General features: G+C 72.0%; 112 protein-coding genes, 2 tRNA genes and 2 pseudogenes (1 of these 116 cut by a window edge). 52 read left to right on the forward strand and 64 right to left on the reverse strand.

Features of this window, described 5'->3' with window-relative positions:
- Window positions 1-1,780, forward strand: the 3' end of a protein-coding gene (locus PH189_RS04095) for a Pls/PosA family non-ribosomal peptide synthetase (RefSeq protein ID WP_274187475.1). 2,546 nt of this gene lie to the left of the window's left edge; the window shows 1,780 of its 4,326 coding nt (coding positions 2,547-4,326); the start codon falls outside the window, past its left edge; its stop codon occupies window positions 1,778-1,780.
- 161 nt (window positions 1,781-1,941) lie between these two features.
- Window positions 1,942-3,597, forward strand: a complete 1,656-nt coding sequence (locus PH189_RS04100; RefSeq protein WP_274187476.1) for a DUF418 domain-containing protein — start codon at window positions 1,942-1,944, stop codon at window positions 3,595-3,597.
- Window positions 3,598-3,738: 141 nt separating this feature from the next.
- Here PH189_RS04100 and PH189_RS04105 read toward each other — a convergent pair whose 3' ends face one another.
- The 4 genes from PH189_RS04105 to PH189_RS04120 form a co-directional block, all read right to left on the reverse strand.
- Window positions 3,739-4,188: a hypothetical protein gene (locus tag PH189_RS04105; protein ID WP_274187477.1), complete on the reverse strand. Its 450-nt coding sequence runs from the start codon at window positions 4,186-4,188 to the stop codon at window positions 3,739-3,741.
- Window positions 4,185-5,300, reverse strand: coding sequence for an N-acetylmuramoyl-L-alanine amidase family protein (locus PH189_RS04110; protein ID WP_337994122.1), 1,116 nt, complete (start codon window positions 5,298-5,300; stop codon window positions 4,185-4,187). The genes PH189_RS04105 and PH189_RS04110 overlap by 4 nt, the downstream gene beginning before the upstream one ends.
- Window positions 5,281-6,435, reverse strand: coding sequence for an NAD-dependent epimerase/dehydratase family protein (locus tag PH189_RS04115; protein WP_274187478.1), 1,155 nt, complete (start codon window positions 6,433-6,435; stop codon window positions 5,281-5,283). Before PH189_RS04115 ends, PH189_RS04110 begins: the two co-directional genes overlap by 20 nt.
- 91 nt (window positions 6,436-6,526) lie before the next feature.
- Window positions 6,527-7,096 carry a hypothetical protein gene (locus PH189_RS04120; RefSeq protein ID WP_274187479.1) on the reverse strand — a complete coding sequence of 190 codons (570 nt, stop codon included), beginning with the start codon at window positions 7,094-7,096 and terminating at the stop codon, window positions 6,527-6,529.
- Between the two features lie 107 nt (window positions 7,097-7,203).
- On the opposite strand from PH189_RS04120, the gene PH189_RS30420 reads away from it, so the two are divergent.
- The 3 genes from PH189_RS30420 to PH189_RS04130 all read left to right on the forward strand — a co-directional run bounded on the left by PH189_RS30420 (window position 7,204) and on the right by PH189_RS04130 (window position 9,594).
- On the forward strand, window positions 7,204-7,791 hold the full coding sequence (locus tag PH189_RS30420; protein ID WP_420791485.1) for a DUF6153 family protein: 588 nt from the start codon (window positions 7,204-7,206) through the stop codon (window positions 7,789-7,791).
- A gap of 115 nt (window positions 7,792-7,906) precedes the next feature.
- A complete protein-coding gene (locus PH189_RS04125; protein ID WP_274187480.1) occupies window positions 7,907-8,554 on the forward strand; it encodes a DUF305 domain-containing protein in 648 nt (215 codons plus the stop codon).
- Window positions 8,555-8,688: 134 nt separating this feature from the next.
- Complete coding sequence (locus PH189_RS04130) at window positions 8,689-9,594, forward strand: F510_1955 family glycosylhydrolase (RefSeq protein ID WP_274187481.1); 906 nt, start codon at window positions 8,689-8,691, stop codon at window positions 9,592-9,594.
- Window positions 9,595-9,665: 71 nt separating this feature from the next.
- Here PH189_RS04130 and PH189_RS04135 read toward each other — a convergent pair whose 3' ends face one another.
- The 4 genes from PH189_RS04135 to PH189_RS04150 all read right to left on the reverse strand — a co-directional run bounded on the left by PH189_RS04135 (window position 9,666) and on the right by PH189_RS04150 (window position 13,734).
- Window positions 9,666-11,885, reverse strand: coding sequence for a heavy metal translocating P-type ATPase (locus tag PH189_RS04135; RefSeq protein WP_274187588.1), 2,220 nt, complete (start codon window positions 11,883-11,885; stop codon window positions 9,666-9,668).
- Window positions 11,886-12,053: 168 nt separating this feature from the next.
- Entirely contained in the window at window positions 12,054-12,965 is a 912-nt protein-coding gene (locus tag PH189_RS04140; protein ID WP_274187482.1) for a hypothetical protein, read from the reverse strand.
- A 137-nt stretch (window positions 12,966-13,102) separates the two neighbouring features.
- On the reverse strand, window positions 13,103-13,327 hold the full coding sequence (locus PH189_RS04145; protein WP_274187483.1) for a heavy-metal-associated domain-containing protein: 225 nt from the start codon (window positions 13,325-13,327) through the stop codon (window positions 13,103-13,105).
- A gap of 125 nt (window positions 13,328-13,452) precedes the next feature.
- Entirely contained in the window at window positions 13,453-13,734 is a 282-nt protein-coding gene (locus tag PH189_RS04150; RefSeq protein ID WP_274187484.1) for a metal-sensitive transcriptional regulator, read from the reverse strand.
- A 256-nt stretch (window positions 13,735-13,990) separates the two neighbouring features.
- On the opposite strand from PH189_RS04150, the gene PH189_RS04155 reads away from it, so the two are divergent.
- The 8 genes from PH189_RS04155 to PH189_RS04190 are packed head-to-tail and all read left to right on the forward strand — an operon-like array spanning window position 13,991 to window position 22,013.
- Window positions 13,991-14,341: an NADH-quinone oxidoreductase subunit A gene (locus PH189_RS04155; RefSeq protein WP_274187485.1), complete on the forward strand. Its 351-nt coding sequence runs from the start codon at window positions 13,991-13,993 to the stop codon at window positions 14,339-14,341.
- The gene (locus PH189_RS04160; protein WP_274187486.1) at window positions 14,332-15,438 is read left to right on the forward strand and encodes a hypothetical protein; all 1,107 of its coding nucleotides are present in this window, start codon (window positions 14,332-14,334) and stop codon (window positions 15,436-15,438) included. Before PH189_RS04155 ends, PH189_RS04160 begins: the two co-directional genes overlap by 10 nt.
- On the forward strand, window positions 15,435-16,379 hold the full coding sequence (locus tag PH189_RS04165) for an NADH-quinone oxidoreductase subunit H (protein WP_274187487.1): 945 nt from the start codon (window positions 15,435-15,437) through the stop codon (window positions 16,377-16,379). The genes PH189_RS04160 and PH189_RS04165 overlap by 4 nt, the downstream gene beginning before the upstream one ends.
- Entirely contained in the window at window positions 16,376-16,936 is a 561-nt protein-coding gene (locus PH189_RS04170; RefSeq protein WP_274187488.1) for an NADH-quinone oxidoreductase subunit J, read from the forward strand. The genes PH189_RS04165 and PH189_RS04170 overlap by 4 nt, the downstream gene beginning before the upstream one ends.
- Window positions 16,933-17,238 carry an NADH-quinone oxidoreductase subunit NuoK gene (locus PH189_RS04175; RefSeq protein WP_274187489.1) on the forward strand — a complete coding sequence of 102 codons (306 nt, stop codon included), beginning with the start codon at window positions 16,933-16,935 and terminating at the stop codon, window positions 17,236-17,238. The genes PH189_RS04170 and PH189_RS04175 overlap by 4 nt, the downstream gene beginning before the upstream one ends.
- 2 nt (window positions 17,239-17,240) lie before the next feature.
- Window positions 17,241-19,055: an NADH-quinone oxidoreductase subunit 5 family protein gene (locus tag PH189_RS04180; protein WP_274187490.1), complete on the forward strand. Its 1,815-nt coding sequence runs from the start codon at window positions 17,241-17,243 to the stop codon at window positions 19,053-19,055.
- A gap of 2 nt (window positions 19,056-19,057) precedes the next feature.
- The gene (locus tag PH189_RS04185; RefSeq protein WP_274187491.1) at window positions 19,058-20,563 is read left to right on the forward strand and encodes a complex I subunit 4 family protein; all 1,506 of its coding nucleotides are present in this window, start codon (window positions 19,058-19,060) and stop codon (window positions 20,561-20,563) included.
- 43 nt (window positions 20,564-20,606) lie between these two features.
- Window positions 20,607-22,013 carry an NADH-quinone oxidoreductase subunit N gene (locus tag PH189_RS04190; protein WP_274187492.1) on the forward strand — a complete coding sequence of 469 codons (1,407 nt, stop codon included), beginning with the start codon at window positions 20,607-20,609 and terminating at the stop codon, window positions 22,011-22,013.
- A gap of 7 nt (window positions 22,014-22,020) precedes the next feature.
- Here the strand turns inward: PH189_RS04190 and PH189_RS04195 are convergent, their stop codons facing one another.
- Complete coding sequence (locus PH189_RS04195) at window positions 22,021-22,431, reverse strand: DUF302 domain-containing protein (RefSeq protein WP_274187493.1); 411 nt, start codon at window positions 22,429-22,431, stop codon at window positions 22,021-22,023.
- Window positions 22,432-22,582: 151 nt separating this feature from the next.
- Here PH189_RS04195 and PH189_RS04200 point away from each other — a divergent pair, with 151 nt between their 5' ends.
- The 7 genes from PH189_RS04200 to PH189_RS04230 all read left to right on the forward strand — a co-directional run bounded on the left by PH189_RS04200 (window position 22,583) and on the right by PH189_RS04230 (window position 27,921).
- The gene (locus PH189_RS04200) at window positions 22,583-22,849 is read left to right on the forward strand and encodes a metal-sensitive transcriptional regulator (protein WP_274187494.1); all 267 of its coding nucleotides are present in this window, start codon (window positions 22,583-22,585) and stop codon (window positions 22,847-22,849) included.
- Window positions 22,850-22,959: 110 nt separating this feature from the next.
- Window positions 22,960-24,369, forward strand: coding sequence for an MBL fold metallo-hydrolase (locus PH189_RS04205; RefSeq protein WP_274187495.1), 1,410 nt, complete (start codon window positions 22,960-22,962; stop codon window positions 24,367-24,369).
- A gap of 34 nt (window positions 24,370-24,403) precedes the next feature.
- Window positions 24,404-25,039, forward strand: a complete 636-nt coding sequence (locus PH189_RS04210; RefSeq protein ID WP_274187496.1) for a rhodanese-like domain-containing protein — start codon at window positions 24,404-24,406, stop codon at window positions 25,037-25,039.
- Between the two features lie 3 nt (window positions 25,040-25,042).
- On the forward strand, window positions 25,043-25,828 hold the full coding sequence (locus tag PH189_RS04215) for a sulfite exporter TauE/SafE family protein (protein ID WP_274187497.1): 786 nt from the start codon (window positions 25,043-25,045) through the stop codon (window positions 25,826-25,828).
- Between the two features lie 22 nt (window positions 25,829-25,850).
- On the forward strand, window positions 25,851-26,216 hold the full coding sequence (locus PH189_RS04220; protein ID WP_274187498.1) for a rhodanese-like domain-containing protein: 366 nt from the start codon (window positions 25,851-25,853) through the stop codon (window positions 26,214-26,216).
- A complete protein-coding gene (locus PH189_RS04225; protein WP_274187499.1) occupies window positions 26,213-26,428 on the forward strand; it encodes an SHOCT domain-containing protein in 216 nt (71 codons plus the stop codon). Before PH189_RS04220 ends, PH189_RS04225 begins: the two co-directional genes overlap by 4 nt.
- A complete protein-coding gene (locus PH189_RS04230; RefSeq protein ID WP_274187500.1) occupies window positions 26,425-27,921 on the forward strand; it encodes a multicopper oxidase family protein in 1,497 nt (498 codons plus the stop codon). The genes PH189_RS04225 and PH189_RS04230 overlap by 4 nt, the downstream gene beginning before the upstream one ends.
- Window positions 27,922-27,931: 10 nt before the next feature.
- On the opposite strand, the gene PH189_RS30425 is transcribed toward PH189_RS04230, so the two are convergent.
- Window positions 27,932-28,189: a DUF302 domain-containing protein gene (locus PH189_RS30425; protein WP_420791488.1), complete on the reverse strand. Its 258-nt coding sequence runs from the start codon at window positions 28,187-28,189 to the stop codon at window positions 27,932-27,934.
- 226 nt (window positions 28,190-28,415) lie between these two features.
- Here PH189_RS30425 and PH189_RS04235 point away from each other — a divergent pair, with 226 nt between their 5' ends.
- Entirely contained in the window at window positions 28,416-28,679 is a 264-nt protein-coding gene (locus tag PH189_RS04235; protein ID WP_274187501.1) for an SHOCT domain-containing protein, read from the forward strand.
- Here PH189_RS04235 and PH189_RS04240 read toward each other — a convergent pair.
- From PH189_RS04240 to PH189_RS04255, 4 genes are all read right to left on the reverse strand, one after another.
- Window positions 28,676-29,047, reverse strand: a complete 372-nt coding sequence (locus PH189_RS04240; protein ID WP_274187502.1) for a phenylacetate--CoA ligase family protein — start codon at window positions 29,045-29,047, stop codon at window positions 28,676-28,678. The genes PH189_RS04235 and PH189_RS04240 overlap by 4 nt on opposite strands.
- An 8-nt stretch (window positions 29,048-29,055) precedes the next feature.
- Window positions 29,056-30,048, reverse strand: a complete 993-nt coding sequence (locus PH189_RS04245; RefSeq protein ID WP_274187503.1) for a phenylacetate--CoA ligase family protein — start codon at window positions 30,046-30,048, stop codon at window positions 29,056-29,058.
- A 344-nt stretch (window positions 30,049-30,392) separates the two neighbouring features.
- Window positions 30,393-30,713 (reverse strand): ferredoxin, encoded by a 321-nt coding sequence (gene fdxA, locus PH189_RS04250; RefSeq protein WP_274187504.1) that lies wholly within the window; start codon window positions 30,711-30,713, stop codon window positions 30,393-30,395.
- On the reverse strand, window positions 30,710-31,312 hold the full coding sequence (locus tag PH189_RS04255; RefSeq protein WP_274187505.1) for a TetR/AcrR family transcriptional regulator: 603 nt from the start codon (window positions 31,310-31,312) through the stop codon (window positions 30,710-30,712). Before PH189_RS04255 ends, fdxA begins: the two co-directional genes overlap by 4 nt.
- A 92-nt stretch (window positions 31,313-31,404) precedes the next feature.
- Here PH189_RS04255 and PH189_RS04260 point away from each other — a divergent pair, with 92 nt between their 5' ends.
- Together PH189_RS04260 and PH189_RS04265 are read left to right on the forward strand one after the other, a co-directional pair.
- Window positions 31,405-31,632 carry a hypothetical protein gene (locus PH189_RS04260; protein WP_274187506.1) on the forward strand — a complete coding sequence of 76 codons (228 nt, stop codon included), beginning with the start codon at window positions 31,405-31,407 and terminating at the stop codon, window positions 31,630-31,632.
- Complete coding sequence (locus tag PH189_RS04265; RefSeq protein WP_274187589.1) at window positions 31,632-32,132, forward strand: DUF2269 family protein; 501 nt, start codon at window positions 31,632-31,634, stop codon at window positions 32,130-32,132. Before PH189_RS04260 ends, PH189_RS04265 begins: the two co-directional genes overlap by 1 nt.
- A 24-nt stretch (window positions 32,133-32,156) precedes the next feature.
- On the opposite strand, the gene PH189_RS04270 is transcribed toward PH189_RS04265, so the two are convergent.
- The 4 genes from PH189_RS04270 to PH189_RS04285 all read right to left on the reverse strand — a co-directional run bounded on the left by PH189_RS04270 (window position 32,157) and on the right by PH189_RS04285 (window position 36,286).
- Entirely contained in the window at window positions 32,157-33,128 is a 972-nt protein-coding gene (locus PH189_RS04270; RefSeq protein WP_337994124.1) for a cation diffusion facilitator family transporter, read from the reverse strand.
- A 38-nt stretch (window positions 33,129-33,166) separates the two neighbouring features.
- Window positions 33,167-34,741 carry a vitamin K epoxide reductase family protein gene (locus PH189_RS04275; protein ID WP_274187508.1) on the reverse strand — a complete coding sequence of 525 codons (1,575 nt, stop codon included), beginning with the start codon at window positions 34,739-34,741 and terminating at the stop codon, window positions 33,167-33,169.
- Window positions 34,742-34,875: 134 nt separating this feature from the next.
- Window positions 34,876-35,301, reverse strand: coding sequence for a hypothetical protein (locus PH189_RS04280; protein WP_274187509.1), 426 nt, complete (start codon window positions 35,299-35,301; stop codon window positions 34,876-34,878).
- A 301-nt stretch (window positions 35,302-35,602) separates the two neighbouring features.
- Complete coding sequence (locus tag PH189_RS04285; RefSeq protein ID WP_274187510.1) at window positions 35,603-36,286, reverse strand: L,D-transpeptidase; 684 nt, start codon at window positions 36,284-36,286, stop codon at window positions 35,603-35,605.
- Window positions 36,287-36,472: 186 nt separating this feature from the next.
- On the opposite strand from PH189_RS04285, the gene PH189_RS04290 reads away from it, so the two are divergent.
- From PH189_RS04290 to PH189_RS04300, 3 genes are all read left to right on the forward strand, one after another.
- Window positions 36,473-37,105 carry a methyltransferase family protein gene (locus tag PH189_RS04290; protein ID WP_274187511.1) on the forward strand — a complete coding sequence of 211 codons (633 nt, stop codon included), beginning with the start codon at window positions 36,473-36,475 and terminating at the stop codon, window positions 37,103-37,105.
- Window positions 37,106-37,549: 444 nt separating this feature from the next.
- The gene (locus PH189_RS04295; RefSeq protein WP_274187512.1) at window positions 37,550-38,269 is read left to right on the forward strand and encodes a DsbA family protein; all 720 of its coding nucleotides are present in this window, start codon (window positions 37,550-37,552) and stop codon (window positions 38,267-38,269) included.
- 65 nt (window positions 38,270-38,334) lie between these two features.
- A complete protein-coding gene (locus PH189_RS04300; RefSeq protein WP_274187513.1) occupies window positions 38,335-38,889 on the forward strand; it encodes a vitamin K epoxide reductase family protein in 555 nt (184 codons plus the stop codon).
- Between the two features lie 4 nt (window positions 38,890-38,893).
- Here the strand turns inward: PH189_RS04300 and PH189_RS04305 are convergent, their stop codons facing one another.
- Window positions 38,894-39,286: an ArsR/SmtB family transcription factor gene (locus PH189_RS04305; protein WP_274187514.1), complete on the reverse strand. Its 393-nt coding sequence runs from the start codon at window positions 39,284-39,286 to the stop codon at window positions 38,894-38,896.
- 115 nt (window positions 39,287-39,401) lie between these two features.
- Here PH189_RS04305 and PH189_RS04310 point away from each other — a divergent pair, with 115 nt between their 5' ends.
- Entirely contained in the window at window positions 39,402-41,585 is a 2,184-nt protein-coding gene (locus tag PH189_RS04310) for a heavy metal translocating P-type ATPase (RefSeq protein ID WP_274187515.1), read from the forward strand.
- Window positions 41,586-41,619: 34 nt separating this feature from the next.
- Here the strand turns inward: PH189_RS04310 and PH189_RS04315 are convergent, their stop codons facing one another.
- Window positions 41,620-42,576 (reverse strand): N-acetylmuramoyl-L-alanine amidase, encoded by a 957-nt coding sequence (locus PH189_RS04315; RefSeq protein WP_274187516.1) that lies wholly within the window; start codon window positions 42,574-42,576, stop codon window positions 41,620-41,622.
- 343 nt (window positions 42,577-42,919) lie between these two features.
- Window positions 42,920-43,459 (reverse strand): hypothetical protein, encoded by a 540-nt coding sequence (locus tag PH189_RS04320; protein ID WP_274187517.1) that lies wholly within the window; start codon window positions 43,457-43,459, stop codon window positions 42,920-42,922.
- 424 nt (window positions 43,460-43,883) lie between these two features.
- Here PH189_RS04320 and PH189_RS04325 point away from each other — a divergent pair, with 424 nt between their 5' ends.
- A complete protein-coding gene (locus PH189_RS04325; RefSeq protein WP_274187518.1) occupies window positions 43,884-44,312 on the forward strand; it encodes a hypothetical protein in 429 nt (142 codons plus the stop codon).
- 9 nt (window positions 44,313-44,321) lie between these two features.
- Here PH189_RS04325 and mobF read toward each other — a convergent pair whose 3' ends face one another.
- From mobF to PH189_RS04385, 11 genes are all read right to left on the reverse strand, one after another.
- Window positions 44,322-48,752, reverse strand: coding sequence for a MobF family relaxase (mobF, locus tag PH189_RS04330; protein ID WP_274187519.1), 4,431 nt, complete (start codon window positions 48,750-48,752; stop codon window positions 44,322-44,324).
- 289 nt (window positions 48,753-49,041) lie between these two features.
- The gene (locus tag PH189_RS04335) at window positions 49,042-49,908 is read right to left on the reverse strand and encodes a hypothetical protein (RefSeq protein ID WP_274187520.1); all 867 of its coding nucleotides are present in this window, start codon (window positions 49,906-49,908) and stop codon (window positions 49,042-49,044) included.
- 5 nt (window positions 49,909-49,913) lie between these two features.
- Entirely contained in the window at window positions 49,914-50,270 is a 357-nt protein-coding gene (locus tag PH189_RS04340) for a hypothetical protein (protein ID WP_274187521.1), read from the reverse strand.
- Window positions 50,267-50,995: a hypothetical protein gene (locus PH189_RS04345; RefSeq protein ID WP_274187522.1), complete on the reverse strand. Its 729-nt coding sequence runs from the start codon at window positions 50,993-50,995 to the stop codon at window positions 50,267-50,269. The genes PH189_RS04340 and PH189_RS04345 overlap by 4 nt, the downstream gene beginning before the upstream one ends.
- Window positions 50,992-51,720 (reverse strand): hypothetical protein, encoded by a 729-nt coding sequence (locus PH189_RS04350; protein WP_274187523.1) that lies wholly within the window; start codon window positions 51,718-51,720, stop codon window positions 50,992-50,994. The genes PH189_RS04345 and PH189_RS04350 overlap by 4 nt, the downstream gene beginning before the upstream one ends.
- The gene (locus PH189_RS04355) at window positions 51,708-53,612 is read right to left on the reverse strand and encodes a type IV secretory system conjugative DNA transfer family protein (RefSeq protein WP_274187524.1); all 1,905 of its coding nucleotides are present in this window, start codon (window positions 53,610-53,612) and stop codon (window positions 51,708-51,710) included. The genes PH189_RS04350 and PH189_RS04355 overlap by 13 nt, the downstream gene beginning before the upstream one ends.
- Before the next feature lie 348 nt (window positions 53,613-53,960).
- On the reverse strand, window positions 53,961-54,497 hold the full coding sequence (locus tag PH189_RS04360; RefSeq protein WP_274187525.1) for a hypothetical protein: 537 nt from the start codon (window positions 54,495-54,497) through the stop codon (window positions 53,961-53,963).
- Window positions 54,494-54,895, reverse strand: coding sequence for a WhiB family transcriptional regulator (locus PH189_RS30285; protein WP_337994125.1), 402 nt, complete (start codon window positions 54,893-54,895; stop codon window positions 54,494-54,496). The genes PH189_RS04360 and PH189_RS30285 overlap by 4 nt, the downstream gene beginning before the upstream one ends.
- Window positions 54,888-55,322 (reverse strand): single-stranded DNA-binding protein, encoded by a 435-nt coding sequence (ssb, locus tag PH189_RS04375; protein WP_274187526.1) that lies wholly within the window; start codon window positions 55,320-55,322, stop codon window positions 54,888-54,890. The genes PH189_RS30285 and ssb overlap by 8 nt, the downstream gene beginning before the upstream one ends.
- Window positions 55,323-55,623: 301 nt before the next feature.
- On the reverse strand, window positions 55,624-55,851 hold the full coding sequence (locus PH189_RS04380) for a hypothetical protein (protein ID WP_274187527.1): 228 nt from the start codon (window positions 55,849-55,851) through the stop codon (window positions 55,624-55,626).
- The gene (locus PH189_RS04385; RefSeq protein WP_274187528.1) at window positions 55,848-56,051 is read right to left on the reverse strand and encodes a helix-turn-helix domain-containing protein; all 204 of its coding nucleotides are present in this window, start codon (window positions 56,049-56,051) and stop codon (window positions 55,848-55,850) included. The genes PH189_RS04380 and PH189_RS04385 overlap by 4 nt, the downstream gene beginning before the upstream one ends.
- A gap of 66 nt (window positions 56,052-56,117) precedes the next feature.
- Between PH189_RS04385 and PH189_RS04390 the strand changes: the two genes are divergently transcribed.
- Window positions 56,118-56,993: an XRE family transcriptional regulator gene (locus PH189_RS04390; RefSeq protein ID WP_337994126.1), complete on the forward strand. Its 876-nt coding sequence runs from the start codon at window positions 56,118-56,120 to the stop codon at window positions 56,991-56,993.
- 4 nt (window positions 56,994-56,997) lie between these two features.
- On the forward strand, window positions 56,998-57,468 hold the full coding sequence (locus PH189_RS04395; protein ID WP_274187529.1) for an NUDIX hydrolase: 471 nt from the start codon (window positions 56,998-57,000) through the stop codon (window positions 57,466-57,468).
- On the opposite strand, the gene PH189_RS04400 is transcribed toward PH189_RS04395, so the two are convergent.
- The 4 genes from PH189_RS04400 to PH189_RS04415 all read right to left on the reverse strand — a co-directional run bounded on the left by PH189_RS04400 (window position 57,459) and on the right by PH189_RS04415 (window position 60,456).
- The gene (locus tag PH189_RS04400; RefSeq protein WP_274187530.1) at window positions 57,459-58,022 is read right to left on the reverse strand and encodes an HD domain-containing protein; all 564 of its coding nucleotides are present in this window, start codon (window positions 58,020-58,022) and stop codon (window positions 57,459-57,461) included. The two genes, PH189_RS04395 and PH189_RS04400, sit on opposite strands and share 10 nt — an antisense overlap.
- Window positions 58,023-58,181: 159 nt before the next feature.
- Window positions 58,182-58,508 carry a YnfA family protein gene (locus tag PH189_RS04405; RefSeq protein WP_274187531.1) on the reverse strand — a complete coding sequence of 109 codons (327 nt, stop codon included), beginning with the start codon at window positions 58,506-58,508 and terminating at the stop codon, window positions 58,182-58,184.
- Window positions 58,505-59,236 (reverse strand): MerR family transcriptional regulator, encoded by a 732-nt coding sequence (locus PH189_RS04410; RefSeq protein ID WP_274187532.1) that lies wholly within the window; start codon window positions 59,234-59,236, stop codon window positions 58,505-58,507. The genes PH189_RS04405 and PH189_RS04410 overlap by 4 nt, the downstream gene beginning before the upstream one ends.
- Before the next feature lie 59 nt (window positions 59,237-59,295).
- Window positions 59,296-60,456 carry an MFS transporter gene (locus tag PH189_RS04415; protein WP_274187533.1) on the reverse strand — a complete coding sequence of 387 codons (1,161 nt, stop codon included), beginning with the start codon at window positions 60,454-60,456 and terminating at the stop codon, window positions 59,296-59,298.
- A 223-nt stretch (window positions 60,457-60,679) separates the two neighbouring features.
- On the opposite strand from PH189_RS04415, the gene PH189_RS04420 reads away from it, so the two are divergent.
- A complete protein-coding gene (locus tag PH189_RS04420; protein ID WP_274187534.1) occupies window positions 60,680-61,300 on the forward strand; it encodes a sigma-70 family RNA polymerase sigma factor in 621 nt (206 codons plus the stop codon).
- A gap of 48 nt (window positions 61,301-61,348) precedes the next feature.
- On the opposite strand, the gene PH189_RS04425 is transcribed toward PH189_RS04420, so the two are convergent.
- Window positions 61,349-61,813 carry an ArsI/CadI family heavy metal resistance metalloenzyme gene (locus tag PH189_RS04425; protein ID WP_274187535.1) on the reverse strand — a complete coding sequence of 155 codons (465 nt, stop codon included), beginning with the start codon at window positions 61,811-61,813 and terminating at the stop codon, window positions 61,349-61,351.
- Between the two features lie 167 nt (window positions 61,814-61,980).
- Between PH189_RS04425 and PH189_RS04430 the strand changes: the two genes are divergently transcribed.
- Window positions 61,981-62,724 carry a PIG-L deacetylase family protein gene (locus PH189_RS04430; protein WP_274187536.1) on the forward strand — a complete coding sequence of 248 codons (744 nt, stop codon included), beginning with the start codon at window positions 61,981-61,983 and terminating at the stop codon, window positions 62,722-62,724.
- A gap of 72 nt (window positions 62,725-62,796) precedes the next feature.
- Window positions 62,797-63,654, forward strand: coding sequence for a class I SAM-dependent methyltransferase (locus tag PH189_RS04435; protein ID WP_274187537.1), 858 nt, complete (start codon window positions 62,797-62,799; stop codon window positions 63,652-63,654).
- A gap of 77 nt (window positions 63,655-63,731) precedes the next feature.
- On the opposite strand, the gene PH189_RS04440 is transcribed toward PH189_RS04435, so the two are convergent.
- Window positions 63,732-64,349 carry a cation efflux transmembrane domain-containing protein gene (locus PH189_RS04440; RefSeq protein WP_274187538.1) on the reverse strand — a complete coding sequence of 206 codons (618 nt, stop codon included), beginning with the start codon at window positions 64,347-64,349 and terminating at the stop codon, window positions 63,732-63,734.
- A gap of 65 nt (window positions 64,350-64,414) precedes the next feature.
- Here PH189_RS04440 and PH189_RS04445 point away from each other — a divergent pair, with 65 nt between their 5' ends.
- The gene (locus PH189_RS04445; protein WP_274187539.1) at window positions 64,415-64,741 is read left to right on the forward strand and encodes an ArsR/SmtB family transcription factor; all 327 of its coding nucleotides are present in this window, start codon (window positions 64,415-64,417) and stop codon (window positions 64,739-64,741) included.
- Between the two features lie 34 nt (window positions 64,742-64,775).
- On the opposite strand, the gene PH189_RS30290 is transcribed toward PH189_RS04445, so the two are convergent.
- The 4 genes and pseudogenes from PH189_RS30290 to PH189_RS04460 form a co-directional block, all read right to left on the reverse strand.
- A complete protein-coding gene (locus PH189_RS30290) occupies window positions 64,776-65,186 on the reverse strand; it encodes an arsenate reductase ArsC (protein WP_337994129.1) in 411 nt (136 codons plus the stop codon).
- 30 nt (window positions 65,187-65,216) lie between these two features.
- Window positions 65,217-65,486 (reverse strand): annotated as a pseudogene (locus PH189_RS30295) (three-helix bundle dimerization domain-containing protein); the annotation flags it as partial.
- Window positions 65,483-66,604: an ACR3 family arsenite efflux transporter gene (arsB, locus tag PH189_RS04455; RefSeq protein ID WP_378015003.1), complete on the reverse strand. Its 1,122-nt coding sequence runs from the start codon at window positions 66,602-66,604 to the stop codon at window positions 65,483-65,485. The gene arsB and the pseudogene PH189_RS30295, both read right to left, overlap by 4 nt.
- Window positions 66,601-67,029 carry an ArsR/SmtB family transcription factor gene (locus tag PH189_RS04460; RefSeq protein WP_274187541.1) on the reverse strand — a complete coding sequence of 143 codons (429 nt, stop codon included), beginning with the start codon at window positions 67,027-67,029 and terminating at the stop codon, window positions 66,601-66,603. Before PH189_RS04460 ends, arsB begins: the two co-directional genes overlap by 4 nt.
- 88 nt (window positions 67,030-67,117) lie before the next feature.
- Here PH189_RS04460 and PH189_RS04465 point away from each other — a divergent pair, with 88 nt between their 5' ends.
- Genes PH189_RS04465 through PH189_RS04480 form a run of 4 tightly spaced genes read left to right on the forward strand, consistent with a single transcriptional unit; the run spans window position 67,118 to window position 69,363 of the window.
- Window positions 67,118-67,666, forward strand: coding sequence for an ArsI/CadI family heavy metal resistance metalloenzyme (locus tag PH189_RS04465; protein WP_274187542.1), 549 nt, complete (start codon window positions 67,118-67,120; stop codon window positions 67,664-67,666).
- Window positions 67,663-68,409, forward strand: coding sequence for a methyltransferase domain-containing protein (locus tag PH189_RS04470; protein WP_274187543.1), 747 nt, complete (start codon window positions 67,663-67,665; stop codon window positions 68,407-68,409). The genes PH189_RS04465 and PH189_RS04470 overlap by 4 nt, the downstream gene beginning before the upstream one ends.
- Before the next feature lie 24 nt (window positions 68,410-68,433).
- Window positions 68,434-68,961 carry a DinB family protein gene (locus tag PH189_RS04475; RefSeq protein ID WP_274187544.1) on the forward strand — a complete coding sequence of 176 codons (528 nt, stop codon included), beginning with the start codon at window positions 68,434-68,436 and terminating at the stop codon, window positions 68,959-68,961.
- Window positions 68,962-69,009: 48 nt separating this feature from the next.
- Window positions 69,010-69,363, forward strand: a complete 354-nt coding sequence (locus PH189_RS04480; RefSeq protein WP_274187545.1) for a bleomycin resistance protein — start codon at window positions 69,010-69,012, stop codon at window positions 69,361-69,363.
- Window positions 69,364-69,377: 14 nt separating this feature from the next.
- Here the strand turns inward: PH189_RS04480 and PH189_RS04485 are convergent, their stop codons facing one another.
- The 4 genes from PH189_RS04485 to PH189_RS04500 form a co-directional block, all read right to left on the reverse strand.
- Window positions 69,378-69,686, reverse strand: coding sequence for a DF family (seleno)protein (locus PH189_RS04485; protein ID WP_274187546.1), 309 nt, complete (start codon window positions 69,684-69,686; stop codon window positions 69,378-69,380).
- Window positions 69,687-69,952: 266 nt separating this feature from the next.
- Window positions 69,953-71,179, reverse strand: a complete 1,227-nt coding sequence (locus tag PH189_RS04490) for a tyrosine-type recombinase/integrase (RefSeq protein WP_274187547.1) — start codon at window positions 71,177-71,179, stop codon at window positions 69,953-69,955.
- Window positions 71,180-71,557: 378 nt separating this feature from the next.
- Window positions 71,558-71,630, reverse strand: a tRNA-Ala gene (locus tag PH189_RS04495).
- Window positions 71,631-71,639: 9 nt separating this feature from the next.
- Window positions 71,640-71,762 carry a DLW-39 family protein gene (locus tag PH189_RS04500; RefSeq protein ID WP_274187548.1) on the reverse strand — a complete coding sequence of 41 codons (123 nt, stop codon included), beginning with the start codon at window positions 71,760-71,762 and terminating at the stop codon, window positions 71,640-71,642.
- A 128-nt stretch (window positions 71,763-71,890) separates the two neighbouring features.
- Between PH189_RS04500 and PH189_RS04505 the strand changes: the two genes are divergently transcribed.
- The 4 genes from PH189_RS04505 (at window position 71,891) to PH189_RS04520 (ending at window position 74,901) form a co-directional block, all read left to right on the forward strand.
- Window positions 71,891-73,084 carry a Tm-1-like ATP-binding domain-containing protein gene (locus PH189_RS04505; RefSeq protein ID WP_274187549.1) on the forward strand — a complete coding sequence of 398 codons (1,194 nt, stop codon included), beginning with the start codon at window positions 71,891-71,893 and terminating at the stop codon, window positions 73,082-73,084.
- On the forward strand, window positions 73,081-73,929 hold the full coding sequence (locus PH189_RS04510) for a phosphoenolpyruvate hydrolase family protein (RefSeq protein WP_274187550.1): 849 nt from the start codon (window positions 73,081-73,083) through the stop codon (window positions 73,927-73,929). The genes PH189_RS04505 and PH189_RS04510 overlap by 4 nt, the downstream gene beginning before the upstream one ends.
- Window positions 73,929-74,372, forward strand: a complete 444-nt coding sequence (locus tag PH189_RS04515; protein WP_274187551.1) for an SRPBCC family protein — start codon at window positions 73,929-73,931, stop codon at window positions 74,370-74,372. Before PH189_RS04510 ends, PH189_RS04515 begins: the two co-directional genes overlap by 1 nt.
- Before the next feature lie 115 nt (window positions 74,373-74,487).
- Entirely contained in the window at window positions 74,488-74,901 is a 414-nt protein-coding gene (locus PH189_RS04520) for a histone-like nucleoid-structuring protein Lsr2 (protein WP_274187552.1), read from the forward strand.
- Between the two features lie 81 nt (window positions 74,902-74,982).
- On the opposite strand, the gene PH189_RS04525 is transcribed toward PH189_RS04520, so the two are convergent.
- Together PH189_RS04525 and PH189_RS04530 are read right to left on the reverse strand one after the other, a co-directional pair.
- Window positions 74,983-75,056, reverse strand: a tRNA-Ile gene (locus PH189_RS04525).
- A 75-nt stretch (window positions 75,057-75,131) separates the two neighbouring features.
- Complete coding sequence (locus PH189_RS04530) at window positions 75,132-75,734, reverse strand: DUF3566 domain-containing protein (protein WP_274187553.1); 603 nt, start codon at window positions 75,732-75,734, stop codon at window positions 75,132-75,134.
- 184 nt (window positions 75,735-75,918) lie between these two features.
- Here PH189_RS04530 and PH189_RS04535 point away from each other — a divergent pair, with 184 nt between their 5' ends.
- Window positions 75,919-76,275, forward strand: a complete 357-nt coding sequence (locus PH189_RS04535) for a hypothetical protein (protein ID WP_274187554.1) — start codon at window positions 75,919-75,921, stop codon at window positions 76,273-76,275.
- 12 nt (window positions 76,276-76,287) lie between these two features.
- On the opposite strand, the gene gyrA is transcribed toward PH189_RS04535, so the two are convergent.
- The 8 genes and pseudogenes from gyrA to dnaA all read right to left on the reverse strand — a co-directional run bounded on the left by gyrA (window position 76,288) and on the right by dnaA (window position 89,309).
- On the reverse strand, window positions 76,288-78,795 hold the full coding sequence (gene gyrA / locus PH189_RS04540) for a DNA gyrase subunit A (RefSeq protein ID WP_274187555.1): 2,508 nt from the start codon (window positions 78,793-78,795) through the stop codon (window positions 76,288-76,290).
- 179 nt (window positions 78,796-78,974) lie between these two features.
- Complete coding sequence (locus tag PH189_RS04545) at window positions 78,975-80,375, reverse strand: MFS transporter (RefSeq protein ID WP_274187556.1); 1,401 nt, start codon at window positions 80,373-80,375, stop codon at window positions 78,975-78,977.
- 176 nt (window positions 80,376-80,551) lie between these two features.
- Complete coding sequence (gyrB, locus tag PH189_RS04550; protein ID WP_274187557.1) at window positions 80,552-82,573, reverse strand: DNA topoisomerase (ATP-hydrolyzing) subunit B; 2,022 nt, start codon at window positions 82,571-82,573, stop codon at window positions 80,552-80,554.
- A 216-nt stretch (window positions 82,574-82,789) separates the two neighbouring features.
- Entirely contained in the window at window positions 82,790-83,458 is a 669-nt protein-coding gene (locus tag PH189_RS04555; RefSeq protein WP_378015008.1) for a DciA family protein, read from the reverse strand.
- Between the two features lie 49 nt (window positions 83,459-83,507).
- Window positions 83,508-84,683, reverse strand: coding sequence for a DNA replication/repair protein RecF (gene recF / locus PH189_RS04560; protein WP_274187558.1), 1,176 nt, complete (start codon window positions 84,681-84,683; stop codon window positions 83,508-83,510).
- A 10-nt stretch (window positions 84,684-84,693) separates the two neighbouring features.
- Window positions 84,694-85,626, reverse strand: a pseudogene (gene gnd / locus PH189_RS04565) (phosphogluconate dehydrogenase (NAD(+)-dependent, decarboxylating)); the annotation flags it as partial.
- 57 nt (window positions 85,627-85,683) lie between these two features.
- Complete coding sequence (dnaN, locus tag PH189_RS04570) at window positions 85,684-86,922, reverse strand: DNA polymerase III subunit beta (RefSeq protein ID WP_274187559.1); 1,239 nt, start codon at window positions 86,920-86,922, stop codon at window positions 85,684-85,686.
- 737 nt (window positions 86,923-87,659) lie between these two features.
- A complete protein-coding gene (gene dnaA / locus PH189_RS04575; protein ID WP_274187560.1) occupies window positions 87,660-89,309 on the reverse strand; it encodes a chromosomal replication initiator protein DnaA in 1,650 nt (549 codons plus the stop codon).
- Between the two features lie 396 nt (window positions 89,310-89,705).
- On the opposite strand from dnaA, the gene rpmH reads away from it, so the two are divergent.
- A complete protein-coding gene (rpmH, locus tag PH189_RS04580; RefSeq protein WP_274187561.1) occupies window positions 89,706-89,849 on the forward strand; it encodes a 50S ribosomal protein L34 in 144 nt (47 codons plus the stop codon).
- 140 nt (window positions 89,850-89,989) lie between these two features.
- Entirely contained in the window at window positions 89,990-90,367 is a 378-nt protein-coding gene (gene rnpA / locus PH189_RS04585) for a ribonuclease P protein component (protein WP_274187562.1), read from the forward strand.
- Here rnpA and PH189_RS04590 read toward each other — a convergent pair.
- Window positions 90,357-91,145: an FkbM family methyltransferase gene (locus PH189_RS04590; protein ID WP_274187563.1), complete on the reverse strand. Its 789-nt coding sequence runs from the start codon at window positions 91,143-91,145 to the stop codon at window positions 90,357-90,359. The genes rnpA and PH189_RS04590 overlap by 11 nt on opposite strands.
- 153 nt (window positions 91,146-91,298) lie before the next feature.
- On the opposite strand from PH189_RS04590, the gene yidD reads away from it, so the two are divergent.
- The 7 genes from yidD (at window position 91,299) to PH189_RS04625 (ending at window position 97,516) form a co-directional block, all read left to right on the forward strand.
- Window positions 91,299-91,676: a membrane protein insertion efficiency factor YidD gene (gene yidD / locus PH189_RS04595; RefSeq protein ID WP_337994127.1), complete on the forward strand. Its 378-nt coding sequence runs from the start codon at window positions 91,299-91,301 to the stop codon at window positions 91,674-91,676.
- The gene (gene yidC, locus PH189_RS04600) at window positions 91,670-92,899 is read left to right on the forward strand and encodes a membrane protein insertase YidC (RefSeq protein ID WP_274187564.1); all 1,230 of its coding nucleotides are present in this window, start codon (window positions 91,670-91,672) and stop codon (window positions 92,897-92,899) included. The genes yidD and yidC overlap by 7 nt, the downstream gene beginning before the upstream one ends.
- A gap of 150 nt (window positions 92,900-93,049) precedes the next feature.
- Window positions 93,050-93,628: a Jag family protein gene (locus PH189_RS04605; RefSeq protein WP_378015001.1), complete on the forward strand. Its 579-nt coding sequence runs from the start codon at window positions 93,050-93,052 to the stop codon at window positions 93,626-93,628.
- A 57-nt stretch (window positions 93,629-93,685) separates the two neighbouring features.
- Window positions 93,686-94,474 carry a 16S rRNA (guanine(527)-N(7))-methyltransferase RsmG gene (gene rsmG / locus PH189_RS04610; protein WP_274187565.1) on the forward strand — a complete coding sequence of 263 codons (789 nt, stop codon included), beginning with the start codon at window positions 93,686-93,688 and terminating at the stop codon, window positions 94,472-94,474.
- Between the two features lie 127 nt (window positions 94,475-94,601).
- Window positions 94,602-95,492 carry a ParA family protein gene (locus tag PH189_RS04615; protein ID WP_274187596.1) on the forward strand — a complete coding sequence of 297 codons (891 nt, stop codon included), beginning with the start codon at window positions 94,602-94,604 and terminating at the stop codon, window positions 95,490-95,492.
- Window positions 95,489-96,637 (forward strand): ParB/RepB/Spo0J family partition protein, encoded by a 1,149-nt coding sequence (locus PH189_RS04620; protein ID WP_274187566.1) that lies wholly within the window; start codon window positions 95,489-95,491, stop codon window positions 96,635-96,637. The genes PH189_RS04615 and PH189_RS04620 overlap by 4 nt, the downstream gene beginning before the upstream one ends.
- 198 nt (window positions 96,638-96,835) lie before the next feature.
- Complete coding sequence (locus PH189_RS04625; protein WP_274187567.1) at window positions 96,836-97,516, forward strand: GNAT family N-acetyltransferase; 681 nt, start codon at window positions 96,836-96,838, stop codon at window positions 97,514-97,516.
- Between the two features lie 27 nt (window positions 97,517-97,543).
- Here the strand turns inward: PH189_RS04625 and PH189_RS04630 are convergent, their stop codons facing one another.
- The 7 genes from PH189_RS04630 to murJ all read right to left on the reverse strand — a co-directional run bounded on the left by PH189_RS04630 (window position 97,544) and on the right by murJ (window position 105,728).
- On the reverse strand, window positions 97,544-98,701 hold the full coding sequence (locus PH189_RS04630; protein ID WP_274187568.1) for an N-acetylmuramoyl-L-alanine amidase: 1,158 nt from the start codon (window positions 98,699-98,701) through the stop codon (window positions 97,544-97,546).
- A gap of 230 nt (window positions 98,702-98,931) precedes the next feature.
- A complete protein-coding gene (gene trxA / locus PH189_RS04635; protein WP_274187569.1) occupies window positions 98,932-99,258 on the reverse strand; it encodes a thioredoxin in 327 nt (108 codons plus the stop codon).
- 37 nt (window positions 99,259-99,295) lie between these two features.
- Window positions 99,296-100,411: a thioredoxin-disulfide reductase gene (gene trxB, locus PH189_RS04640; protein WP_274187570.1), complete on the reverse strand. Its 1,116-nt coding sequence runs from the start codon at window positions 100,409-100,411 to the stop codon at window positions 99,296-99,298.
- Between the two features lie 49 nt (window positions 100,412-100,460).
- Window positions 100,461-101,126 (reverse strand): hypothetical protein, encoded by a 666-nt coding sequence (locus PH189_RS04645; protein WP_274187571.1) that lies wholly within the window; start codon window positions 101,124-101,126, stop codon window positions 100,461-100,463.
- The gene (gene sigM, locus PH189_RS04650; protein WP_274187572.1) at window positions 101,123-101,773 is read right to left on the reverse strand and encodes an RNA polymerase sigma factor SigM; all 651 of its coding nucleotides are present in this window, start codon (window positions 101,771-101,773) and stop codon (window positions 101,123-101,125) included. Before sigM ends, PH189_RS04645 begins: the two co-directional genes overlap by 4 nt.
- A gap of 60 nt (window positions 101,774-101,833) precedes the next feature.
- Window positions 101,834-103,795: a protein kinase family protein gene (locus tag PH189_RS04655; RefSeq protein ID WP_274187573.1), complete on the reverse strand. Its 1,962-nt coding sequence runs from the start codon at window positions 103,793-103,795 to the stop codon at window positions 101,834-101,836.
- 133 nt (window positions 103,796-103,928) lie between these two features.
- Complete coding sequence (gene murJ / locus PH189_RS04660; RefSeq protein WP_274187574.1) at window positions 103,929-105,728, reverse strand: murein biosynthesis integral membrane protein MurJ; 1,800 nt, start codon at window positions 105,726-105,728, stop codon at window positions 103,929-103,931.
- Window positions 105,729-106,053: the final 325 nt, after the last annotated feature.

The raw sequence follows: 106,053 nt of genomic DNA on the forward strand, positions 1-106,053 counted from the left end.
GATCGGTCCGGGGGTCGTCCTGCTGACCCGCCAGGTCCCCGTCGCCACCGACCTGTTCTCGGTAGGGGGCGGCACTCTCATCCGCAAGGACGCGTCGGTCTCCTGTTACCGCGCGCACGACGGCAACATCGAGATCGGTGGCGTGACCCTGGGGGCGAACGTCGTCATCGGCGAATCGACGGTGCTCGACGTCCAGACCTCGATGGCCGACGGCTCGGTGCTGAGCCACAGCTCCTCGCTGCACCCCGGGCAGTCCGTCCCCGCGGGTGAGACGTGGCACGGCTCGCCGGGGCGGCGCGCCGCGATCACCGTCCCGATCGTTCCGCCTGTCCCCTGTGGCCGCCTGCGCCGTCTCGCCTACCCCGTCGTGACCCTCGCCGTCGCGCTGTTCGTCGCACTTCCGGCCACGATCACCCTTGCCGCCCTCGTGCATGCGGCCGCCCCGCAGGTCGAGGCACTCTTCGAGCCCCCGGTCGGGGCCGTCGCCTCCGGCGGCTATTGGGTGCAGACCCTCGTCCTGAGCAGCGTCCTCTATCTCGGCGCCCTGGTGATCGGGTTGGTGATGGTGATGACACTGCCGCGCCTGCTCGCCCTCGGGCTGCGACCCGACCGCCTCTATCCGCTCTACGGACTGCGGTACTGGCAGCAGCGCACCGTCGCCGCCCTGACCAACGTCAAGGCGTTCGTCGAACTGTTCGGCGACAGCTCCGCGATCCCCTACTACCTCATGGCCATCGGCTACCGCTTGCGCCCGTGGACCCAGACCGGCTCCAACTTCGGGATGACGGTCAAGCACGAGAACCCGTTCCTGACCGTCGTCGGGCGCGACACCGTGGTCGCCGACGGACTGTCGGTGATGAACGCCGAGTACTCACCCACCTCGTTCCGGGTGTCCGCCACCACCATCGGAGCCCGCAACTTCCTGGGCAACAACATCGCCTATCCACCCCAGGGGCGCACCGGCGACGACTGCCTCCTGGCCACCAAGGTCGCCGTCCCGGTCGACGGTCCCGTCCGGACAGGCGTCGGACTGCTCGGATCACCCAGCTTCGAGATCCCCCGCACCGTGGCGCGCGACAGCGCGCTCGAGGCCGGCGACCCAGAGGTCCTCGCCCGGGCGATGGTCCACAAGAACCGCCACAACACCATGACAGTGGCCCTGCACCTGCTCGTGCGCTGGCTGTTCAGCTTCTTCGTACTCGTCGCCGTGGCCGCGGTCGCGTCCCTGCCCGTGCGCCTCGGCGCCTTCGAGGTGGTGATCGCCGAAGCGCTGATCATCGCGATCACCATCGTCTGGTTCGTCGCGGTCGAACGAGCCGCGGCGCGACTCAAGACCTTCGCTCCCGACGGCTGCTCGATCTACGACCGGGGATTCTGGCGCCACGAGCGCTACTGGAAGGTCCCGTCCCCGAGCTGGATGCGCCTCTTCAACGGCACGCCGTTCAAGTCCTGGATCTGGCGTCTCCTGGGCGTGCAGATCGGGAAGCGCGTATTCGACGACGGTGCCTCGATCATCGAGCGCGGCTTCACCACAATCGGCGACGAGTGCACCCTCGGCGAGAACTCGGTCATCCAGTGCCACTCGCAGGAGGACGGCGCCTTCAAGTCCGACGTCGTGGTGATCGGGGCCCGGGTCACCCTCGGCGTCAACTCCTTCGTGCACTACGGCACCACGGTCGGCGACGCCGCCGTCCTGGCTCCCGACACCTTCCTGATGAAGGGCGAGGACGTCGCCGCCGGCGAACGCTGGGGCGGCAACCCCGCGCGGTCCATGGCCTGACGTCGGTGAGGTGACCGCGCTTCGGGTCAGCCAGACGGTTGCCTCGAGGTGACAAGACCCTGACCTCGATGGTCGAGCTCTGTGCCGACGCGGTAATTCTGCGCCGACCTCGAACGGCGGACGCTTCTCTTGTCACCGCTTGAAGGCGCAAGGAGCCCGCAATGATCACGACGGTCCCGCCGCATCCGCGGACTCCGACCTCGGCCGGCGCGGTCACCAATCGCTTCCCGGCGATGCGGCCCGCCTCGTCGTCGATCGACCCACCGACGGTGAAGCTCGTCCTGACACGACCGCTCGCCGCGGCCGCCGCAGTCGTCACGTCCTCGGCCTCGCGGGTCCGCGGTGTCGACGCGGCTCGCGGCATCGCGCTGCTCGGGATGATCGCCGCACACACGCTTCCCCTCGCCGAGGGCGGCCTGCCCACGATGGTCGGGCGGCTGGTCAACGGTCCCGCCGCGGCGCTGTTCGGGGTCCTGGCCGGACTCTCGGTCGCGATGCTGACCGGACGGCGCCGCCTCGAGCTGGGCACCGAGCCCGCCCGCCGCTACGCCCTGCGCCTGGTGGTGCGGGGCCTCGCGATCGGGTCGCTCGGACTCGCCCTCGGCCAGGTTGCGCTCGGCAGCATCGACGTGATCCTGACCTACTACGGCGTGCTGTTCGTGCTCGCCGTTCCGCTGGTGTTCCTCTCGACCCGCGTCCTGGTCGTCCTCGGCGCGGTGCTCACGGTCCTCGCCCCCGTCACCGGGTTCCTGCTGCGGGCGCAGCTGCCGCCCACCGAGCTGCTCGACCCGTCCTTCACCATGCTGGTCACCGACCCCGCCGGGCTGCTGACCACCCTGATGTTCACCGGCGCCTACCCGGTCTGGCCCTGGCTCGCCTACCTCTGCATCGGCCTCGCCGTCGGCCGTCTCCGCCTCGACAGCACCCGCGTCGCCGCCACACTCGCCGGGGGCGGGGTCCTGCTCGCCCTGGTCGCGAGTGTCGCCTCCAGCCTGATCCTGCAGGCTGCAGGCGGGCTCGAGCAGCTCCTCGCCTCCTCCGGCCTCTCACCCGAGGAGCTCGCCGCCCTGTCGGCCGAGGGGCCCAACGGCGTCACGCCGACCACTAGCTGGTCGTGGCTCGCGGTCACCCTGCCGCACTCCTCCACCCCGTTCGACCTCGCCCGCACCATCGGGACCTCACTGGCGGTCCTGGGCTTCATGCTGCTGCTCGACCGCCTGATCGCGCGCTCCGCCTCCGGCACGCCCGCCCGGGTCCTGAGCGCTGCCCGGAGCCCCCTCGCGGCGGCCGGGTCGATGACCCTGACGTTCTATGTCCTCCACGTCGTGGTATCCGGGCTGGCCCCGGAGAGCGACCCGTGGGTCCTCTTCCTCGTCCAGGTCGTCGCAGCTCTGGCCGTCGGGGCGCTCTGGCAGCGGCGCGTGGGGCGTGGACCGCTGGAGACGGGCGTGGCGAAGCTCGTCGACGCCGTCGTCGCCGCCCCGTCCCGAACGACAGCGCCGACCACGGCCGTCCGTCCCCGCGTCGGATCCCGGCTCCAGTCCGCGCTCGCCGTCACGGTCCTCGTCGTCGTGGTGGCCACCGGCGCCGGCGTCGCCCTCGCGTTCCCGGCGTCGCAGGACACTGCCACCGTGACGAGCGCGGAATCCGACACGTCCGAGGAGACCCCGGCCGAGGAGCCCGGAGCCGTCGAAGGCGCTGACGGCGACACGGCAGGCAACCCCGCGGCCGGTGAACCCGCATTCCCCGAGTCCGGTGACGCCGCCAACGCGCCGGAGCCCGGAAACGACGGGGCCGAGTCCGGCGATGAAGGCTGAGGCCGCGGTCTGGCGCGGCACCATGTCGAGCTCGGCGGAGGTCTGCGGGGCGTCGCCCGAGGGGGCGCCGCCGGTGCCCGCCTCGCAGGTCGTGCCCTCCTCCGGCGCGAGCGGTGGGGCCACTGCGAGGTGGGACCGTCGCTAAGAAACGGTGACCTCGAGCAGCCTCACACCGCTGCGCTCGAGCTCCGCGGTGTAGACGCCTGACCGATCCGCCGTGAACTCGAGGACAGCTCGACCTCCCGGATCGGTCGGGGCAACACGTTCGTAGCCATGCAGGTGAATGTCGTCCGCGACATCGGTCGACACCGCGAGCAACACCGTGCTGCCCCTTCCGACTTCGACCTGATCCGACTTCCGAGCGAGTCGGCCCCGCTCGAAGAGGATCGAGACGACCGTGCCGTTCGGCGGTGTCGCGATTGGCGGAGCATCGTCGTCGCCCGCTCCAGAGGAAGGCGCGGTCGGCGTTGCGCTGGGGGGCACGGCAGCTGGGGCGACGGTGTCTCCGCATCCCGTCACGAGACCGACCACCACGGCTCCCATGAGCAGCACCGACGCTCTCCAGCTCCTTCGTGCCTCCTCGCGCGTCATCGGCGTTCCTCGTCGAGGTAGTCCTCGACGCCGGAGCTGATCGCACCCGCAAGGACGTCGACGCCGCGCGGGGTTGCCACCGCCGTCAGGTCGCCCGGGTTGGTCAGGAACAGGGGCTCGACGAGCACTCCCGGCATGGCGCTGGGTTCGTCCTTCGAGCCGGGGGCGCCCGGCCCGAGGAGGACGAGATCGCCGCCGCCGGTTTCGCCGCCCGAGGAGTCGTCGATGACCCCACGGTCGGGCGACGGCTCGCCGAGTGCGGCTAGGCCAGCGCGGATGTTGGTCTGCAGCGATTGGGCGAGCGCCCGGCTGCGGGGAGCGAGCGGCCGGTCAACGTCGTACAGGGTCTCCGAGCCCCTCCCCGAGGGATCGTCGAAGGAGTTGAAGTGGACAGACACGAGCGCGTCGGTGCGCGCGATGTTGGCACACCGCACGCGACCCACGAGGTCCTTCTGGCTCGCGGCAGTCGTCAATGAGCCGTTCTGCAGGTCGTCGGGCTCGGTCGTGCTGCCGAGCTCATCCGTCGAACGCGACAGCACCGCGGTGAAGCCGGCTGTTCGTAGGCGGGAGGCCACGGCGAGGGCGACCGGCAGGGTCAGTTCCTTCTCGGCCACGGTTCGACCGTCGAGCGTGGTACCGAGGGAACCGGGGTCCGGCCCCCCGTGCCCTGCGTCCACCAGGACCGTGCCGCGCGATGCAGGGCCGGACGGAAAGGCAATGCATCCGCCCGGAGCGAACGACCGAGCATCGAGGACGATCGACGACGGCGCCGCCGGCATCGCTGTCGGCCGTTCCGGCCGAGGAGTCTCGCTCACGAACTGCGCGCTCAGGACCGACCACGCAGCGAGGGTGGCCCCCACGAGCGCGGCAAGCAGTCCGCGCAGTGCACCGTGCTGCCGACGGGCCACTCGATGGCCAGACCGACCATGTGGCCGAGTCCGACTCTTCTCCTCACGGAGACCAGCCGTCCCGGCGGTAATCCGCGCCACACGCGTCGTACTCGGGCGGCGAATCGGCACCGTCGGTGTGCGGTCGTCACGACCAGACGTCACGTCAGCCTCACCAAGTCCGGTCTGTCTCGATCGGAGGCGGTCACGTGCGGCCCTGCACATGGAGTCGGAACTTGCTTCGGACCCCGTCCTGAGACCTTCCCGGCACACCGGCCCACCCGTGATCAGCCTCTTGGCGGGTGAGGTGCCAGTGCACTGTCTGGGTCAAGCCTTGCGGGAGAGACGTGGTGGAGCGCCAGCCCAGAGCGTCGAGAGCCGGTAGCGGGTCGGCGATGTGGGCGACGTCGTTCGCCCGGTCCGCGAGGTCGCCGAACCCGAAGGCACCCTCGTAGCCGGTGAGCGTGGCCACCATCCGCACCATGTCCGCGATGGTGGTCGAGGTGCCCGATCCGATGTCGGCCACGAGTCCCGGCGCCGAGGGGTGGACGGCGGCGAGCAGGAACGCGTCACAGACGTCGTCGATGTAGACCCAGTCGATGGGTCGCGTCCCGCTGCTCAAGCGCGGTGCACGACCCTCGAGCAGGCTTCCGACGACGTACGGAAGCAGCTTGGTCTCGTCGGGCTGGCTCGGCCCGTAGACCATGGCGGGGCGCAGGACGGTCACCGGAAGCCCCCACTGCTGGTGGAACAGCTGCGCACAGGCAGTCGCCGCGACCTTCGCCGCGGCGTAGGGCGAGCACGGCGCTTCGCCCGCGCGCGGTTCCTCCACCGAGCCGGCGAGGACGACCCTCCTGTTGCCCAGGCGGTGCGCCGCGGTCATCACGTTCACCGCGGCCCGCGTGTTGTTCTCGAGCATGGTGCCCAGGACGTCGGCACTGCGGTGGCCGGCGACGGTGCTGGCCAGGTGGAGAACGACCTCCGGGTTGCTCTCCCGAACGAGGCGGTCGGTGGCGTCGGCGTCGGCGAGGTCTGTCTCGTGCCACGTCGCGCGCCGACGCCCGGGAAGGCCGTATCGCGAGGTGCCGGACGGAGCGCGGCCCGGACGGGCGACAACGTGCACGTCTGCGTCGACGTCCAGGAGCCGCGCGAGGAGATGCCCGCCGATAAAGCCGCGGGCTCCGGTCACCAGGACTCGACGGGAAGCCAGGCTCGGGATGTCGGACAAGGTCGTGGCTGGCCGTGGACGGGGAAGGTTCGCAGCCAAAGTGCCAGGCATGAGTGAGGTCCTCACAGGGGTGGCGGGTGGTGTGTGCACCCGGCGCCGACGGTTTCCTGCGAAGCTCGCGTCGATGATCAATACGGAGTTGCGTGGCGCGCGGGACATCCCCGAGGCGCGTCCGCCCTCCTCGCGAGGCAGGAGCCTCGGAGGTAGTGGGGTCAGCCGTCGATCAGGAAGCGAGCACGGGAAGCATCGGAGGCCCGCGTCGGTGAACCTGTCGGGAGAAGAGCAGTTGATGCTCGCGTGGGGGTCCGGCGTCGCGTTCGGTCGTGATGACGCACGTCGAGATCGGCGCCGCAGGGAGGTGCAGGACCCGGGCGAGCACGAGCACAACGGTGGAGACGACGTAGCGACATGCGGGTTCGCTCGCGGCGACGGCAACGACGAGGAGCGCGACGACGACGTGGAGCGCGACGATCGAGACGCTCTGGGGCCATCCGTGCGAGTGCGACAGCCACTCGGTACCGGCCTGGGTCACCTTGCCCAGCGCATGCACTGCAGGTTGCCCGACGACGGCGAGGTTGGCAGCCGCGAAGGTCCCCTGGAACCGCCCCGGCAACCACAGGCGCCCGATGCCGACGACCAACGCGACCAGCCCCACTGCGAGGGCATGGGTCGGGGGTTCGTCGGCGAGCAGGTCGAAACCGACCGCGACGATGAGCACCAGCACGGACGACGCGACCAGTAGAGCTGAGCGCAGGCGTGAGCGGTCACGCTGAGTCGCCACCGAACCGGACACGGCGGGGACGCTAGCACTCGATGGTGGTGGCCAGCCGAGCTGCTCGCAGCCCAGGGTTACGGGTCTCGTCACCCGCGACGCCGACCAGGTGCAGGAGCGCCCTCGGCATGCGAGTCGCCTTCGGTATCGTCGGCGGCGTGATCCGCTGGCACGGCAGCTCGCGGCACCGCGCGAGCGCGGTGTCGAGGCAAGTGTTGACCAGCTGGTCCGGCCGCCTCGCTCTCGTGGTCGTAGCACTGGGGCTCGTCCTCATGCACCACGTCGTGGGGGCCCATCAGCATGCGAGCCCGGGCCCACCGCAGGCCGGGCCAGCCGCTCACTCGATGGCCAAGCCCGGCGGAGCGCCATCGATCGCACACCATGAGCACGACCTTGCCCCGGGCCCGGAGGCGGCGGTCGGCAGCGAGCAGGTAAGGCCCCCCGGCACCCAGGTCGGCGTGGTCGTGCAGAGCAGTGCCGCTGTCCTGCACCAGCACCCCGACGGGAGCGGTCACGACCACTCGGGATCGCTGCTCCACATGTGCCTCGTGGCGCTCCTCGGGGCTGTGGTTCTGCTCCTCGTGCTCGTCCTCCTCGCGTCGTGGTGGCGGCTACCGCGGCGCGTGACCGCCGAGCGTGGTCGCACGGTTCTCGATGAACCGCGCGCTCCACCGACCTCGTCGAGACTCGCGGAGCTCCAACTCCTTCGGCTGTAGGCCGGCCCACCGCCTGCACGCGCGTCTGCGAGACGCCACCGTGCAGCGGCGCCGAGCCCTGTCCTCAGCACCAGCCACTGCGCATCGGCCGGTGCTCAGCCGAAGGAGATTCCTCGTGCGTGCACGTTTCGTCGGCGGCGTCATCGCCGCCGCCACCGCCGCGGTCCTGACCGCGGGTTGTTCCGGGTCGTCGACCGCCCCGGCGGGCGGTCCCACCGCGTCGCCGCCGGTCTCGTCCCAGTCCGCCGTCGCGCCGATCTCGTCCGAGCACAACGAGGCGGACATGATGTTCGCCCAGGGCATGATCCCCCACCACACTCAGGCCATCGCCATGTCCTCGCAGGCTTCGGAGCGCGCAGCCTCGCAAGAGGTCAAGGATCTGGCCGCCCGCATCGAGCAGGCTCAGGGCCCCGAGATCGAGCAGATGAACCAGATGCTCGCCGCGTGGGGGGCACCGCAGTCGCAGCCCGGCAGCACGGCGATGCCTGGTATGCCGGGCATGCCCGGGATGCCGATGGGCGGCATGCCCATGCCGGGGATGATGGATGAGGCCCAGATGCAGCAGCTGGCCGCGCAGTCCGGTCCAGCGTTCGACCGGATGTTCCTGCAGATGATGGTCGAGCACCACAACGGTGCCATCCAGATGGCCCAGACCGAGCAGGCCCAGGGATTGAACCCGCAGGCCAAGCAGCTCGCCGGCGCCATCGTCGCCGATCAGCAGCAGGAGATCTCCGAGATGCAGGCCCTGCTCAGCAGGGTCTGACCGACCGGGGACGGGCGGCCGCGGCCGTCCGTCTCCCCCCACGGCTCGGCGCGTGGGCGCCCGTCCCCGGACCCGGCTCCATCGGCCGACCGCATGCTCGCGCGGCGGCGTCCCCTGCCTCGAGAGGAGGCGAATTGACCAGAACGTTTCGGCGCTACCGGCGCCGTCGAGCGATCGTGTCGACCCTCGTCGTCGCCCTGGCGACAGTCCTCGGCGCTGCGTGCACCCGCGACGACACCGCCATCGGACGTCATGAATCGTCGCCGTCCGTGCCCGGTCACGTCCATGGCCTCGGGATCGATCCCCTCGACGGCGGTCTCTACGTCGCGACGCACGGCGGACTGTTCCGTTCCGGCCCCACCGGCCTCGAGAAGGTCGGTACATCAGCGGCCGCGAACCGCGACCTGATGGGCTTCCTCGTCGCCGGAGCCGGCCAGTTCATCTCGAGCGGACACCCCTCGCCTCTCGAGGCGACCCCCGACCCCCTCGGGCTCGTCCGGAGCACCGACGGCGGCCTGTCCTGGCAGAACATCGCCCTCGGTGGCGAGGTCGACTTCCATGCTCTGGACCAGGGGCCGGGAGGCATCTACGGAGTCGATGCCGAGGGCAGTCTGCGGTTCAGTCGGGACGGTGGTGCGCGGTGGGAGGCCTGGCCGGCACCACCGGCACTTGATGTGGCTGCCGACCCGCGCCGGCCTGATCACCTGGTGCTGGCGGTCGTCGCCGGTGTCGTGGCCTTCGACGGCCCCGCCGCATCTGCCCCGGACGCGACTGCTCCGGCCGTGGATCCCACCCCCCAGATGGCGTTCCTGTCGTGGGCGCCGGACGGCGAGTTGTTCGGCCTGACGCCCGACGCCCGCCTGCTCACGAGCCCTGACGGAGGTGCCACCTGGCTCCCGCGCGCCACCGTTCCGGGAGGTCGGGCGCAGGCGCTGACCGCCGTCGGACAAGGGCGCGTTCTCGCCGCGACCGCAGGGGGCGTCCACGAGAGCCGTGACGGCGGCGGGACGTTCACCACCGTCGCCGTGATGGCCACGTGACCCGCCAGCGACGTGGGCGGACGTGCGAGGACGCCCGCCCGGGATCGTCTCCGAGCGGGCGTCCGGTCGGGTCACGCGGCGGCGCGAGCGCGGAATCGCCGCAGACGGAGGCTGTTGGCGACGACGAAGACCGAGGAGAAGGCCATCGCCGCACCGGCGAGCATCGGGTTGAGCAACCCCGCAGCAGCCAGGGGCAGCGCTGCAGTGTTGTAGGCGAACGCCCAGAACAGGTTGCCCTTGATGGTCGACAGTGTGCGGCGGGAGAGCCGGATGGCCTCGACTGCGGCCCGCAGGTCTCCGCGCACCAGGGTGAGATCACTGGCCTCGATGGCGACATCGGTGCCGGTGCCCATGGCCAACCCCAGGTCGGCGCGCGCGAGCGCGGCGGCGTCGTTGACACCGTCGCCGACCATGGCCACGACCCGGCCCTCCTTCTGGAGGCGTGCGACCACCTCGTCCTTGTCCGCAGGCATGACCTCGGCGATGACCCGCTCACGGTCGATGCCGACCTCGGACGCGACGGCACGAGCGGCCGGCTCCGCGTCGCCGGTGAGCAGGACCGGGGTCAGGCCGAGAGCACGCAGGCCGCGCACGGCCTCGACACTTCCCTCCTTGACGGTGTCGGCGACGGAGAGGAGACCGCGCGCCGCGCCGTCCCACGCCACCGCCACCACGGTGTGTCCGCGGGCCTCGGCGTCCGACTTCGCCCCGGCGAGGTCCGCCGGCATGGCCACCGACCAGTCCTCCAGCAGGCGCGGCCGCCCGACGAGGACGGCGTGGCCATCGACGGTGCCGTGGACCCCGAGTCCCTCGTCGTTGGCGAACTCCTCGATGGGCGGGAGTGGCCGGTCCGAGCGCCCGCGCGCCGCGGCTGCGATGGCCCGGGCGACGGGGTGCTCCGAGGCGTCCTCGAGGGCGCCGGCAAGGCGGAGCACCTGTGCGGGGTCCTCGCCGTCAGCGGGGTGCACGTCGACCAGCGACATGCGGCCTTCGGTGATCGTGCCGGTCTTGTCCAGGACGACGGTGTCGACACGACGGGTGGACTCGAGGACCTCCGGGCCTTTGATGAGGATGCCCATCGCTGCGCCCCGACCGGTGCCGACCATCAACGCCATCGGTGTGGCCAAGCCCAGCGCGCAGGGGCAGGCGATGATCAGGACCGCCACGGCTGCGGTGAACGCCGCCGCCGCCCCGACCCCAGCGACCAGCCAGAAACCGAGCGTGGCGGCCGCGAGCAGGATGACGATCGGGACGAAGACGCCCGAGACACGGTCGGCCAGACGCTGGACGGCGGCCTTGCCGGTCTGGGCGTCCTCCACCAGACGCGCCATCTGGGCCAGCTGGGTGTCCGCACCGACCCGCGTCGCACGGACGACGAGACGACCGCCCGCGTTCACGGTCGCACCGATGACCGCGTCACCGATCCCGACCTCGACGGGCACCGACTCACCGGTGACCATCGAGGCGTCGACCGCCGACGTGCCGTCCTCGACCTCGCCGTCGGTGGCGATCTTCTCGCCAGGTCGGACGACGAAGCGGTCGCCGACGGCCAGTCGCTCGACCGGAATCCGGCGTTCGACGCCGTCGCGGAGCACCGCGACGTCCTTGGCGCCGAGCTCGAGCAGCGCGCGCAGGGCGGCTCCGGCGCGGCGCTTGGCCCTGGCCTCGAACCAGCGGCCGGCGAGGATGAACGTCGTGACCCCGGCCGCGACCTCGAGGTAGATGTTGCCGGCACCGTCGGTCGGTGCGATGGACAGCTCGAACGGGTGGACCATTCCGGGCACGCCGGCGGTGCCGAGGAAGAGCGCGTAGAGCGACCAGCCGAAGGCGGCGAGGGTGCCGAGCGAGATCAGTGTGTCCATGGTCGCGGTGCCGTGGCGCAGGCTGGCCCACGCGGCGCGGTGGAAGGGCAGCGCGCCCCACACGATCACCGGGGCGGCGAGCGCGAGCGACGCCCACTGCCAGTACATGAACTGCACCGCTGACACCATGGCCAGCACGATCACGGGGATCGAGAGGACGACGGAGACGAGCAGCCGGGTCCGCAGGCTGTCCGCCTCGCTTCCGCGGTTCCCCTCGGCCTCGGTGCCGTTGGCTTCCGCCGCCGACGGCGGCGCCGGGACGGACGCCGTGTAGCCGGCCGCCTCCACCGCGCCGATCAGATCGCGGGCGCTCACGTCGGACGTGACGGCGACGCGTGCCTTCTCGGTGGCGAAGTTGACCGTCGCCCGGACTCCGTCGAGCTTGTTGAGCTTGCGCTCGATGCGGTTCGCGCACGAGGCGCAGGTCATGCCGCCGAGGACGAGCTCGACCTGTGGGGTCGGGGTGTCGTGCTGCTCGGGCGATGCGCCGACGGTGTCTGGGGCGGCCGCGCCGGTGTTCTCGGTGGCGGTGCTCATCCCGCGTGTCCTTCCTGGGAAGCCTCGGAGAGGCCGTGCTCGACAGTCGATGGTGGGTGATCAGTGGCCATGCGGTGTAGCCGACTCGTTGTGGCCGCTCGGGGCATCGACCGGCGTCCCGGGACTGGCCGCAGCAACGACCGTGAACTCCGCTGTCCGGACGACGCCTTGATGGGCGAAGTCGAGGTAGAGCCGGTAGGGACCGGCCGAGGGCACCTCGGCGAGGAACTCGATCGTCGGCCCCGCTGCGGTGCGGCCGTCGCCGGGGTTACCGGTGGGGTGCACGTGCAGGTACGCGAGGTCGCCGGTGCGGAGTGCGACGAGGTGGCCGTACGCGGCGAGGTAGGGCTGCAGGTCCGTCACGGGAGCTCCGTCCCGCGAGACCGACAAGGACAGGGGACTCTCGGTGCCGGGGACGAGGGCGCCCGTGAGCGTCACCGTGTAGCCGTCCGGGGTGGTGGCGGTCGTGGACGGGGGCGGCAGGGGCACGGGGCGGTAGGTACCGGCGACCGCGATGTCACGGCCGAGGGTCTGCGCCTCGCTGCGCCCGTCCGGCGCGAAGTCCGCGAACACCCGGTGATCGCCGGCGGCGAGGGACGTCGTGGTGCGCCAGGTGCCGTACGGGTCCATGACCGGGTGGAGGTGCTGGAAGCCGCTCTGGTCGCGTCGCACCAGGATCAGGTGCAGTGGCTTGTCGTGGGTCGGGGTGAAGGCGGTCACGGGTGCACCGGTCGGGCCCAGGATGCGGAACGCCAGCTCACCGGAGCTGTCTGCCTGCCCCGGGGTGGCGAGGATGTCGAGGGTGTAGCCGTCCTGCGAGACGGCGAGGCCGCTGACGTCGCTTCCTGCGGCAGGGGCGCCGGGCCCGATCGGCCCCTGCGTCGGTGCCGGGGCGGGTGGCAGCGCTGCCGCGGGAGCCGGGGTGGGTCCTGCGACCGCGGCGATGCCTCCGCCCACGGCGAGGGCGAGCACCAGCGCGAGGGCGAACCCGAGGAGACGGACAGCGGGGCGATCGAGCCGTGATCGCCATGAGGGACGTTCGGTCGCCCGACCCTCCGAGGAATCGCCGGACGCCGTCGAACGCTCCGTCCTCTCCGGGCTCGTGGTGCTCACGACGTCCTCCCCGAGCCTTCGAGCTGGTAGCCGGCCTCCTCCACCGCGGCCCGGACCGCGTCGTCGTCGACCGGGCTCGCCGCCGTCACGACCACACGACCGGTGGCGAGATCGACGTCGACGCCCGACACGCCAGGAACTTCTCCGACCTCTTCCCGCACCGAAGCGACGCAGTGGTCGCAAGTCATACCGGTCACGGTGTAGGTGCTGGTCTCGCTCATGGGTCGTCTCCGTTCTCGTCGACCGCCCGATGACGGTCAGGTGGATCGGTCCGCGCTTCTGCCCGAGGCGGGCGGGCGCAGAGCCGGCGGGAAAGGACGAACAGCGCCGTCCCTCTCGAGAGCGATCAGGACTTGACGAGTCGCGCGATCGCTGCGCTGGCCTCGGAGATTTTCTCGTTCGCCACGTCGCCGCCCTGCGCGGCTGCCTCGGCCACGCAGTGGCTGAGATGGTCGTCGAGCAGGCCGAGCGCGACGTTCTCGAGGGCGCTGGTCGCGGCAGAGACCTGGGTCAGGATGTCGATGCAGTACTTGTCGTCGTCGACCATCTTGGCGATGCCGCGCACCTGCCCCTCGATGCGGCGCAGCCGCTTCAGGTACGCGTCCTTCTCCGCGGTGTAACCGTTCATCACCGGGCTCCTCTCGTTGACCTCGAACATACCCCTGGGGGTTTTTTGTCAACCGGCGTCCTGCGGGCGATGCCTGGACGGCGCCACTACGGGACGAAGATGCAGCTAGAGGCTGTATCAATCAGTCAAGCGGAGAGGATTCAGGGCGAGGGCGACATTCACGGACACTTGCTTATGATACCCCTACCCCCTATCTTTCTCGTGGTACGGCTACCCCCTAGGGGTATTGTCAGAAGCGGTCCAGAGAGGAGCCGTCTTGGATGAGCTGACACCGGCCCTCGTGCTGCTTGCCATCGGCGTACTGCTGGTCGCCGGAGTGCGGGCACTGGCGCGGATTCTCAGCGTGGCACCGCCGCTGACGAACGTGATGCCGCACGCCGGCGGCTTGCCGCCGCTCGAGCACCCCGTCTCCCGGTTCCACGTCCGTTGGTACGTCGTGACCATGGTCTTCCTGGCCTTCGACATGGAAATGATCTTCATGTACCCCTGGACCCTGGTCGTCGCCCAGATGGGTCCGGCGGCGGTGGTCGAAATGTTCGGCTTCCTCGCGCTCCTCATGGCCGGCGTGCTCTACGCCTGGCGCGAGGGGGCCCTCCGATGGACCTGAGGAACGCGCTCCTCCGCGTCGCCGCCCGACGGCCCCACGTCCTGATCATCGGCGGCATCGGCACCGATCGACTCCGGGCGCGCGTCGAGCACGAGGTCGACCGCCGCCACTGGACCAATGCGATGGCACCGGCCGACACCGACGTCCTCGTCGTCATCGGCCATCCCGGGCCCGAGCTCAGGGCCGTCGTCGACGATGTGTGGGCAACGGTGCCCGCACCCCGCGCCCGGCTCGACGTCCGGAACGAACACGAGGTCACCACAGCGCTCGACGATGCTGTGACCGTCCTGCAGGATCTCCCGGCCCAAAGGGCTGGGGCGCCTCGCGACGGTCTCCGCTGGGACCGCCCCAGCGACCCGTCCGGCGCGCACGACCACCACGACGCGCACGACGACGACACCTCCCACGAGCAGGACACCGGGCACGAGGACCACGACGGCGGGCATCACCACGGCGGCGACATGGAGCTCCCCGGCGGGCTGGCGATGGCCGACCTGGGCGAGGACCGCGACGGGCTCGCCCTCGATCAGCTCCACGTCCCACTCGGTCCCGTGCTGCCGGAGTGGCCGAGCGGGCTGGTCGTCGATGTCGTCCTGCAGGGCGACGTCATCCACGAGGCACGCTCGCGCTTCGTCGACCTCGACGACCTCGATGCCACCGAGCGCCTGCCCGACGCGGCCCGAGCGCTCGACTCCGCGGCGCGCGTCCTTGCCCTCGCCTGCTGGGAAGGCCCCTCCGCGCGAGCTCGCGGACTGCGGGACGCCCTGCTCTTCGGCGGGAGCAGCACCGCGCGCGTTCTCGAGGAGCTCGACGACCTGCGCCGCCGGGTCCGGCGGTCGCGGCTCCTGCGGTGGATGCTCCGCTCCGGCGAGGCCGGACGCAGCGAGCTCCTCGAGGCCCTCGACGACAAGCTGCTCTCGGCCAGGGCCGCCGCCGCGGGGGGCGGCGGAGAGGCACCGGTCGCGATCGACCTCGCGGCGCTCGACGCCCGACTGGTCGGCGCCGAGTTCGCCGCGGCGAGGTTGATCGTCGCCGTCGCGGACCCGCTGCCACAGCCCGCTCGGACGCGGCCCACGGAACAGGAGGGTGCGTCGTGAGCGTCGCACTGCCACTCGGCGGGTCGGTCCTCCTGCCGGCCCTCCTGCTCGCCGTCACGTGGGCGGCCGTCACCGCCGACGCCGTCGCCGCCGGCCGGGCGGCGGGACGCCCCGTGCCCTGGACCGTCGCCGCCGCACTTCCCGGGCGCGAGGCCCTCCGACTGCTCGTCGGGCAACGCCGGCGCGGCGTGGCCTCCGACGAGCTGCTGCGCGGCGTCGGTGGCGCGGTCCTCCCGATCGCCGCGCTGTTGGCCGCTGTGGTTCTCCCGCTCGGGCTGCGCCCCGTGGCGGATCTCGGCGCGGGGATCGTGTGGTTCAACGCGATGGAGGTGTTCGCGTGGGCCGCGGTGTGGCTGGTCGGGTGGGGCGCCAACAGCACGCTGTCGCTGATCGGTGGTTACCGGTTCGTGGCACAGGGTCTGGCCTGGGAGCTCCCGCACATGTTCGCCCTCATCACGGCCGCGGTCGGAGCGCAGAGCCTGCGCGTCACCGACGTGGTCGCCGCCCAGCAGGGCCTGTGGTTCGTCGTGATCATGCCGGTGGCGTTCGTGGCCTTCCTGCTCAGCGTGGCGGCCATGGCGTTCTGGGGCCCGTTCGGCGCGCCCGTCGGCCGCGACATCGCCGGCGGGGCGGCGGCGGAGCTCGGGGGGGTCGACAGGCTCGTCTTCATGACCGGACGGTGGCTCCTGCTGGTCGCGGCGGCGGCCATGGCGGTGCCGCTGTTCCTCGGCGGGGGCCACGGCCCGTGGCTGCCGGCCTGGGCCTGGGTGCTGGTGAAGACCCTGGCCGTGCTCGCGGCGCTCGTTGCGCTGCGCCACCGGATTCCGACCATCCGCATGGAGCGCTGGACCGAGTTCTCCCTGGTGGTCCTCACGCCGGCCACCATCGCCCAGGCCCTCGTCGTGACCCTCGTCGCGCTCGGCGAAGGAGGCCTCCGATGACGACAGCCCTGTTCGTCGTCCTCGCCGTGATCTCCGTCGTGGCCGGCGCGCTGGTCTTCCGCGTCGACTCGATGGCGCGCGCGACGTTCCTGCTGCTGCTCTCGTTCCTCGCCGTCGCGGGCCTCGTCCTCATGACCGGACTGCAGTACCTCGGCGTGGTCATCGTGCTGATGATGGTCATCGAAATGGTCGTCATGGCCGTCTTCATGATCATGTACATGATGAACCCGGCCGGGCTCATGCCGATGTCGATGTTCCACAACACCCGCGGCTCCGCCGTCATCGCGGCGACCACCTTCGTCGCGCTCGCCGGGGGTGCGCTCCTCGTGGACTGGCCGGTCCGAGGCGGCGCGCCGGCACCAGACCTCACGATGGCCCTCGGCGAGAGCCTCATGAGCGGTCAGATGCTCACGATGATGACATTGGGGGTCACCCTGTTCGCCACGATCGTCGGCACGGTCGTGCTGGCCGCCGGCCGAGGTCGCTACGACCGGCTGGGCGACGAGCTCGACGCGCCGGAGTCCGACGACCGGGACCGGGGCGGGGTCGGGCGATGAACCTGCAGGCCTTCCTCGTCGTCGCCGCGGCGCTGGTCTCCGTCGGGCTGTTCGGGGCACTGACCCAGCAGTCGATCGTCATGCTCATGATGGGCCTCGAGCTCCTGCTCAACGGGGTCATCCTCGGGGCGGCGGCGTTCTGGTACTTCCTGGCGCCGGCCGGCACGGAGGGCCAGGTGCTGATCGTCATCGTGGTCACGGCGATGGCCATCGAGATGGCGGCCGGGTTCGCGGTCACGACCGCGATCTATCGCGCGAAGCGCATCGACATGACCGACGACGCCGCCGAGCTGCGGGGCTGACCATGAGCGTTCTCCTCGGCGCCCTGCTGCTCGTCCCCCTCGCGGCCGGGATCGCGCTGATCGTGGTGCGCCCTCTGCGCTTCGTCGTCCCCGTGGGACTCACGATCGCCGCGGCGACCGTGGGCCTGGCGGTGGCCGCCGCGCTCCGGCGGCCGCAGGCTCGTTTGCCGCTCTTCGACGGCGTGGCCGTCGGCTTCGCGGTCGACGACCTCTCGGCGGTCATGGTCGTGCTCGTCGCGCTCGCCCTGCTTGCGGTGCTGGCCTTCGCCGCGGGCGATCCGGCATTGGGGTCGGGACGCTTCGTCGGCCTGGTGCTCGTCTTCGCGGCCGCGATGCTGGCCACCGTCACCGCGACCACGCTCCCGCCGCTGCTCGCCGCGTGGGAGGTGATGGGCGCAGTCAGCTGGGCCCTCATCGCCCACCACACCGGCGACCCCGCGGCGGCCCGCGGCGCGAAAACCGCGTTCCTCACCACGCGCACCGCGGATCTCGGGCTCTACCTCGCCGCAGGTGCGGTGCTCGCGGGCGGCGTGTCGACGCTCGCGATCGACGCGCTGCCCGACGTGGCCGGTGGGTGGCGGGACCTCGCGGTCGCCGGCATCGTGGTCGCCGCGCTCGGTAAGTCCGCGCAGCTGCCGTTCAGTTTCTGGCTCTCCGGGGCGATGCACGGGCCGAGCCCGGTGTCGGCGCTGCTGCACTCCGCGACGATGGTCGCCGCCGGGGCCTACCTGCTCCTGCGGACGACTGCCGGCCTCGATGCGACCGGGTGGGCCGGGCCCCTGGTGGCGTGGGTCGGCGTGGGGACCGCGCTGTTGCTCGGCCTCGTCGCGCTCGCCCAGAGCGATCTCAAGCAACTGCTCGCCGCCTCGACGTCCGCGCAGATCGGGTTCATGGTGCTGGCCGCCGGGGTCGGCGCCGTGCCTGGCGGCGTCCTCCAGACCGTCGCGCACGCCGCGACCAAGAGCCTGCTCTTCCTGGTAGCCGGCGCGTGGCTCGTGCGGGTCGGCACCCGCCGACTCGACGGCCTCCAGGGGGCCGCGCGCCGATACCCCGTCCTCGGCGCAGCGTTCACTGTCGGCGCCGGGACCCTTGCCGGAGTGCCACCGACCGGTCTGTGGGTGAGCAAGGACGCCGTCCTCGCGGGCGCGGCGGCGAGCGGCCCTGCGCTCTACATCGTCGGTCTGGCCGCCGGGCTGGTCTCGGCTGGATACGCCGCCAAGGCCGTGTGGTTCGTGTGGCGGCCGTCGCCTCCCACCGTGCGGGACGGCACCGTCGGACGTGCCGGGGCGCGGGTCCAGGCCGTCGTCGCCGTGACCCTCGCGGTGGCCGCGGCAGGCGCGGGGCTGCTCGCTCTCGGCCCGGACATCCTCCGGCCGGCTCCCGAGCCGACCGTTCTCGAGCTGGTCGCCTCCGGAGCGATCGCCGTCATCGGTTTCGGGGTGACGTGGCGCGTGGTCGGCCGGCTCCCGGCCCCTGCGGCACTCCTCTCGTGGCTGCACCTCGAGCAGATCGCTCTCGTGGCTGCGGTCCGGCCGACGCTGCGGCTCGCCGCCCTGCTCGCCCGCCTCGACGACTCGCTCCACCACCGCGTCGTCCTCGGAGCCGGACGCGGCGTCACGCGTACCGCCGATGAGGTCGACCGCCACCTCGAGCGCGGCCTGGACCGGGGCGTAGACGGGGTGGCCGCCGGCGCCCGAGCCCTCGGCCGCACCGCCCGCCGGCCCCAGACGGGTCAGCTGCACCAGTACTACGCCCAGGCCGCCGTCGCCTTCGGCGTGCTGGCCGCCCTCGCCGTGCTCCTGATCGGGGTGAGCTGACCGTGCTCTCCGTCCTCGTGTTCCTTCCCGTCGTCGTCGCGCTCGCGCTCAGCGCGCTGCCGGCCACGAGCACAACGCGCCGCTACACCGTGCCGTGGGTTGTCACCGGACTCGTGCAGCTGGTGCTCGTCGCCGTCATGTGGCTGCAGCTGCCCACCAGCGGCTACGGATTCGTCGAACAGGTCGCGTGGATCCCGAGCGCCGGCATCTCGTACCACCTCGGGGTCGACGGGCTCTCGCTGCCGCTCGTGGCGATGACGGTCGTCGTGTTCATCGCGACAGCGATCTACTCGCTGCGCGAGGATCGGCGTCCGAAGTCCTACGTGCTGCTGTTCCTGGCCCTGCAGACCGTGAGCGTGGGGGTCTTCGTCGCCCTGGATCTGATCCTGTTCTTCCTGTTCTTCGACCTGTCGATCGTGTTCATGTACTTCGTCATCGCCGGCTGGGGTCACGGCTCGCGCGCCCGCTCGGCGGCTCTGACGTTCTTCCTCTACACCTTCCTGGGCTCGCTCGCGCTGCTGCTGGGCTTCATCCTCATCTACCTCGCGGCCACCCCGCACACCTTCGACATCCCGGCGCTCGCCGTCCTCAACCCGCTCGCGGCCGGCGGCCCACTGGCCGGAGCCGCGCTGCTCGCCATCGGTGTCGGGCTCGCGGTGAAGACCCCGCTCGTGCCTTTCCACACCTGGTTGCCGCCGGCACACACCGAGGCCCCGGCCGCGGGCTCGGCCGTGCTGGCGGGAGTACTGCTCAAGATGGGGACCTACGGCTTCGTCCGCATCGCGATGCCGCTGCTGCCGGCGTCGTGGCGGCAGTTCGCCGGTGTGGTCGTGGTGCTCGGCGTGGTCTCGGTCATCTATGGCGCGCTGGTCGCGCTCGCCCAGACCGACCTGAAGCGCATGATCGCCTACACCTCGGTGAACCACATGGGCTACGTGCTGCTCGGCGTCGGCGCCGCGGGCCTGGTCGCCGAAACCGATGCGCAGGCTCGGCAGCTCGCCACCACGGGCGCGGTGACCCAGATGGTGTCGCACGGGCTGATCACCGGGGCGCTGTTCCTGCTCGCCGGCGCGCTGCACGAACGTGGCCGCACCTACGACATGGGTGCCTACGGCGGCCTGGCGGCGCGCACGCCGCGGTTCGCCGGCCTGTTCGCGGTAGCGGCCTTCGCCTCACTCGGGCTCCCCGGCTTCTCCGGGTTCATCGCCGAGTTCCAGATCTTCACCGGCGCGCTGGGTGCGACGCCGGTGGCGACCGCCATCGCCGTCGTCGGCATCCTCCTCACCGCCGGGCTGTTCCTGGTGGCTCTCTCCCGGATGCTGCTCGGCGAGCTGCGCTACCCCGACGCACCCGGCACGCCGCGTCCCCTCCCCGACCTCCGGGCTCGCGAGCTCGCGGCCGTCGTCCCGCTGCTCGTGCTCGCCACCGTGATCGGGTTGGTACCGCGATTCCTTCTCGACCTGGTCGAGCCCGCGTCGCGGGCGGTCAACGAGCTGGTGGCCCGGTGAAGGCCGAGTCGGCGCCGTCAGCGCCCCGTCAGGGGGAGCAGCCATGGTGATGATGAACGAGGACCCCACGACAATGATCCCCGAGCTGGCGCTGCTCGCGGGGGCGGTGCTCGCCGTGCTCGTCGGGGCGTGGACACCGCGCCGCAGGCAGGGTCGCGTACGGGTCCTCGCGCTGGTCGCCGTGAGCGGCGGACTGGTCGCCACGGTCGTGGCCGCGACGAAGCCGTCGAGCACCACCTTCGATACCTACGTCCTCGACACGACGACCCACGCGGTGCGCGCGATCGTGCTCGTCGCCGTCGCCCTGATCCTGTGGTGGTCGCGCGACGCCGTCACGGCGCATCCGCGCGAGAGCGAGTTCACCGCGCTCGTCCTGCTCGGCGGTCTCGGAGCGGTGCTGATGGCCGGGACCGGCGATCTCATGCTGCTCTTCGCCGCGTTCCTGCTCGCCAGCGTGCCGCTCTACGCCCTGGCCGGCTGGGCCAAGACGGGCGCGACCACCGAGGCCGCGCTGAAGTACTACCTCTCCGGCGCCTTCGCCGGAGTCACAATGCTCGCCGGCACCACCCTGATGTACGGAGCTACCGGCTCGACGAGCTACAACGCCTTGCCCGAGGGGCTCGTGACGGGCGCGGCGGGGCCAGCAGCCGTCGGCCTCGTCGCCGTGCTGGCGGGCCTGGCGTTCAAGGCCGGAGCCGTCCCCGCCCACTTCTGGGTCCCTGACGTCACCGACGGCACGCCTCCGGCGGTCGCCGCCGTCCTCACGACCATCCCCAAGATCGGTGCGCTGGCCGCGACGTGGCGTCTCCTCCTGGCCGTGCCCGAGCAGATCGTGCCCTGGCCGTTGCTGGTCGCGGTGCTCGCCGCGATCAGCATGACCCTGGGCAACCTCGCCGCGTTCGCTCAGACGTCGGTCCTGCGGCTGCTCGCCTACTCGACCGTGTCCCAGGTGGGCTACGTGTTGATGATCATCGCCGTGGCGGCCCGGACGCCCGAGGCCCAGCCGGCCCTGCTCTTCTATCTCGCCGCCTACGCGCTCACGAACATCGGGGCCTTCGCCGTGGTCGCGGCACACCCTGCTCGCACCATCGACGAGTTCCGAGGGCTCGGCCGTCGTCGCCCCCTGCTCGCGGCCGCCCTTGTCGTCTGCCTGCTCGGGCTCGTGGGCACACCTCCCACGGCAGTGTTCGTCGGCAAGCTCACCGCGTTCGCTGCCGCCTTCGACGGCGGGATGGCCTGGCTCGTCGTGCTCGCCGCGGTCAACACCGTGGCCTCGCTCTTCTACTACCTGCGATGGGTCGCCCCGCTGTACCGGGACGAGCCGCCCGAGCTCGCCGACGTGAGCAGCGAATCCCGCACGGCGCGCCAGGGCGCGGTCACCGCCGCGACTCTCTCGCTGGTCCTCGGCGTCGCCGCCGGCCTGATCCTGCCCCTGTTCGCCGCCTCGTGACCGGCACCTACGCGGTCGTGGTGGTGAGGCTGTCGAGCGCGGCTCGCAGTCGGGAGCCGGCGTCGGACGCGGTCTCACCCAGGTCCGACCCTGCGTTGCCGGCGGCAACACCAAGCAGGGCTCCGGGATCGACGGCCTGCACGATGGTGCGACCCTCAGCGCGTCGCACGGTGACGTTGCAGGGCAACAGAAGCCCGACCTCCGGGTTGGCCGAGAGCGCCGCGTGGGCGAGCGCGGGGTTGCAGGCGCCGAGGATGGTGTAGGCGTCGATCTGCTCGCCGAGTTTGGCCTGCAGGGTGGCCTGGACGTCGATGGTGCTCAGCACCCCGAATCCCTGATCAGCGAGCGCTGCCGTGACGGCCTCGACCGCCGCCGGGTGGTCGAGGCCGACCTCGACGGTGTGGGCGATGTCGGACATGGCTTGGCGTTCCTCCTCCGCGTTGGGGTGATGATGCCGGCGTCGGAGGCCTTCCCGTCGCCGTGACTGCGGACACGTGGTTATCCGGCATACCCCCTGGGGTACCTTCAGTTGTACAGGGCGTCAGCCCACATGCCAGAGGGAGTCCACCATGCAGGTTCAGGCCGCCGAGCTCACCGATGTGGTCAGCCGGCTGCGTCGCGTGGAGGGCCAGATCGCCGGGATCGTGCGCATGATCGAGGACGGCCGCGAGTGCAAGGACGTCGTCACCCAGCTCGCGGCCGCGGCCCGCGCCCTCGACAAGGCCGGCTTCAAGATCATCGCAACCGGGTTGCGGCACTGCATGAGCGAGACCGACGACGGCGAGCGCGCCGTGGACGTCGCGGAGATGGAGAAGCTCTTCCTCTCCCTGGCCTGATCCGGACCTGACCCGCAGGACCACCGGCGGACCGCTCGACACTTCAGGCGCCACCGCCGACACCCGACCGACTCAGCAACGGTAGATACCCTACCGGGTAGGGAACCATCATGATCGATGTGCAGACCATCGCCACGACCAGCCTCGGTGACCGCAGCTACCTCGCCCACGACGGACGGGTCGCGCTGGTCGTCGACCCGCAGCGCGACATCGACCGCGTGCTCGCCCTGGCCGACGAGCTCGGCGTGCGGATCACCCACGTCGCCGAGACCCACATCCACAACGACTACGTCACCGGGGGGCTTGAGCTCGCCGGGCGCACCGGCGCGGCCTACCTCGTCGACGCCCGCGACGATGTCGGCTTCGACCGCACCCCGGTCCGCGAAGGCGACGACATCGTCGTCGGGGCGATGCGGCTGCGGCCGTTGGCGACGCCGGGCCACACCCACCACCACCTGTCCTACGCCCTGACCGAAACCCAGGCCAGCGGGTCGGGCGCGGTGACGGCGGTGTTCACCGGCGGCTCGATGCTCTACGGCACCACCGGGCGCACCGACCTGGTCTCCCCCGCCGACACTGTCGAGCTCACCCACGCCCAGTACCACTCCGTCCGCCGCCTGGTCGACGAGCTCCCCGGCGCCGCGGTGGTGTATCCGACCCACGGGTTCGGGAGCTTCTGCTCGGCGACCCCGCCCTCGGGTGAGGCGTCCACGGTCGGGGACCAGCGGACGGTCAACCCGGCGCTGATCCAGGGCGAGCAGGAGTTCGTCGACACCCTGATCGCCGGGCTCGGGGCCTACCCCGCCTACTACGCGCGGATGGCCCCCACCAACGCCGCAGGGCCCGCGCCGGTCGACCTGTCGGCGCCGGAGCCGGTCGGACCCGTCGAGCTGCGTGCCCGCCTCGAGGCCGGTATCGCCGCGGGGCAGTGGGTCGTCGACCTGCGCGAGCGCACCGCGTTCGCGGCCGGGCACCTGGTCGGCTCGCTGAGCTTCCAGCTCGCTCAGCCCTTCGTGACCTACCTCGGGTGGCTGCTGCCCGAGGACGCCGAGCTCACCCTCATCGGCGAGACCGGCGAGCAGGTCGCCGACGCCCGCCGCGAGCTCGTGCGCATCGGCATCGACCGACTCGTCGGCGCGGCCACCGGCCCCCTCGAGACCCTGTCCGACGACGCACCGCTGGCCTCCTATCAGGTCTCAGACTTCCCCGGCCTGCTCGCCCGTGATCCCGAGGCGGTCAACGTGGTGGACGCACGCACCGAGAACGAGCGCGCCGGCGGCGGTGTCGCCGGGTCGCTGCACATCCCGCTGCACGAGATGCTGACCCGCCGCCACGAGGTCCCCGACGGCGAGGTGTGGATCTACTGCGGGTCCGGCTACCGCGCCTCGGTCGCGGCCTCCCTGCTCGCCGCCGAGCCCGGCCGCGCCCGCGAACTGATCGTGATCAACGACGACTGGCCCCACGCCACCGAGGCCGGACTGACCATCGCCCACGACCAGGCCCCCGCCCTCGCGCGCTGAGCGCGCGGCAGATCACGCCGCACGAGAGGACCCCATGGCTTCCGCCACCCCAACGACCACAGCCCTGACGACCGAGGCCGAGAACGACACCATCACCGGCGCGGAACTCGCGACCTGGTCCTCCAGAGCCGGCGTCGCGCCCCTCGTCCTCGATGTGCGCAGCGCCGCCGAGTACGACGCGATCCACATCCGCGGCTCCTACCACGTGCCGCTGCCCACCCTGGCCGAGCACACCGACGAGCTGGCCGGCCACCTCGCCGACGGCGGCCCGGTCGTCCTTATCTGCCAGTCCGGTGTCCGCGCCGAGCAGGCCCGCCGCCACCTCGCCGCCGGCGGCCTCGCCCATGCCCGCGTGCTGGCCGGCGGCGTCGGCGCCTTCGACGCCGCCGGCGGTGAGGTCGTCCGCGGGCGACCCGCCTGGGCCCTGGAACGCCAGGTACGCCTCGCGGCGGGCGCGCTCGTCGTCACCGGCCTTGCCGCCGGGCGGCTCATCTCGCCGAAGGCACGGCTCCTCACCGCCGGGATCGGCACCGGGCTCACCGTCTCCGCACTCACCGACAACTGCGCCATGGGCGCCGCCCTCGCGCGGCTGCCCTGGAACCGGGACCGCAACGAGCCCACCCCCATCGAGGCTCTCGACCGCGTGGCGCGGCGGACCCCGGAGCGCTGACCGATGCTCGGGCTCGCCGCACTGTTCGGCGCCGTGGTCGGCGCGCTGCTGGGCCTCGTCGGCGGGGGCGGCGGCATCCTCGCCGTCCCCGCCCTGGTCTACGGCCTCGGGCTGCCGCTCTCCGCCGCCGTCCCGGCCTCACTCGTGGTCATCGGAACGGCGTCCGTGGTCGCGGTCGCACCTCGCGCCCGCCGGGGCGTCAACTGGCGTCTGGCCGGGGTCATCGGCGCCGCCGGTGTCCCGACCGCGGTGCTCGGCGGCGTGGTCAACCACCAGTTCGACCAGCGCGTCCTGCTGCTCGCGTTCGCTGCGATCATGGTCCTGGCCGCGGTCCGGATGCTGCGCGCCACCGACGAGACCGGCGGCGTCTGCGACCTCCCCGGCGGCGGGGTCGCGTGGCGACGCTGCCTGCCGCGCGCGCTCGCCACCGGGCTCGCCGTCGGATTCCTCACCGGGCTGCTCGGCGTCGGCGGCGGATTCCTGCTCGTACCCGCGATGATCATCGCCCTCGGCCTGCGCACGCCCGTCGCCGTGGCGACCTCGCTCGTCGTCATCGCCATCAACTCGGCGGCCGGGCTCATTCCCTACCTCCTCGCCGGAGACGCCGACGCCGCCATGAACTGGCCAGTCATCGCCGCGTTCGCCTTCGCCGCCATCGTCGCCTCGCTGCCCGCCGGCCGACTCGCCCGCCGCGTCCCCGCCGCCGTCCTGCGCCGCGGCTTCGCCGTGCTCGTCCTGCTCGTCGCCGCCGGCGTCACTACCCAAGCCCTCACCACCCTGATCGACTGACCCACCCACCGAAGGAGCACCGATGACCACCATCCGCGAGATCACCGTCGACGAGCTCGCCGCCGCCCGTGAGGACCCGAATCCCCCGATGCTGCTCGACGTGCGGGACCGCGCCGAGTACGCCGCTGGCCACGCCCCAGGAGCCGTCAACATCCCCCTCGACGAGCTCCCCGACCACCTCGGCGAGCTGCGAGGCGGCGCGCAGATCGCAGCGATCTGCCAGTCCGGACGACGCAGTGCCGTGGCGGCCGAACAGCTCGGAACCACCGGTATCGACGCGTTGTCCGTCGCGGGCGGGACCAGCGCCTGGGTCGAGTCGGGCCGTCCGACTCTCAGCGACCAGGGCCCGTCGGTTCAGCCTCACTCGAAGAAGGAGGAGTTGTCATGATGGGTTCCCTGCCGATGCTGGGTTGGCTGTGGCCGCTGCTGATCGTCATCGGGCTGGCCATGATCGCCGTGGGGACGATCGTCCTGGTGCGTCGCCGCCCCATACCGACCGCGAACCGCACGTCCATCGCACGCGAGCTGCTCGACGCGCGGTACGCCCGCGGCGAGATCGACGACGACGACTACCAGCACCGTCGCGACCAGCTCCGATGACCGGGCGCTCCGCCCCCCGGCACCCGATCAGCCGCCGACAAGCCCTCGGGCTGCTCGGGCTCGGCGCCGCCGCCGTCACCGCCGGTGCCACGGGATGGGCGACCCTCGGGGTTTCCGACACCACGCGGACGGCCTCCGTCCTGCCCAGCGGCGAGCCGCTGGGTCTCCCGCCTGAACTCGCCAGCCGCCAGGGCCAGCTCGCCGTCGACCTGACGGCCGCACCTGGCGCGTCCCTGGCCGGGCGCCCCGCCTCGGCCTGGGGCTACAACGGCTCCAGCCCGGGCCCCACCCTGCGGCTACGGCCCGGCGATGAACTGGCCGTGCGACTGCGCAACGGACTCGACCAACCCACCAACCTGCACACCCACGGCCTGCGGGTCTCGCCCGAGGGCAACTCCGACAACCCGTTCATCCACATCGCACCCGGCGAGACGTTCGACTATCGCATCGCCATCCCCGACGGCCACCCCCCGGGAACGTTCTGGTACCACCCACACGCCCACGGCTACGTCGCCGACCAGCTCCTGGCCGGCCTGGCCGGAGCCCTCATCGTCGACGACGCCCCCGAGCCCGCCGTCTCGGCCGACCGGGTACTGCTCATCACCGACACCACCCTCGGCGCCGGCGGGCCCGCTGCCACGGACCCCGCCACCCGCATGGTCGGTCGGCAGGGGGAGCTGTTGCTGCTAAACGGCCTGCATCGGCCCGTCATCCCGGCCGCCAGCGGCGAACTGCAGCGCTGGCGACTGATCAACGCCACCACCTCGCGCACCCTGAACCTGCACCTCGACGCCCACCCGCTGACCCGGATCGCCTTCGACGGGATCACCCTGCCGACCGCCACCGGCGTGGACACCGTCCGGCTCGCTCCCGGCAACCGCGCCGACGTGCTCGTCCGCCCCGACCGACCCGGCACGTTCCCGCTGACCGCCTCCACCGAGCCGCGTCGCGCGATGGGCATGATGGGCGGGCCGGCCGTCGGTGGGGAGACCGAGGTCCTGGCCACGCTGACCACCAGCGGCCCCGCCCGAGCTCCGAGCGCGCTGCCGACCTTCCCGCCCGGCCCCGCGCCGGACGCGGGCGCGACGACCGGAGCTCGCCGGCTCACGTTCACCATGGGCATGGGCGGCGGGATGGGCCCGGGTGGGACGGGCTCAGGTGGCCAGGGCATGAGCTTCGGCTTCGACGGTCGCGCCTACGATCCCGTCCGGACCGACCAGACCGTGGCCCTCGGCGCCGTCGAGGAATGGACCGTCTCGAATCCCACCCCAATGGCCCACCCTTTCCACCTGCACGTCTGGCCGTTCGAGGTCCTCGCCGACAGCGCGGGCACCCCGACCACCGGCGCACCGCAGGACGTCGTGCTCGTACCGGCAGGCGGGTGGGTCCGGCTCCGCATCCCGTTCACCGTGCTGCCGGGCCGCAGCGTCTACCACTGCCACATCCTCGATCACGAAGACGCCGGGATGATGGCCAGCATCGCCGTCAGGTGAGGTCGATGCTTCACGCGGTCGCCCGATCGGGCGGGGTGGGCGCCACCCATCGTCGTAGTGAGGCTGTCGAGCGCAGGCGGGTGTCGGCGTCAGACGCGGTCTGACGCAGCTCGACGCCGGTTACGGCGGCAACACCGAGCAGGGCTCCGGGGTCGACGGCTAGGTCGATGGAGCGGCCCACGGAGCGTCGCACGGCGATGTTGCAGGGCAGCAGGAGCCCGACCTCCGGGTTGGCCGAGAGCCGCCGAGTGACTTGGACGTCCAGGATCTGGGCTGTTGGCGATCCTCACCCAGAGTAGGAGTCGTCCGGACAGGGACCGTGGGCGGTGCGGAGGAGGGTCTTTCGACTCCCTCTGCCGCGGACCGCGGGCTCTGCCCGGCTCCCCCGGGCCAACCGAACCTGGCCTCGTCCACCCGAGGCGCGCGTCGTACAACAGCTCCGGCTCTCGGCGGTCGGCGGACCCGGAGTGGGCGCGAGAGGAAGGTCAAGGAACATGATGTGGTGGTACGGCCCCGGCATGAACGGCTGGGGGTATGGGCTCATGACCATCAGCATGGTGCTGTTCTGGGCGTTGATCATCTTCGGGATGGTCGCCCTGATCCGCTACCTCGGGCGAGCGGGCCAGGTCGCCGCCGCTCGACCGACGCCCCAGCAACTCCTCGACGAGCGCTTCGCGCGCGGAGAGATCGACGAAGACGAGTACCGGCGTCGTCTGGACCTGATGGCCGTCGTGACGGGCCCGCGCGCCAAGCCTTAGGGTCCTCGCACGATCAGGGGCGCTTTCCCCAGAGCGGTGTGCGGGATGGTTTCCACGGCTCGAATCGTCACGGAAGGTGCGACAACGCCCTGGGCCTCGAGAGCCGAGCTCAGCGATGCTGCCAGGACCGAGGTATCGACTTCGCCGGGTCGGGCGAGCAGGACGTCGAGGCCGGCTGGCCGCTGGACGATCTGCCACCCCGCGGCCGTCACGGTGTCCATCACCTGGTGGAACGTCACGGGCTGGACGTCACGGGTGCCGCCGTCGGGCCTCGCGAAGCGCAGCGTCTCCTGAACTCGGCCCTGGATGCCCTCGAGCAATGTGTAAGGCCGTCCGCACCCACAGTCGCCATCGACGGCCAGCTTCACGCTGTCGCTCATCTCGTACGGATTAAGGGCATCGTGCGCGAGAACAGGACGCTGACCAGCACTTTCGTCCCGTACTGGCCGGCGGGAACGGGCCGGTTCTCGTGGTCGACGACCTCGAGCACGACGAGATCATCGAACACGTGCATCCCCTGGTGCTCGCCGCACTCCGCGGCGAGGCCGGCGGTCTCGGTAGCTCCGTAGACATCGTGGGGCGCGTGACCCCAGGCGCGTTCGACCAGCGAGCGGGTCGACGCGGTGAGCACCTCGGACGCGGAGAACACGAACCTGGGGGCGAGGGAGAGACGACCAGCGAGCTGCTCCACGGCCAACGAGCGCAGCATCGAGGCGTAACCGATCAACAACTCCGGCTGCCAGCTGTTCAAACGCTCGACGAGGCTCGGCAGCGGGTCACCGGCGTCCAGGCGCAGGGTCGGCAACCAGGGGCTGTGCACCGAGGCGCCCACTCGCGCGGACTGGTGCGAGGGATTCGTCGAGCTCACCACCGCGGTCCTCAAGCGACGAGCCAGCCCGGCGGTGGAGCCGGCCCAGTCGAACGCCCGGTTGTAGGACGCGACGACGTCCACCCACTCCGCGGGGCTCCACACGAACACGCCCCGTCGACCGGTCGTACCGGCTGTGGCCGCGACGTAGTAACGGCCGCCCAGGAGCTCGTCGACCGATGCGGACCGGAGGTAGCGCTCCACGTCGGCGATGCGGACCTCCGGCCGCGTACACACCTCGTCGAAGTGCTCCATGACGAGTGCCTTGGTCAACACCGGCAGTTCACTCAGCGGCGCATCGCCCATGCCTCGGTGGAACCGCCGGTAGAACGATGACCGGTCATACGCGAAGGCTCGCAGCTCGGACAGTGCGCGAGCCTGATGGGCAAGCAACGCACCCCGGCTCCAGTGATCCCGACGCCGAAGCCGCTGCCGACGAGCCATGACCCGCAGCACCAGCGTGGAGTTGCGGACTCGGTGCAGTGTCGACTTGTCACCCATCGACATCTCCCCTCGGCTGAACGACGGGGCCGAGCTTGGCCGTTCACACGACACGAAACAGGGCCGTCCGACCGACGTTTGGCGCTCAGCGGCCTCCTTTGCCTTGGCGAGGCGTGAGCGCCGGGAGTCCGCAGAGCCCGCGGGCCCGGTCGGCGATGCGCAGCCATGCGTCCCTGGCCCGCCGCTCGTCGCCGCGGACTCAGTGACGCCGGCCGGGTGCTGCTGACCTCGCGAAGCTTAGGGTTCCTCCGCAACCGCCATGCCGGTTCCTGATGGCCAAGACGTCGTCGCCGGCCTGGCCCTCTCTCGACGCCGCCTCGTGCCGCCGCCGTCGGCGATGTGGATCATCCGAGGCGGTGGGGCATCGACGCGACCTCGGGATGGTCATGGCCGACGACTCCGACCCGTGCGGCACCGCCAGGGGCACCCAGCCCGCCAAAGAACTCGACGTTGATCCTGGCGAAATGGGCCCACGCGTCGGGCACATCGTCCTCGAAGAAGATGGCTTCGACCGGGCAGACCGGCTCGCAGGCGCCGCAGTCCACGCACTCGTCGGGCTGGATGTAGAGCATGCGGGAGCCCTCGTAGATGCAGTCGACGGGGCACTCCTCGACACAGGAGCGGTCAGTGATGTCGATACAGGGCTCGGCGATCACGTAGGTCATCGTGCCTCGCAGGGTTCCTGCCGGGAACTGTCTGGCCTCAACCCCGCCAGTGTGAGCTCAACGAGGCAATCAACGCCCTCCGTCGAGAGGAGCTCGACCGCTCCACCCAGCGCGTGCCGACAGTAGCTGACTAGGACGTTGACACCGACGTCCGCCCGGACCTGACCTGAATCGACGGCCGATGTGAGCACTCGGCGCAGGAGCTCGTCGACCAGCTCCTCGCTGTTCCTGTGCTCGCCCGCACGATGGAGCAACGCGCCGAGCTCGGGACCGTGCTGGCCCCGTTGGGCGAGGATCTCAGCATAGGCGCCGAGAACAGATCGGAGGACGCGTCCCGGTTCGTCGGCTACTTCGCTCAGGGCCGTCAGCTGCGCAACGTGCACGTCGACTTGCCGCTGATGCCAGGCCGCGAGGATCGACTCGACGTCGGCAAAGTACTTGTAGATCGTCGCCCGAGAGAGGCCTGCGGCTGCCGCGACCTTGGCCATGGTCACGGCCCTCAGTCCGTGCTCGGTGACGAGCGACCACGCGGCGTCCTCCACCGTCTCGCGGACCACGCGGCGATGGGACTCGACGGTCTCGTCCCAGAGCTTCGGCACGCCGCGAACCTACCGCGGCACCACGCATGAGCGTCGACAAAGCGTCACGGTGTAGACAAGATGTATCGCAAAACGCATCACAGGAGGTGGGCGTGCCCGACGAAGCTCAAGAGCCGGACACGACTCAGGACCAGGTCGATCGAGGCGGGGTGCTGGTGCCGCGCTGGGTCAAGGTGTTCGCGCTGGTCGTGCTCGCCGTGGCGCTCCTCCTGCTTGCCCACACGGTTGTCCGTACAGGCTCTCACGGACCCTCGCTGCACGGTGCGTCCCTGGACGACATCCAGACGGCGACCGTCGACGCGGGGAGCGCAGGCGCGTGATGCTCGATCGCAGAGTGCGACTGGGCTTGCTGACGGTGCATCTCGTGGCTTCGGTCGGGTGGGTGGGCGCTGCGGCCTCGTACCTTGCCGTCGGAATCGTCGCAGGTTCGAGTGGCGAACTCGCCACGATCCGCAGTGCGTGGTCGATGCTGAACATTCTGGGGTGGACCGTCGTGGTGCCTCTGGCTGTGGCCGCACTACTCACGGGACTGGCGATCTCAGTGAGCACCGCATGGGGGCTCTTCCAGCACTGGTGGGTGGTGATCAGTCTTGTCTTGACGGGCTTCGCCACATTGATCACGGTGCTGCACATGTGGGACGTCAGCGAAGCCGCGCGCAGTGCGTCCGTCGCGGCACCGGAAGAGCTGCTCCACCTGGGTGGCGACGTCTTCCACCCCGGCGCCGGCCTCGTCGTCCTCGTCGTTGTCGCGGTGCTCAACATCTACAAGCCACGCGGCCGGGTCGTTGCGACCGTTGCGTGCTCTTCCCGACGGAGTTGAGAAACGCACTCCGCGCGAGAACGCTCACGTCGTCGAGCGGGCTTCAGGTGATGCGCAGGTAGATTCGTGGGCCACGTGCTCGGCTGCTTCCACCTGGAGCGTGCTGTGGTGCAGCGCGAACCGCTCCTCCAGCATGGCCGTGGCCGCGTCGAGCACGCCGTGCTCCCCGCAGTCGGCGGTCGCGCAACCGTCCTGACCGATCACCAGGTGCGCCGAGACGGCCGGGTTGCGGTCGTTGATGGCCCAGACATGCAGGTCGTGCACCTCTTCGACGCCGGGGAGGGCGAGCAGCGTCGAGCGCACCTCCTCGACGTCGATCCCGGCCGGCGCGCCCTCGAGGAGCAAGTGCGACGCCTCGCGCAGCAGCGCCACCGTCCGCGGAACGAGGATCGCGACGATGACAAGCGACGCCACCGTGTCGGCGTAGACCCATCCGGTCGTCAACGTCACCGCGGCTGCGATCAGAACAGCGACCGAACCCAGCGCGTCGCCGAGGACGTGCAGCGCCGCGCCGCGAACGTTCATGTTCTCTGCGGCGCCGCGACTGAGCACCACCAGCGACACCAGGTTGCCGGCGAGCCCGATCGCACCGAAGACCAGCAGGCCCAGCCCCGGCACCGGGGTCGGGTCCCCGAGGCGCTCGAAGGCTTCGATCGCCACCCACACCGTGACCGCGAGAAGCGCAAGGGCGTTGAGCGCCGCGCCGAGCACCTCGGCCCGTCCGAGGCCGAACGTGCGCCGGGTGCTCGGCGGACGTTGAGCGAGCCGGGCGGCGACGACGGCCGCGACCAGGGCCGCGACGTCGGTCACCTGGTGCCCCAGGTCGGCGAGCAGGGCCAAGGACCCGGTGAGTACAGCACCGACAGCTCCGCTCACGAGCACCGCGGCGGTGATCGCGAGCGCGATCGTCAGCTTGCGGCTATCCGAGTCTCCGTGGCCGTGCCCATGACCGTGTCCGTGCCCCATGGCCAGGACGTTACATGCATATATGCGCATGTCTCAACGGGTGGGTCCGGCTCTGACGACCCCCCACATCAGTGGCCGACGATCGTGATCGCTCCGAGCGCGATAGCGGCGGCAACGGCGGCCCCGATGTGCCAGTTCCGGAGCTCGCCGGACCGGCGCTTGTCCCGCGCCATGCCGATGCCGACCATCGCGGTACGGAGCAGAACCCCCGCCACCAGCGCCAGCAGTATGGGCACGATCGTCTCCGGCAGCGGGCTCACCGACGCCATGATCACGCCGGCAACGGGCCCGAGGACGGCGATCACGAGCCACGGGACCATGCTCTGGCGTGCCTGCTTGAAAAGGGCAGCGAGGGCGAGACCTTCGCTGGCCGAGTGCACGAGCAGCGCGGCGATGACCGGCACCGAGGGGGTCAGCGCGAGCGTCGCTCCCTCGATCACGCGGTGGACGGTGAGCGCGGCTGCCGCCCCGACGCCACCGAGAGCGGCCGACGTGTCGGCACCGACGGGACGGTGGCGGCCGGTCGGCGGCCCGTGGTCCCCGTGCTCCTGGCTCGCCGGCTCGTCGTCATGTCCGTGGCCGCAGCCTCCGCGGGTGAACCAGGCCACGACGACGAAGCCCGCCACGAGCGCGAGGGCCGGCATCCAGAGCGGCGTGCCCGCCTCCTCGGAGTCGTGCCACACGTCCGGGACGATGTCGGTCAGCGCACTGACCAGCATCATCGCCGAAGCCAGCGAGAGCCACAGCCCCATGCGGCCCGAGTAGCGGTTGGCGAGCCAAGCCCCGAACACGGTCGCTGCGGAGATCAACGCGACGGCGCCGAAAGCGCCGCCTTCCACAGGGTCGCTCTCGTACCAGTCGCTGGTCAGGAAGACGATCGTCAGGACCGCGAGTGACCAACAGCCGACGACCCATCGGTGGTGCTCGACGAGGCCGCGGGCAGCGGCCGGCAGGGGGAGCCATGCCTCGGTGGAGGCGGTGACGAGCGTGGACCAGAACAAGGGGATCGCGACGAGGCAGGCGGCGACGCAGTAGGCACACAGGGCGTCGGCGAAGAACAGGCTCTGGACGAGCGACCAGTGGGCGATCACCGTGCCGGTCGAGACCGCCGCGAGCAGCCCGACCCCGACCTGGCGCGACAACGTGAGACCGGCGGCGGCGATGGCACCGATGGCCGTGACGGCAGCGAAGCCGGCGATCCCGATCAGTGCGACCAGATGGCCCCACGGACTCGCGGCGGCCGGTTCGCATACCGGCCCGGCTCCTACTCCGCACGGTGGCACGAGGTCGAACACCACAGCGTTCTCCGCGGCGCGCACCACCGACACCAGCAGCCCGATAGCGCCGCCGATCAGCAGCAGCCACGCGAACCCTCGGCGGTCCTGAGCGGGATCGGCGGGCGCCGGAGGAGGTTCGGGCGCGGTGAGACTGCAGAGGTGACCGCTGGGGAAGGGCGCGGTCGCGACACTCGCGACCGCGTCGAGGAAACCGTGACCACCGTTCCCCCGCTGCCGGGGCAGCGGAGAGGTGAGTGCCTCGTCGGGCCGGTGGTCGAGGGGCGTCGGGCGTCCGCGCGGCTGGAGTGTGACGACGCCCGCGGGATCGGGCGGCCGAGGGGGCCGTTGCTGTTCCTGCACGTTCATCGGGGCCTCTCAAGCAGAGGTTGGGGAGCGTCGGGGCGGGCAGGTCGTCGCCGACGGCTCGACCGCATCAACGGTCCGCACGAAGCAGTTCTCGAGACGAGAGGCGCTTCGGGGTTCCGCGGGAGCGAGGTCGACTAGCCAGCGACGGCGAGCCGCGGTGGGCCCCGCCGGACGGCGTAGGCGACCCAGATCCGGGAGAGCGTCGCTCGCGCCGGGCTCGTGACAGGCGGCACCTCGGCGGTCGGGTACTCAGGCGCCTCGGCGATCAGTGACCGCAAGCAGCATGCGAGCCGATGGACGGCCGCGGCGCACGCCAGAAGGACGACGTCCACGGCCGCCACGAGAAAAACCATCCCGACGGCGACCGAGATATAGGCGACGAGCAAGCCGAGGTGTGCCGCGCTATGCCCGGGCGTCAGGTTCGCCGTCGAGCGGTCCCACACCTCGCCAGCAGCGTGCAGAGTCGGCTGCGCCAGGACCGTGGCACTGGCCAGGAACGCGGCGACACGATGCTCCTGCCCGAAGCGGTGGAGTCGGAGAAGCCCGACCACGAGCGACACGCTTCCGAGAGCGACAACGTGCCCGAGGCTCGCACCCCCGAGGCGATCGAGGAGGACAGAGGCGACCAAGGTGGCGGCGGCTGCGGCGACCGCCGGCCAGCGCGGACTGGAACAGGTCGGTGGGCGAGTTGTCCGCATCGCTGCGTCCACTCTCGCCTCCTGGCTGCAGGTGCCGTAGCTCTTCCACGTGCGGGCAGACGCTCGATCCCTCGAGCACCTCGGCCCGCTGTCGCGGTCCTACTGACGGTCACCGTTCAGTGTCGGATAGTAACGATGCTGCCAGGTGGCTCATCGGTGGGCGCTATGCGCCCCGGGCTGCCGCTTCCTGCGACGCGTTCACGACCTGGACCTTGTCTCCGTTCTGGAGCTCGCCGAAGGTCGCCTGGGCGTCGGGGGTCTCCATGCGGATACACCCGGCCGAAGAGCGGGAGGGGTCCCCCGCGTGGAAGGCGATGCCGCCGTCGGCGAAGAACGTCGAGTACGGCATCGGCGCCGGCCGTCCGTCGCGGGTGGTCGACTCCCCGCTCACGTGGTGTTCCTCCTTGCGGTACACGCGGAACGAGTGACCGACCGGGGTCGCCCGTCCCTCACCGCCCGAGGAGATCGTCATCGGACCGCGGACCACCTGACCGTCGCGGATCAGCCAGGCACGTTGCGACTCGAGATCGACGCACGCCCGCGCGGACACCGAACACGGAGTTCCCGGCACCACGGCCTCGCCGTGCGCCGCTTGCGCCACCGGGCTCGACTCCGGGTTCGCAGGCGGGGCGCTGTCCGCCAGCGCCGGGACAGCCAGGCCGCCGACCGCTGACAAGACGCCGATCGAGACACCGGCTGCGGCCCACCACGGCCTTGGTCGTGCGCCGCGAGACCGAGGCGGTGTCGCCGCCCGGTGCTGGCCGGTCGTGAATGCCGTCTTCTCGCTGATGGGTTTGCTCCTCCTCGCGTGGAGGGCCAGGCCCTCCGCGTCCGTCGTCCCTCCCATCGGCGGGACTCAGTTCGTGATCGAGCCGCCGACCGGGCGACGGTAACTCCGACGAGGACATCGGACGGTCACCGGTCGCGTCCGCTCGTGCGCGATGGCCCCTGGGGCCCCGCTGAGGAGCGCGAAGTCCGAACCTCTTGACGGTCGTGCTCTCATGCACATATCTGCATATGTCAGGAGGAGGCCATGGCGCTCACGGCACTGCTTCTTTACGTGGTCGGACTCGCCGTGTGCTTCGGGGTCCAGAGCTGGCTGCACCGAGCCCGGGCCGGTGGGGACGCGGGCTTCCGCCGACCACCCCGCGAGCCCCGCTCCCCGGCGTGGTGGGGGGCGTTGTCGTTCGTGGCCGCGCTCGTCCTGGGACTCGCCGGCCTCCTGCTCGGCACCTTCGGAGTGGCGAAGCCCCTGCTGCCGCTCGACCGCGCGCCCGCTGTGCCCTGGCTCGGGCTCCTCCTGGCGCTCGTCGGCTTCGTCGGCACGGTCTGCTCACAGCAGGCCATGGGTCGCTCGTGGCGCATCGGGGTCGAGGAGTCCGAACGCACCGAGCTCGTCGAGTCTGGGGTGTTCGGCTGGTCCCGCAACCCCGTGTTCCTGGCGATGATCGTGACGCTCGCCGGACTGACCCTCGCGGTCCCGAACGTGGTGCAGCTCGCGGCGCTGGTCTGCCTCGTACTCGCGATCGAGGTGCAGGTCCGTGGGGTCGAGGAGCCCTACCTGCTCCGAGCGCACGGGGCCGACTACGCGGACTACGCGTCGCGGGTGGGCCGGTTCATCCCCGGTGTCGGACGGCTTCCACATCGAGGGGTCGCCGCTCCGTGAGCTCCTGAGTCGCGTACTCGATCAGGGCACGGCGCCGGGTCCAGGCGCAACGCCCCCCTCGACGACGCAGGACGACCAGGCACCACGCGGCGACCGTGGCGAGGGCGGCAAAGCCGGCGGCCAGGGCCAGGAACAGCCACGAGCCACTCAGTACGGCGACGAGGACCCAGACGGCAGCGAACGCCGCGCACGTCCACACCTGGAACACGTACCGGCGCCTCTCGCTCGCCCGTATCCGGTCGCCCGGCTCGTCGTGAGGCCGGGCCGCTGCAGCGGACTGCTGCAACGCCCGGCGGCGCGCGTCGGAGGAAGGGATCCGCTTGCCCCGGTCCGACCCGCTTCGGTCGTGCATCCCCGCTCCCCTGTTCGACGCCGCCTCCTGCCCCCGAGGGTAGTGAGGAGCCGACGGCGATCTCACAGCAACATGCTTTAGCGTGTCGCTCCGTGGCGAACAGGACTTCTCGGACACAAGCGGCCTCGACGCGCGCGATCGTCATCACCACGACGCTCGTCGTGCTGGTCGTCGCGGTCATCGTGTCCCTGGTCCACGCGAACCGCAGCGAGGAGCCCTCGCCGACGGCCGTCGCCGAGGACGGCGGCGCGACGCTCGGGGCTCCGGTGCCGGCTGCGCTACTGATCCGTCCTGACAGCCACCGTCTCGGGCAGCCCGCCGGCGACCGCGTCCGCTTCGTCGAGTTCCTCGACTTCGAGTGCGAGGCGTGTCGCGCGGCGTACCCGAGCGTGGAGCGTCTCCGGGCCGAATACGCCGGGCAGGTCGACTTCGTCGCCCGGTACTTCCCGCTTCCTGGGCATCGCAACGCTGAGCCCGCTGCCCTCGCGGTCGAGGCCGCGGCACGCCAGGGGCGGTATGAGCAGATGTATCAGACGATGTACGAGACGCAGTTGTCCTGGGGCGAGCAGCAGGTGTCGCAGGCGCCGACGTTCCGTGGTTTCGCCGAGCGTCTCGGGCTGGACATGGCGGCCTACGACCGTGACGTCGCCGACCCAGCGGTCCGCGACCGCGTGCTGGCCGACCGCGACGATGGCATCAGCGTCGGTGTGCAGGGCACTCCGACGATCTTCGTCAACGATCGGCCGGTAGAGGGCGATCGCTCGTACCCCGCCCTGAAGGCGGCGCTCGACCAGGCCCTCGCGGCGCCGTGATCGTCGCCGAGGACGCGGCGGTACCGGCGTCCGCTCCCGTCTCCTCGTCACGAGGCACTGGGCCGGTGCTGCTCGTCGCCGGTCTCGCCGGCGCCGCGGCCGCCCTGGTGCTGCTCGTCGAGAAGATCGCGTTGCTGGCCAAGCCGGACTACGTGCCGAGCTGCAGCTTCGACGCCGTCCTGTCGTGCGGATCGATCATGCGAACCGCGCAGTCAGAGGTCCTGAGCTTCCCCAACCCGATCATCGGGCTCGCCACCTTCCCGGTGGTAGCCGCGGTGGGAGCTCTGCTGCTGGGGCGGACACCGATGCCGGCCTGGTGCTGGCTGGCACTGCAGGGCGGCGCCACGGCCGCCGTCGCCTTCGTGGGCTGGCTGATCACGCAGAGCGTCGCGGTGATCGGCGCGCTCTGCCCGTACTGCATGGTCGTCTGGGCGGCGACGATCGCCGTGTTCTGGTTCGTCACCGCCGAGAACCTGGATCGCGGCCACCTCGTGGCAGGCCCGCCAGGACGGCTCATCGCCCGCCATCCAGGGGCGGCGACCGTGGCGTCCTCCGTCCTGGTGCTTGCCATCGTGGTCGCCTCGTTCCCCGCCTGGTTCGCGGGCGTGATCGGCCTCTGACCGGTCAGGAGTCGACCGCGGCCCGGTCCGACGCCGGCACCTCGCCGAGCACAGCGCCGACGAGCGCGCGACCGACCGGCGTGAGCCGGTACATGACGAGCTTGCCGTCGCGGCGCGACGTCACCAGCCCGGCGGCACGCAGCACGCGGAGATGGTGGGAGGCGAGGTTCTGCGCCTGCCCGACGACCCACGCCATGTCGCAGACGCACAGTTCGTCTCCGGTCAGCAGCGCCGCGCCGACCGCCAGCCGGGTGGGGTCGGCGAGCGCCTTCCCAAGCGTCGCCGCCGAGGTCAAGGCGTAGAGGTCCGGGAGGGACGTGCGGATGTCCTCGGCGTGCGGCAGGTCCAGGCACAGCAGGTCGCACTGATCGTCCGCCGGAAGCGCGCTCTCGCCCACGAGGTCACTCTAACGTTCGTTGGCGCGACCGGGCGAACCGTATCGACCTCACACATCAACGAACGTTAGGGTGACGCTCAGCGAGGTCCACATCGAGCGGACGGAAGGAGCAGCCGTGTCCGACGCCTGCTGCGGACCCGACGAGGCAGAGAGGGCCGGTGAGGACGAGGGTCCTGCGCGGCTGTGGCAGGTCCGCGAGCTGCAGCTCTCGCTCGCCGCCGCCGTGCTGCTCGGCGCCGCATGGCTCCTTCAGCGCAGTGGCGTCGCCGACCTCGTAGTGACCGGACTCGAGCTGGTCGCCGCCGTCGTCGCCGGCTCGACGTTCGTGCCCGGCGCGCTGCGGAGCCTGCAACACGGCCGGATCGGTGTCGGCACGTTGATGACGATCGCAGCGATCGGCGCGGTCGCCCTCGGCCAGGTCGCCGAGGCCGCCCTGCTGGGCATCCTGTTCTCGGTCGCCGAGGGGCTGGAGCACTACGCGGTCACCCGCACCCGCCGAAGTCTGCGGGCCCTCCTCGGGCTGGTCCCGCCGACCGCGTCGGTACTGCGCGAGGGGCGGGAGGTGACGATCGCGCCCGACGATCTGGTCGTCGGCGACCTGCTCGTACTGCGCCCCGGCGAACGAGCGGCCACTGACGGCCGCATCCGCGCCGGCCGCACCAGCCTCGACACCTCGGCGATCACCGGTGAGTCGGTGCCCGTCGAGGCCGCACCCGGAGACGACGTCTTCGCCGGCACCATCAACGGCGGCGGCGCGGTCGAGGTCGAGGTGACGGCTGCAGCGTCCGACAGCTCGCTGGCTCGGATCGTGCACATCGTTGAGGAGGCTCAGGACCGCAAGGGCGCGGGCCAACGCCTCGCGGACCGGGTCGCCCGCCCGCTGGTCCCCGCGATCGTGGTCCTGGCGGTGCTCGTCGGCGCCGTCGGCTCGATCCTCGGCGATCCGTTGCTCTGGCTCGAGCGAGCACTGGTCGTGCTGGTCGCGGCGTCGCCCTGCGCGCTCGCGATCTCCGTCCCGCTCACGGTCGTCGCCGCGATCGGTGCGTCGAGCCGCCACGGCGCCCTGGTGAAGGGCGGAGCCGCCCTCGAGGAGCTCGGGCGCATTCGGGCCGTGGCGCTGGACAAGACCGGCACCCTCACCCGCAACGAGCCCGAGGTCATCGACGTCATCGCCATCCCCGGCCACCGTCCGAGCGAGGTCCTCGCCGTCGCGGCCGCGCTCGAGGCGCGCAGTGAGCACCCCCTCGCACAGGCCGTCCTGAACGCTGCGGCGGACCCGCAGTGGGCGATCGAGAGCTCCCCTGCCGACGATGTCGCGGCGGTCGCGGGACACGGGCTGACCGGGAGCCGGGACGGTGTCGACCTCCGTCTCGGCAAGCCCGGGTGGGTTCCGGCCGGTGCGCTGGCACCCGACGTCGAGCGGCTGCAGGGCGAGGGCGCGACCGTCGTGCTCGTCGAGAGCGCCGGAACGTTGCTCGGCGCGGTCGCGGTTCGCGACGAGTTGCGCCCGGAGGCGCCCGAGGCGGTCCGCCGGCTCCACGACCTCGGTATCGAGGTCGCGATGCTCACCGGGGACAACGAGCGCACCGCGAACGCGCTGGCCGAGGAGGTCGGGATCACCGCGGTGCACGCCGAGCTGCGACCCAAGGACAAGGCGGAGCTGCTGCCGCGCATCGCTGCCGACCGCCGGATCGCCATGGTCGGTGACGGCGTCAACGACGCTCCGGCTCTGGCCACCGCGGACGTCGGCATCGCCATGGGCGCCATGGGCACCGACGTCGCCATCGAGACAGCGGACGTCGCCCTCATGGGCGAGGACCTGCGCCACCTCCCTCAGACGCTCGCCCACGCACGGCGCGCACGGTGGATCATGCTGCAGAACGTCGGGCTCTCGCTGCTGATCATCGGCGCGCTCATCCCGCTCGCGGCATTCGGCGTCCTCGGCCTGGCCACGGTGGTCGTGATCCACGAGGCCGCAGAGGTCCTGGTGATCCTCAACGCGGTCCGAGCCGCCCGGACCCGCCCCCTGCCGGGCCTCAGCGCCGCGCCGATCAGCGCCGAGCGCCACCACTTGACCGTGGCTCCTGCGCCAGAACCCGAGGACCCGTGCTGCGGGCCGTCGACGACCTCCTCGACCCGACCGATCGAGGGAAGCAGCGTCGCACTCCCGCTCCAGGACACGCCGTCAGTCAGCGGGACCGACGGCGGCTGCCGAGACGGCTGTTCTTGCTGCGCTCCGGCGTCGCCCGCCGCCCCGGCCCACGCCGAGGCCACCAAGGGCTCCGAACCGTCGGCGTAGGACCAGAGACTCGTCCTTCGGGCTGTCTCGCCGTTCAGCGCCTGCGGGCTCCGACGAGGTAGTCCGAGATGCCGGTGGAGATGGCATCGCCGAGCGCCGCCGTGCCCGTCGTCGAGGCGATCGCGTCCAAGTCACCGGGGTTCGTGAGGAAGAGCGGCTCGACCAGAGCCCCGGGCATGGCACTGGGCTCGTCGATGTAGCCGGGGACGCGGGGACCCAGCAGAACCAGGTGCCCTCCTCCGGACTCCCCTCCCGACGAGTCGTCGACGACGCCGCGATCAGCCTGCGGCCGACCCAGCTCCGACAGGCGCGCTCGCATCGACGTCTGCAGCGACTGGGCGAGCGCCCGACTGCGCGGCGCGAGCGGCCGGGTGGGTTCGTAGAGCGTCTCCGTGCCCCCGACGGTCGAGTCGTCGAAGGAGTTGAAGTGGACCGAGACGAGCGCGTCGGCCCGGGCGAGGTTGGCGCAGCGCACCCGCGCCTCGAGGTCCTCCTGGCTCGCGTCCGTCGTCAGCGCCCCGCGCTGCACGTCGCCGGCGCCCAACCCGGCCCCGAGAGCATCGGTGGACCGGGTGAGCACGACCGTCGTCCCGCGATCCCGGAGGTCGTCGGCCGCGGCCAGGGCGACCGCCAGCGTCAGGTCCTTCTCCAGCACGGTCGTTCCCGCCGGTGTGCTGCCGCCGCTTCCCGGGTCGGGGCCTCCGTGTCCGGCGTCGAGGACGACCGTGGGCGACGACCCGCCGGTACGCGCAGGCAGGACGACGCAGCCGCCGCCCGGAAATGCCTGCGGGTCCAGCCGGACCGGGGCCGGCTCGGCCGCGGCGGCTGTCCCGGTTCGGGGTCCTGCACCCGGTGGAGGCGCTTCCGCGGGCAGGAACACGCCGAGGAAGAGTGACGCCGCTCCGAGAGCTCCGACGACGGCCGCCTCGAGGCCCCGGCGGAGACCCGCATCGCGCCGTGGGCGGGCGCTCAGAAATCGATGTCTGGCCATGCCGAGCTCGTCAGCCGTCGACGACCGGAGAACTGTCCGCCGCCACGTCGGTCGGGGCGGCTGGGCCGGTGTCGGTGGTTCCCGTGGAGGGGGCGCTCGCGGTCGGTGGTCCTGCCGTCTGCCGGGTGGATCGGACGAACAAGGAGACGCCTCCGATGTCAGCGGTGGGACGCCACCGCAGGTGTCAGAGCCCGTCGTCGAGCGCAGAAGGAAAGAAAGCTGCTTCCGGCCACGGACGAGCGAGGCGTGTGGGAGCAACGCCCACACGAAGAACCGCGATGCGATGGCGCATCAGCGGCGCGGATCGGGCCCGAGCGGCCTCGGTCGAGGCACGGGCCCGACATCAGACCGAGCGGGGCGGACCTCGGACCGGGCTGACGTCGATGCGGCGCAGTGTGCGGAACGCCGTTGATCCTCCGGGCGCGCATGGGACGCGGGTCGGCGCGGCGGGCCCCGTCGGGCCCGCCCAACCGTGCAGCGGGAGCACGTCGAGTACGGCGGCCGTGTCGTCGACGATGCGGCGGCCACCAAGCATGAGGCCGCCGACCACCAGGCCCGCAGCGGCGTGCACGCCGGTCGCCGCGAGTGGTCGATCGAGCGGGCCGGCCTCACACACCAACAGTGTCTCGACGGCAAGCTGCCCGAGCCAGAGCACCGTCAGCGCTTCCCAGCACCACCGGCGGCGAGCTCCGCTCCACCGCGCAAGTCCTGCGGCGCCGGTCGCGATGGCGAGGACACCAAGGACGATCGGCGTCGCGGTGGGCAGCTCCCCCGCGCCAGCGACGTGGCCGGCGACGCCGAGGGTCGCGGCGAGCAGGGAGGCCGTCGGGAAGCGCCAGGACGACGCGCGGTTCGTCTCCGCCGTCATCGCTCCGACCGCCACGGGGCCGAGAGTAACGGTTAGGTCACGGCGGGACGGGCGGGGTTTAGGAAGGCGGTGCGGCCGAAGCCTTGGACTCGTATCGACGCATGGTGTGATGTGCATGAACAAGCCGCGAGTCATCCGGCGGAGAGTTGGTGTGACGTGCCCGAGCAGCCCGAGCAGCCCGAGAGGCCAGAGCCTCGGAAGTGGCCGGCACGGGTGACGGTGCTTGCGATCGTGGCCATCCCGGTGGCGACGTACGTGACCGTGCTCCTCGCCGCCGGAGGGGCGGATGACGCCTTGCCTGGTCCGACTGCGCCTCCGACTCAGGCGACACCGGCTTCCGTTACGCCGACTCCGTCACGGTGATCACGGCGGACCACTCGCGGGGTTCGCCCTGAACGACTAGTGCCAGCTGTCGGGCCCTGGTGTCACCGTGTCGGCCATGGAGGTGACCGACGCGGACGTGGCTGCCATTCCGGCGCGCAACGTCCGTGTACCTCGTTGCGATTTCGTGGCGGTCTGGAGAGCGGCATCCGACCGGGACCACCAGGACACGTCTCGCGGTGGTGAGGGCTGGTACGCAGCCGGCGTCGCGGCCACGTGTCGATGGCTCGCTACGGCACCGTCCCGGCTCGCGAACGGCCTTGCCGACGCGACGCCGGCGCCTGCCACGCGACGGACGGCGATGGCGTACGAGGAGTTGATCGAGGCGGAGTGGCTTGCGGCCGCGCGGCTCGAGGAGACGCGCCCGCACCTCGCGGAGTCTCGACCCGGCTGGTGTGAGGGGGTGCGGGCGACGCTTCGGTGGGCCTGGCGTCGTCAGGGTCCCCCACCGCTCGAGGTCGAGGTCGAGGTCGAGGTCGAGAAGTAGCGACGCGCTTCACGCTCCGACCTCGTCGAGGTCGTCGGCGCCCTCGGCGTCGGTGTCATCGACGGGCTCGTTCGAGTGGTCGGGCGTCTCGACCTCCTCGTCGCGGGCTCGCCAGTGCGTGAGCTGCTCCGCCCGGTGCTCGGCTTCCTCTCGTGCGTCGGCGTCCTCGCGAGCACGGATCTCGGCGAGAGCGCGGTTCGCCTTCTCGACGGCTGCTGATGTCTCGTCGGCGGTGGGAACGCGCACGTGGTCTTCGGCCACGGGGCTCGGCTCCGAGGCGACCACCTCACGGATGTCGGGCCCGCTCGACTCGACCTCGTGGCCCTCGTCGTCGTGGTTCTCAGTGGCGGGTTCCACTTCCACGTCTTCGTGCCGGTGAAGGTCGTTCGGGCGATCCGTGACGTCGTCCTCGGTGACCTCGCGGTGGGTCTCGTCGTCTGCGATCTCTGCTCGGTGCGCAGCGAGCCACTCGGTCGCGGTGGTGCGTTGCTCCGGTTCGGCGTCATCGACGTGGCGGGCGGCAAGCTCGGCCTTGGCACGTTCGGCGGCGGCTCGGGTGCCGGCTGTGTGGGCCAGCCACCGGGATCGGGCCTCGTCGAGCTCGCTGAGCTCGGCGGCACGCGCTTCGAGAGCACCGGCGAGGGTCGCGGTCTGTTGGGCCTCGCCGTGGAGCCGGCTCCGGTGGTCGGGGGCTGTAGAGGCGTCGGCCTCAGCCCGCCGGAGCTGCGCGTCCTGCTGGGCGCGAGTGGCGGCTTGATGGGTGCCGGCGAGCTCATTGGCGACATAGCGGGGTGCCCAGGCGGCCTCGCGCTCGTGGGCCCGTACGCGCATTCGGAGCTGTCCGTCCGAGAGCTCGAGCTCTTCGCGGTCGATCTCCGGTCGGCCGAGGGCGCGCCAGGCCGCACGGTAGGAGGCGTAGGCCTCGACCTTGCCGGGGCCCGGCGCGGGACCGAGCGCGTCCTCGTCGGCGTCGTGGCCGCTGAGCTCGCGCCAGGCGGCGACGGACCTCGCTCGGTCCTGCCACTGGTCGCGCTCGGCGAGCGAGTCGGGAACGGGACCGAGAGCATCGGTGAGCCACCGTGGCGGGGCCTCGGCGAGCTGTTCGCCCATCTCAGCGCTGCGTCGATCGGCAGCCTCGGCGAGCGAGGTGAGGTAGCGGTCCCAGTCGGCCCGGCCAGTGGCCGGGGTCCAGTCGGTCCAGGTGCGACCCTCGGGATCGAAGGTGTGGGCGTCGCGGATGCGGCCGTGAACGACGTTGGTGAGGTTGCGCGCGCCGGCGAGGGGTCGGTCGGCGACTGCTTCGCGCAGGATGCTCTCCGGGTCGTGGCCGGCGAGTTCGGCGCGACGCAGGATGCGTGTCAGTGAGGCGGCGCCGTCCTCGGCGGCGAGACGGGCGCGGTCGTGGCCGGTGATGGTGCCCTGGACGACCAGCTCGTCGAGCCAGCGCCCGGTGCGCTCGGTAGCGGCCAGGTGCGCGGCATCGCTGAAGAGCTCCCCAGCGGTGCGGGTGCTGCCGGAGTCCATGGCGGACTCGGTCGCCGTGGTGAGCGCAGACGCGGACTCCATGCCGTCGTCGCGGGTCACGATCCCGGCCATGACAGCGACCGGGTCGCGGTGCACGGAGTGGTCTGCGGGCGAGCCGTCGGCGGGATCGATGGGTCCGGAGATGGTGGCGACGTGGGCGGTGTTGGACTGTCGACCACGAGTGAGCCCGACGTAGCTCGCGGCACGACTGGTTCCGGGTGCGGCGACGAGGTGGCTCGTGTCGACGGTGAGGCCCTGGGTCGCGTGGACGGTGCCGGCGTAGGCCAGCGTCACGTCGGCGGCGACGTAGTCGCGGGGCAGAACCATTGGGTCGCCGAGGACCTCAGCGCCCTCGGAGCCGCGTCCGTGGACGGAGGCGACGGTCAGCGAGCCGTCCTCGCCGACGGCGGTGACGCGGTAGGTCTCCCGGTTGATCGGCCCACGTCGATTGCCCTCGTGCCCGGTGAGCTCCCAGCCGTTACGGCGAGTGGCGACGAGGTCGCCGACACCGGCGTGGTTGCCGTCCCGTCCGAGCGGGGTGCCGTGCTCCTCGACGTGTCCGAGGCGGACCAGTTCGGCGCGCAGCGCGCCGGCAAGCCGGTCGGCTTGCTCGTTGGTGTCGACCACGAGTACCGAGTGGCGCCCGGCCAGGGTGTCGGCGAGCCAGGCGCGGCTGGCGGAGGCCTCGGCGTCGTCGAGGGTGCCGGCGTCGACGAGTCGCCCATGGCGGTGATAGTCGCGCAGCACGGTGTCGTCGCCGTCGCGCAGGCGCAGAGACGCTGGCCCTTCCCAGTCCTCGCGGAAGCGGCGGGTCTCGGTGAGCTCATAGCGGGCCCCGGTGTGGGCGAGCAGGTCCATGGCGCCGCCGGCTCCGACGGCGGCGAGCTGGCGGTGGTCACCGACCAGGAGAAGCTTCGCGCCGGCGGCGTCCACGTGCCCGTAGATCGCGGCCAGGGCCGTGGTGTCGGTCATCGCGGACTCGTCGACCACGACGAGGTCGCCCGCCTGCAGACGCCATGTCGAGGTGTCGTCGACCTGCGCGCCTTGCGCGAGACGGTCTTGGGTGTCGAGCCAGCGTTTGACATTGCGGGCATCGAGGCCTTCGTCGGCGAGGACTCCGGTGGCGATCTGGCTGGTGGCGAGCCCGAACACGCGGCCCGCGGCGGCGCCGCGGAGTTCAGGATCGGACCAGGCTCTGGCGAGGGTGCCGACGACGAAGCTCTTGCCGGTCCCGGCGGGTCCGACGAGGGTCTCGATTCGCGCGCCTGAGGTGAGGACGCCACGGACAGCGGCGGCCTGATCCACGCCGAGCTCGCGACCGGACTCCCGGAGCCCACCGAGGAACCGGTCCGCGATCGCAGCCGGCGTCGCGGCGGCGTCCCCGCGGCGGGCGGCGGCGGTCATCGCGCGTTCGGTGTGGACGTGATCGGGGGTGGCATAGAGCTTCGCGCCGGGAGCGTCGTAGGCCGAGCGGCCGTTCGCCAGACGGAGCTCATCGGGCAGGGCATCGTCACCGGGGCGCGCGGCATCGAGCGGGGTCGAGAGCGCGAGCCCCTCGTCGGTGAGCCAGTCCAGCAGGCCGGCGACGTCGCCGCCGTCGGTCAGTCCGAGGGTGTCGGGCAGAGCGTCGTTGATCGCGCGGGTGAGGTCGGCGCGCGTCCAGGCGGCTTTGCGGGTCTGGACATCGGCCAGCGCGGTCTCGAGGACCTCCTTCGGTGACCACTCGCCTGCCGCAGGAGGGTCCTGGTCGCGGGCGTTCAGGGCGTCAGCGGCGACGGCGCCCAGCCCCCCGGCGACCTCGCCGCGCAGCTGGGCGTCGACACGGTCGAGGAACTGGCTGCGTGTCTCTCCGTCGTGGGACTTCGCCTGGCGGGTCGCCATGGTGGCCTGCCGCGAGAGTCGGTCGCGCTCGAGGCCGTTGGCTTCCCGATCATGGTGCGCTTCGAAGTCGCCGATCAGCTCCGCGGCCTTCTCGGTGACCGCGCGGCGCCGCGAGGAGAACAGGTCGGTGACCGTGTCGTCGATACCCACGACCTCGCGGGCCTTGCCGTCCGGGCGCATCGCCAGCCGCAGCCCGAGCGCTCGGGCGAGGTGCTCCTCGGTGGTGCGCTCGCCCACCGCGGCCGCGGCGGGCCGGAACTTGTGGATCGCCCGCGAGTCGAGGGTGCGCCACTCGTCGTCCTCGTCACCGGGGGCGCGGTTGAGGATCGGATTGTGGATGTGCAGCTGCGGGTCGTGGTCGCGGGAGTCGTGCTGGAAGAACGACGCCACGACCCAGCCGTGCGCGTCGACCCACCGTCCGGCGGCGCCGCCGTGGTGCCCGACGCGGGCGTAGCCGGCCTTGTCCTGCAGGTACGTGAGAGCAGCGTTGTTGCCCGCCCAGATGGCGTCCTCGACGGCTTGGCGGTACTCGCCCCACGCCGCGGCGGCCTCGTCGTCGCCGGCGGCGTGGGCCTTGACCTCCTCGGCCTCGAACGCGGTGTGCAGCACGGTGACGCTCTTCTGAACGCTGAACGTGGCGTCGAGGAAGGCAACGTTGTGGCGGGCCTGCTTGCCCGCCTCGACCTGTAGTTCAGCGCGGCGTTCAGCGCTGGCGTCGGGCTCTCGTTCAAGCGCGGCGGCGTACAACTCATCCTCGCCGGCGTAGCGCCGTCCGGTATGACCGAGGGTCGGGACCTCGTCCCACCGCTCCGGGGCAGAGAAGCCGTCGTGCCGTGGGTCGAGGAAGCGTTCGTAGATCCCGCGCATGTCCTGGGCATCGACGAGCCCGCTCAGACCGAGCTTCTCCGCGCCGGCGCCCCACCAGCGTCCGGGCGGCTCGCCGTCGGTGACCGCGCCGGTGTAGTAGGACTCGCGGCCGGTCGCGACTTCGTTGAGCAGGTAGTCCGGGGAGTAGCCGGACGAGACGCTCAGCATTCGGACGACCCATTGAAGATCGACAGTCGCCTTGCAGCGCGCCGCATGACGGCTTGCGTCGATGTCGGCCGGCCGAAGGCCGGCCACCACCCTCGGATCGTGATGCCTAGGTGTGCGTCTTCTGATCTTTCCCTTGATCTTTTCGTCCCGGTGTCTTGTTGGTCGTGTCTGGTCGTCTGTTCGGCGTAGTGATCGGTGTCGGGAAGTGGTCGTGCTCTTGGTTCTTGCTCTTGTCCTTGTCGTTGGTCGTGGTCGGTGCTGCTGGTTGTGGTGATCGGCGCTTCGATGGTCACGGCTGGGCCTCGTCGGTGGTGTCCGGGTCGGTGATGTTGATCAGGTGGAGGGGCAGCGGTCGGTCTCGGAGCGCTTTCAGCGCGGCGGCGGCGGTGCCTCGGGACACACCGGCGGCGGTCTCGAGCTCGGTGACGGTGGGCCAGGCGCCGTGGCGCTGGGCGTGCCGCGACGCGGCGGCCTCAGCCCGGTCGCGAGCGGGCGAGGACGCAGGCCTCGACCGCGGCGGATCGCCAGAGGCGTCTCCTGCATCGCGGTGGTCGGCTGATTCTGTTGCGCCGCTCGGCGCCGCCTGTACGGGCGGCGGGAGGACCTCGGGCTGAACGGCGGGAGCGGTGAACGGCCCGGTCTGAACGCTGCTGCGCTGAACGACCACCTCGTCGAGCGCCTCGTTGCGGTCCCGACGCGGCTGAACGGCGCGCTTCGTCGATGGGTCGGCGGTGGCGAGGAGGTAGAGCAGGTGGGCGACCACGGCTGCGGCGACGGCCGGCCAGGCGCCGAGCCCGAAGCGCAGTGCGGGCGCGACCTCGACGGTGGGTCCGCCGGCGAGGTACGTGGCCTGGGCGAGCCCGGAGAGCCCGGCGGCGGTGACGACGACAGCCCACGCATAGCGAGCTGCGCCGTCGCGGAGCCGGGCGGTGGCGCTGTAAGCGACCAGCGCGAGCCCGTCGGTGATCAGCGGGTAGAGCCAGGCGATCCCGGTCGGTACCCGGGCGGCGACGGCGACCTCGAACAGGCCGTGGGCGGTGGCGATGGCTGCGCCGAGCGCGACGGCCAGTCCCGGGAGCCACAGCAGCGCGCCCTGCGCGCCCGATGGGGACACCCGTTCCACCGGGGCGTCGAGGTCCACCTGGTTCTCGGTCACCGGCCTCACCCCGCGTCCGCGTCGGCGGCGGCGTGCTCACCGGCGCGGTCTTCGCCATGCCAGCGGGCAAGCTGCTCGCGGCGGCTCTGCTGGGTCTGTTCGTTGTCCCGGTCCGCGGCACGGGGGTCGGCGGCCTGGGCCGCGATGGGTCGCCTCGCCGGGTCGCGAGCTGCTTGCCGGTCGAGGTCGGCGACCGCTTGGCGGAGGTCGTCGAGGGAGCCGCAGAAGCAGTGGAACTGGTCGGGCGCGATCGCATTCATGTGTGCGAAGTAGATGTCGCTGAGCCGGTCCCATTCGGCGCGTTCGACCTTTTCGCGGGCTCGCTGCTCGGCGCGGGTCTCGGCCTCCCCGGCGGCGGTCATCGAGACCACCCGCTGCGCGCGGAGGTGCCGTTGACGGCTGCGCTGATACCGGAACCGGTGCGTTCCGCCGGATCGTTGGAGCCCGGCTCCGGGGGCGCGTCGTCGCGGGCGGCGGCCCACCACCAAGCGATCGACGTCGTGGCCTCCACACCGGGCACCGGGGCGGCGCCAAGCGGTGCGCTGTTCCAGCCGGGTCGGGTCTGGTGGCGTTCTCGGGAGCACGAGCCGACCGCGGTACGCAGTCGACGGACGACCCCGGGGCGTTGACGGTCGTGCCAGTCCCCGGCCAGCTGCACCGAGGCCCCACGGCCCTCATAGGCAGCGCGCCAGGCGTACATGAGCCAGAGCAGCTCCTCGACCACATCGGCATGCCAGAGCCAGCATTCGGGCAACACCGCCGCACCGTCGGGGTAGCGCAGGAAGATCGCGTGCAGCCACCGGCACAGCTCGTCGAGCAGCCCTGCGAGTGCTTCGGAGTCGGTGGGTGCGGCCAGCCAGGTCGGCGCGATGGTCGGGCCAGGTCGCGCCGGCGCGGCTGCAACGGCGTCGGCGAGCTGGGCGACGGTACGGGCCAGGTCGTCGACCCGGGTCGGTGTCCCGACGAGCTCCTCAAGGCTGCGGCGCAGCCCGTCGACCTCGCGGGCGAGGCCGGCGAGGGCCTCCACCCGGGCGAACTCGTCTCCGTCGCTCCCGCCGCCGGGTTGTCCTGGTGGGCGGCGGCTCATCGATCCCACCCCGGCTCGCCGTCGCCCTGCGTCTCTTGCTGCATGTTCGAGGCGGCACCCGTGGCGCTGTGGTCGTCGTCGTTCCAGCGGGCCAGCTGCTCGCGCCGTTGCTCGCTGTCGATCTCGCCCTCGGCGCTCGCCTCGCGGACGGCGATCGCGAGGCGCAGGTCCTCGATGCGCTGACGCAGTCGGTCGGGGCCATTCGGGTGCGCGGTGTCGTGCGTCTTGGCCGGGTCGCACGTCCCGGCCGCCCAGGTACCGGTCGAGGACCACCGACGTCCCTGGGTGTCGGTGAACGGCCCGCGATCATCGCCCTCAGGGGAATCGAGGGCGGCCTCGTCGGCGAGGTCGTCGAGGGCGTCCTGCTCAGGCGGCGGGGCGAGCTCGGCGAGGGCCTCGAGCCGCCGGTACTCCGCCCACGCGTGCGGGTCGTGGTCGTGGGCCCAATCGGAATGGACGGCCCGCTCGCGGGCTGCGTCGAGGGCATCGTCGACCTCGGTGGTCGGCGGCCGCGACCAGCCCGGGGCGGGCAAGGTGTTCTCCTCGAGCCATGCGGTACGCGCCGTGGCTTCCGCGTCCGAGGCCGGCTCGCGCCAGTCCGGGTCGCCGTACTCCGCGGCCGGGTTGAATCGCGAGGTCTCGTCAGGACGGCTGTTCAGGTAGGCCACGTGCTCCGTACCGGTCCATAGGCCCTTCGTCGGGTCCGGCGTGGTCATCGCAACCATGTCCCTTCACCGTGGTGATTGCGGTCCTGCTCGCCGAGCACGGGTGGGGCGACCGGGTCGACGTCGATCACCAGTGGCCGCGCGTCCTCCGAGCGCGGTGTGGGACCCGGAGTAGTGCGTCGGCGGGCGGTGACCAGTCGGTGCCACCAGGCGCCGATCGCGGAGGCTCGGTGGCGTGGAGCGGAGACCCGGCGCCGCAGCGCTCCGACGCCGACGTCAGCCCATGCACGCGCCCGCTGCCAGCGGCCTCGCCATCCGGTAGCGACAAGCTGCCGCTGGGCACGCACGTCGCAGCGGGTCCAGGCCATGCGGGCTCGTCCGATCACCGGTGCGATCCCTCGCCGGTACACGACGACCTTCCCGGCCGGCAGGTTCGCGAGCTGGGCAGGAGCGAGCACGGGAACCTTGCGCACCGTCTTGCTTGCGACCCGGCCGCGCATGTCGGTGGTGGTGATCCGCTCATCGCGTTCGCCGGCAAGGGTCGACCAGAACTGCAGGTCGGCCTGGTCGCGGGTGCCGCCGAACAGCAGGACCGAGCCGGTGTTGTTCAGGATGGTGGCGGTCTTGTGTTCCCCGTAGCGGGCCAGCAGCTGGGCGCGGGACTGGAACGGCGCGATGATCGTGACCCCGCGCCCTCCCATGTCTGCGGTCCAGTTCTCCAACGGGACAGGGCTGATCAGCGCCGCCTCGTCGAGCGCCAGCAGCAGCGGGGGATCGAGCCGCCCCGACGGCTTGGCGACCGCGAGCCGACGGGCCTCGCGGGCGATGTGCCCGGTCAGGGCGCAGACCAACGACCCGGTGTCGGCTTCCTCGGCGCCGAGCAGGAACACCGTGGCCCGCGAAGAGAGCAGCTCCTCCACGTCGAAGAGCTGGTCGGTCGGCGCTGCGGCGGCTGCGGCGTCGGGATGGTTGAGCCACCCCAGCGCCGGCATGATCGAGTTGGTGATGGAGGTGCGGGTGCGGTCGTTGGTCTCGACGAACTGCTCCGCGGCCTTCTCGAAGGACTCCACCTGGCTGCGCCGCAGTAGCGCCGGCACCTCGCGGGCGGCGCGGGCGTTGTCGGCAACCCAACCGAGGACATCGCGCATCGACCCGCCGCCGAGCGCGGCCGCGTGCAACAGGGCCGCGAGCACCCGGCGGGCCTGGGCGTCCCATCGCTCCGCGTCTCCGCTGCCCGCCCTCGAGGTCGCGGAGACCATGTCGGTGGCCCGCTCCATCGCGGTCACCGGGTCGGTGCAGCCGATCAGCGGGTCGAAGCTGATCGTCGAGCGCAGACCGCCGAGCCCGACCGGGTTGAACACGAACACCGGCCCGCGGGTCTTCTGCCGGATCGGGGCGCACAGCTCGAGCAGGTCGGTGCGGGTGGAGGTGACGACCGCGGCGCCGGGGGCGTCGAGGACCCGACCTGCGAGCCAGCCTGTCTTCCCGGTGCGTGGCCCGCCGAAGACCAGGGTCACGTCCTCGATCGAGGACCACACTCGCTGCACCCCGACTCGGCACAGCTCGACACCGACTGCGCTGGTCGGCACACCCAGTCGCTCCCGCCGCGACAATGACGCCAGCGAGGGGCGGACCGTGCACGCCCGTCGGCGGGTCGCGACCGTTCCTGCGTGACGGGCCACGTCCAAGCTTGAGGCGACCCCGGCGCGGCGCCGGGACCGCGCCGACCACCGGAGCACGGTGGCGCGCGAGCGTGACCAGCGGTGCCAGCCCAGCAGCAGCAACACCGCGCCGGCGATGACCCACACGGGCCAGGGCAGAGCCTGGACCAGCGTCGTCGCCGGCAAGCTCGTGAACGCCCCGCACACCAACGCCTGGCGGATCGCGCCGCGGATGACCAGCAGCGCGGTCAACCCGACCATCAGCACCAGGATCAGTAGCGTCGAGATCATGACGGCCCCCCGCTCTCGCCGGGCTGTGGGTCCACAGGCACGCCTGAGCCGGCGTGTGCGAGCCAATAGCCGCCGCCAGAGCGGGCGAGCTGGAACTGCGTTCCCTCCCCCGTCATGCGCTTCGCCCACACCTGGGCGGCCTCGTCGGTCATCGCCTCGTCGGTGCGTCCGACCAGCGCCGCGTCGACGAACAGGGCCCACGTGATCGGCCCACCGCACGGCGCATCCCCCAACACGAGACCGAGGACCGGGGCCGCGACATCCGCGCGGACCAGCTCGACCCCCAGCAGCAGCGGCCGCGTCGTCTGTGCCGGCTCACCGACTCGTGCACTCGGCGCCGGCCTGCGACTAGGCATCGGTGTCTCCTTCCACGTCGTGGCGCCACACCTCGAGTGCCGCCGCGCGGCGTGCGCAGTCGTCGTGATGGCCGGTCTCCCGGTCGTCGGGGTGTGCAGCGAACGGCCCGGTGTCGCGGACCCGACCGCGGCACGTCGTGCAGGTCCACACCGCTGAAGTCAGCTGAACGCCGGCCGCGGGTGGTGGAGGTCGGTGCTCGATGAGCCACTCCCACGCCGCCTCATCGCGGGTGCTCCCGCCGGCGTCGGCGGGGAGCCCGAGGGCATGGCCGATGGCGTCCCAGCTGTGGCCGGCGCTCCGAGCGCGCAGCGCTGAGTTCCGCAGCGCCCCGATCGCGACGTCGGCAACGAGTCGTCCCGCCCGCACTCCGGTGAGCGGGTCGTCCAGCACGGGACGGGAGAGCCCGTGGAAGCCCTCGATCGGCTCTTGGTGTTCGGCTGCGTCGAACGCGGTGACCGCCACCTCGCGCACGAGCTCGCGGGTCCTCCACGCCGCCTGTTCGCGTCGACTCACCTCGAGCGCGCTCATCGGGGATCAGCCCCTTGAGTGGGCGCCGACTGCTCGGAGGGCAGGCGGGAGGCCCAACGCGCGATGGTGCGGACGCTCACCCCGTACTCGGCCGCGACCTCCGAGTAGGAGGACCCGGCGTCGAGGAGAAGCAGCCACCGCGGCTGTCGCGCCCCGGGGCGTTCGCGCTGCGCCCGAGCTCGTCGACGCTCGTGCTCGGTCAACCCACCGGCGACTCCGTGTGGAAGACGCTCGAGCGCCTCGGCCAGGCACTGCTCCCGCACGGGGCAGCGCCGGCACACCGCCTTCGCCGCCGCGACCTGCGTGCGTACCAGGGGCTCGTCCGACGGCTCCGGGAAGAACAGCTCCGGATCCACGCCCCGGCACGCCGCGCGAACCTGCCAGTTCGTGTCAGCCATGGCCGCCCACCAGCTCTTCCGTCGAGGCCTCAGCGCTCTCCGGGTCGCCGACGCGGCCGGCAGGCGCGGTCATGCGCTGAGGGCGTGCCGTGGCATAGCGCAGCGACACCCCGAGGTCGTCGACCTCGAGCTCGATCAGCTGGCGGCGCTGGCCCTCGGCGGTCTCGAAGGACCGCTGCCGCAGCCGACCGGTCACTACGACTCGGTCGCCCTTGCCCAGCGACTCTGCGGCGTGCTCCGCGAGGTGGCTCCACGCGACACAGCGCAGGAACAGGGCATCGCCATCGGTCCACGTGCCCTGCTGGCGGTCGAAGCGCCGGGGTGTGGAAGCGACCGTGAACCCTGCTCGCCCTGCCCCGCTCGGCAGGTACCGCAGCTCCGGCGCATCGGTCAGGTTGCCGACGATTGTCAGCGTCGTCTCGTTCATGTCGTTCTCCTCAGAAGTGATCAGCTGCGTCAGTCGCACAGGTGGGTGCGGTGGGGTCCCGCCGGTTGCGGGTGGAGGCGTCCTGGCTGCCTCCACCCCGCGTGCGGGCGCCGCGGGGCGTCGAGGTCTCCGGGGTCAAGGGCCGGACTCGTCCGGCCGCGCAGCGGCGCCGCAGGCGCCCTTGAGGCGGGAGGAACGGCTCGCTCACGCTCGGCGGGACCCAACGATTCGGCGTCGCCGGCGGCGCTCCGCCTTGGCTCCGTGGCCGCGCGGCCTTGAGCGCCTCAGGTCGCGGCAGCCTTCAGCCGTCGGTGGTCGTCTCCGAAGCGCCCGTCAAGGCCGGCGTCGTGGCCTGATCCACAGCCGACATCACCCCGCCGATCACTCCCGGCAGGCCCTGACCGGCCGGTGTGCCGATGAACAGCACCAGAGCAACGAGCGAGAACACCACGGCACCAGCCGCGGACCGAGTCTTCGCACAGATGAACGCGCCCAGTATCGCGAAGAGAATCAGCAGCCCGACACTCATGACCGCTCTCCACGGAACATGCCCAGCAGCGGGGAATCTCCGTCCGATCGCTCGGCCGTCGCTTCCGCGACGAGTCCTTCGATCACTGCTGCAGGGATCAGCACTCGACCGCGGATACGGATCGCCCGCAGCTCCCCGGAGTTGATCGCGCGATAGACCGTCATGCGCGACATCTTGAACATTGCGGCGACCTCGGCCACGTCGTAGAACGTCGGCGCTGTCGCAGTCCTTTCATTGAGTGTCACGGTGTCCTCCGAAGCTCCTCCGTGCTCACCGAGTGGCGGCGAGGCAACGCAAGAGTGCGAGAAAAGCAGGGGACGCCTACACCATCAGGCGGGACAACTAGGGACGTCTTCGCTAGAATAGAGTCGTCCCTAGGCAAGGCGCGGAGGTTCGAGATGGCCAACGAGCGTCTCCGTGACGCCCTGATGCACGCCGGGCACTCGACCTCCACCGCAGCCGATCAGGTCGGGGTCGACGCGAAGACCGTCGAACGGTGGCTCACGCAGGATCGCGTTCCGTACCCCCGCCATCGAGGTGTCCTGGCTGCCCTGGTCGGGCGGAGCGAGTCCTACCTGTGGCCCGCCGCCGTGCCAGCTCAGCGACAGAAGAAGGCCGCGACCTCGGAGATCGTCGAGACGTTCCCGCACCGCAGCGACGTGCCTGCGCGCCTGTGGGATGACCTGCTGCAGCGGGCGTCAGCACGAATCGACGTGCTGGTGCACGCTGGGCAGTTCCTCCATGAGCGTCCGAGCTTCATCGCGACGTTGAAGGCCAAGGCGGAGGCCGGCGTCGCGGTGCGGATCGCCTTCGGCGCGCCCGAGAGCGAGGCCACCGAGCGCCGGAGCGCGGAGGAGAAGCTCGGCCTCGGGGTGCTGGGAGCGCGCATCCGGTACGGCCTCGTCAGCTATCGACCGCTCCTCCGCACCGAGGGCGTCGAGTTTCGCTTCCACGAGACCACGCTCTACAACTCGATCTTCCGGTTCGACGATGAGATGATCGTGAACATGCACGTCTTCGGTGTCCCCGGTCCGCACGCGCCCGCAATGCATCTCCGGAAATTGGCTGCCGGCGACGTGTTCGACACCTACGAGGGCAGCTTCGTGGATGTCTGGGAACAGTCGAAGCCGGCCGAGTGGTAGCGGCGTGGCCAGAACCGATCACTTCAACGACCCGGACGCTCCTCGAGCGAACAGCATCGTCATCGCGGTCAGCGCTTTCGTGCTCGACAAGGATGCTCAGTTGCTGATGATCCGTCGCACCGACAACGGCTACTACGCCCTTCCGGGCGGCCGCCACGAACTCGGTGAGACGATGACTCAAACGGTCGTCCGCGAAACCCAAGAAGAGACTGGGATGACTGTCGAGGTGACGAGCCTCGTCGGCATCTACTCCAATCCCGACCATGTCATGGCCTACGACGACGGCGAGGTCCGTCAGGAGTTCTCCATCTGCTTCCGAGCTCGGCCCGTCGCCGGCGCACCACGGACGAGCGACGAGTCGAGCGAGGTGGTGTGGGTGCCCCGCGCGGAGCTCGCCGGCATCGAGGTCCACCCGTCGATCCGCCTCCGGATCGACCATGGCTTCCGGACCGACGCCCCGCCGTACTACACCTGATCCGCGAGCCCGACCGCCGTCAGCCACACACGCGATCGACTGATCGCAGCCCGGCGCTCGTCCATGCCGGCATCGAGTGCGCGCGTGACGTAGTGATCGGGGCCGTAGCGCTCCCGCACCTCAGCCATGCGGTCCTCGAAGCCGAGGTTCGTGCCGTCCGGGCCGGTGGTCATGTCGCAGTACCAGAGCAGGTCGCGGAGCAGTGTCTGCTCGTCGTCGAACTCGGCGAGCTCGTCGGCAACGCCGAACTCCTCGGCCTCCGCCCATGCCGACGAGTGAAAGGCGACGAGGTCGACGACGCGCTGCGGAGCGCCGTGGTCGCGGAGATAGCGCGCTCCGTCGAGAGGATGGAAGCCGGTGATCGCGAGGTCGGGCGCGTACCCGACGTCGTGCACCCAAGCCGTCGCCTCGAGGAGCTCACCGTCCTCACTGAGTTCGCGCGCTATGAGCCGCGCCTTCCCAGCAACGGCAACCACATGGGACCAGCGCCTGGGTAGTGACTCTGCGAGGAGTTGCCGCGCCTGCTGTTCGGCATCCGACGGCTCGAGAGACATCTGAAGCAGCCTAGAGGCGGCCGGCTCGCGTGCGTCGTCTCGACGGAGACGTCGGTATCCGTCCCACCTCGACGGACCCGTTGAGCTGGTGCCGAGCTCTCCGCTCCACCCGCACGAGCACTCGCCTCCCTGTTCGTACACCGAGTCGGGGCGCTCCCGTCACCGCGGGGCGTACATGATGACCCCGACTCCGACCAAGCACACCGCTGCGCCGATGACGTCGAACCGGTCAGGTCGGTAGCCGTCGAGCGCCATGCCCCAGCCCAGCGAACCGGCGACGAAGATGCCGCCGTAGGCGGCGAGGATGCGGCCGAACTGGGCGTCGGGTTGGAACGAGGCGGCGAAGCCGTAGAGGCCGAGTGCGAGCACCCCGAGAGCGGCGAACCACCAGGCCCGTCCTTCCCGCACGGCCTGCCAGACCAGCCAGGCGCCGCCGATCTCGAACAGCGCTGCGACGACGAAGAGAGCGATCGATCGCAGCGTCACGCGTCGGGCTCGCCGAACAGCTCGTGGACGAGGACCAGGGCGTCTGCCGGTGCCCGCACTTCCATGGTGGGTGGGTCGGCGAAGTGCAGGCTGAGGTCGAAGAAGCTGCAGCAACCGGACTCGGCCGCGGCGAGCTCGGCGAGTTCGCCGACGTGGGCCCTCGCCGGGTCGAAGGTCAACCTGACCCCGTCCGGGATGGCGACCCGACCTGTCACCGCGGTGAGAGCCGCTCGCCACCGGTCGGCACGCTCGGTGCGCTCGGAGCCGTCGAGGGTGCAGACGATGGCGGGACCGTCGTTCGTAGACGCGAGGGGCAGCGCCATGAGGTTGGGCGCTGTCGGATGGTCCTGACCGAGGAAGGCGCAGGAGGGGTCGCACGGACCGTCCCGATCGATGGCCGCGAGTTGCTGCTGGGCGCGCTGGAGCCGGCGGCCCGCGAAGTCGCGGAGCTGGGCGATGCGTTCCTCAGTGTCGGCGAGGTGGCGCTCCAGCAGTGGCGCGAGCTCCCCTTGGACGTCCGAGCACAGGCCGTGCTCCCACGGGTCGAGCAGACGACGTATCTCGGGCAGCGGCAGACCGAGGCTCTTCGCCGTGCCGATGAAGTTCAGCCGGTCCACCGCGTCGTCGTCGAAGAGGCGGTAGCCCGAGGACGATCGCCGCGCGGGAAGGAGACCTTCCGAGTCGTAGAAGCGCACCGTGCTCGCCGGGACCCCGCTGCGACTCGCCAACTCAGACACCTTCAACCCGTTCACCTCATCGACGCTAAACCTCGAAGTCGACTCGAAGGTCAAGCTCGAGACCGGGTCAGGCGGGTGAACGCGAGCACGCATGCCCAGGCCCCGGTCGCGACGACGAGGAAGGCGACGAAGACGCCGTCGTAGCCGAGCTGCGGGGCGAGCGTGGCCGCGCCGACGGGTGCGACGAGGCCTGCGATGCCCCAGCTGGTGAACACGAGGCCGTAGGTGGTGCCGAAGCGTTCGCCCGGGACCACGTCTGAGGTGGCCGCCGGCGTCAGCGTCGACAGCGCGCCGTACTGGGTGCCGAGCAGGAGCAGGGCAGCCAGAGCGAGGGCTCCGCTCGCGCCGAGAGCCAGGGGGATGCACGCGAGCACCAGCAGCGCCGAGTTGGCGTGGAGCGCGGCCCGCCGGCCGATGCGGTCGGAGAGGGGGCCGGCGATGAGCCGGCCCGCGAAGTAGCCGAGGTTGAGCAGTACCACCGCGAGCGTCACGACGGCCACGTCTCCGGCGAGACTTCCAGCCTGGGCGAAGGCCGCGAGAGCGGGCGCGCTGCCGAGGCCGAACGCCAGCCACAGTGCGACGACGGGTCCGCTCGGGCGGGTCGGGCGGTTGCTGCGGTCGCGCTGCCGCCGGGAGGTGGGCGCGGCGCCGGGCACGAGGATCGCCGCGACGGCGAGCAGGACACCGAGCGCGCCGGCCAGGATGACGAAGGTCCAGCTGCGACCCACCGCGGCCAGTAGCGCTGAAGCAAGCGGGGCGAGGACGGCGGTCCCGGCGGCGTAGGCGCTGACGACCAGGCCGAGGGCGAGACCGCGTCCGGAGGCGACGGTCCCGGCGACGCGGACGGCGGTGGCGTAGCCGAGTCCGGTGGAGCAGCCGACCAGGACGCCGAAGGTCAGGAACAGGACGACCGCCGACGAGGCGGCGGCGCTGCCCAGCAGGCCGAGCACCGTGCCGCCGAGGGCGATCAGCGCGAGCCGGCGCGGTGGGAACGCATCCGCTGCCCGGCCGCCCGCCAGGACGCCGAGCATGAAGGCGGCCAGGCCGACGGAGAAGACGCCGGCCAGCAGGGCGTGGCTGACGCCGAGGTCCCGGCCGAGGGAGTCGGTGAAGACGTCCCAGGCGAACAGCGGGCTGACGGCGAGGTCGAGCAGGACGGCGCCTGTGAGTGCGCGTCGCTTGCTGGCGGTTGCGGCGCCGGTTTCGGCCACGGATCACATGGTGACGGCTGAGTTGCTGCACCGTCCCCCAGACGCGGAACTCGAGTGGCGCCACAGCCGACCCTCCGTAGCAGCGGCGCCGGGTTCCCCCGTGGCAGTAGCGGCGTGTTCGCCCCAACTGCCACGCGCGCCAGGCCGCGAGATCGCTGCGGCGGTGCTGCGTCCTTTCGACCGGTCTGCCGTCTGTGGGACTGTCCATCTCTATCCCGCACCCATGACGGGGGTCGGCGTGACAACATCAACTCATAAGCTTGTGGTCGACCCGGGCAGCCGGACGGAGGACGTCTGGCGGGAGTTCGGGGCGCAGCTGCGCGCGTTCGTGCAGCGGCGGGTCGCCGATCCGCAGCGCGCGGAGGACGTCCTCGGTGAGATCGTGCTGCGTATCCACCGCAATCTCGGACGGGTCGAGGACCACGAGCACCTGACGCGGTGGGTCTATCGGATCACCCGCAACGCGATCGTCGACGAGTACCGGCGGGCCGAGCGGGAGCATGCCCGGGAGCGCGCTCTGCCCGACGACGCTGCCGAGCTCGCCGGCGAGGTCGACGACGAGGATGACCCGACGGTGCTCCGGGAGCTGGCGGCGTGCATGCGGCCGCTGCTCGAGGGGTTGCCACCCGAGCAGCGCCGGGCGTTGGAGCTGACCGATCTGGAGGGGCTGACCCAGGTCGACGCGGCCGGGCGCGAGGGTGTGTCGGTCTCGGGGATGAAGTCGAGGGTGCAACGTGGCCGGCGTCGACTGGCGGAGTTGCTCGGTCGGTGCTGCGAGCTGACCCTCGACGCGCAGGGCACGCCGATGGACTACACCCGGCCGCCCGGCTGTCGGTGTGGCTGAGTTCCCGGGTCGGGGTCCCGCTGACGGCGGGACCCCGACCCGGCGCCGTCAGCTGCAGCACGTCCCGCCGTCGGCGGCGGCCTTCGCCTCGCACGAGGCGGCACACACCGATGTCGATTCCCCGTCGGGGTTGGTGGCCGAGTCGTCGGTGACGGCGTAGTACTCCCACCAGCCTGTCGGGGTGTCCGGGGCGGTGACGAACACCTTGTCCTGTGCGGCGTGGCAGCACACGTCGTGCTCGGCCAGCGTCGCTTCGAGACCGGCCCCTCGGAAGCGGGTCAGGGCGGCGGTCACCTCCTCGGAGGTCTCGGCCTCGACCCCGAGGTGATTCAGCCGGTCTCCGTCTCCCGGCTTCTCGATCAGGACCAGCTTCAGGGGTGGGTCCTCGACGGCGAAGTTGGCGTAGCCCTTGCGCTGCTTGTGCGGCGGCACGCCGAACATCGCGGTGTAGAAGGCCGTCGCGGCCGCGAGGTCGGTGACGTTGAGCGCGAGCTGGACGCGGGTGGTGGGCATGGCGGGCCTCCCTGATCTGCGGCAACCGGCCGAGTCGTCCCCGTCGGGCGCCGCTTGTCGTGGTGTCACCGCTACTGACGGCAGCAGAGGGCGAGGGACGCAGCCTGCGTCTTTCTTCGGGGGTCGTCGTCAGTACCGGCGTCACAGGACGTCTCGGAGGTGCCGCCATGAACGGGCAGCTGCAGGCCGTGCCGGAGGACTGGAGTCGGGCGATGGCCATCGTCGCCCACCCCGACGATCTGGAGTACGGCGCGGCCAGCGCGATCGCGCGCTGGACCCGGGCCGGCCGGTCGGTCGCCTACGTCATGGTCACCGACGGCGAGTCCGGGATCGACGGTCTCCACCCGCTCGAGGCGGGGCCGGTGCGGCAGAAGGAGCAGGTCGCGAGCGCCGCACTCGTCGGAGTGGGCGACGTGGCCTTCCTCGGACACCACGACGGCGTCGTCGAGGGTGGCCTGGACCTGCGCCGCGACATCACCCGCGAGGTTCGCCGGTTCCGCCCCGAGGTGCTGGTCACCGCGACCTTCGAGCTGACCTACGGCATGGGCCCCGGGCAGCACATCCTGAACCAGGCCGACCATCGGGCCGTCGGCGTCGCGGTCCTCGACGCCGCGCGCGACGTCGGTAACCGGTGGATCTTCCCGGAGCTGCTCGACGAGGGCTACGCGCCGTGGGACGGGGTGCGCCACGTCTACGTGATGGGCGCGAACGAGCCCACCCACGCGGTCGACGTCACCGACGCCCTCGAGCCGGGGGTCGCTTCGCTCCGTGCCCACGAGGCGTACCTGCGTGGGCTGGGCCGCGACTTCGACCCCGAGACGTTCGTGCGTGGCATGACGGCGATGGCCGGGCCGGCCCTCGGCGTTCCGCACGCCGTCGCGTTCGGACAGATACAGCTCCAAGGCGTGTGACCACGGCCCAGGCCCGTCCATTTCCACCCACCGAAGCACAGTCCATCCAGGACGCCGAGAAGGGGAAAGACCATGAGCACCACCGCCGACCAGACCACCGACCAGACCGCCGACCAGCAGTTGAAGGCCAAGCACCGGGCTCTCTGGGCCGCGGGCGACTACCCGGCCGTGGCCACCGATCTCATCCCGACACTCGGGCTGACGCTCGTCGAAGCGTCCGGCGTTCGCGCCGGCCAGCGGGTGCTCGACGTCGCCGCCGGGTCGGGCAATGCCGCGATCCCGTCGGCCGCCACCGGCGCCTCGGTCGTCGCCTCCGACCTCACCCCCGAGCTGTTCGAGGCCGGCCGGCGGATCGCAGCGCAGCGGGGTGTCGCCCCGGAATGGGTCGAAGCCGATGTCGAGGCCCTGCCGTTCGCCGACGCGAGCTTCGACGTCGTGCTGTCCTGCGTCGGGGCGATGTTCGCGCCCCACCACCAGGCCGCCGCCGACGAGCTGACCCGTGTCACCCGCCCGGGTGGCACCATCGGAATGATCAACTGGACACCGCCCGGCTTCATCGGGCAGCTGTTCACGACGATGAAGCCCTACGCGCCACCGCCGCCGCCCGGCGCGAGTCCCGCCCCGCTGTGGGGCGACGAGGAGCACGTGCGCGCCCTGTTCGGCGACCGCATCACCGACATCGACGTGCAGCGGCGCACCGTCGTCATGGAGCACGACGGCGACGCCGCCGGGTTCCGGGAGTACTGGAAGCGCAACTACGGCCCGACGATCGCGGTGTACAAGCACAACGCCACCGACCCCGAGCGGGTCGCGGCGCTCGATCGCGACTTCCTCGAGCTGCTGACCACCTGGAACGAGGCGGACACGCCGGGACGCACCAGGTACCAGGCGGAATACCTCCTGGTGACCGCGCGGCGCAGCCTCACCTAGCGGGAGAGGTTCGGGCGACCGTTCACCACCCGCCGCACCTGACCGTTCGGATGCCGTACGGGTCGGCCGGGGGAGGGTCAGCAGCTCTCACCGCGCCACGTGCGGGTGCCGGTGTGGACCGCGACCGCGGCCAGGATCAACGCCGCCATCGGGTCGGCCCACCAGACGCCGAAGGCGACGTTGAGGAACAACCCGGAGAGGATGGTGGCCGACAGGCCCGCACAGATCAGGTGCTGTGCTCCTTCCCCGGCCGTCGCCGCCGACTCGGCCAGCACTCCGAGGCGCCGCTTGGCCCGCCCGAACAGCGGCATCAGCACGATCCCGACCGCCGCCAGCGCCACGCCGACCCAACTCCCCTCAGAAGGTGTGCCGGCGAGCAGCTGGGAGAGCGCCGCCACGATGAGGTAGGGCGCGAGCAGGAAGAAGCTCGTCGCCACGATCTTCTGGGCCTGCTGCTCGGCCGCGGCCGAGCCGATGCGCCGCCCGGTGAAGCGCCAGACGATCACGCCGCTGCCCAGACTCTGCACGGCGCTGTCCAGCCCGTAGCCCAACAGAGCGATCGAGCCGGTCGAGAGGCCCGCGATGATCGCGACGACACCCTCGACCGCCAGCCACACCAAGCTCGCCCACGACACCCGCCGGATGCGTGACGCGAGCGCCGTCAGGCGCGCTTCCGACACTGGAGGAACAGCCACGCTCCCGACGGTAGCGGGTTCTTCCGCTGGCATCCAGAAATCCCGATGCCACTAGGCTGGGGGGCATGGCAGAGCCGGACCTCGCCGAAGTCGAGCGGTGCCGCGCGCTGGCGGTGCAGTGGGCGCCGGTGCTGCAGGCGCTGGGCAATCCGGACCGCCTGTTGATCGTGCTGTGGCTGACCGACGGGGCTCAGTCGGTGCGGGAGCTACAGGCGGTGACCGGCCTGCCGCAGTCGACCGTCTCCTACCACCTGGGGCACCTGCGCGACGCGGGCCTGGTGACCGCGGAGGCCGAGGGCCGCAGCAATCGCTACCGGCTACGCAGTCCCGACCTCGACCGCGTGGCGACCATGCTCGGCGCACTCGCACCGGCGACGCCCGGCGAGGACTGACCTCGACCGCCGCGCCGGGCGCGCGAGCCCCGACTCAGCGGGCAGCGGGGACGAGCTCCGCAAGCAAGGCACGGACGCGCTGGTCGATGTCGTCGCGGATGGGACGGACGTTGTCGGCGCCCTTCCCGGCGGGGTCGGTGAGTTCCCAGTCGAGGTAGCGCTTGCCGGGGAAGATCGGGCAGGCGTCGCCGCAGCCCATGGTGATGACGACGTCGGCGGCTTCGACGACGTCGGTGGTCAACGGCTTGGGGAACTCGCGGGAGAGGTCGAGGCCGAGCTCGGCCATGACCTCGCGGACCGCGGGGTTGATCTCGTTGGCCGGGGTGGAGCCGGCGGAGCGGACGTGGACCGTGCCCTGGGCGTGGTGGTCGAGCAGGGCGGCGGCCATCTGGGATCGGCCGGCGTTGTGCACGCAGACGAACAGGACCTCGGGGACGTCGGACACCAGTGCTCCCTGGGCTTGGGCGGCGGCGGTCAGGCGCTCGCGGGCGAACCGTTCGGAGAGGACGGTCAGGTGGGTCGTGATCTTCGCGGTGGTGGAGAGCAGCTCGTGGGATTCCACGAGGCAGGCCGCGACGGTCTCGGGGGAGAACACCCCGGCGAAGCGCTCGGCTAGCGCCTCGGCGGTGTGGGCGAGGTGGTGGTCGGTGGAGAGCAGGCTCAGCGCCTCGAGATTTCGCCGAGGCGGGACGACAGGACTTGCCGGGCCGGTGGTGGGGTCGGGGTGGACGGCGTCGTTGCTCATCCGCGTACTCCTGATCCGGTGGGCTCCACGTCCCCGGTGCGGGGCGGGAAGAGTCGGCGTCGCAGCCACAGCGAGACGTAGACCAGGGCGACCAGGACCGGGACCTCGATGAGCGGGCCGACGACCCCGGCGAGGGCTTGCCCGCTGGTGGCGCCCCAGGTGGCGATGGCGACGGCGATGGCGAGTTCGAAGTTGTTGCCCGCGGCGGTGAAGGCGAGCGTGGTGGTGCGCTCGTAGCCGAGCCCGACCGCGCGTCCGAGGGCGTAGGAGCCGGCCCACATGAGCGCGAAGTAGATCAGCAGCGGCAGCGCGATCCGGACGACGTCGAGGGGCCGGCTGGTGATGGCATCGCCCTGGAGGGCGAACAACACGACGATGGTGAACAGCAGCCCGAAGAGCGCGAACGGACCGATGCGCGGCAGGAACTTCGCCTCGTACCACTCGCGACCCTTCGCCCGCTCCCCCAGACGTCGGGTCAGATAGCCGGCGAGCAGCGGGATGCCGAGGAAGATCAGCACCGAGCGGACGATGGCCCAGGCCGACACGTCGAGACCCGCCGTCGGGAGCCCGAGCCAGCCGGGCAGGACCGCGAGGTAGAACCAGCCCAGGGCCCCGAACGCGATCACCTGGAACACCGAGTTGAGCGCGACGAGGACGGCGGCGGCTTCGCGGTCGCCGCAGGCGAGGTCGTTCCAGATGATGACCATCGCGATGCAGCGGGCGAGCCCGACGACGATCAGCCCGGTGCGGTACTCGGGCAGGTCGGGCAACAGCAGCCACGCCAGCGCGAACATCAGCGCCGGCCCGATCAGCCAGTTCAGCACCAGCGACGACACCAGCAGCCGGCGATCGCCGGTCACGGTGTCGAGGCGGTCGTAGCGGACCTTCGCCAGCACCGGATACATCATGATCAGCAGCCCGAGCGCGATCGGGAGCGAGACCCCGTCGATCGCGACCGCGCCCAGGGCCTCACCGAGCCCCGGGACGAGCCGGCCCGCGAGCAGCCCCACGACCATCGCGGCGAGAATCCAGATCGGCAGGAACCGGTCGAGGGTAGAAAGCTTCGCGACGACCCCGGCCTCGCCCGGGTCGTTGGAGGTCAGGTTCTCGGTGCTCACGCCTCGACCACCGGAAGGGCCTCGCGGTCGGCGGGCACCGCAGCGGGCGAATCCTCCGCCGAGCCGGGCACGAGCACCGCGGACACCGTGGCGAGCAGCTCGGGGCGCACCCGGTAGTAGACCCAGGTACCGCGCCGCTCACCGGTGATCAGCCCGGCCTCGCGCAGCACCTTGAGGTGGTGCGAGATCGTCGGGCCGGACAGGTCGAACACGTCGGTCAGGTCGCAGACACACGCCTCGCCGCCCACATGAGAGGCGATCAGCGAGAGCAGCCGCAGCCGCACCGGGTCGCCCATCGCCTTGAACACCCGCGCCAGCTCGATCGACTGCTCCGCCGAGAGCGGCTCGCGGGCCAGCGGCTCGCAGCACCCCACGACCTCGGCGAGCTGGGCCAGCACCCGCTCCTCGTCACCCTGCTTTGACATACGTCTACCTTGACACCCGTCGAAACGAGGCGCAAGGTTGGCTGCCTCGACAGACGTCGAAACAAGAGATGACACTAGGAGGCACCTCATGTCCCGTGTGCAGCTCGCCCTGCGGGTCTCCGACCTGGAGGGCTCGATCCGCTTCTACAGCTCGCTGTTCGGTGTGGAGCCGGCCAAGCGCCGGCCCGGCTACGCGAACTTCGCGGTGGCCGAGCCGCCGCTGAAGCTCGTGCTCCTCGAAGGCGAGGCGGACCGTTCGACGGTCATGGACCACCTCGGGGTCGAGGTCGGGTCCACCGACGAGGTCCACGACGCCACCGCGCGGTTGTCGGAGCTGGGCCTGTTCACGCAGGTCGAGGACGACACCACCTGTTGCTACGCCCGCCAGGACAAGGTGTGGGTCCAGGGCCCCGGCCACGAACCGTGGGAGGTCTACACCGTCAAGGAGGACTCCCAGGACTTCGGCACCCACGGCATCGTCAGCACGATGCCCGACGACGCCGCCGGCGAGGCCGGGAGCGAGGCCTCGGCGTGCTGCGGGGTGACCGGGTGCTGCTCGCACGGGGAGGCGGCGACCGAGCCCGGGGTGACCGTCACCGAGGCCAAGACAGCGGCCGGCTGCGGGTGCGTCGCGTGACCACCGATCACGCGGACCGGTCGGCCGTGGCGCGCGAGCGGGTCCGTGCCCGCTACGCCACCGCGGCCGGCCAGGTCCGCGCCGGCCAGACCCCGAGCTGCTCCGAGGCCGACCCCACCGGCATGTGCGGCGATGCCTACGACCCCGCGCAGCTCGCGGACGCCGGAGGCGCAGGGGCCGCCAGCCTGGGCTGCGGCAACCCGCTCGCGGTCGCCGAGCTCGTCGCCGGGGAGACCGTGCTCGACCTCGGGTCCGGCGCCGGCCTCGATGTGCTGCTCTCGGCCCGCCGCGTGGGGCCCGACGGGTTCGCCTACGGCCTGGACATGACCGACGAGATGCTCGACCTCGCCCGCCAGCACGCCCGGGAGGCCGGCGCCACCAACGTCGAGTTCCTGCGCGGGCACATCGAGGCCATCCCGCTCCCCGACGCCTCGGTCGACGTCGTCATCTCCAACTGCGTGATCAACCTGTCGGCGGACAAGCCAGCCGTGTTCGCCGAAATCGCCCGCGTCCTGCGACCCGGCGGGCGGGTCGGGGTGTCCGACCTCGTCGCCGACGACCACGCCGACCCGGCCACCCTCGCCGACGCGGCCGCGTCGGTCGGGGCCATCACCGGCGTCCTGGGTCGGAGCGCCTACCGCGCCGAGCTGGAGGAGGCCGGGCTCACCGAGGTCGCCGTCACCGCCACCGGTGAGGTCGCCGCCGGCGTCTTCTCAGCCATCGTTCAGGCCTCGCGCCCCTGAACCAGCCAGGCGCACACTCCCTGGATGGACCGGCAGGCGGTTCACCAGGAGCTCGAGCGCGCGCGGTCGGCCTTCCACGACCTGCACGCGCAGGCGACACCTGCCGACTTGAAGCGCCGTTCGCACGGCACCCGGTGGACCAACCAGCAACTGCTGTTCCACATGCTGCTCGGTTACCTGATCATCCGGGCTCTCGGGAACCTCGTCAGGCTGTTCGGGCGGCTACCGCCGGGCGTGAGCCGCGCCTACGCCGCCGTCCTCGACGCCGGCACCCGCCCGTTCGACGTCGCCAACTTCCTCGGCTCCTGGGCCGGCGGCACCGCATTGGGCCGTCGCGGGCAGACCGCGCTGTTCGACCGGGTCATCGACGCCCTCCACCACCGCCTCGACGCCGAGACCGACGCCGACCTCGCCCGTGGAATGCACTACCCGGCACGCTGGGACCCGTTCTTCACGCCGTACATGACCCTCGCCGACGTCTACCGCTTCCCCACCCAGCACTTCGACTTCCACCGCCGACAGCTCACCCTCGAGCCGAACGAGCAGCGGTGAACGACTACGCGCTCCAGGACCCGGTGGCCTCCAGGGACACTGAGCGCCATGTCCCAACGCCTGGTGGCCATCCCGATCCTCCCGGTCAGGGACATGGACGAAGCGTTGGAGTTCTGGTCGCGGCTTCCCCACCTGACGGTCGAGCAGTACGAGGGCGGCGGTTACGCCTTCGTGCGCCATCTCGGCGGCGAGGTGATCCACCTGGACCATCGCCCTGAAATGGACACGTCAGCCAACATGGCGGGCTGCTACCTGCACGTGCCAGGCATCGACGCGTTGCACGAGGCGCTCGCCACAGCTGAGATGCCAGTATCGGACGTTCGGGACGAGCCGTGGGGCATGCGCGAGTTCACGCTGACCGACCCGAGCGGCAACGTAGTCCGACTGGGGTGCGGCGACTGAGCGCACGGGCCGGCTCAGCCCTCGGGCTCATCCAGAGCACGCCACACCCACTCGTCGGGCGGAGTGCCACGCGACCCGTCAGCGGTGAGATAGATCCGGCAGGACATGCCGAAGTCGGCCCGTTCGACAGCTCCGGGCTCCACGTCGCGGCCGTCGACACGGACGGTCGGAGAACCCAAGAAGGACTGTGCGACGGCCTGCTCCTCGTCGATGATCTCGAGTTCGACGAGCTGGTGGCTCGTCGTCGCGACGATCTGCCGCAGGTGGGGGAGGTACCTCTCCGCGTTGGGGCAGCCGCCGAAGTAGAGAAGCTCGACCTTCACGCCCCCAGTATCAACGTGGCGAGCGCGTGCATCGAATGGTTGTTGGCACCGCCTGCTGGCCGACCTCCCGGCGTCGTACGCCCGTTCGATGGACTTGAACCCGTCCGACGTGCAGTCGTCTGCGCACCCATGCGGACGATCAGGACGTGGCGCGCGCTCCGCCGACAGGGTCGTGGCCTCAGCCTCTGGGCCGTCGCACGTGGGTGGAGCTGAGCCACTACGCCAGGAGCCATCGACAGGGTCGTGCGCAACAGGACCACGTCGAGTCACGCCTGCGGAGGGAGCACACTGGGTCGCCGGCCACGACTCACCTCGACGAGACCCCAAACCTGCAACAGAGTCACGGCTCGCTGAGCAGTCGCAGTCGAGACGCCGAAGTCGATGCCGAGCTGCTTCCCTGTCGGTAGCTGAGCGCCGACTGGCCACTCGCCGGAACCGATGCGGTCGCGCAGAGTCACGGCTATGCGCTCGAACGGGTACCGCGGATCCGTCTTCGCGCGCTCGACGTCGTCGATCTCTGGGGGCGCCGGGCGCTCGGGCAGACGGTCGGCCAGTCCCTGCGCTGCCCGTTGGTCAGCCTCCGCCACCCATGCCGCGTAGACGCGAAGTGTCGTCGTGCCTCCGCCGCCGTGGCCGAGCCGGCCGGCGACCGTGCGGACGTCGACACCACCCGCGATGAGCTCGGTCGCCGAGTAGTGCCGGAGGTTGTGGAGGTGGGTGTCGATGCCAAGCCGGTCGGCCATCTTGCTGTACCGCTGGGTCACCGAGGACGGCGTCAGGTGCGTCGCTCCAGTCGGCGACGCCGAGAAGACGAACGCATCCGGTGACAGCTCGACCTCGAGAGCCGCGCAGCGCTCCTCCCACCGGCGGCGATGTTCGGCGAGGGCTTCGACGGTGCCGGGGTCGATGGTGACGTGGCGGCGCTGATGGGTCTTGGTGTCCTTCTCCTCGGTCTCGCTCCGGATCTCAGCGATCGCGCGCCGAATCGTGATCACGCCTCGCTCGAGGTCGACGTACCGCCAACGCAGCCCGCAAACTTCTCCTCGGCGAACGCCGGTGACCATCAGAAGCCAGACGACCATCCCCCAGTCGGGGTCGCGGCGCCCCGCCTCGGCGACGAGCCGCGCGGCTTCCTCGGGTGTCGGCGGCTGCGGGTCGGGTGCGGGCACCGGCGGGGGCTCGGCCTGGTCCATCGGGCTCGAGCCCACCCACCGCCACCGCACCGCGCGCTTGTAGGCGCCGCTCAGGATGTAGTGAATCTTGCGGATCGTCGCGGCCCCGAGCGACCGGCACCGATGCGGTCGACACCGAACATCGCACTCGTGAGGGTGGGTCGTGCGGTGATCGACTCCTCGACGGTCGCGGCAGTGCTCCCGGCACCGCCGCATCTCGGCGTAGAGCGAGTCCAGGATCTCGGCGTCGATCGCGCCAACCTTCGATGTACCGATGAACGGGCGGACATGCTTGTCGACGTACTCCCGGTAGCCCTCCACCGTGCGCCGACCGCCGGTGTGCTGGTCGAGGTAGCGGTCGAGCAGCTGGTTGACGGTGGCGGTCGTCCGCGGGTTGCGCCTCTTGCGGATGTCGGCGAGGAAGCCGATACGGACCTCTTCGGCACGCTCCCATGCCTTGGGTCCGGCCGGAACCGTCTCGACGAGGCTGTGCCGTCGCTTCGTGACGGGGTCCTGGCCGGCGTAGACGCGCACCCGCAGCGCTCCACTCGGGAGCAGCTCGATGTTGCCCTTATCGCGCGAGGGAGGGCGCACGGCCTTCGCCATGAGCAGAGAAGGTAGGCCAGCTCGTGCCACGAACCGTGCCACGAGCGAGGAAGTTACCCGGTTCGGACCAACGTCTGTGCTGGTCACGGTGGGTGGAGACGAAGGGAATCGAACCCTCAACCCCCGCCTTGCAAAGGCGGTGCTCTGCCAATTGAGCTACGTCCCCCGAGGGGGTCTACGACGACGTCGACGGCCTCGTCGCGTCGCGCCAGACCTCCTTGGCGGGGTTCTGGTCCCGCTGTCGTCGGACCAGCAGGGCCGCCCCGGCGGCCAGGGCGAGCGCAACGACGGTCTTCACCGCACCCCTCCCGTCGACGACCCGCTCACGGTACCTCAGGGCCCGGCGTCGCCTGCCGGTCGCGCGGGAGCGGGCGCGGGCGGTAGGAACCGTCCCGTCGGACGACGGCGTCGTGGACGGGAGCGCGGATGGCTGGGACGGGTCATGCCTACGTGGTGGGCACCTTCGACACGAAGGGCGAGGAGCTTCGCTACGTCGCCGGACTCCTGGGGGAGGCGGGGCACGACGTGACGACGGTCGACGTCGGAACCTCCGACCCCGACGCCACGAGCGCCGACGTCGGGCCGCGGGAGGTCGCCGGCGCCGAGGCGTTCACCGGCGACCGTGGGAGCTCGGTGTCGGCGATGAGCGAGGCGCTGGAGCGGTGGCTGCCGACCCGGGACGATCTCGCGGGCGTGCTCGCGCTCGGCGGATCCGGAGGCACGGCCCTCGTGACGCCCGCGCTGCAGCGTCTCCCGGTCGGCGTCCCGAAGATCGTGGTGTCCACGGTGGCCTCGGGCAACGTCGCGCCGTACGTCGGCTCGGTGGACCTCACGCTCATGTACTCCGTCACCGACGTCGCCGGGCTCAACCGCATCAGCCGACGGGTGCTGTCCAACGCCGCGCACGCCCTGGGCGGGGCGATCGCGGCGCCCGTGCCGCAGGCCCAGGACAAGCCGGCGCTCGGGCTGACGATGTTCGGGGTCACGACGCCCTGCGTCACGGCCGTGACCGAGGCGGTCGCCGACCACTGGGACTGCCTCGTCTTCCACGCCACGGGCACCGGCGGACGCGCGATGGAGAAGCTCGTCGACGACCGTCTGGTCGAGGCCGTCGTCGACGTCAGCACCACCGAGATCGCCGACCTCGTCGTCGGCGGCATCATGGCCGCCACGGAGGACCGTCTCGGTGCGATCGCCCGCACGGGGATCCCCTGGGTGGGGTCGGTCGGGGCGCTGGACATGGTCAACTTCGGCGCGCCCGACACCGTGCCCGAGCGGTTCCGCGGCCGGACGCTCTACGAGCACAACGCCCAGGTGACCCTGATGCGCACGACCCCCGAGGAGTGCCGGGCCGCCGCGGAGTTCCTGGCCGACAAGCTCAACGCCTGCCCCGGCCCGGTGCGCCTCGTCCTGCCGACGGGCGGCGTCTCGGCTCTCGACGCGCCCGGCATGCCGTTCGCCGACGCCGAGGCGGACGCCGCGCTGTTCGACACCCTGCGCGAGCGCTTCCGCGTCGACGACGGCCACCGGATCGTCGAGAGCCCGCACCACGTCAACGACCCCGAGTTCGCCGCGACCCTCGTCGCCGCCCTCGAGGAGATCACCGGAGGACGCCCGTGACCCGCGCCGAGATCATCGAGCGCCTCCGCGCCAAGGTCGGTCGCGGCGAGCCGATCGTCGGCGGCGGCGCCGGCACCGGCCTGTCCGCCCGCTGCGAGGAGGAGGGCGGGATCGACCTCATCGTCATCTACAATTCCGGCCGGTATCGCATGGCCGGGCGGGGTTCGCTCGCCGGATTGCTCGCCTACGGCAACGCCAACGACATCGTCGTCGAGATGGCGCGCGAGGTCATCCCCGTCGTGCGGCACACCCCGGTGCTCGCCGGCGTGAACGGCACCGACCCGTTCCTGCTGCGCACACGGTTCCTGCGGGAGCTGCGCGAACTCGGCTTCGCGGGCATCCAGAACTTTCCGACGGTCGGGCTCATCGACGGCACCTTCCGGGTGAATCTCGAGGAGACCGGGATGGGGTTCGACCGCGAGGTCGAGCTGGTCGCCGCCGCACACGACGAGGATCTGCTCACCACGCCCTACGTGTTCTCCGTCGACGACGCCCGCGCGATGACCGCCGCCGGTGCGGACATCGTCGTGTGCCACATGGGTCTCACCACCGGCGGATCGATCGGCGCGCAGACCGCGAAGTCGCTGGACGACTGCGTCGCACTCGTCGACGAGTGGGCGGCCGCCGCCCGCGAGGTCCGTGACGACGTGCTGGTGCTCGTGCACGGCGGGCCGGTCTCGTCGCCCGAGGACGCGGCGTACGTCCTGTCCCGGACGCGCACCTGCCACGGCTTCTACGGCGCCAGCAGCATGGAACGCCTGCCGACCGAGCAGGCCCTCACCGCCACGACCCGGGCGTTCGTCGCCCTGCGGCCCGACCGACCGAACGACGAGGAGCACGCCTGATGCCCGAGGTGACCAGCAGCGCCGTCATCCCCGCCGACGTCGACACCGTGTGGCGGGTGATCCGCGATTTCGACGGGCTCACCTCGTGGGTGCCGGCGATCGAGGCCAGCGAACTCGAGGGCGACCTGCGCGGCGACCAGGTGGGCGCCGTGCGCCGTCTGACCCTCGGCGACGGCGGAACGGTGCGCGAACGGCTCGTCGCCCTCGACGACCGCGAACGACGCCTGACCTACGCGATCCTCGATTCGCCGTTCCCGGTCGAGGACTACCGATCCACGGTCCGGGTCTTCCCCGTCACCACGACCGGGGATTCCTTCGTCGTGTGGGGCGTCGTGTTCGACTGCCATCTCGCCGACTCCGAGCGGCTCTGTACTCTGTTCGGCCGCGATGTGTTCGGCGCCGGGCTGAACGGTCTGGTCTCGTATTTGTCGCCCGAGGAGTGACGTCCACGGCACGAAAGGAGTGCGGTGCGAACATGTGCCCTTTCCTTTGCTAATGTCGAGTGACATCGAACGACACCGCGTCGATTCCATGGACAAGTGAGGAGTCACGCCCGCCATGGCCCAGAAGACCATCGTCACCCTGGTCGACGACCTGACCGGCGAAGAGGCCGAGGACATCACCACGGTCGAGTTCGCGCTCGACGGGGTCACGTACGAGATCGATCTCGACGACAAGAACAGCGCCCGGCTCCGGGACGCGCTCGCGGAGTACGTCGCCGCCGCGCGTCGCACCGGCGGTCGGCGGTCCTCCGCCGGCGGCAACGGCCGTCGTCGTTCGGGTGCCGGCACCGGCACCCCGCGGGCGACGTCCCCCGGCGGTTACGACCGCGAGACCTCCAAGCAGATCCGCGAGTGGGCCAAGGGCCAGGGCTTCGAGGTCTCCGACCGCGGCCGCGTGCCGAACAACGTGGTCGAGGCCTGGGAGGCCCAGCGCAAGGGTTCCGACCACGCCGCGTCGTTCTCGGGCTGAGACCCGCATCCACGAAGAACGGCCCCGGAGCGCGATGCTCCGGGGCCGTTCTTCGTGTCCGGTGAGGTGGCACCGAGTGGGTGGGCCCAGCTGGATTTGAACCAGCGACCTCGTCGTTATCAGCGACGCGCTCTAACCAACTGAGCTATGGGCCCTCGCAGCAACCCAACCAGGTGCGGACGCCACGGTACCCGACGGGCACCGGGCGCCGAGCACCCGCCCCGAGGCCGTCAGTCGCGCTCCGAGAGCGTGACCTCGATGCCTCCCGCGACGTCGGCCGAGATGTTGTAGATGAACGCCGACACGCTCGCGAGCGCGGTGAACAGGATGATGTTCACGACGCCGATGACCGCCGCGACGCCGAAGACACCGCCCGCGGTGATGAGCTCGCCGCCGCCGCCCGAGTCCGAGGTGAGGTCCTGGTAGGTGCCGTTGAGCTGCGCCCACACGCCCATGCCGTCGAGCACCGCGTAGAGCACGCCCACCGCGAACATCCACACGAAGAACAGCGCGACACCCAGCACGAGGGCGAGCTTCAGCACCGACCACGGGTCGAAGCGCCGGACCTGCAGGCTCGCCCGCCGGGGCGCCTTGCTGCTGCGGGGACGTCCCGCCGCCAGCTCGGCGACGTCGTCGGGCTCGCGCCGTGGCTCGTCGGACTCGCGGCCGCGCAGCCCCAGCTGCTCCGGCGAGAGCTGATTGGTGGGCGCGTCGATGCCCGAGGAGGCCGGCTGCCCGGCGCCACCGCCGTCGCCCGTCCCGCCGGGTCGGCCGGTCCCGGTGGGCGCCGACGTCCGCACGGCGGCGGTGATGCCGCCGGCCGGTGTGCCCATGCCCTCCTGCGGAGGACGGCCGTTGCCCGGACCACCCGGCCCGCCCTGCGGTCCCGGGCCGCCGGGTCGTGGGAACGGACCCGACGGCGGGTGCGCGCCACCGGGGGGACCTCCGGCGCGCGGCTGGCCACCGGCCGGGGTGGGCGGGCCGGCCGGACGCGGTCCGGGCCGCCCCGTGCTCGGCATGGGACCCGACGGCGGACCGGTGGCCGCGCCGCCCCGCTGCCACGGCGGGGGCGGCCCGGCCGAGCCGCCCGAGGAGGACGTCGACTCACCGGCGGTGTCCGGAGTCGGCGACGACTCACCGGGCGTCGGCTCGGTGCCCGCCGCCTCGGCCTGGTCGCGGTCCGCGGAGCCCCTGTCCTCGTCGACGGCCTGTACCCGGGTCGTCGACTCCGCGTTCGGGCTCTCCGTCTCCGGAGCCGGCTCCTCCGTGCTCGTCCGCACCCCACCCTTGCCCGACGTCTCCGACGACGGGGCGTGGTCCGGGTCGTCCGGCTTGCTCGGTGTGCTCACGAGGACTCGTCTCGTCGGTCGGTGACGGGATCAGGGATCAGGGCTGCGGCGGGGAGGTCGGGCCGCCCGCATCGGGGTCGGCCGCCTCCTCGGCGTTGCGAGCGATGGCGAGCAGGGTGCCGGTCTCGCCGAGGTTCATCAGGCGCACCCCCTTCGTCTGGCGACCCGCCTTGCGCACCGACTTGGCCGTCGTCCGGATCACCCCGCCGCTCGTCGTGATCGCGTAGAGCTCGTCGTCGAGCTCCACGATCAGGGCGCCGACCAGCGTCCCGCGACGCCGGTCGTACTGCAGGGTCAGCACGCCCTTGCCGCCGCGCCCCTGCACCGGGTACTCGTCGATCGGCGTGCGCTTCGCGTAACCCCCGCCGGTCGCGACCAGCAGGAACGTCCCCTCGCGCACCACGCCGAGCGAGAGCAGCTCGTCGCCGGAGTTGAACCGCATGCCGGTGACGCCGGACGTCGCCCGGCCCATCGGACGCAGGGCGTCGTCGGTGGCCGTGAAGCGGATCGACTGGCCCTCGGCGGAGACCAGGAGCAGGTCGTCGTCCCCGGAGCAGAGCACGGCGCCGACCAGCTCGTCGCTCTCGCGCAGGTTGATGCCGATGAGGCCGCCGGCGCGGTTGGAGTCGAAGTCGGTGAGGCGCGACTTCTTCACCAGGCCGGCCTTCGTCGCGAGCACCAGGTACGGCGCCGCGTCGTAGTCCTTGATGTGCATGACCTGGGCGATCTGCTCCTCGGGCTGGAACGCGAGGAGGTTCGCCACGTGCTGACCGCGCGCGTTGCGGTTGGCCTCGGGCAGCTCGTAGGCCTTGGCCCGGTACACCCGGCCCTTGTTGGTGAAGAAGAGCAGCCAGTCGTGCGTGGAGCACACGAAGAAGTGCGCCACGAGGTCGTCCTGCTTGAGCGTCGCGCCCTGGACACCGCGCCCGCCGCGCTTCTGCGCGCGGTAGAGGTCGGTCTTGGTGCGCTTCGCGTAGCCGGTGCGGGTGATGGTGACGACGACGTCCTCGACCGCGATGAGGTCGGCGTCGGCGACCTCGCCGTCGTAGCCGACGAGGCGCGTCAGACGTTCGTCGCCGTACTTCTCGACGATCTCGCCGAGCTCGTCGCGGACGATCTGCCGCTGCCGCTCCGGGCGGGCGAGGATGTCCTCGAGGTCGCGGATCGTCTCCTCGATCTCGGCCAGCTCGTCGATGATCTTCTGGCGCTCGAGGGCGGCCAGGCGACGCAGCTGCATGTCCAGGATCGCCTGGGCCTGGATCTCGTCGATCTCGAGGAGGTCCATCAGGCCGGAGCGCGCGATGTCGACGGTCTCCGACGCGCGGATGAGGGCGATGACCTCGTCGAGCGCGTCGAGTGCCTTGACCAGGCCACGCAGGATGTGGGCCCGCTCCTCGGCCTTGCGCAGGCGGTAACGGGTGCGCCTAACGATCACGTCGATCTGGTGGCGGATCCAGTGCCGGATCATCTGGTCGAGGCGCAGGGTGCGCGGCACGCCGTCGACGATCGAGAGCATGTTGACGCCGAAGCTGTACTGCAGCTGCGTGTGCTTGTAGAGGTTGTTCAGCACGACCTTCGCGACGGCGTCGCGGCGCAGCGTGATGACGATCCGGCGGCCCACGCGGTCCGACGACTCGTCGTTGATCTCGGCGATGCCGTTGATGCGTCCGTCGCGCACCAGCGTCGCGATCGACTCGATGAGGGAGTCCGGGTTGACCTGGTAGGGCAGCTCGGTGACCACCAGGATCGTGCGCCCCTTGGCGTCCTCCTCGGCCTCGACCACCGCCCGCATGCGGATCGACCCGCGACCGGTGCGGTAGGCCGACTCGATGCCGTCGGAGCCGACCACGAGGCCGGCGGTGGGGAAGTCCGGGCCCTTGATGAAGCCCATGAGCGCCTCGAGGGTCTCCTCCTCCGAGGCCTCCGGGTTGTCGAGCGCCCACGTCGCGCCCGCGGCCACCTCGCGCAGGTTGTGCGGCGGCATGTTGGTGGCCATGCCGACGGCGATCCCGGCGCTGCCGTTGATCAGCAGGTTGGGCACCCGGCCCGGGAGGACCGTCGGCTCCTGGGTGCGGCCGTCGTAGTTGTCCGCGAAGTCGACGGTCTCCTCGTCGATGTTCGCGAGCATGGACATCGCGAGCGGCGTCAGCCGGCACTCGGTGTAGCGCATGGCCGCGGCCGGGTCGTTGCCCGGCGAGCCGAAGTTGCCCTGGCCGTCGATCAGCGGGTAGCGCATCGACCACGGCTGAGCGAGGCGCACGAGGGCGTCGTAGATCGCCGAGTCGCCGTGCGGGTGGTAGTTGCCCATCACGTCGCCGACGACGCGGGCGCACTTGACGTAGCTGCGGTCGGGCCGGAACCCGGAGTCGTACATCGAGTACAGGACGCGGCGGTGGACCGGCTTGAGCCCGTCCTCCACCAGCGGCAGCGCCCGACCCACGATGACCGACATCGCGTAGTCGATGTAGGAGCGCTGCATCTCCTGCTGGATGTCGACCGGCTCGATGCGCTCGCCGGAGTCAGGAGGCAGGGTCGTCTCGGTCACGCGGTCGGTCTCCCCTTCTGGCGCCCCGGGCGCGGCGGACACCGCGTCGTCTCGAGGGGGGCGGCCCGTTCACCGGGCCCGCGACCAGCACGGCCGTGGACCCAACCACCCGATTCTACCGACGACGCCGACGCGCTCCCGGTTCCCCCGGCGGCGCGTCCTCCGACCGCGTCCGGGGATCAGCCGGCGGAGCGTCCCGCGGTGGCGTCCTGGGGCGCCCGCGGGTCGTCGAGCAGGCCACGGGAGAGGGTCTCGGTCATGGCGTACGAGCACGCGAGGGAGATCAGCGCCATTCCCACGACGTAGATGGCGACGGACATCAGGCTGCCCGTCCAGGCCACCAGGACCGCGCAGATCGTCGGCGCGATCCCGCCGAGGATCGAGGCGAGCTGGTAGGCCAGCGAGGCGCCGCTGTAGCGCAGGCGGGTGGGGAACTGTTCGGCGAAGTAGGCCGACTGCGGCCCGTAGACCGCGCTCCGGCACGCCTGCACGACGAGGCCGCCGAGGATGAACAGCGCCAGGTTCCCCGTGCCCACGAGCAGGAAGTACGGGATGCCGAACACCGCGAGCAGCCCCATGCCGGCGAGGAACATCCGCCGTCGGCCCACGTAGTCCGAGAGCAGGCCGAGCAGCAGGATCATCGGGATGTCCGACGCGGACAGCGCGGTGTTCGCCGCGAGGATCTCCGTGCGGTCGTAGCCCAGGGTCGTCGTGGCGTAGGAGACCAGCCAGACCGAGCCGACGTAGAACGTCGCGTTGGTGGCGAGGAACGACCCGGCGGCGAGCAGGATCTCCTTCGGGTAGGTGCGGAACGCCTCGACCACCGGCATCCGCGCCGCGGACTTCGTCTCCATGGACTCACGGAAGACCGGGCTCTCGGCCACGGTCAGGCGGATCCACATCCCGACGGCGATGAGCGCGGCACTGGCCAGGAACGGGACGCGCCATCCCCACGAGAGGAACTGCGCCTCGGTCAACGTGAGGTCGAGGACGAGGAACGCCCCCGTGCCGCACACGAGGCCGAGCGGCACCCCGACCTGGGGCCAGCTCCCGTAGAAACCTCGACGGTTCGGGGGCGCGTTCTCGACGGCCATGAGCGCGGCGCCGCCCCACTCCCCGCCGACGCCGAAGCCCTGCCCGATGCGCAGCACCACGAGCAGGATCGGGGCCGCGACGCCGATGGCGCCGTAGCTGGGCAACAGGCCGATCGCGACCGTGCACGCGCCCATGAGCAGCAGCGACCACACGAGCATGGGCTTGCGGCCCACCCGGTCGCCGAAGTGCGCGAACACCGCACCACCGAAGGGCCGGGCGAGGAAGCCGGCCGCGAACGTGCCGAAGGCGGCGATGGTGCCGGCGGTGGGCGAGGCGGACGGGAAGAACAGCTTCCCGAACACCAGCGCGGCCGCGGTGCCGTAGATGAAGAAGTCGAACCACTCGATGGTCGTGCCGACCAGGCTGGCCAGGGCGACCTTGCGGGGAACGCGCAGCGAGGGGCCGGGGCGGTCGCCGCCGACGGTGTCGGACCCGGAGGCGTCGGTGACCATGGCGTGCTCCTCGTCGTCGGGGTGCTGGGACATGGAACGACCCGCTCACGACAAGGTCAAGGACCGGCAAAGAACCCGTCCCAGAACTGGGCCGTCTGCACGACGGCGGGCATCGGGGACGGGGCCGTCCGCACACCGGAGCACGGACGAGGGCCCGGGTTCCACGGGAAACATCCCGCGGCACCCGGGCCCTCGAGCCTCGACCTCGACTACACGTCGAGGAAGCGCACGTCCTTCGCGTTGCGGGTGATGAACGAACGCCGGGACTCGACGTCCTCGCCCATGAGCACGCTGAAGAGCTCGTCCGCGGTGGCGGCGTCGTCCAGCGTGACCCGCTGCATCAGCCGGGTCGCGGGGTCCATCGTGGTCTCCCACAGCTCCTTGGCGTTCATCTCGCCGAGGCCCTTGTAGCGCTGGACGCCGTCATCCTTGTTGATCTTCTTACCGGCGGCCCGACCGGCCTCGATCAGGCTGTCGCGCTCGCGGTCGCTGTAGGCGAACTCCGGCTCGGCGTTCCGCCCACCCCACTTGATCTTGTACAGCGGGGGCATCGCGAGGAACACGTGGCCGTGCTCCACCAGCGGTCGCATGAACCGGAACAGCAGCGTCAGCAGCAGGGTGCGGATGTGCTGGCCGTCCACGTCGGCGTCGGCCATCAGCACGATCTTGTGATAGCGCAGCTTGGAGAGGTCGAACTCGTCGTGGATGCCCGCGCCGAGCGCCGTGATGATCGACTGGACCTCGTTGTTCTTGAGGACGCGGTCGATCCGGGCCTTCTCGACGTTGATGATCTTCCCTCGGATCGGGAGGATCGCCTGGAACATCGAGTCGCGACCCGACTTGGCCGAGCCGCCCGCCGAGTCGCCCTCGACGATGTAGACCTCGCTGCGCTCGGGGTCGTTGCTGCGGCAGTCGGCGAGCTTGCCGGGCAGGCCGCCGAGGTCGCCGGCCGTCTTGCGGCGCACCAGCTCGCGGGCCTTACGGGCCGCGAGACGGGCCTGCGCCGAGCCGACCGCCTTGTTGATGATGGTCTTGGCCTCGGCCGGGTTAGACTCGAACCAGTCGCCGAGGTGCTCGTTGCACACCTTCTGGACGAACGAGCGCACCTCGGTGTTGCCGAGCTTGGTCTTGGTCTGGCCCTCGAACTGCGGCTCGGCGACCTTCACCGACACGATCGCGGCGAGACCCTCGCGGATGTCGTCGCCGGTGAGCGCCGGGTCCTTGTCCTTGATGAGCTTCTTGTCCCGCGCGTAGCGGTTGACCGTCGCGGTGAGCGCGGAGCGGAAGCCCTCCTCGTGGGTGCCGCCCTCGGTCGTGTTGATCGTGTTGCAGAAGGTGTAGACGGACTCGGAGTAGCCCGAGTTCCACTGCATCGCGACCTCGACCTGGTGGCCGGTGCCCTCCGCCTGGAACCCCACCGGCTTGCGGTGGATCGGGTCCTTGGCGTGGTTGATGTGGGCGACGAAGTCCTCGAGGCCGCCCGGGTAGTGGAACGTGCGCTCCGTGACCTTCGAGACGTAGCCCTCGGCGTCCGGGGCCTCGTCGAGGTCCGTGCCGTCGGCGTCGGCGCCCTCGGGCTTGCGCTCGTCGCGCAGGTGGATGGTCAGGCCCTTGTTGAGGAAGGCCATCTCCTGCAGGCGGCGCGAGATCGTCTCGAAGTTGTAGGTGGTCGACTCGAAGATCGCCGGGTCGGCCCAGAAGGTGATCGACGTACCGGTCTTCTTGGTCTTGCCGACCTGGTTGAGCGGGCCGGGCACCGAGTGGTCGTAGTGCTGGGTCCAGATCTGGCCGTCGCGGTGGATCTCGACGTCGAGCGCGGTGGACAGCGCGTTGACGACGCTGATGCCGACACCGTGCAGACCGCCGGAGACCGCGTACGACTTGTCGTCGAACTTGCCGCCGGCGTGGAGCATGGTCATGACCATCTCGACGGCGGGCTTCTTCTCCACCGGGTGCTCGTCGACCGGGATGCCACGGCCGTCGTCGACGACGGCGATCCCGCCGTCCGCCTGCAGCGTCACCGACACGCTGCTGGCGTAGCCGGCCATCGCCTCGTCGACGGAGTTGTCCACGGCCTCCCAGATGAGGTGGTGCAGACCGCGCTCACCCGTGGAGCCGATGTACATGCCGGGCCGCTTGCGGACTGCCTCGAGGCCCTCGAGGACGGTGATGGACGAGGCGCTGTAGTCCCCGTTGTTCTTCTTCTGGGCCGAGTTCGGTGCGGCTGCCACGGGCTCTGGTGTCTCCCTCGCGTGGACACGACCCGTGCGCATCGCGCGCGGGCGGAACATCTGCCTCCAGTCTACCGGGTCACCCATCCCAGAACGGGCCGGGCACGCGGCTCAGCGCGTCACACGGCGCACGAATCGGCATCGGGAGGGTCCGACCGGCCGCGAGGCATCCCGCGCGCCTCTGACGGCCCGTCGTCGGACCGGTCGCGCGGACCGTCAGCCGTACGTGTCGCGGGGTCCGCGGCCCGAGACGTGGCGGGGCCCGCGACGCCAGCTCGGCGCGGTCGGACCGTGGATGCGCATCGTCTTCACGACCCCGTCACCGAGCCCGGCCGCCAGCTTCCCGATCAGCTGGCGCTGCAGCAGGCGCAGCTGGGTGGCCCAGGCCGTCGAGTCGGCCGCGACGGTGAGGACGCCGTCGCGCAGGGAGACGGGACGGGCGTGCTCGGCGACCTCCTCGCCCACCAGCTCGGCCCACCGCCCGAAGACCGACCCGTTCGCGAGGCGCGGCGCCCACCCGCGGTCTCCGGACAGCCGCGACGCCAACCGTCCGAGCATCTGCGGGTCGCGCTCATCGGCACCCGAGCCCGACCAGCCACGACGGCGCGGGCGTCCCATGCCCGTCCCGGTGCGCCGCACCGGCTTGCGGATCCCCGCCGCGCCCCCGTCGACGGCCCGACGCGCGGCGCTCGCGGCCCGGGCGGCGGCGAGGGCGTCCCGGGCGAGGTCCGCGCCACGCTTCTCCTCGCCCGTCGCCGGGGTGCTCCGGTCGTCCGGAGTACTCCCATCGGATCGTTCGGGTGTGTGGACAGCGTCCCCGGGGCGACGTCCCTGCTCCCGCCCCGGATCCGGGCCCGGGCGGGAGGCTCCCGCGGATCTGTTCAGGGAGTTGTCCACAGCATCCACAGGTCTGTCCCCAGGACCTCCACCGTTGTCACGCGTCCGGCTCACCAGGAGCACCCCCTGTCGTCCGTGCCGCCGCACTCATCTCACGCACCGTGCCCGAATCGACCACGAAGCGTGCCCCCTGCAGGTCGTTCGGGACATCGTCGTCCACCGCGGCGGTGACGAGCACCTGCTCTGCGTTCACCGCGGTCCGCGCCAGCGCCCGGCGTCGCCGGGCGTCCAGCTCGGCGAAGACGTCGTCGAGGATCAGGACGGGCTCGGAGCCCTCTCCGCGGAGCAGCTCGAACGCCCCCAGGCGCAGCGCGAGCGCCAGCGACCACGACTCCCCGTGGCTGGCGTACCCCTTCGCCTGGCCCGTCCCGAGCGTGAGCTCGAGGTCATCGCGGTGCGGGCCGACGAGGCACACCCCGCGCTCGATCTCCTGGTTGCGGCGACGGCGCATCTCGTCGAGCAGCAGCGCCTCGATCTCCTCGGGCGTGGACGGTGCTGCCTCGCCCCCCAGGGCGTCCACCGTCTCGGCGCGCGAGCGGTAGCGCGCCCCCACCGGCTCGGACTCCGGCGCCACCGCGGCGTAGGCGTCCCGCACGTGCGGGGCCAGCGCGGCGGTGAGCTCCAGGCGCCCGGCGACGAGCACCGCCCCGGCACGGGCGAGGTGGGCGTCCCACACGTCCAGGGTGCTCGTGTCGCCGCGCGCGTGGCGGGCGGTCTTGAGCAGGGCCGAGCGCTGGCGCAGCACCTTGTCGTAGTCCGCCCGCGCCCCGGCCCATCGTGGCGCGCGGGCGACCAGTAGGTCGTCGAGGAAACGGCGGCGCTCGCCGGGGTCGCCCCGGACCAGGGCGAGGTCCTCGGGGGCGAACACGACCGTGCGCACGATGCCGAGCACCTCGCGGGGGCTGCGCACCGGCGAACGGTTGACGCGGGCGCGGTTGGCCCTCCCGCTCGCGATCTCGACCTGCACGGTGAGCTCGCGACCCTCGTTGACGGCCACCGCCCGGATGCTCGCCGAGCTCGCGTCCCGCCGGATCAGCGGGGCGTCACCGGCCACCCGGTGCGACGCGAGGGTGGCGAGGTAGCCCACCGCCTCGACGAGGTTCGTCTTGCCCTGGCCGTTGGCGCCCACCAGCACCGAGACCCCCGGCGAGAAGTCCAGGTCGGCCTGCTCCCAGGAGCGGAAATCGGTGACCGAGAGGTGTCTGACGTACACGGCCCGGCCGTCAGCCGCCCGTCGGCGGCTCGTTGGCGGCATCGCCCGCCTTGTGGGTGGCGTGGCCGCCGAACTGGGCGCGCAGGGCCGCGACCGCCTTCATGGCCGGCGAGTCGACCTGGCGGGAGGCGAAGCGCGCGAACAGCGCCGCCGAGATCACGGGCGCGGGCACGGCGTGCACGATCGCCTCGTCGACCGTCCAGCGGCCCTCGCCGGAGTCCTCGGCGTAGCCGGTGATCTGGTCGAGGTGCGGGTCGGCCTCGAGCGCCCGGACCATGAGGTCGAGCAGCCAGCTGCGCACCACCGTGCCGCGGCTCCACGCCTTCATCACCGCGCCGACGTTGTCCACCGGGCCGCCGGCGCTGAGCAGCTCGTAGCCCTCGGCGTAGGCCTGCATGAGGCCGTACTCCACGCCGTTGTGGACCATCTTCGCGTAGTGACCCGCCCCGACCGGCCCGGCGTGGACGAAGCCCTCCTCGCGCGGCCCCTCCGGGCGCAGGGCGTCGAACACCGGCAGCAGCCGCTCGATGTCGGCGGCGTCGCCCCCGGCCATGAGCCCGTAGCCCTCGGTGCGACCCCAGACGCCGCCCGACACGCCGCAGTCGACGTAGCGGATGCCGTGGCCGTCGAGCAGCTCGGCGTGGACGGTGTCGTCGGTGTACCTGCTGTTGCCGCCGTCGATCACGAGGTCGCCGGCCTCGAGCAGCTCGGCGAGGCTCTGCACCGTCGAGTGGGTGGCCGCGCCCGCGGGGACCATCAGCCACACCGTGCGCGGCGCCGAGAGCGCCTTGACCAGCTCGTCCAGCGACTGCACGTCACCGGATCCGTCGTTGGCGTACCCCACGACCTCGTGCCCGGCGGACCGGAGCCGTTCGGCCATGTTGCCGCCCATGCGTCCGAGCCCGACCATCCCCAGCTGCACGTCGCGTTCCTCTCGGTCGGCCGCCCGGCGGGGGACGGCTCCTGCGCTCGGGTGGGTGTGCGCCCGGGCGGCCCGGGCTCAGCCCGGCAGCCGCACCGGCATCAGGAGGTAGAGGTACCCGGGACGGGGCTCGGGGAGATCGTCCACGGCGTCACCCGGCCCGGGCTCGACGGCGGTGGCACCGCCGCCCGCGGGCTCGGCACCGTCGCCGGACGCGGCGGCCGCGTCCTCGCCGGGCGGCATCGCGGGGCGCAGCAGCGCCGGGCGGCTCGGCGTGGTGAACGAGAGGTGGGCGTGCTCGGCGCCGAGCGCGGAGAGCCCGTCGAGCAGGTAGCCGGGGTTGAACGCGATCGTCAGCGGCTCGCCGACGAAACGGCAGGAGATCTCCTCCTCCGCGCTGCCCTCGTCGTCGCCGCCGGCCGTGAGCCGCAGGGTGTCGTCGGCGAACTCCAGGCGGACCTGGGTGCCGCGCTCGGCCACGAGCGAGACGCGCTTGATGGCCTCGACGAGCGGGGCGATCTCGAGCACCGCCGCGGACGTGTGCTCCTTGGGCAGCAGCTGCCGGTAGCGCGGGAACTCGGCGTCCAGCAGACGCGTCGTCGAGCGGCGCCCGCCGCCGGCGAGGCCGAGCAGCCCGTCGCCGCGTGCCAGCGCCAGCTCGATGCGCGAGCCCGACGACGTGAGCGTCTTCGCCGCCTCCGCGAGGGTCTTGGCCGGGGCGAGCAGCGCGACCTCGCCGGACTCGCCGCCGCCCGCGCTCTCGCCCGGCTCCCAGGTGAACTCCCGGACGGCGAGGCGGAAGCGGTCGGTGGCCGCGAGGGTGAGCGTCGAGCCGTCGATCTCGATGCGGATGCCGGTGAGCATCGGCAGCGTGTCGTCCCGGCCGGCGGCCACGGCCACCTGCGAGACGGCCTGGGCGAACACCTCGGGCGCGAGGGCTCCGGCGACAGGCGGCATGTCGGGCAGCTGCGGGTAGTCCTCGGCCGACATCGTCGGGAGGCTGAACCGGGCGTTGCCGCAGGCGATGGTGGCGCGCGGCCCGTCGACGGTGACGTCGACCGGGTGCGGCGGCAGCGCCCGCGTGATGTCGGCGAGCAGGCGGCCCGAGACCAGTGCGCGACCGGCGTCGCCGATCATCGCCGGCACCTCGACCCGCGCGGAGACCTCGTAGTCGAAGCCGGAGACCGTCAGCGTGCCGTCGCCCTCGGTGTCGAGCAGGACGCCGCCGAGCACCGGGACCGGCGCGCGGCTCGGGAGGCTGCGGGCGACGAAGGCCACGGCGTCGGCGAGGGCGTCTCGTTCGACGCGGAACTTCATCGCGGGTCCTCCCCCTGTGGGCCGGTCTGTCTTGTGAGCCGGTCTGGGCCAGGTGGTGCTGGCGTCCTGAACTGCCGGCTGGGACGCACCCCGGCGCGGGTGCATCACGGTAGAGCGTGCACGAGGGGTCCGACACTCCGGGCCCGCTCCCGATCCGAGCCGATCGGGTACTCCGGCCCCGATCGTCCGGCGAGCCGATCGACCCGTCCACACCACCTGTTCTTCTGTAGTTCTCCTAGAAGGGAAAGGCAGTAGGAGTAGTAGGTCCTGTGCACGGTGTGGACGGCGGACGTCGCCGCAGGTGGGGCGGCGCGGCGGCGTGGGGATCACTCGGCGCGGCGGATGCCCGGATCCGGGGACGGATCGGCGTGTCCGGTGGACAGAGCCCGGCGGCGTCCTGTTTTCTCATCTCCCTCCACCGTGTCCGGACAGATGTCCACAGACTTGTCCCCAGCTGTGGGTCGATCGGGAGTCGACCGATCGCGTTGTGCTACCGACTTCGGTGTTCGTCGATGACCGGCGACGTCTCGGCGCGCGGCGGATGCTTCCTGTGGTCACACAGCGTCGCCCGAGGAGGGGTAGTTCTCGACGTAGCGTGACGAACGGGCCCGTGCGGGCGGCGCGGGAGCGAGCACGTCGCAGCGAGGGACGCCCCGGCTGCGTCGGAGGCAGCGAGGGACGCCCTCGCTGCCCCGGCACCGCACAAGGCGGGACGAGGCGGCCTGCGGGACGCGGCCTCAGCCGCGGGCGCGCTGCTTGATGCGCGCGGTGAGCTCCTGGACCTGCTCGTAGGTCCGGCGACGCTCGGCCATCTCCTTGCGGATCTTCTTGTCCGCGTGCATGACCGTGGTGTGGTCGCGGTTGCCGAACATCTGGCCGATGCGTGGCAGGGAGAGGTCGGTGAGCTCGCGGCACAGGTACATCGCGATCTGCCGGCTCAGCGCGAGGGCCTTGGTCTTGCCCGGCCCACAGAGGTCGTCGATGGACACCGAGTAGAACTCGGCGGTCACGGCCATGATCGTCGGAGCGGTGATCTCCGACTGGCGGGAGTCGGGGATGAGGTCGCGCAGGACGATCTCGGCGAGCTGGAGGTCGATCGGCTGCCGGTTGAGCGACGCGAACGCCGTCACGCGGATCAGGGCGCCCTCGAGCTCGCGGATGTTGCGCTCGATGCGGTCGGCGATGAACTCGAGCACCTCGGGCGGCGCGGCCATCCGCTCGCCGGCGGCCTTCTTGCGAAGGATCGCGATGCGCGTCTCGAGCTCGGGCGGCTGGATGTCGGTGATCAGGCCCCACTCGAAGCGGGTGCGCAGGCGGTCCTCCAGCGTCTCCAGCCGCTTGGGCGGCCGGTCGGAGGACACGACGATCTGCTTGTTCGCGTTGTGCAGGGTGTTGAAGGTGTGGAAGAACTCCTCCTGGGTGCCTTCCTTGCCCTCCAGGAACTGGATGTCGTCCACCAGCAGCACGTCGACGTCGCGGTAGCGGCGCTGGAACGCCACCTTGCGGTCGTCGCGCAGCGAGTTGATGAAGTCGTTCGTGAACTCCTCGGTGGACACGTAGCGCACGCGCATGCCGGCGAAGAGGCGCTGCGCGTAGTGCCCGACGGCGTGCAGCAGGTGTGTCTTGCCGAGTCCGGAGTCGCCCCAGACGAAGAGCGGGTTGTAGGCGCGCGCCGGGGCCTCGGACACCGCGACGGCGGCGGCGTGGGCGAAGCGGTTCGAGGCGCCGATGACGAACGTGTCGAACGTGTACTTCTCGTTGAGCCGCGTCTGGGAGCGCGGCGCGCCCCGGGCCGGGTCCGGGCCGGTGTCGCGCATCCCGCCCATCGGCTCGCCGGGCCCGCGCGGAGGCCAGATCTCCTGCACCGCCGCGAGCCCGTCGCGGACCTCGTCGACCTCTTCCTCGGGGTGCGACCGGTCCGGGTTGTGCGTCACGCGCCCGACCCCGGCGGCCGCGGCGATCGCCTCGGCGCGGTGGGACGAGGTGGTGGCCGACAGGTACCCGGTGTCGGGCCCGTGGTGGCCGTTGCCGGCGTGGTCGCCGTCGGACGACGGCATCGAGAGCCGCGGCAGCGGGGACGTGCTCGGCCCGACCTCGGGCGCGGGGCGGGCGCTGTGGTCCACCCGCACGGCGAGCGAGACCGGCCGGCCGATGTGGCGGGAGAGCGCGGCGACGATCGGGTCGCGCAGCGCGCGCTCGATGGCCTCCTTGGCGAACTCGCTCGGGGCGGCCAGCAGGGCCGTGTCGTCGAGGAGCCCGAGGGGGCGCGTCACGCGGACCCACGCGCGCTGCTGGGGGGAGAGCGCGGCACCCTCGACGGAGCCCGCGGTGAGTTCGGCGACGACCTGGCCCCAGGTCTCGTCGAGGTCGAAGAGCTGGTCCGACACCGGGCACCCCCTCCGTCCCCTGCCCGCCGTGTGCGCTCGCCCGACCGGCCGAGGGCGCGCGTATCCACAGTTCTGTCCACAACTGTGCACGACGTCGTACGGACGGTGACGCGCGGGTGCGGGGCGGCCCCCCGGCGCCCGGGCTCGGTTCCGGTCGACGGCACGGTGAGCGCGGGGCGAAGGCCGCGTCCTCGACGGGTGAAGGACGCTAACAAGCGTTCGGCGGGGCCCACAACCTCCCCCCGGACGGCGGTGTGGGTCGTGCGGCGACCGGGGTGCGCTCCTCGGTGCGCCACCGGCTACCCTGGTTGCGACCGGAGTCGGCCCCCGACGGGGTGGTCGGCACTGACCGTGGCGCCGCAATCACGTGGCGCGTGGGAGCAGGAGAACCCGAAAGTGGCCAAGGGCAAGCGCACGTTCCAGCCGAACAACCGTCGGCGTTCCAAGACGCACGGCTTCCGGCTGCGCATGCGCACGCGCGCCGGCCGTGCGGTCCTCGCCGCCCGTCGCCGCAAGGGCCGCGACCAGCTCAGCGCCTGACCGGCGTCACCGGCCCGACCGGCCGGCACGATCTCCTCGACGGGACCGCTCCCTCCGGACGCGGTCCCGTCGTCGTGTGTCGGGCCCCGCGTCGGCCCGGTGGTGCCGCGTCGGTGCCGTGTCCGCGCCCTCACGCCGCCGTGCTCCCCCGCCCCCGCCGCATCACGCGGCCCCAGGACTTCCGCCTCGTGCTGCGCCGGGGCCGGCGGGCCGGGCGCCGCCGCCTCGTGGTGCACGCGCTGGTCGCACCGACGGCGTCCACGGCCTCCGCACCGGGGCACCCCGCCCGGGCCGGCCTCGTCGTGGGACGTGGCGTCGGCCCCGCGGTCACGCGTCATCGCGTGAGCAGGCGGCTGCGCCACCTGCTGCGCCCGCGCCTCGAGGGCCTGCCGCCCGGCACCGACCTGGTGATCCGCGCGCAGCCAGCGGCGGCGGACGCGACCTCGTCCGAGCTCGGTGACGACCTCGACGCCGCCCTCGCGCGGCTGGGTCTCACCGGGCCGCGGCTCACGGAGTGAAGAGGTAGTTGCGCTCGGTGTCGACGATCCCCGCGACGGGCCGCCAGGCCCCTGACATCCTCCTGCCGGCGGACCAGGTGTACGCCCGGTACCCGAGCGCACCCGTGAGGCGGGCGAAGAGCTCGTCGGCGCCCACGCCGTACTTGCGGGTGTGGCGATCCTCGATCTCGAGCAGCAGGTGCGGGCGATGAGCGGCGAGCAGGCCGGCTGCGCCGTCCAGCAGCGCCCCCTCGGCACCCTCGACGTCGGCCTTCACCAGGGTGACGCGCTCGATACCGAGGTCGGCGACGATCGAGTCGAGGGTCTCGACGGCCACGGACTCCAGCCGGTGCCCGGCGAACTCGCGGTTCGGGCCGGCGTCCTGCGCGCCCGCGGTGAGGTAGGCACGGCCGTGCACGGGCAGCCCGCGTCGTCGGGGCACCGAGAGGTGCGCCGTCCCGGGCGTCGCGCCGAGGGCGATGCGGTGCAGCGACACCCAGGACAGGCCGGCGGCGCGCACCCCGAGCTCCAGCGCCCGGTGGGCTCCGTGCTGGGGCTCGAAGGCGTGCACGGCGCCGTCGGGTCCGACGAGGTCGGCGAGCACGTGGGTGTAGAGGCCGAACTCGGCGCCGACGTCGAGGCAGACGTCGCCCGGCCCGACGACGTCGGCCAGGCCGAGGATCTCCTTCTCGACGACCGAGCCCCGGCTTGCGGCGGCCGAGAGGGCGATGCGGACGACGCGCGAACGGCGGGTGCCGCGGGCGGTCCGTTCGGTGGGAGGGCCTCCGGCGATCGACACGGCGCGGATGCTCCCACGGTGCTCCGGACCCGTTCGGGCGGCGGTCGCTTCCCGGCCCGTGGACAGGCACCATGGAGGCGACGGCCGCCGTCCGCCCAGCGGACGGCCCGGTCGGAGACGAGGAGGACGGCATCGGTGGAGGACCGAGCACCGGTGCGCAGAGCGTCGGCGACGGAATCCCCGGCGCCCGCCGACGCCCCCGATGACGGCCCCGCCGGCCGGCCGTCGATCGCGGTCCGGGTGCTCGTCGCCGTGCTCGGCTTCTACCGGCGCTGGATCTCGCCGATGTTCCCGCCCTCGTGCCGATTCCACCCCACCTGCAGCGCCTACGGCATCGAGGCGCTGCGCACCCACGGGGTCGTGATCGGCACGGGGTTGACCCTGGTCAGGGTGGCCAAGTGCGCCCCCTGGCACCCTGGAGGCCTGGACCCGGTGCCACCCCGCGGGCACCGGACGTGGTGCGGGTGGCCCCGCCGCGCCGCCGACACGGGGGCCGACACCCCCCACACCGAGGAGCGAGAGTCGTGCTGAACTTCATCTACTACCCCGTGTCGGGAATCATGTGGTTCTGGCACGAGGTGTTCGGCTTCCTCCTCGGTCCCGCCAGCGGCCTCGGCTGGGCGCTGTCGGTGATCTTCCTCGTCTTCACGCTCCGGGCGCTGCTGATCAAGCCCTTCATCAGCCAGGTGCGCTCGATGCGCAAGATGCAGGAGTTCCAGCCGCAGATCAAGAAGCTGCAGGAGAAGTACAAGAACGACCGCACCAAGCTCGCCGAGGAGATGCAGAAGCTCCAGAAGGAGCACGGGGTCAACCCCCTCGGCGGCTGTCTCCCCCTCCTGGTGCAGCTGCCGGTCTTCATCGGCCTGTTCCACGTGCTCCGCGGGTTCCAGCCGAACTATCCGTACAACTACGTCTTCGACCGCGCCGACATCGAGTCGTTCACCAACGCCGACATCTTCGGCGTGCGGCTGAACGAGGCGGTCGCCGGCGGGATGCAGTCGCTGGGCACCTTCAGCTTCAACTTCGGCGACTTCCAGGCCCACGTCCTGCCGGTGGCCCTCCCGCTGATGATCCTCGCGGCGGTCGCCACCCACTTCACCGCGCGCGTCTCGCAGCAGCACCAGAGCCCGGCGGCCGCGGCGAACCCGCAGGCGGCGATCATGGGCAAGATCACGATGTGGCTGTTCCCGGCCGGTCTGCTGGTCTTCGGTGTCTTCTTCCCGATCGCGATCCTCATCTACTTCCTGAGCCAGAACACCTGGACGCTCACCCAGCAGTTCCTCATCTACCGCAAGATCGCCCGCGAGGAGGAGGAGAAGCGCGAGCAGGCACGCGAGCAGCGTGACGCGCTCGCCCCGCGGCCCGGTCAGAAGCCGCAGCGCCAGCGCGCGGCGGACGCCGACGTCGACGTGAGCGACGACCCCGTGGCCACCGACGACGTGGTCGAGGCCCCCGCGCCCACCACCGCACCGAAGCCCGGCGCGAAGCCCGGCGGCAAGAAGGCCGGCGGCGGTTCGGGCCGCCGCGCCCCGGGCAAGGTCGGACCCGCCCGTTCGGGTGGTCGCCAGACCTCCGGCAACGCCGCCCCCGGCAAGGTCGGTGCGAACGGCTCGGCGAACGGCTCGTCCAACGGGTCCGGCAACGGCTCCGCGAAGAACGCCGGCAAGGGCGGCGGCAACGGCGCCGGCGGCAAGAACGGACAGCTCGCGTCGTCGGGCCAGGGCAAGCGCCCGAACAGCAAGAAGAAGAAGTAGAGCCACGCGGACGGCCTCCGGGCCGTCGCGACCCCCCGGCCCGACGCGCGTCACCCGCTGCGCGGGCCGGACCACGAACCCGCACGCGCGCGACGGTCGGCGCGACGCGTGCCAGGAGAGGCCCCGTGGGGCCCGGCGGAAGGAGACGGCGTGTCGGAGACGGTGACGTCGCAGGACCAGGCGGAGGACCAGACCGGGGTGGAGGCCGGCGCGGAGACCGGGAGGCCCCCGGAGGACGCGTCGCGCGCGGAGCGCAGCTCGGAGGACCAGCTGGTCCGCGAGGGCGACATCGCGGGTGACTACCTCGAGCGGCTGCTCGACATCCTCGACTTCGACGGCGACATCGACCTCGACGTCGAGGCCGGGCGCGCGGTGGTCAGCGTGGACGGCGGCAAGGACCTCGAGAAGCTCGTCGGGGCCCGCGGCGATGTCCTCGAGGCGCTGCAGGAGCTCACGCGCCTGGCGGTGCAGCAGTCGACGGGCACCCGGAACCGCCTCATGCTCGACGTCGCCGGCTGGCGCTCGCAGCGCCGGTCGGAGCTCACCGATCTCGGACGGACCGCCGCCGCAGAGGCGAAGGACACCGGGCATCTCCAGCGCCTGCGGCCCATGACGCCGTTCGAGCGCAAGATCGTGCACGACGCGGTGGCCGGGATCAGCGGAGTGCGCAGCGAGAGCGAGGGCGAGGAGCCCCGCCGTCGCGTCGTGGTCCACCCGACGGAGGGCTGAGCACGCCGTGGCGCGCACGAGGGGTCCGTCCCACCACGTTCCACGTGGAACACCCGGATGAGCACCACCCGCGGGGACTCCGCGGACGGGGTCGGACCGGACGGGCCGGCCCCGGACGCCGGGGAGGTGCCTGCTCCGCCGGCGGCCGCCGCAGCGGTGTTCGGTGATCGTTTGGCGGCCGCGGAGCGCTACGTCGCGCTGCTCGCCGGCCCCGGCCAGGACCAGGGCGTCATCGGTCCGCGCGAGCTCCCCCGCCTCTGGGATCGCCACGTGCTCAACAGTGCGGCGGTCGGCGAGGTCCTCCCCCTCGACGCCACCGTGGTCGACGTCGGCTCCGGCGCCGGGCTCCCCGGCATCCCCCTGGCGCTCGCGCGTCCGGACCTCCACATCACGCTCCTCGAGCCGATGGCCCGCCGGGTCGCGTGGCTCGAGCAGGTCGTCGCCGAGCTCGGACTCCCGGTCGCCGTCGTCCGGGGCCGGGCCGAGGAGCGGGAGGCCCGTCGTCAGTGTGGGGAGAGCGACGTCGTCACGGCACGCGCCGTGGCCCCGATGGGACGACTGACCACCTGGACGCTCCCCCTGGTGAGGCCGGGTGGGACCCTGGCGGCGATGAAGGGCGCGAGCGCCGCCGGTGAGGTGGAGCGCGACCTGAAGGAGATTCGCGCGGCGGGCGGGGAGGACCCCCGGGTGGTGCGGTGCGGCGTGGGAGACGCCGCCACCACCGTCGTGCTGGTAAGCCGGAGCGAGCGACGCGGCCCGTCCCCCGGTGCCGGACGCCGCGCACGCGGCAGGAAGGATCGAGCCCGTGACCGATCGACCGACGTCCGGCCGCACCGTTCCACGTGAAACCGCTCGCTCCGGCGAGCGCCCGTCCGCGGAGAAGGTCCGCGAGGCGGTCAGCGACGCCGCCGCGAGCGCCGGCGCGGGAGTGCTCGGCGCGGGCGAGGTGCTCTACCCCGGTGGCGACGAGGGGATGACGCCGATCGCGGAGGAGGCGGCCCGAGCGGCGCGCGTCCTGCACCCCGAGGACCACCGTCTCCCCCGCCCCAGTGAGCGCCGGGTCATCACGGTCGCCAACCAGAAGGGCGGCGTCGGCAAGACGACGAGTGCCGTCAACCTCGCGGCGGCCCTCGCGCTGCACGGCGCCCGGGTCCTCCTGATCGACCTCGACCCCCAGGGCAACGCGAGCACGGCGCTGGGCGTCGACCACCGCAGCGGGACACCCTCGGTCTACGAGGTCCTCCTGGGCGAGATGACGATCGACGAGGCCGCCGCGGTCTGCGAGCGCTCCCCGGACCTGTTGTGCGTCCCCGCGACGATCGACCTCGCCGGCTCGGAGATCGAGCTCGTCTCGATGATGAATCGCGAGTCGCGGCTGAAGAACGCGCTGACCACCGAGGCGCTGGACCGGCTCGACGTCGACTACGTGCTCATCGACTGTCCGCCGTCGCTCGGCCTGCTCACGCTGAACGCGATGGTCGCCGCTCCCGAGATCCTCATCCCGATCCAGTGCGAGTACTACGCGCTGGAGGGTCTGAGCCAGCTGCTCAACAACATCGCGCTCGTGCAGTCGCACCTCAACCCGCGGCTGCACGTGTCGACGATCCTGCTGACGATGTACGACGGCCGCACGAAGCTCGCCGACCAGGTGACCTCCGAGGTGCGCACCCACTTCGGCGAGGTCGTGCTCCGGACGGTCATCCCCCGCAGCGTCAAGGTGTCCGAGGCCCCCGGCTTCGGCCAGACCGTGCTGACCTACGACCCGGGCTCGCGCGGTGCCATGAGCTATCTGGACGCGGCCCGCGAGGTCGCCGCCCGCAGCGGTGTGCGTCGCCAGACCGAGGGTGCGGAGACGGCGCGATGAGCGAGCGACACGATGCAGGGGGGCCGTCGACGATGAGCGGACCGGCGCGCACCGAACGGCGTGGCGGGCTGGGACGCGGTCTTGCCGCACTCATTCCGACCGGTCCGCCGGAGACGGACGCCCCCGCCCCCTCGCGGCCCGGGCTCGGCAACCGCGCGGCGGACGTCGTCTTCGGCGCCCGGCGCTCCGACGAGGAGCCCGGCACCGCCGCGACGACCGGCGACGGTTCCACGGGAAACACGGGGGACGTCGCTGGCACGGTGTCGGGCGAGGTGTCGGGCGAGGTCTCGGGCGAGGTGGCCGGCGCGGTCTACCGCGAGGTGCGCATCGACGGGATCCGCCCCAACTCCCGGCAGCCGCGGCAGGTCTTCGACGAGGAGGCCCTCGCCGAGCTCGAGCACTCGATCCGCGAGTTCGGGCTCCTGCAGCCGATCGTGGTCCGCGAGCTCCCCGTGCCCGAGTCGGGTGCCGACGGTGGCCCGTCCCTCACCCACGAGCTCGTCATGGGCGAGCGCCGTTGGCGGGCCGCGCAGCGGGTGGGCCTCGAGCTCATCCCGGCGATCGTGCGGCACACGCCGGACGACACGCTCCTGCGGGACGCGCTGCTCGAGAACATCCACCGGGCCCAGCTCAACCCGCTGGAGGAGGCGGCGGCCTACCAGCAGCTGCTCACCGAGTTCGACGTCACGCACGAGCAGCTCGCCGACCGTATCGGGCGCAGCCGCCCGGCCATCACCAACACCATCCGGCTGCTTCGGCTGCCCGTCGCGGTGCAGCGGCGGGTCGCGGCGGGAGTGCTCTCGGCGGGCCACGCGCGGGCACTGCTCGGTCTCGAGGACCCGGGAGCGCAGGAGGAGCTGGCGGCCCGCATCGTCGCCGAGGGACTCTCGGTGCGCGCGGCCGAGGAGGCCGTCACGCTCGCGCGCGGCGGCACGCCGAACGCAGGCAAGCGGGCACCGGCACGCAAGCCGATGCACGCGCCGGGACTCCAGGACCTGGCCGAGCGGCTCTCCGACACCTTCGACACCCGCGTGAAGGTCGAGCTCGGCCAGCGCAAGGGACGGATCGTCGTCGAGTTCGGTTCGGTGGACGATCTGGAGCGCATCGCGCGTCTGATGGGTCGGGACCCCTCCTCGGGCTCCTGACCTCAGGGGTGGTCGCCCGGGCCCTCTCCGTTGATCTGAGGGCGCCCTGAGATCGACGGAGAGATCGGCCACCTGGTCGGGGCCGCGCCATCGCACGACACGAGAGGTGATCGTCCGGACGGGCGACCCCGTGATCGGGACCCGGCGAACCGGGCACCGTATCCTCTCGGACGAAGACGGTCGGGGAAGGCGGGTCGCGTGTCGCGGAGCTGTGTCGGGGTCACCCTCGACAACATCGAGGAGCTGCCCAAGCAGTGTCGCCGCTGCGTGTACTGGGAGATCCCGCCGCACCTGAGCGACCAGGCCGAGGAGTTCGGCACGGTCGAGCTCGAGAAGGAGGCCTGGGTCTCCGGTGTCCTGCTCGAGTGGGGCTCCTGCGGGCGGATCGCCCACGTCGACGGCGTCCCGGCCGGCTTCGCGTTCTTCGCCCCGCCCAACGTGGTGCCGCGCGCCGCGGCGTTCCCCACGGCCCCGGTCTCCGCGGACGCGGTCCTGCTGTGCGGCGTGCACGTGATGCCGGACTTCGCCGGCGAGGGCATCGGGCGCCTGCTCGTCCAGGACGTGGTGCGCGACCTGACCCGCCGCGGCGTCAAGGCCGTCGAGGCGTTCGGTGACGACGCCGAGCGCCCCCGTGCCGAGGCCCACGGCCGCACCGACCGCGGGACGCCGACCTGCGTGCTGCCGGCGGCGTTCCTGCGCAACGTGGGGTTCAAGACGGTGGCACCGCACGCGCGCTGGCCGCGGCTGCGCTACGAGATGCAGACCGGCTTCAACTGGAAGGAGGACGTCGAGGCCGCCATCGCCCAGCTGCTGGGCTCGGTGACGATCTCGACGGCTCCGGCGGCCTCGCCGCAGCCCGCACGGGTGTGCTCGGCCTGACGGCCGTCCCGGCCCGCCGGGGGTGGCTCACACCCCGGCGGGGCGGTTGCTCTCGCGCTGGAGGACCTCGGCCCAGGTGAAGGTGCCGGTGGGCTTGTCGTCCTGGCCGAGAAGGTAGAGCCGCTTGACCGCGACGAGGATGCCCTCGGCGACGACGTCCCGGAAGCCGGGGTCGAGCAGGGCGGCGCGGTCGCGCTCGTTGGTGAGGTAACCGATCTCGACGCGCACCGCGGGCATGCGCGTGAGGCGCAGCAGCTCCCAGGGGCGCGGGTGGACGCCACAGTCGAGCATGCGGGTGCGGGCGAGCAGCTCGCGGTGGATGAAGCCCGCGAGGGCCTCGCCCACCGTGGAGGTGGCGCCGGTACCGGTACCGAAGTGGAACGCGGCGAGGCCGTTGGCGGCGGGGCTCGCGTTGGCGTCGACGTGCAGCGACAGCACGACGTCGGCACCCGCGGAGTTCGCGAAACCGGCCCGCTCGGCGTCGGTCGGGCAGTCGTGGGGGCCGTGGGAGAGCAGCGCCTCCATGCCCGCGGCCGCCATGCGTCCCTCGAGGCGGCGGCCGATGTCGTCGACCAGCCCGGCCTCGGTGACGGCCTCGGCGCCGCTGCCCACGGACACGCCGCGATCAGCGCCGCCGTGGCCCGGGTCGATGACGATGCGCTTGCCCGAGAGCCGGGGGCCGGCGCGGTGCAGGCGCTCCTGCTCGCGGAGCAGGCCCGGACGCCCGCCGGTGACCTTGCGGCCGAGGTAGCCGAGATGACGCAGCGTCCGCGGCCCGCACATGCCGTCGGGGCTCATGCCGTAGTCGCGCTGGAAGCCGCGCAGGGCCTGCTCGGTCTGGCGGCCGAACACGCCGTCGGCGCGCCCGGAATCGTAGCCGAGCTCCAGGAGACGCTCCTGGAGAGCGAAGACATCGTCCCCCGTGAGGGGGGACGCGGCGTTGAGCAGCAACATCCGGTCGCCCAGGGCCCAGCGGGCGTCGCGCAGGGCGCGGTACGTGGCGGGCCCGACGATGCCGTCGGTGATCAGGCCACGGCGCTGCTGGAAGATGCGGACGGCGTGCTCGAGCTGGTCGTCGAACAGCACCGGGCCCGGGCCCGCGGGCTCCACGATGCCGAGCGCCTCCAGTGCTGCGCGGACCTCGGCGACCGGCGGGCCGGCGTCACCGCGGCTCAGCAGCTGCATGCAGTTCGCTCCCGATCGTCGTGCCCGGGTGCCGGGCGCCAGGTGTGGTCGCGCTTCACTGGCGCCTCATTGTGCCCTGCCCGGGCCGTCACGCCGCGCAGCGGGGCGACGCGGGTGGTCACGGTCCGGCCACGACGGGCGGACATGCCGACGCGCCGGGCGGCCGCCACGGAGGACGGCCGCCCGGCGCCGGAGCGACGAGCGGCAGCGATCGGACCGACGTGGACCGCTCAGGCCAGGACGTCGGAGAGGTCGTCGAGCAGGACCGACTTCGGCTTCGCGCCGACGATCTGCTTGACCGGCTTGCCGTCCTGGAAGACGAGCAGCGTCGGGATCGACATGACCTGGTAGTCCCGCGCCGTGGCCGGGTTCTGGTCGATGTCGAGCTTGGCCACCGTCAGCTTGTCGCCGTGCTCCGCGGCGATCTCCTCCAGCACCGGGGCGACCATCTTGCAGGGGCCGCACCAGGTGGCCCAGAAGTCGACGACGACGGTCTTGTCGCTGCCGAGCACCTGGTCGGCGAAGGTGGCGTCGGTGACGTTCACGGGGGCGCTCATGCGCTTGTTTCCTTCCGGTGGAGCGGGTCGAACGGGATCAGGAGGGAGCGGGAACGGCGTCTCCGGCGGGTTCGGAGGATCCTTCGTCCACCGAACCACCGTTGCCGCGCGGGGCGGTCGAGGGCCCGGTCGAGGCCCCGATCGAGGCCAGACCGTCGACCTGCGCACCGTCCACCCCGGGGGTGGGCGGCGGTGCGGTGTCGACGGTCGCGTCGGCGGTCTCGGCGAGCCAGCGCTCGGCGTCGATCGAGGCCTGGCAGCCGCTGCCGGCGGCGGTGATCGCCTGGCGGTAGGTGTGGTCGACGAGGTCCCCGCAGGCGAAGACGCCCGGGAGGTTCGTGCCGGTGCCCGGCAGCGCCACGCGGACGTAGCCCTCGTCATCGGTGTCGACGACGTCGCGCACGAGGCCGGAGCGCGGGTCGTGGCCCACGGCGACGAAGAAGCCGGTGACGGCCAGCGTCTCCTCCTCGCCGGTGACGGTGTTGCGCACCCGCACACCCTCGACCGTCGTGTCGCCGAGGACCTCCTCGACCACCGTGTCCGTCCGGATGGTGATCTTCGGGTCCTGGCGCGCACGCTCCAGCATGATCCCGGAGGCCCGGAACTCGCTGCGCCGGTGCAGGATCGTGACCGACCGGGCGAACCGGGTGAGGAAGGTGGCCTCCTCCATCGCGGAGTCGCCGCCGCCGACCACGACGATGTCGTGGTCGCGGAAGAAGAAGCCGTCACAGGTCGCACAGGCGCTGACGCCGCGCCCCAGCAGCTCCTGCTCGCCGGGAACGCCCAGGTAGCGGGCCTGCGCGCCCATCGCGAGGATGACGGCCTTCGCGTAGTGGTCGGTGCCGTTGACACGGACCGACTTCACCCCGTCGGCAGAGCCGGTGAGGTCGAGGGACTCGACGTCCTCCGGCCGCAGCTGTGCGCCGAAGCGCTCCGCCTGGCGTCGCATGCGGTCCATGAGCTCGGGGCCCTGGATCTCGTCCGCGAAGCCCGGATAGTTCTCGACTCCCGTCGTGGTCATCAGGGCGCCGCCGAACTGGCTGCCCTCGAAGACCACCACGTCGAGCTGGGCGCGCGAGGAGTACACCGCGGCGGTGTACCCGGCCGGTCCCGAGCCCACGATGATGACGTCGTGGATGGTCTGGTCGCTCACGTGTGCGTCAACGCCCGGGGCCGCCACAGGATTCCCCGCGCGGTGCCGCTCACCGGCCGACGAGCGTGTCGGACAGGGTGAGCGGTGCCCCGGCCGCGCACCCGGGCTCCACGACCAGCACCCGGAAGCGGGCGGCCACCCCGGTGGGCAGCACGAACAGCACGCCCGCCCGGCCGTCCACGACGACCTGGCGTGCGCCGACCGGTCGGGCGCCGGCGGGGACCCCGTGCGCCCCCAGGCAGCCCGCGAGTCGTCCCGGGTCGCCGAGCGGTCCGTAGTCCGAGCGGCCGAGCCCGGCCCGCAGCGCCGACGGGCCGTCGCCCCCGGCCAGGACGGGGACCTCGGGAGCCGGGGTGATCGGCAGGGCGCTCGGGGCCGGGGCACCGGCCGGCGCGACCGCGGTGAGCACGCCGACGACGATCGCCGCGACCACAGCGGCGGCCGCGACGAGGAGCAGGACGGCGCGTCGGCCCGCCCGCCGACCCCGGCCGGGCGCGTCGACGGTGCTCGGTGCGGGGGCCGCTCCGCGCTCGGCCGCCAGGGCGGCGTCGATGTCGGCGAGCAGGCCGACGGGCATCGGCGGCGTGCGCTCCCCGTACGCGGCGAGATCGGCGCGCGTGCGGGCCAGCGCGGTGGCCACGGCGGGGTCCTCCGGGTCGGGCAGGTCGGGCGGCTCGCCGGCGCCGTCGTCGGCGGCGTGCTGGTCGTCGGTCACGGTCCGCCTCCTGTCCGGTCGGCCCTGGTCGCGCTCCTCGTGGTTTGGACGTCGCCGGCGGCCCCGTAGTTCCCGGCGTCCTCCCGGTCACCCGGCACCCCCGTCGGGTGCCGCGGCCGCAGGTGGCCCAGGAGCCCCGCCAGACGGCCCCGCGCGCGGGCGCAGCGGCTCTTCACCGTGCCCTCCCGCACCCCGAGGATCCGGGCCGCCTCGGTGATCGAGAACCCGTGCACGTCGACGAGCACCACGGCCAGGCGCTGGCCGTCCGGCAGCGTCGCGAGGGCGTCCGCGACGGTGAGGCGGGTGAGCTGGTCGTCGATGCCGTCCCGCGGGGTGGGCAGGTCGTGGCCGGCGAGGGGTTCGGTGGAGCGCGTGCGGCGGCGCCGGAGCCGGTCGAGGCAGGCGTTCATCGTGATCCGGTAGAGCCAGGTGGAGACCTCGGACTCCCCGCGGTAGCGGGCGGCGCCGCGCAGCGCGGACACGAAGGTCTCTTGGACCGCGTCCGCGGCGTCCTCGCGGTGGTCGAGCGTGCGGAACGCGAGCAGCCACAGCCGCTCGGCGTAGCGGCGGACGATCTCGTCGAAGGCGCCCTCCTGCCCGGTGACGTGCGCGGCGAGGAGCTCGCGGTCGCTGCGCGGGTCGGGCACGCCGGTGACGCTAGCGAGCGGGCCCCGCCCGCCGGGGCCGTTCGGGGAAGCCCGCTCCGATCAGGGTCCGGCGCGCTGGATGCTGACGTCGGCCAGTTCGCTGACGTACTGGTCGTCGTCGCCCTGCCCCAGCTCCGTGATCCAGATCAGCAGGTTGCCGGTGGGCGGTGCGGCCTGCAGCGGGATGACCAGCTGGTCGCCGTCCACGGTCCCGGCGCCGAGGAGCTGGGTCTGGGCCAGCGGGACGTCGGCGGTGGGTGCGCTGCGGACCTCGATGCGCGTCCCCGGGCTGGGCGAGCGCACCGTCACCGACGCCACCGAGGCCGGCGCGGTGAACGTGCTCATCATGCCGATCCCGGGCTTGAGTGCCGGGAGCTGCTGGCGGTACTCGGAGGTCGACCACGTCGTCGACGGGTCGTTGTCCGCGGCGCGGTTGATCCGCGTCGGGTTGTCCGGGCTGCCTGCCGGGCTGTAGACGGCGACGCTCGAGAGCTGCACCGGGCCACCGGCCACGGGGGGCGGCGAGACGGGTGCCGGCGACGGCGGGGCGGGCGCGGGGACCGGCGCGGGCGCCGCCGTCTCGGGGATCACCACGATCGGGGGCCCGGACGAGCCGCCGCCCGCCACGACGGTGATCACCTGGTAGGTGACGAAGCCGAGGATCGCGAGCGTCGCGAGGATGAGTGCGGTCAGGCCGATGCGCAGCTTGCGGCGTCGGTCGGGGTCGGGACCGGGCTCGGGCACGGCATCGTCGTGCCACACCTCGGTGGGGTCGTCGGCGTCGATGGTCTGGCCGTTCTCGAGGACCGGCAGCAGCACGCCGTCGTCCTCGAGGCCCTCGCGCATCTGCGTGACGAGACGGTGCACCGCGGCCGCCGTCCGGATGCCGCCGTCCTCGTCGAGCGTGCGGTCCACGAGCGCCGCGAGCTCGACCGGCAGATCGGGCCGCAGCTGGCGCGCGGGCACCGGGCCCCCGCCGGGCGCGTGCGGGGCGAGCCGCAGGCCGGCCGGGGCCTGGCTGCCCTCGGGACCGGGCCAGCGCGCGGTGAGCATGAGGTAGAGCAGCGCACCGAGCCCGTGGACGTCGTCGGCGTTGGTCGCCTCGCCGCGAGGCATGGGGAAGGCGAGCCGCGTCGCCGCCCGCGTGCTCACCCGCACGCGCTGCGGGTGGTCGAGACCGAGGACGAGACCGGAGCGGTGGGCCGCGGCCACCGCGTCGGCCAGCGGCTCGATGACGCGCAGCGCGGTGCTCGGGCGCAGGGGGCCGTCGGCGACGAGCTCGACGAGGTCGCGGCCCGGGGTCCACTCGGCGACCGCGGCCCCGAGGACGCCGGTGGGCAGGGGGCTTCCGCCGGGTCGGACGACGTCGAGGATGCGCGCCGCGTGGGGGTGCTCGAAGTGCGCGGACCGCGTGGCCCGCGACAGGGCCGCCGAGGCGCGGGCGTCGCCCTGCCACGTGCCGACGAGCAGGGTGATGGCGACGTCGCGCTCGAGCATGACGTCGCGGGCCTTCCACATCGCCGCGTCGGCGCCGCGGTCGCGGCCGACCTCGGCCACCAGGCGGTAGCGGTCGGCGAGCAGGGTGCCGGGCATCAGCGGCCCGGCGGCCGGACGCCCCGGGGCGCCGCGGCCGGGGCGGCGGGGCGGCGCCGGGAACGGTCCGGAGGGGGGGCCGGGCGGGCCACCGGGTCCGGGCCTGCGCGCGGCGGGACCCCGCGGGGCGCGGCCGGCGCCCCCGGAGGTGCTCGGCGCGCCGGGCGCCACGGTGCCGGTGCTGCCGTTCGTGCTGCCGTGGCCGTTCGTGGACGACGCGCCGGCGTCCACGGCGGGCCGGTCGGGCGCGCGGGCGACGTGGGCGGTGGGCCCGTCGATCCCGACACCTGTGCGGGCGGGAGTGGACGGCGCCGGGGTGGGCGGCGACGGCGTGTCGCGGCCGGGCGTGTCACGCTCCGGCGTCTCGGGCCCGGTCGCGTCGGCCGTGGGACCGGTGGACGTCCGCTCCCCCGACGGTTCGCCGGCCACGTCCCTCACCTCCCCCTACGACGACGTCGGAGCCTACGGGACTCCGGTACCGCCTCGGGGGACGCCGGGGCACGGGTCGTGGTTGCGCCGGACGGGCCGGGACCACTCCGATGGCCGCCCCGACGCCGTCGCGTCACCGGGCCGGCGCGCGGCCACGTCCGATCAGGCGCCGCAGCCGCGACACCACGGGATCGAGCTCCGGCACCTTGAGCACGCGCATGGCCACCGCGACGACCACGAGGAAGACGCCGGAGCCGATCACCAGCACGAGCCACGAGCGCAGGATGAGCGACACGCCGCCCCCGACGAGGCGCTCGAGGAGCGTGACGCAGAGCACGGCGACGAGGACGGCCACGAGCGAGGCCAACAGGGTCAGGACGAAGGTCCGGAGCACGCGGCGGGTGTCCAGGTGCCCGATGCGCACCCGCAGCCAGATGTTGCCGACGACCAGGCCGACGACGAAGCCGAACGCGTTCACCGCGGCCAGCCCGAGCACGACCTGCTCCGGCGCCAGGAGCACCGGGCACAGGTAGGCCATCGGCACCTTGACGGCCGTGATGACGACCATGATCAGCGTCGGGGTGCGGGCGTCGTTCATCGCGTAGAAGACACGCATCTGGAGCATGACGACCGCCATCGGCACCAGGCCGAACGCCGACGCGGCCATGGCGCCGCCGAGCGAGGCCGCGCCCTCGGGGCCGGAGCGCCCGATGCTGAACAGCGCGATGCCGAGCTGCGAGCCGAACACCGTGAGCAGCGCGCTCATCGGCAGCAGGGTGACCGTCGAGAGGCGCGACCCGAGCGAGAGGTCGGAGACGACCTGGTCGAGGCGGCCGTTCGCGGCGGCGGCGCTCATCCGGGGCATGAGCGCGGTGAGCAGTGAGACCCCGAGGACGCCGTACGGCACCTGGATGAGGAGCCAGGCGTAGCTGTAGACCGCGGGTCCGCCGTCGCTCGAGCCCGACGCCACGCGCAGGATCGCGGCGAGGCCGACCTGGCTGACGAGGACGTAGCCCACGACCCAGGCAGCGAGCCCGCCGAACGCGCTCAGCCGCTGGTCCCACCCGAAGCGCCATTTCCAGCGGAAGCCGACCCGTCGCATCGCCGGGAGCATCACGCCGGCCTGGACGACGATGCCGAGCGTGCTGCCGATCCCGAGCACGAGCAGCTGCGTGGTGGAGATGCCCACCTCGGGCGACGGGAGGAAGGCGTAGATGCCGAGCGCGATGAGCGCGACCACGTTGTTGAGCACCGGGGCCCAGGCGGCGGGCCCGAAGTTGGCCCGCGAGTTGAGGATCGCCCCGAACAGCGCGCCCATGCCGTAGAAGAAGATCTGCGGGAGCAGGAGGTACGCGAAGTCGGTGGCCAGCTCGAGGTCGGTGCCCGGGTCGAGGTAGGGCCGGATCAGCAGGGGCGCGGCGAGGACCGCGATGACGGTGGCCAGGGCGAGGCCGACGGACGCCCCGGAGAGCAGCTTCTGGGCGAACCCCTCGCCGTTGTCGCCGTCCTCCTTCGCGGCCTGGACCAGCACCGGGATGACGACGCTGGTCAGGACGCCGCCGAGCAGGAGCTCGAAGATGATGTTCGGCAGGGTGTTCGCCACGTTGAACGCGCTGCCGACGAGGTTGAGGCCGACGATCGCGGTCAGCCCGAGGGTCCGCAGGAACCCGGTCAGGCGGCTGACCAGCGTGGCGACGGCCATACCGCCGGACGCCTTGACCAGGGCCCTGTCGTCGCGGCCGGCGTCGTCGACCGGCGAGCGCGGGGCCGGGACGGCCGGTGCGTCCTGCTCGAGCGGCGGGCGCGGGAGCAGCACGGTCTCGTCGTTCGAGCCGGCCACGCTCCACGAGGCGAGCGGGGCCGGGCGGGCGACGCGGACGGTGCGCTCGTCGCGGATCCCGGGCGCGGCGGACGCGGCGTCGGCTGCCTCCATCGCGGCGGTGGGCGCCGTGAGACCGGTCGTCGACGGTTCGGAGGCGGCGGCGCCGGCGGGCGAGCCGGGCGGTCGCGGTGGGGGTCCGCCCCGGGGCAGGGGCCGGGTGGGGTCCGCGGGCGGGGGGCCCGGCGGCGGACCGGGCGGTCCCGGGGGCGGGCCGGGCGGCGGTCCCACCGGTGACGGACCTCCCGCACCGGCCGGCGGGGGTCGCCCGGGCGTGCGCGGGGACCCGGGGGGTCCTCCCGGCGGGCGGGGCCCACCGGGCGCTCCCGCCGGTCCGGGTCCGTGCGGGGGTGCCGGCGGGCGTGCGGGCGGGTGTGCG

The organism is Actinomycetospora chibensis, assembly GCF_028737215.1.
Classification (GTDB): Bacteria; Actinomycetota; Actinomycetes; order Mycobacteriales; family Pseudonocardiaceae; genus Actinomycetospora; species Actinomycetospora chibensis.

Excerpts from the sequence above, each read along its gene's own strand:
- PH189_RS04100 (WP_274187476.1), top strand. The coding sequence starts at position 1,942 with ATGATCACGACGGTCCCGCCGCATCCGCGGACTCCGACCTCGGCCGGC.
- PH189_RS04105 (WP_274187477.1), bottom strand. The coding sequence starts at position 4,188 with ATGACGCGCGAGGAGGCACGAAGGAGCTGGAGAGCGTCGGTGCTGCTC.
- PH189_RS04110 (WP_337994122.1), bottom strand. The coding sequence starts at position 5,300 with ATGTGCAGGGCCGCACGTGACCGCCTCCGATCGAGACAGACCGGACTT.
- PH189_RS30420 (WP_420791485.1), top strand. The coding sequence starts at position 7,204 with ATGCGAGTCGCCTTCGGTATCGTCGGCGGCGTGATCCGCTGGCACGGC.
- PH189_RS04135 (WP_274187588.1), bottom strand. The coding sequence starts at position 11,885 with ATGACCTGCGCCTCGTGCGCGAACCGCATCGAGCGCAAGCTCAACAAG.
- PH189_RS04145 (WP_274187483.1), bottom strand. The coding sequence starts at position 13,327 with ATGAGCGAGACCAGCACCTACACCGTGACCGGTATGACTTGCGACCAC.
- PH189_RS04150 (WP_274187484.1), bottom strand. The coding sequence starts at position 13,734 with ATGAACGGTTACACCGCGGAGAAGGACGCGTACCTGAAGCGGCTGCGC.
- PH189_RS04160 (WP_274187486.1), top strand. The coding sequence starts at position 14,332 with ATGGACCTGAGGAACGCGCTCCTCCGCGTCGCCGCCCGACGGCCCCAC.
- PH189_RS04170 (WP_274187488.1), top strand. The coding sequence starts at position 16,376 with ATGACGACAGCCCTGTTCGTCGTCCTCGCCGTGATCTCCGTCGTGGCC.
- PH189_RS04175 (WP_274187489.1), top strand. The coding sequence starts at position 16,933 with ATGAACCTGCAGGCCTTCCTCGTCGTCGCCGCGGCGCTGGTCTCCGTC.
- PH189_RS04180 (WP_274187490.1), top strand. The coding sequence starts at position 17,241 with ATGAGCGTTCTCCTCGGCGCCCTGCTGCTCGTCCCCCTCGCGGCCGGG.
- PH189_RS04190 (WP_274187492.1), top strand. The coding sequence starts at position 20,607 with ATGGTGATGATGAACGAGGACCCCACGACAATGATCCCCGAGCTGGCG.
- PH189_RS04195 (WP_274187493.1), bottom strand. The coding sequence starts at position 22,431 with ATGTCCGACATCGCCCACACCGTCGAGGTCGGCCTCGACCACCCGGCG.
- PH189_RS04200 (WP_274187494.1), top strand. The coding sequence starts at position 22,583 with ATGCAGGTTCAGGCCGCCGAGCTCACCGATGTGGTCAGCCGGCTGCGT.
- PH189_RS04205 (WP_274187495.1), top strand. The coding sequence starts at position 22,960 with ATGATCGATGTGCAGACCATCGCCACGACCAGCCTCGGTGACCGCAGC.
- PH189_RS04210 (WP_274187496.1), top strand. The coding sequence starts at position 24,404 with ATGGCTTCCGCCACCCCAACGACCACAGCCCTGACGACCGAGGCCGAG.
- PH189_RS04215 (WP_274187497.1), top strand. The coding sequence starts at position 25,043 with ATGCTCGGGCTCGCCGCACTGTTCGGCGCCGTGGTCGGCGCGCTGCTG.
- PH189_RS04220 (WP_274187498.1), top strand. The coding sequence starts at position 25,851 with ATGACCACCATCCGCGAGATCACCGTCGACGAGCTCGCCGCCGCCCGT.
- PH189_RS04225 (WP_274187499.1), top strand. The coding sequence starts at position 26,213 with ATGATGGGTTCCCTGCCGATGCTGGGTTGGCTGTGGCCGCTGCTGATC.
- PH189_RS04230 (WP_274187500.1), top strand. The coding sequence starts at position 26,425 with ATGACCGGGCGCTCCGCCCCCCGGCACCCGATCAGCCGCCGACAAGCC.
- PH189_RS04235 (WP_274187501.1), top strand. The coding sequence starts at position 28,416 with ATGATGTGGTGGTACGGCCCCGGCATGAACGGCTGGGGGTATGGGCTC.
- PH189_RS04245 (WP_274187503.1), bottom strand. The coding sequence starts at position 30,048 with ATGGGTGACAAGTCGACACTGCACCGAGTCCGCAACTCCACGCTGGTG.
- fdxA (WP_274187504.1), bottom strand. The coding sequence starts at position 30,713 with ATGACCTACGTGATCGCCGAGCCCTGTATCGACATCACTGACCGCTCC.
- PH189_RS04265 (WP_274187589.1), top strand. The coding sequence starts at position 31,632 with ATGCTCGATCGCAGAGTGCGACTGGGCTTGCTGACGGTGCATCTCGTG.
- PH189_RS04270 (WP_337994124.1), bottom strand. The coding sequence starts at position 33,128 with ATGCGCATATATGCATGTAACGTCCTGGCCATGGGGCACGGACACGGT.
- PH189_RS04275 (WP_274187508.1), bottom strand. The coding sequence starts at position 34,741 with ATGAACGTGCAGGAACAGCAACGGCCCCCTCGGCCGCCCGATCCCGCG.
- PH189_RS04285 (WP_274187510.1), bottom strand. The coding sequence starts at position 36,286 with ATGGGAGGGACGACGGACGCGGAGGGCCTGGCCCTCCACGCGAGGAGG.
- PH189_RS04290 (WP_274187511.1), top strand. The coding sequence starts at position 36,473 with ATGGCGCTCACGGCACTGCTTCTTTACGTGGTCGGACTCGCCGTGTGC.
- PH189_RS04315 (WP_274187516.1), bottom strand. The coding sequence starts at position 42,576 with ATGGCCAGACATCGATTTCTGAGCGCCCGCCCACGGCGCGATGCGGGT.
- PH189_RS04325 (WP_274187518.1), top strand. The coding sequence starts at position 43,884 with ATGGAGGTGACCGACGCGGACGTGGCTGCCATTCCGGCGCGCAACGTC.
- mobF (WP_274187519.1), bottom strand. The coding sequence starts at position 48,752 with ATGCTGAGCGTCTCGTCCGGCTACTCCCCGGACTACCTGCTCAACGAA.
- PH189_RS04340 (WP_274187521.1), bottom strand. The coding sequence starts at position 50,270 with ATGACCGCCGCCGGGGAGGCCGAGACCCGCGCCGAGCAGCGAGCCCGC.
- PH189_RS04345 (WP_274187522.1), bottom strand. The coding sequence starts at position 50,995 with ATGAGCCGCCGCCCACCAGGACAACCCGGCGGCGGGAGCGACGGAGAC.
- PH189_RS04350 (WP_274187523.1), bottom strand. The coding sequence starts at position 51,720 with ATGGTTGCGATGACCACGCCGGACCCGACGAAGGGCCTATGGACCGGT.
- PH189_RS04355 (WP_274187524.1), bottom strand. The coding sequence starts at position 53,612 with ATGATCTCGACGCTACTGATCCTGGTGCTGATGGTCGGGTTGACCGCG.
- PH189_RS04360 (WP_274187525.1), bottom strand. The coding sequence starts at position 54,497 with ATGAGCGCGCTCGAGGTGAGTCGACGCGAACAGGCGGCGTGGAGGACC.
- PH189_RS30285 (WP_337994125.1), bottom strand. The coding sequence starts at position 54,895 with ATGGCTGACACGAACTGGCAGGTTCGCGCGGCGTGCCGGGGCGTGGAT.
- ssb (WP_274187526.1), bottom strand. The coding sequence starts at position 55,322 with ATGAACGAGACGACGCTGACAATCGTCGGCAACCTGACCGATGCGCCG.
- PH189_RS04380 (WP_274187527.1), bottom strand. The coding sequence starts at position 55,851 with ATGAGTGTCGGGCTGCTGATTCTCTTCGCGATACTGGGCGCGTTCATC.
- PH189_RS04400 (WP_274187530.1), bottom strand. The coding sequence starts at position 58,022 with ATGTCTCTCGAGCCGTCGGATGCCGAACAGCAGGCGCGGCAACTCCTC.
- PH189_RS04420 (WP_274187534.1), top strand. The coding sequence starts at position 60,680 with ATGACGGGGGTCGGCGTGACAACATCAACTCATAAGCTTGTGGTCGAC.
- PH189_RS04425 (WP_274187535.1), bottom strand. The coding sequence starts at position 61,813 with ATGCCCACCACCCGCGTCCAGCTCGCGCTCAACGTCACCGACCTCGCG.
- PH189_RS04430 (WP_274187536.1), top strand. The coding sequence starts at position 61,981 with ATGAACGGGCAGCTGCAGGCCGTGCCGGAGGACTGGAGTCGGGCGATG.
- PH189_RS04435 (WP_274187537.1), top strand. The coding sequence starts at position 62,797 with ATGAGCACCACCGCCGACCAGACCACCGACCAGACCGCCGACCAGCAG.
- PH189_RS04445 (WP_274187539.1), top strand. The coding sequence starts at position 64,415 with ATGGCAGAGCCGGACCTCGCCGAAGTCGAGCGGTGCCGCGCGCTGGCG.
- PH189_RS04460 (WP_274187541.1), bottom strand. The coding sequence starts at position 67,029 with ATGTCAAAGCAGGGTGACGAGGAGCGGGTGCTGGCCCAGCTCGCCGAG.
- PH189_RS04465 (WP_274187542.1), top strand. The coding sequence starts at position 67,118 with ATGTCCCGTGTGCAGCTCGCCCTGCGGGTCTCCGACCTGGAGGGCTCG.
- PH189_RS04475 (WP_274187544.1), top strand. The coding sequence starts at position 68,434 with ATGGACCGGCAGGCGGTTCACCAGGAGCTCGAGCGCGCGCGGTCGGCC.
- PH189_RS04480 (WP_274187545.1), top strand. The coding sequence starts at position 69,010 with ATGTCCCAACGCCTGGTGGCCATCCCGATCCTCCCGGTCAGGGACATG.
- PH189_RS04505 (WP_274187549.1), top strand. The coding sequence starts at position 71,891 with ATGGCTGGGACGGGTCATGCCTACGTGGTGGGCACCTTCGACACGAAG.
- PH189_RS04515 (WP_274187551.1), top strand. The coding sequence starts at position 73,929 with ATGCCCGAGGTGACCAGCAGCGCCGTCATCCCCGCCGACGTCGACACC.
- PH189_RS04520 (WP_274187552.1), top strand. The coding sequence starts at position 74,488 with ATGGCCCAGAAGACCATCGTCACCCTGGTCGACGACCTGACCGGCGAA.
- PH189_RS04530 (WP_274187553.1), bottom strand. The coding sequence starts at position 75,734 with ATGGGCACACCGGCCGGCGGCATCACCGCCGCCGTGCGGACGTCGGCG.
- PH189_RS04535 (WP_274187554.1), top strand. The coding sequence starts at position 75,919 with ATGGGACCCGACGGCGGACCGGTGGCCGCGCCGCCCCGCTGCCACGGC.
- PH189_RS04545 (WP_274187556.1), bottom strand. The coding sequence starts at position 80,375 with ATGTCCCAGCACCCCGACGACGAGGAGCACGCCATGGTCACCGACGCC.
- dnaN (WP_274187559.1), bottom strand. The coding sequence starts at position 86,922 with ATGAAGTTCCGCGTCGAACGAGACGCCCTCGCCGACGCCGTGGCCTTC.
- rsmG (WP_274187565.1), top strand. The coding sequence starts at position 93,686 with ATGAGCACCACCCGCGGGGACTCCGCGGACGGGGTCGGACCGGACGGG.
- PH189_RS04615 (WP_274187596.1), top strand. The coding sequence starts at position 94,602 with ATGACGCCGATCGCGGAGGAGGCGGCCCGAGCGGCGCGCGTCCTGCAC.
- PH189_RS04620 (WP_274187566.1), top strand. The coding sequence starts at position 95,489 with ATGAGCGAGCGACACGATGCAGGGGGGCCGTCGACGATGAGCGGACCG.
- PH189_RS04630 (WP_274187568.1), bottom strand. The coding sequence starts at position 98,701 with ATGCAGCTGCTGAGCCGCGGTGACGCCGGCCCGCCGGTCGCCGAGGTC.
- trxA (WP_274187569.1), bottom strand. The coding sequence starts at position 99,258 with ATGAGCGCCCCCGTGAACGTCACCGACGCCACCTTCGCCGACCAGGTG.
- murJ (WP_274187574.1), bottom strand. The coding sequence starts at position 105,728 with ATGGAGGCAGCCGACGCCGCGTCCGCCGCGCCCGGGATCCGCGACGAG.